Below are 112,645 nucleotides of genomic sequence, written 5' to 3'. Positions count from 1 at the left end.
CTCGCGCATCTTGGTGTCGACGAACTCCTCGATGTCCGGGTGGTCGACGTCGAGCACGACCATCTTGGCCGCACGCCGGGTGGCGCCGCCGGACTTGATCGTGCCTGCCGACGCGTCCGCGCCGCGCATGAACGAGACCGGGCCGGAGGCGGTGCCGCCGCTGGACTGCAGCAGCTCCTTCGAGGAGCGGATCCGGGACAGGTTCAGACCGGCGCCCGAGCCGCCCTTGAAGATCAGGCCCTCTTCCTTGTACCAGTTCAGGATCGACTCCATCGAGTCGTCCACGGCGAGGATGAAGCAGGCCGACACCTGCTGCGGGGAGGACGTTCCGACGTTGAACCAGACCGGCGAGTTGAAGCTGAAGTACTGGTGCAGCAGCAGCCAGGTGAGCTCCTGCTCGAACACCTCGGCGTCGTTCGGCGTGGTGAAGTACCCGTGCTCCTCGCCGGCTTTGCGGTAGGTCTTCACGACCCGGTCGAGCAGCTGCTTGAGGCTCCACTCCCGGTTGTCGTGGCTGACCGCGCCGCGGAAGTACTTCGTCGTGACGATGGTGGAGGCGTTCACGCTCCAGAACTCGGGGAACTCGACCCCGCGCTGCTCGAAGACCGTCTCACCCGTCTTCCAGTTCTGCTGCACGACGTCGCGACGCTCCCACGTCACCTCGTCGTACGGGTGGACGCCCTCGGTGCTGAAGACGCGCTCGATGGTGAGTCCCGCGGGCGCGTTCTTCCGCCCACGGAACCCGGCCGCCGACCTCTTGGTCGACCCCGAGTGGCCGGTCACCGTCTCTGTCATGGTTGCTCCTCGCCCTGTGTCTGCACTACGCGGTCTGTCGGGACCGCCCCGTTGAGTAACGCCAGATGTTGCTGGATGTCGCTGGGTGTTGCTGATCCCCGATTTATGTCTGCTGGGTCGGCTTCAGCTGGTCCGGCTCGGTGCCCTGCGGCTCCTTCTCGGCCCGCAGCAGCGCGATCTCGGTCTCGAAGTCGTCGGCCGACTCGAACTGCCGGTACACGCTCGCGAACCGCAGGTAGGCGACCTCGTCGAGCTCCCGCAGCGGCCCGAGGATCGCCAGTCCGACCTCGTGCGCGGGAACCTCCGGCGAACCGCTCGCCTTCAGCGCGTCCTCGACCTTCTGACCGAGGCGCGCGAGCTGGTCGGCGTTCACCGGCCGGCCCTTGCATGCCTTCCCGACCCCGTTGATGACCTTCTCCCGGCTGAACGGCTCGGTCGCGCCGGAGCGCTTCACGACCGTGAGCTGCATCTGCTCGACGGTGGTGAACCGCTTCTCGCAGACCGGGCACTGCCGGCGCCGGCGGATCGCTCCGCCGTCCTCGGCCACCCGGCTGTCGACGACTCGGGAGTCGGCGTGCCGGCAATACGGACAGTGCACGATGAATCACTCCTCCCGAGGGCCGCCGGACCGGCGGCCTGTGGATCAGCCTGGGGACAACTTGTGTATGACCTGTGTGCAACCAACCACTACCTGTGGAAAATTACACCCGTGTAACCACTACATCTAGGGATCCTAGAACTCTGCACCGACAGTTGCAAGAACGCCTGGATCTCCCGCGCGTGTCTGAGGTTTCAACATCCGCGCGGGCCTGTGTACTCCCGCGTGGCGCCCTCCGAATGACCCTTTCGAGGCGCAAACTACGGCCCGCGCAGCGGGTCAGCGGGACTTGGTGAGTACGACGAGACTCAGGGCCGGGAGCGGCAGTTCGAGGGGCAGCGAAAAGCTCTGTTCGACGTCGATCGGCGTGTCGTCACAGAACCGCTCGAGCCCCTGGCGAGCCGTGATCCGGGCGAACTCCTCGGCGGTCGGGTCCTGAGGTGAGCCGAGCGCCTGCCAGACCGTGTGGCTGTTGCTGTGGTCGCGGTCGATCCGGAAGTGCTGGAGAGTCCAGCGGCCTGGGTCGAGGCCTTCGATTGCGAGGTCGACGGGAGCCGCGGCGGGTTCAGCGGCGTACTGGTCGTCGGTGTGGCGCCAGACCAGGATCGCGACCTTGTCCGCCGTACGGCTGGCGAGGGCATCGACCGCACCTGTGGTCACGGCGTCGATACGCCGGTCGCCGAGGTGGGCGAAGGCTCGGTAGGCGTTCATCAGCGGTTTCTCGATGCCGGACGCGGTGACGAAGCTGCGGGTGCCCTCGAAGTAGCGCTCCCCCTCCATCGAGAAGCTCCAGGTGGTTGCCTCGCGCACCTTCGCGGTGTGCCGCTCGTTCAGTTCGAGAATCTTCTTCATCAACTGGGCCTGGAAGACCGGGTAGTACTCCGTGTTGCGGTAGGCGAAGTTGGCGTTGTCGTAGATCCCCCAGTGCGCGGGGACCGACGCGTCACATTCGTCAACGATGACGGGCTTCCCGGCGTACTGCGGGAACTCGTCGACGACTGTCAGCGCGGTGTCGATCTCGCGGAGCATCTTCTCGGTCGACGGCGATTGCTGTACGGGCGCCGGTGCGCCGATCGGGCCGTACGTGCGCCACGGGGTGAAGTGGGCGCCCTTGGTGTGGAAGGAGACGAAGTCCACCGGCAGGTCGCTGTCGGCGCAGGCCTGCAAGAACCCGCGCAGGAAGTCGTCGCCACCACCGGTGACCGCTGGGCCGCCCACCTTGGCGTCCGGGTAGACGTCCCGGATCGCCTTCGTGGTCACGTCGTACAGGTCGTAGTACTGCTCTGGTGTACCGCGCCAGTAGGTGATGTCCGGCTCGTTCCACAGCTCCCAGAGCCAGTGCTGCACCTCGTCGGCGCCGTACCGCTCTAGCGCGTGTTCGACGAGTGCCGCGACCAGTCCGGCGAATCGGTCGTAGTCCTTGGGCGGATAGGACCACCAGCCGGCTTCGTACTCGCTGTAGAGGCTGGGACTGCCTTCGTACCGGAAGTCGGTCTTCGCATGGTCGGGTACTAGTGCCAGCGGGGTGAACCCCAGCTCGACCAGTGGATGGTGGCCGGCGCCAACGATCGCGTCGTACGTCAGGTCCGCAATGGTGAAGTCGTAGTACGGAGTACCGTCCGCGTCCTCGTGGTAGACGTTGCCGCTCCCCCAGTGCGGCAGACCGAGTCCGGTGCCGCTGGTGAAGATGTTGTGCGGCCTGACGTGGTACGGCGTCTCAGCGAACGCACCGATGGTCTGCAGAGTGCGGCGGCCCTGTGGCGTGTAAGTCCAGTTGATCTCGTCGTACCCGAGGCTGGCCCACAGGCGGTCCAGTACGCCGAGGTCATGTGCGGCGTTGACCGTGACGCGCGCTCTCTGAGTCATCCGGGCGGCCCTCTCGATCGCTGTATCGATAAACAGCCACCGCTCAGCCTACAAGCGCGAACCGTCCGGCGTTCCAGCCCGCGAGTTCGGCTGGACAGTTCGTGATGATGCCGTCCACCCCGGCCCGCTCGAGCGCGTCCCACCGGCCCGCGTCATCGACCGTCCAGATGTTGATCGCGACACCGGCCGCGTGCAGCTCCCGGATGATTCCGGGCCGGGTCTGCAACGCCGCGTCGGACGGGTTGTACGCCGTCAGTTCGAGGTCTTTCGCGATCGCGACCGGATCCGGGTCGAGCTCGAAGCGGAGCAGGCCGAGCGGCAACTCGGGCGCGAGTTCGTGGACCCAGCGCAGGTACTGCGGTTCGAAGCTCTGGACGAACACCCGGCCGCTCATCCGGTGGACCTGGATCTCCTGCACGATGCGTACGACGGACGACCGCGTGTGCTGGCCCTTGATCTCAAGCAGCAGATTCCCGCCGCGGGTCTTGAGACCGTCGAGCTGCGCCGCGAGCGTTGGCACTCGTTGACCCGCGAAGGCCGGCGCGAACCACGAGCCAGCGTCCAGCTGCGCGACCTGTGCTGCCGTGAGCGACTGGATCGGACCGGTCCCATCGGTGGTGCGGTCGACGGTCTCGTCGTGCATGACCACAGGTACGCCGTCCTTGGTCGTCCGAACGTCGTTCTCGATCCACTCGGCGCCGGCGCGACGGGCGGCCTCGTCGGAGGCGGCGGTGTTCTCGGGAGCCGCGGAGGAATTGCCGCGGTGCGCCCAGATCCGCAGTTGTGCGCCGGGCGCCCGGAGGAACGAGTTGGTCCGAGGCATCACCAGGCAGCCAAGCCAGCGGAGACGAACGGCGCCCGAGCCGGTGGTGAAGCGGCGGCCAACTCCGGATGTGAGGATGACGGCATGAAGCCGGTGATTCTCGATGTCGATACGGGCCTGGACGACGCGTGTGCGCTGCTGCTCGCCGCTCGGCACCCCGAGCTCGACCTGAAGGCCGTGACCTGCGCCGGCGGCAACGTCGGACTCGACGACGTGGTGCTCAACACGCTGACCGTGCTCGACGCGGCCGGTCGGCCGGACGTGCCGGTCGCTCGCGGTGCCGCCGTACCGCTGATCCAGCCGGTGCGGATGGCGCGGCACGTTCACGGCGCTGACGGGCTCGGTGATCTCGACTGGCCGCGGTCCACGCGGGCGACGGACCCACGGCATGCGGTCGAGTTGCTGCGCGACGTGCTGCGGGAGGCCGCGGCGACCGGTGAGTTGATCACGCTGATCCCATTGGCGCCGCTGACCAACATCGCGCTGCTGCTGCGGACGTATCCGGACGCCGCGGCCGGGTTGCGCGAGATCGTGTTCATGGGTGGCGCGGCGGGGATCGGGAACGCCACGGCCTCGGCGGAGTTCAACATCTGGACCGATCCGGAGGCGGCTGCGATCGTGCTGGCCGCGGCGGGCGAGCTCGGCGTACCGATGACGATGTACGGCCTGGATGTCTTCTACGACGTGGTGGTCACGTTGGAGCAGGCGCGTGCGTTGAGCGGCTCGCAATCGGCCGAGTTGGCGCAGAAGCTGATCGAGAAACGGTGCGAGCGGTACGAGGCCGACGGCGCCAGCATCGGCGACGGCGGCGCGGTGTGCGCGGTGATCGATCCGTCCGGGCTGACAACGCAGCCGTTCCCGGTGCGGGTCGAACTGTCGGGAAGCTGGTCGCGAGGACGGACGATCGTCGACACGCGGGACTGGTCTGCGGACCTGACTAGCGACCCACACGGGCAGGCGCCGTCGACGATCCAGGTAGCGACGGCAGTCGACGGCAAGCGGTACGCCGAGATGTGGCTGGCGACCGTCAGCTGACCAGATCGACCAGGCGGGCGCGTACGCCGTACAGGAAGAGGTCGAGTCCGTCGGCGAAGAGGCCGTCGGCCTCCGCGACCACGGCGGCGAGCGTCCAGCGGGCAGTGACTTCGAAGAGGTGACGTGCATCGGGCTCTGGTACGCCGATGCGGACGAGGGACTCGATCTGGGCACGGATCAGTTCGGCTCGGGATCCTTCGCCTTGGTCCCGATCCGGGCTGGCCTTTGACTGAATCAGTCCGGCCAGGCCCGGGTGGTCGGCGTAGAAGGTCCGCAGTTCGAGGGAGCCAGATCTCGTCAGCGCGATCCACTCGTCGATCGTCTGCAGATTCTCGTACGCCGCGTTGTCCGCGGCGAACTGGTCGAAGGCGTTGCGGGCGACCAGGTCGAGCAGGTCGGACTTGTTGTGGACGTGGTGATACAGGGACGGCGCTCGGACCCGGAGACGCTCCGCGACCGCGCGCATGGTCAGGCCGTCGACGCCGTCGGCGCGAATGACGGTCAGGGCGGCGTCGGCGATGGCCGGCACGGTGATTCCGGCGGCTGCGTGGGACGAAGGGTCGCGTCTGGTCACGAAATCTCGTTGTCGGGGTCGGTCGCGGCGAGTACTGTCTAACGTCATTAGACAGCTTAGCCGAGGATGGTGCCGTGACTGGATTCCGACCCGCGTACCCGCTGCTGACCGAGCGGCTGGAACTGCGGCCGCACCGAATGGACGACCTGGACGATCTGTACGCGTTCCACTCGCGGCCGGAGGTGGTCCGGTACACACCGTGGCCGGTGCGCGATCGGGACGAGACGCGGGTCGCATTGGAGAAGAAGCTTCCGCAGGGCGAGCTGACGGAGTCGGGCCAGTGGCTGGTGCTCGCCATCGAGCTGCGCGAGACCAAGACCGTGATCGGCGAGGTCCTGCTGAAGTGGGCGAGCGAGACCGATCGTCAGGGCGAGATCGGCTTTGCGCTGCACTCGGCGTACCAGGGCAAGGGACTTGCGGCGGAGGCTGCGCGGGAGATGCTGCGCGTCGGCTTCGACGAGCTCGGCCTGCATCGAATCGTGGCAATTCTGGACGATCGGAACACGGCGTCGGCTCGCCTGCTCGAGCGGCTCGGGATGCGGCGGGAGGCGCACTTCATCGACGCACTCCAGTTCAAGGGTGAGTGGGCGAACGAGTATGTCTACGCGCTCCTGGAGGACGATTGGCGTGAGGCCGACGCCGGCTGATGCAACCGGATCCCTTCGCCAGGACTCGTGCAGGCAAAGAGTCCGATCTGGGGAGTGGTGATGGCTGACGGCGACACAGTCGACATTGGCGGCATTGGCGACACGGTCGACATGGTGCGCGAGCTGTACGAGGGCTGTTACCGGCGGCTGGTCGGGCAACTGTTCGCGATCTGCGGGAGTCTCGGCGAGGCCGAGGATGCCGTCCAGGAGGCGTTCGTCCAGGCGGTCGAGAAACCCCGGCGGTTCGCCAAGCTCGACAACCCGGAGGCGTGGCTGCGCACGGTCGCGCTGAACGCGGTACGGCGGCGCTACCGCCGGGCGACCCGATTCCACGGGTTGCTCTCTCGCGCAGGCGTCCCCGAGACCGCGATGACCGGGCTGACCGCGGACCGGGTCGCTCTGGTCGCGGCCCTGCGACAGCTCCCCTACGAACAGCGCGAGGCGATTGTGCTGCACCACATCGTCGATCTGCCGGTGCGCGAGATCGCCGTACAGCTGGGTGTTCCGGAAGGGACGGTCAAGGCTCGCCTCTCCCGGGGCAGGGCCGGGCTGGCTCCGCTGGTCCACGAGTTCGCCGACGACGCCGAGGAGGTCAACCATGTCTGAGCTGAAAGAACTGTCCTGGGAGGTCCAGGAGACCGTCCAGCCGTTGCCTTTCGAGGCTCTGGAACGCCGTGGCATCCGCCGCCGCCACCGTCGGCAGGCACTGACCGGTGCGGGAGTCGTCGCGGCGGTGACGATCGCAGTGCTGGCTGCCGTTCTGCCGCTCGGGAACGTGACCGGCACCGAGAAGCCGCCGACCGCGTCGATCCCGGTCGACCAGGCGGCTGAGAACCTGATCCACGACAAGAAGTCCGGCGCGGCCGGCATCACGTTCGCCACGCCGACCCGGTGGGGTGCTGTGTGGACGTCACCTCAGCCGGGAAACACCTGGAACAACGCCGCGGTGCTGAGCCGGGACGGGGTGCGGACCACCGCGCCGGTGCGCAAGAACCAGTACGACGTGCTGCGGGTCGGTGACGAGCTGCTGGCATTGGCGATGCCGACGAGCATGAAGGGCAGCGATCCGAGCTGGGCCCAGGCCGTGATGGTCGGGCTGACGGATCAGGGCCGGGTCGAGAAGAAGGTGCACTGGGCTCCGCCGACCAGCGAGTTCGGCCAGGGCGACGTGCTGCTGGCGTACGGCACCCTGCGGGCACTGAACCCGGAGACCGGCACGCTGCGGGAGGTGAAGATCCCCGGGGTCGACAACGCCGGCCAGCCCCAGCAAGACACCACCGGTCGGTGGTGGGTCGTCGGCGCCAAGAACAGCGGCGTCGGCAACATCTACTGGACCGATGACCACGGCAAGACCTGGGACCACTCCGTCATCAGTCCGGGTCGGGTGAATGGCCGGCTGGGGGTCAGCCCCGACGGCAGGACGCTGGTGGTGATTCCAGGCTTCGATCCCCACAAGATGGGCGGTCTCAGCCCCGACGGCAAGACGCTGGTCCCGGCCAAGACGTCGGATGACCAGGTGCCGCTGCGGTTGTCCACCGACCGGGGCGAACACTGGACCACGGTGGCCATCCGGGATGAAACGTATCTGCAGTCTCCCGTTGCCTTCGACAACGGGACCGGCCTCGCGCTCTATCAGAAGGGCAAGGACCGCGAACTCCTCCGGCCCGGTGCCGGTACGCCGTTCACACCGCCGACGGACCTGGGCGACCTGACAGCGGCCGGCGATTTCGTCTACGGGGCGCAGTACAACGGCAACCAGGCCATCGTCAGCACCGATCACGGCAAGACCTGGAAGTACTTCGCGCCGCGCTAGTCAGCCGACGATCGGGATCTGGAGGGTTTCGCCTGGAGTGATGTCGGCCGGGGAGGAGAGTTTGTTGAGGTCGGCAATCTTCTCGACGACCGCGGCGGGGTCCTCGCTGGGGTTGGTGTTCTGCGCGATGGACCAGAGGGTCTGGCCGGGGGCCACCTGCACCGGAACGGTGTGGGTGAAGTGCGGGCCGGGCTCCAGGACACCGGCGACACGGAGACCGAGGACGACGATCGCCGATCCGAAGATCAGGACCGACAGGGCCGTCAGCAGCATCCGGCCGCGGCGGGTCAGGCGGAGAGCGGAGGGCTCGATCTGGGGCTGGACGTGGGTCGCCGTGGCCTCCCGGCGGGCCACGGACTCGCCGGAGCAGCCGCGGACCGGGAGCGACTCGGTGGTCGTGCCCTGAATCCGGGGACGGCGGCGCGGGGCCGTCGTCGTCCCTGCCGACGCGCTGCGCGCCGTCGGCGCGGACGGCATGCGTGGCGGCGCAACCTCGGGCGACCGTTGCGGTGCCAGTGCTGCTGTCAGCGAGTTAGCCGCGAGAGCTGCTGTGCTCATCGGATCCTCCAGACCTCGGTCAGTGCGCGTCCTGCGGTGTCGACTCCTGTCTATCGGCCGCCTCCGACAGTTTCTGAAGAGCGACCCATTCGACCGGCCCGAACACCTGTTCGATCGAACGTCTGTACGAATGATTAACCGACAGGCACCCGATGCGCAACCATTTCCAACCAGGACACGCCCAGGAAATTCCCGGCCGGCCGGCACCCTCGCGGGCGGCTTATAACCTGACACACGAACAGACGTGCGAACCGACACGCCTTCGAACAGATGTTTGAAGAATCTCAGGATTCGGTCTACGGTCATCACAGTCGAGCAAGTTTCGGCCGGTGGTGTGATCGCCGGCCCGACCCGAGGAGTAACCACCGATGGCCAGGACGCCGAGCGGTTCCAGCAAGGACGAGCGCACCGGTGCGGACAAGGCTGCGGACAAGGCTGCGGGCAAGTCTGGAGACAAGACTGCGGGCCGGACCGTCAGCGAGCTGCCCGACGGGCCGGCCGACGCGACCGGACTGACCCCGCGCCAGCGCCGCGTGCTGGACGTGATCCGCGATTCGGTGGACAGCCGCGGCTACCCGCCGTCGATGCGCGAGATCGGTGAGCGGGTCGGCCTGACCAGCTCCTCCTCGGTGTCCCACCAGCTTCGCGTGCTCGAGCAGAAGGGCCTGCTCCGCCGCGACCCGAATCGCCCACGGGCGATCGAGGTTCGCTACCCGGGCGAGGTCGACGCCGCGGCCCGGCGGTCGGCGCTCGGCTCGGTGCGGCAGACGACGTACGACGAGACCGGTGCCGGTGACGCGCACCCGGACGCGGTCTACGTGCCGGTGGTCGGCCAGATCGCCGCCGGTAACCCGATCCTGGCCGAGCAGGAGATCGAAGAGGTCTTCCCGTTGCCCAAGGCAATGGTCGGCGAGGGCACGCTGTTCATGCTGAAGGTCAAGGGCGAGTCGATGATCGACGCGGCCATCTGCGACGGCGACTGGGTGGTCGTGCGGCAGGAGCAGACCGCGGAGAACGGCGACATCGTGGCCGCGATGATCGACGGCGAGGCGACGGTGAAGACGTTCAAGAAGACCAAGACCGAGATCCTGCTGCTACCACACAACCCGGCGTTCGAGCCGATCGACGGCAAGGATGCCGTCATTCTCGGAAAGGTCGTAACAGTTCTGCGCCGAGTCTGACATCTCAGACGGCGAGCGAACTCGGGCGTGTCGTGTCAGCATTGAGTCATGACGACTGTCTATGACTTCAGCGCCACGCGGATCGAAGGCAATGAACAGTCTCTTGCCGATTTCCGCGACCAGGTGCTCCTGGTGGTGAACACGGCGTCGCAGTGTGCCCAGACTCCGCAGTACTCAGGACTTCAGAAGCTCTACCGGTCTTACCGCCGGCAGGGCTTCTCGGTGCTCGGCTTCCCCTGCGACCAGTTCGGCCACCAGGAGCCTGGTGACGAGAACGAGATCGCGAACTTCTGCTCGACGATCTATCACGTCACGTTCCCGATGTTCTCCAAGATCGACGTCAACGGGTCGAAGACGATTCCGTTGTACAACTGGCTGAAACGCGAGCAGGGCGGCCTGCTCGGCGGCCGGATCAAGTGGAACTTCACCAAGTTCCTGATCGGCCGTGACGGTGGGGTGATCGCGCGCTACGCGCCCACCCACTCGCCGGAGAAGCTGGCCGACAAGATCGAGGCTGCGCTGGCGGTGCCTGCACCGTCGAGGGAAACGAACGACTGATCCATCGCGGTTCGGGGCCGTACGCAACAAGTCGCTCAACGTGAAGAGCACCAGAGCTCGCTATCGGCGTTGACCGAAATCCCTTGTTTTCTGCGACAGCTGAACATCCACCGTCGCAGTGCCGCAGAATTCTCACCGCATTCCGAACAATTGCGGTGCCTGTCTGCATGTCGCTCACCCGGACCCGACGAGCACCGCTTCCGGGTCGATGTCGAGCCGCAGGCCGCGCCAGACCGGATGCCGGAGCCGGCCGTCGCCGGCCCAGCCGGAGTAGGTGACCTCGGCGACCAGGACCGGATCCAGCCAGTGCGCCCGCCGCCGGTCGGTGGTCGGAATCGTCGCCGGGTCGAACGCCGGCCGGTCGATCTCAAGTCCACTCAGCTCGGCACTCAGCATGTCCAGAGTCGCGAAGTCCAGGCCCGATCCGACCTTGCCGATCAGCAGGAGCTCACCACCGGGCTCGGCGTACGCCCCGCAGTAGAAGGAGCCGATCCGGCCTTCCCGGTTGCCCTCCCCCGGGTGCCATCCGCAGAGCACGACGTCTCTGGTCTTCACCGGCTTGACCTTGATCCAGTCGGCGCTGCGGCGCCCCGGGAGGTACCGCGACTTCCGCCGCTTCGCGACGACCCCTTCCAGGCCTTGCGCCGCGGACTGATCCAACGCCACGGCACCGTCCTGCAACGCCGGTGGGATCTCCCAGAACGGGTCGCCGATGTCCAGCGAGTCCAGCAGCCCGCGACGATCGTCGTACGTTGCCTCTAGCAACCACTCTCCGTCGAACCTGAGCACGTCGAACAGTCGCACCGAAACCGGCACCTCGGTGATCAGGTGCCTGAGCTGACGTGGATCGCGGACGTGCATCCGCCGCTGCAGCAGACCGAATGACGGTGCGCCGTTCTCGTCCAGCGTGACGATCTCACCATCCAGTACGGCGGGCAGCCGCAACCCCGGCGCCTCAGCGAGACCGATCAACTCCGGGTACCCACCGGACACATCGTGGCTGTTGCGCGACCACAGCCGGCAGACCCCGTCGTCCACCTCGGCGATGACGCGGATGCCGTCCCACTTCAACTCGTACGACCAGCCCGAGCCTGTCGGCATCTCCCCCAGCGCAGCCATCATCGGCAGCACCGGCGGACCGGTCACGGGACTCATGTGGACTGCAACCGCTTCAAGGCACCGAGCACCTTCTCACGATCGGCGGTCGGCCACATCGGAGGCAAGGAGGCGCGCAGAAAGCCGCCGTACCGCTGGGTGACGATGCGGGGGTCGAGGATCGCGACCACGCCGCGGTCCGAGCTGCGGCGGATCAGCCGGCCGGTGCCCTGCGCCAGTAGCAGGCCGGCGTGGGTCGCGGCCACCGCCATGAACCCGTTTCCACCGGCCTCGTCGACCGCGCGCTGGCGGGCCGCCATCAGGGGCTCGTCCGGACGCGGGAACGGGACGCGGTCGATGATCACCAGGTTGCAGGTCGACCCCGGTACGTCGATCCCCTGCCACAGCGACAGCGTCCCGAACAGCGACGTCTCCGGGTCGTCGACGAACTCGCGGGCCAGCTCACCGAGCTGGGCGTCGCCCTGGCACAACACCTTGAGATCGGTTGCCTCACGAACCGCGGCCGTCGCCGCCTCGGCAGCCCGGCGGGACGAGAACAGGCCAAGCGTCCGACCGCCGGCCGCGGTGATCAGGTCGATGATCTCCTCGAACTGCTTCTTGCCCAGCCCGTCGCGATGCGGCGGCGGCAGGTGCTTGGCGACGTACAGAATCGCCTGCTTCTCGTACTCGAACGGGGAGCCGACGTCGAGACCGCGCCACGGCAGCGGACCCTTCTCCTCGGAGTCGTCCAGCTCCGGCATCTCATCGTCGTCATCGAGCCTGTCGGAGGGCCGGAGGCCGACCTGGCGGGCGATCGCGTCGAAGTCACCGCCGAGGGTCAGGGTCGCCGAGGTGAGGACCGCCGTACGGTCGCGGAGAACCAGCTCGCGAAGTAGGCCGGCGACGGTGAGCGGGGCGATCCGGAGCTCGCGGCCGAAACGGTCGCGGTCGATCATCCAGACGACATCGGCGTCGCTCAGTGCGGCCACGCGTTCGGCGACGTCGAAGATCTCCTTGACCGCGCCCTTGGACTGACGCTTGGCGCCGTCCGGGTCGTCGTCCTTGTCGTCGGACTTCTTGTTCAGGTCGGAATACATCCCGCGGGCCGCGTCGCGGACCAGCGCGGCCGCCTCCAGGACCAGCCCGTTCGACCCCTCGATGCGACCCTCGCGAGTGCCGTCGAGGGCCGCGCGGAGGGCGTCGGAGGCGTCGATCAGGTCGTCGGCCTTGTCGTCGTCCACGAACCGGCGAGCCCGCTTGGCGGCGCGCTCGACCATCTGCGGCGACAGCTCGTCACCCGCCGCGCCGGTGACGCGCGCGGGCAGCTCGTGGGCCTCGTCGACGATGACGACGTCGTGCTCGGGCAGGACGGTCCGGTTCTCGAAGGCGTCGATCGAGAGCAGCGCGTGGTTGGTGATGACGATGTCGGCCTTGCGGGCATGCTCTTTCGCCTTCTCGGCGAAGCACTCCTCGCCGTACGGGCATTTCTGCGCGCCGAGGCACTCGCGCGCGGCGATCGCGACCTGCTGCCAGGCCTGGTACTGATGCGAGGGCGCGTGGTCCCGGTCGCCGGCCGCACCGTCGGCGAGCTGCTGCTCGGCCCAGTCGCGGAGCTCGACCACCTGGCGGCCGACCTCACCGGCCGGCGGCACATCGACGAGCATGCCGTCCTCGTCCGGAGCGCCCTCGCGGATCCGGTGCAGGCAGGCGTAGTTGTTCCGCCCCTTCTGGATCGCGTACGACGGTCTGCGCGGGAGGAGCTTCTCCGTCGCGTCGAGCAGCGCCGGTACGTCGCGGTCGACAAGCTGCGACTGGAGCGCGAGGGTCGCCGTGGACACGACCACCCGGCGGTCCTCGATCGCGTGCAGCAACGCGGGCACGAGGTACCCGAGGGACTTGCCGGTGCCGGTTCCTGCCTGGACGAGGAGATGCGATCCGTCATGCATCGCGGTGTCCACGGCCTGCGCCATTTCCACCTGCCCCGGCCGCGTCTGTCCATCGATCCCAGCCACGGCAGCTTCCAGCAGTTCCCGCACGTCAACACCCACCGCCACACCCTAGCCCGGAGCACCGACAGATTTCTGATCCGCCGGGCGAGGGTGTGGATAACCGGGGTCTTAGACGACGGCGCCGCGGTCAGGCTGGGCGTCGCGGTCGACTTGGGGACGCTTCGGACGCGGCGGTGGGGCTGGGAAGCGGCGTTCGAGCTCGAGCAGGAGTGGTGCGGCGGTGAGGTTGGACGAGTAGGTGCCGACCAGGATGCCGAGCAGCAGTGCGAGGGCGAAGTCGGCGAGTGAATCGCCGCCCAGGAACAGCAGCGCGGACAGGATGAACAGGGTCGAGATGCCGGTGTTGATCGTCCGTGGCAGGACGTTGACGATCGCGGTGTCGATGACCTTGCCGAGGTTGTCCGTGGCCCGGGAGCTGCGGTTCTCACGGATGCGGTCGAAGACGACGACCGAGTCGTTCACCGTGTAACCGATGATCGTCAGGACCGCGGCCAGAAAGATGCCGTCGATCGGCTTCCCGGTCCAGGCGAAGACGCCGACCACGACCGCGACGTTCTGCACCAATGCAAGGACGGCGCCGGCGCCGAAGGTCCAGCGGAACCGGGCGGCCAGGTACGCCAACTGGGCAAGCAGGGCGATGCCGAGCGCGATCAGACCCTTGTTCCGCAGTTCCTCACCGAGCGACGGACCAATGCTTTCGTTGCGGATCACTTCGGTCCCGCCGCCGATCCGCGAGATCGACTCGCGGATCTTCTCCGCCTCGTCGTCGCTGATCACCGGAGTCCGCACAGTGATGTCGTCGGTCCCGGACGCCTGTACGACCGCGGTCGGATACCCGGCCTCGGTCACGGCCGCACGGGCCTGATCCGGCGTGATCGGCTGCGCAGTACTGACCTCGAGCAGGCGGCCGCCGGTGAACTCGATCCCCAGATTCAGCCCGCGTACGGCGACACCGGCGACGCTCACGATGATCGCGACGGCTGTGATCACCAGCCATCGGCGGCTGTGCTTCATCAACGACGGCTGCCTCGACTCCAGCCAGGTCCGGACCCGGCCGTGTCCTGCGATCCCGCTCAGCCGTGGACGACGCAGTACGAAACCACGTGACACCGCGAACTCCGCGAGTACCCGCGTCACGACCAGCGCGGACAGCATCGACGCGATCACGCCGATCGACAGCGTGACGCCGAAGCCACGAACCGGACCGGCGGCCAGGAAGAACAGCAGGCCGGCGGCCAGCAGGGTGGTGATGTTGGAGTCGGCGATCGCGGAGAGCGCGTTCTGGAACCCGCTGCGCAGCGATCGGCGGAGGCCGTCCGTCCGACCGGCGATGTAGTCCTCGCGGGCTCGTTCGAAGACCAGGACGTTCGCGTCGACGGCCATTCCGATCGCCAGCACGAAGCCGGCCAGACCGGGCAGGGTGAGAGTGGCTCCGATCGCGGTCAGGACGGCGTACGACATCGCGGCGTACCCGAGCAGACCGATGACGGCCATCAGACCGACCAGGCGGTAGACCACGATGATGAAAAGGGCGGTCAGCGCGAGGCCGATGATCGCGGCGAGGGCGCTGGCCTGGATCGCGTCCTGACCGAGCGACGGGCCGACCGTCCGCTGGTCGATGACCTGTACCGGCACGGGCAGCGCGCCGCCGGAGATCAACGCGGCGAGGTCCTTCGCGTCCTCTTCAGTGAAGGCGCCGGAGATCGTCGTGGTGCCGCCGGTGATGCCGACGTTGCAGAGCTGGTTGCCGCCGTTCGGATCGACCTGCGGCGCGCTGATGATCTCGTTGTCCAGCACGATCGCGATCAGCCGTGGCGCGGTGTTGACCGGGTTGCAGGCGGCCTTGCCGGTGATCGTCGACCAGATCTTGCCGCCGTCGCCCTTGAAGTTCATCTCGACGAACCAGCCCTGCGCGACCTGCTGCGGATCGAGCCGGCCCTCGGCGCCGCTGACCAGCTCACCGGTCATGGCCGGCTTGGCGAGCCGGAGGAAACCCTGGCCGCTTTCGCTGGGCAGGTACAGGTCGCCCGCGGCGGGTTTGGCGGGCTTGGTCGCGACCTGGTCGAGCACCTCGTGGAACGTGAGCTGCGCGGTCTTGCCGATCACCTTCGCGGCCTCGCGCGGGTCCTGTACGCCGGGCAGCTCGACGATGATCCGGTTCTCGCCCTGGCGGGTCACGTTCGGCTCGCTGACGCCGAGCGCGTCGATCCGCCGGTGCAGCACCTGGGTCGCCTTGTCGGTGGTCTCCTTGGTCGCCTTCACCGTCGGAGAGTCCTTGGCCTCGAGCACGATCTGCGTCCCGCCGCGCAGGTCGAGACCGAGCTGTGGTTTCGCGGTCAGCGTGACGTACGTCGACGCCGCGAGAATCAGGAACGCAAGAAGCGCACGGACAAGGGACGACCGGTTCACCGAAGCCTCCGGAGGTGGGCACCCGCGGTACGGATGTCATGACAGAGAGCACACACGCCAAGCGTGAGCCGACAGTGTACGGACGCCATTCAACCGGTCCCCGCACAATCCCACAAGCGACTGGGTCGCGCCTGTACTGCGGTCGCGAAGGGGCGGAGTGCGATCTGCGACGGGCCGGACTGCGACTGCGGTCGGCTGGAGTGCGGTCTGCGGTGGGCCGGACTGTGGCTGCGGTGGGCTGGACTGCGGTTGCGGTGGGCGGGGTGTGCTGGCTGGCCGGGCTGCGGTTGCGGTAGCCGGACTGCGGTTGCGGTGGCCGGACTGCGGTGGGCCGGCCGCGCCCGGACGGGGGAGGCTCTCTGCCCGCTCCGGGTAGGTCAGGCTCCCCACACCCGCGCGCCGAGTCGTGGAAATCGGCTGCCGACGACAACCACGATCCACGACTCGAGGATCCGGGCACCAACCAAACACCACGACTCGGCGGGACAGCCGCGTCAGAGCATCAGCCGCCCGGACGAACCACAGTCCTCGCCGTCCTCCCGGGTTCCCCAATCACCACAGTCCGTCCCCGAGGGCAACGACCAAAGCGGTCGGTGTGGGCGGCAGCCCGCAGTTCCCGGCGGTACCGGAAAAGGATGCACGGCGCTGAGCCGGGGCGGGCGGGTGCGCGCGTAGTAGGCGCGCTGGGGAGCGTGGCGACGAAGGGAGCGGCTGTGCAGCGCGCGTGGGGTTACTCGGGGGTGTCCAGGCCGTGTTCGATGGCGTAGCGGACTAGTTCGGATCGGTTGTGGAGTTGGAGTTTTCGGAGGGTGTTTTGGACGTGGTTCTCGACGGTGCGGTGGGAGAGGACGAGGCGGGTGGCGATCTGCTTAGCAGTGAGTCCGCGGGCCACCAACCGCAGTACTTCGGTCTCGCGGTCGGTCAGGTGTGGGACCTCGGGTCCAGTCGCGCCCAGCCGGCGGTACTCCCCCAGCACCAACCCGGCCAGCCCAGCGCTGAAGATCGCGTCCCCTTCGGCAGTACGGCGTACTGCTTCGTCAAACTCGTCCAGCGACGCAGACTTCACCAGATACCCGGACGCGCCGTTCTTCACAGCCGCGAGTACGTCGTCCTGCTCGGCGCTGGCCGACAGCACTAGCACCCGCGTGTCCGGCAACGCCGTGGTGATCTCCCGCGTCGCGTCCACACCAGAACCGTCGCCCAACTGCAGGTCCATCACGACCACGTCCGGCCGGGTCGCCAGCGCGATCTTCACCGCGCTCGTGACGTCGGACGCGGTCGCACAGACGTCGTACCCGCGGCTGCCCAGGTCGCGCGCCACTCCCTCGCGCCACATCGGATGGTCGTCCACGATCATTACGCGCGTCACACCTTCAACTCCCACTCGGTTCCCTCGCCCGGAGCGGTCCGGACCGTAACTGTGCCGCCCAGGTCGGCGATTCGGCCGCGGATCGACTGGCTGACGCCGAGGTGGCCGTCCGTCCGGGCCTGCTCGAGCCGCGCGGGCGTCGTACCGACCCCATCGTCGCGGATCGACACAACCACCTCGTCCCCAAGATCCTCGACCGCCACCCAGCACCGAGCGTCCGCGCCCGCATGCTTGACCACGTTGCTCAGCGCCTCCTTGACCGCGGCAACCAGCTCCAATGCCGTCGCCGCGGGCAACAAAACCTGGGCGGCCGGTACGACGACATCGACCCGAGTCGTGGCGAGCGGCAACAACAGTCCGCACAAGTCGACCCGGTCCCCCGCCGCGACAGCAGGGCGGGACGACATCAAGGTGCGTAGGGCAACTTCCTGCTCGGCGGCCAGCTGAGCGAGTTCGAGCGCCTCGCCGCCGATCGCCGTACCCCGGCGCTGCACTTGAGCCAGCACCTGCAGTACGCCGTCATGGATCGAACGACTGAGTCTGAGCCGTTCGGCAGTCGCGCTCTCCGCAGCGATCGCCGATCGGAGCCGGGCGCCCGCCTGCCGCATGGTCGAGGCGGCGTACCCGACGACCAGACCGGCGACCAGGAGCAGTTGGACGTTGCTGAGGATCTTCGCGGCGTTGTCGACGCCGCGCAGGGACAGCAGCGCCAGGCTGATCGTCGCCGCGCCGAGCAGACCGCCGTCCCGGCCGCGAGAGATCGCCAGCGCGAGGACCGGTCCGGCGGCCCAGACCGAGGTCAGCACCGACGCGCCGCCGCGGATGTCGATCAGCGGCTGCGCCCACAACGTGGCGTACATGCAGCCGACCGTCACGGCCAGGTCAGCGAACGCGAGCCGGGTGTTGCGGCGGCCCCAACGACGGCTGTAGCCGTACGACGAGATCAGCGTCCAGACTCCCATCACGGCCAGCTGGAGCACAGCGCCGTACGGCCGGACGATGCCGTCCCACCGGGTCCAGACGCCGAGGCAGGCGAACCCCCAGGCGATCACGCGGAACACCACCAGCGCACGCCACAGCGGCTGCAGCAGGTCGACGTTCTCGCGCTCCATTTGCCACAGTCTGCCAAGGACCAGCCCCCGCGGGCGTGAGGCGTTCTACTCAGAGTGCAGGATTCCCCGCCGGTTCACAGGTTTTCCTCAGTTCCACTTCAACTGGGCGGATTTTCACCGTACCCTCGCGCAAAACACACGCTCGGGGGAGCTTCGATCACACTGCGTCATCAGACACGGAGGGGAATCGTGCGCAAGCTACCCGCCGGGCTTTTCAGCCTGGCCCTGGCGGCGACGACCGGGCTGGGCCTCGCCTCAGCCTCGGCCGAAAACGCCGCCACACCGCCCAAAGCAGCGTCGGCGCCGATCGCCAGCGAGACCGCGCCGACCTCGGACGAGCTGTCCAGCCCGGCCGAGGACAAGCGCCGCGAGCTGCGGCAGGAAGCCCTCACCCAGGTCATCAACGGCCAGGCCAAACCCGAGCAGCGCGACGGCAGCACCGTCGTCAAGGTCGGTACCAAGGCCGCCGGTGCCAAGGGGACCAAGAACGCGAAGGGCAAGGTCGACCAGTACGTCGAGCTGTCCCGGGAGAAGACCGACCGGATCTTCGTCGTACTCGCGGAGTTCGGCAACGACCGCGACCCGAACTACCCCGACCAGGACACGGCGCCGTCCGTCCCGGGCCCGACCCGGTTCGACGGGCCGCTGCACAACCAGATCCCGGCGCCGGACCGCTCGGTGGACAACTCCACCATCTGGCAGGCCGACTACAGCCAGCAGCACTACCAGGACCTGTACTTCGGCAACGGCAACTCGGTCAAAGAGTTCTACGAGAAGCAGTCGTCCGGCCGGTACTCCGTGTCCGGTGAGGTCACCGACTGGGTCAAGGTCAAGTACAACGAGGCCCGGTACGGCCGTTCGAACGGCTACCCGTGCGCCAGCAACGTCTGCAACAACACCTGGAACCTGGTCCAGGACGCGGTCAACCAGTGGGTCACCGACCAGGAGGCGAAGGGCCGGACCAAGGCCCAGATCACCGCGGACCTGAAGTCGTTCGACCAGTGGGACCGCTACGACTACGACGGCGACGGCAACTTCAACGAGCCGGACGGGTACATCGACCACTTCCAGATCGTGCACGCCGGCGGCGACCAGGCCGACGGTGACCCGTACCAGGGCGAGGACGCCATCTGGTCGCACCGCTGGTCGGTCCAGTTCCCGGGCGGCCCGTCGAACAACCCGCGCGGTGGCGCCCAGATCGGTGACACCGGCATGTACGTCGGCGACTACACGATCCAGCCGGAGAACGGCGGCGTCGCGGTCTTCGCGCACGAGTACGGCCACGACCTCGGCCTGCCGGACGAGTACGACACCGCCGGCGGCGAGAACGGCGTCAACTGGTGGACAGTGATGGCCCAGAACCGGGTCAGCGCGGCCACCGACGGCGGCATCGGCGAGCGGGTCCAGGACATGGGTCCGTGGGACAAGCTGCAGCTCGGCTGGCTCGACTACGAGATCGTCAACGCCGGCCAGAACCGGACCGTCAACCTCGGCCCGCAGGAGTACAACTCCAAGAAGGCGCAGAGCCTGGTGGTGGCGCTGCCGAAGAAGCCGGTCGTCACCCAACTGGTGCAGCCCGCAGCCGGGACGAAGTCCTGGTGGAGCGGTCAGGGCAACAACTTCACCCACACCATGAGCCGTCAGGTCACGCTGCCGGCCGGACAGCCCGCAAGCCTCACCTTCCAGGCGAACTGGGACATCGAGGACTGCGGCCCGGACCCGTGTGACTACGCGTACGTCGACGTGAACGACGGCAGCGGGCTCAAGCCGATCAAGGGCAGCATCACCAAGGATGCCGAAGGCAACGGTATCGACGGCAAGAGCAACGGCTGGGTACCGGCGACCTTCGACCTGTCGGCGTACGCCGGTAAGACGATCACGCTGCAGTTCCGCTACGCCACCGACCCGGCGGCCGGCGGGATCGGCTTCTTCGCCGACGACATCAAGGTGGCGTCCGGTACGACGACGGTGGTCAGCTCCGGTGCGGAGACCTCCCCCGACGGCTGGACGCTGAACGGGTTCTCGGCGGCGGGCTCGTCGTTCACGACCCTGTTCGACAACTACTACCTCGCGGCGAACATCAACTACATCGACCACGACCAGTACCTGAAGACCGGTCCGTACAACTTCGGCTGGAACACCACGCTGCCGGACAAGGTCGAGCACTTCCCGTACCAGGACGGCCTGCTGGTCTGGTACTGGGACACCTCGCAGCCCGACAACAACACCAGCGTCCACCCGGGCGCCGGCCTGATCCTGCCGATCGACTCGCACCCGACGCCGATCAACCGGATCGACGGAACGCTGTGGCGCCCGCGGATCGGCGCGTACGACGCTCCGTTCGGCCTGGAGAAGGCGGACTCGTTCACCCTGCACAACAACGGTCAGGCCAGCTACATCCGTGGCCAGAACGCCGTCCCGACCTTCAACGACAGCAAGTCCTACTGGTCCGCCGACCAGCCGGCCAGCAGCGTCCAGGTCCCGAACAACGGCGTCAACATCAAGGTCGTCTCCAAGACGGGTACCTCGATGAAAGTCCAGGTCTCGAAGCGCAAGTGACCGAATAGAAACAGCCCCCGAGGTTCAGAACCTCGGGGGCTGTTTCATTTACCGAGCTAGGCGGTGGTGACCTCGTACGGCGTGAGGTCGCCGGCCAGGGCCGGGTGGACTCGGGCGGTTACGTGGGTGCCTTCGGCGGTGTGTTCCAGTTGTTCTACGGAGCCTTCGGAGTGGATCCGGGAGACCAGGTCTCCGCGCTCGTACGGGAGTAGGACCTCTAGGGCTACGTGGGGCTGCGGGAGGGCTCCCTCGAGCAGCTCGCGGAGCTTGTCGATGCCTTCGCCGGTGCGGGCCGACACGACGATCGCGTGCGGCTCGCGGTGCAGGATCGGGGCCAGGGCGAGCGGGTCGGCGGCGTCGGCCTTGTTGATCACGATGATCTCCGGTACGTCGGAGGCATCGATCTCGGCCAGCACCTCGCGGACCGCCTGGATCTGCGCCAGCGGGTCGGGGTGCGAACCGTCGACCACGTGCAGCAGCAGATCCGCGTCCGCGACCTCCTCCAGCGTCGAGCGGAACGCCTCGACGATGTCGTGCGGCAGGTGCCGGACGAACCCGACGGTGTCGGTCAGCGTGAACACACGACCGTCCGCGGTGGTCGTCCGCCGGGTGGTCGGGTCCAGGGTCGCGAACAGCGCGTCCTCGACCAGCACACCCGCACCGGTGATCCGGTTCAGCAGCGAGGACTTGCCGGCGTTGGTGTACCCCGCGATCGCGACCGACGGAACCAGGTTCCGGCGGCGTTCCTGACGCATCGTCGACCGGGTGCTCTTCATGTCCTTGAGCATCCGGCGCAGCTTGGAGATCTTGGTGTTGATCCGGCGCCGGTCGGTCTCGATCTTGGTTTCACCAGGACCACGCCCACCGATACCGCCACCAGCAGCACCGACACGTCCACCGGCCTGGCGGGACAGGTTTCCACCCCAACCACGCAGGCGCTGCTTCATGTACTGCAGCTGCGCCAGCTCGACCTGGGCCTTGCCTTCCTTGCTCTTCGCGTGCTGCGCGAAGATGTCCAGGATCAGCGCGGTCCGGTCGACCACCTTGACCTTGAGCTTGTCCTCAAGGTTTCGCAGCTGTGCGGGAGCCAGCTCGCCGTCGGCGATCACCGTGTCCGCGCCCAGCGATGCGACCAGGTTGCGCAGGTCGACCACCTTGCCGGAACCGATGAAGGTCGCCGCGTCGGGCTTCTTCCGCCGCTGGATCACGCCGTCCAGTACCTCGGAACCGGCGGTCTCGGCGAGCAGCTTCAGCTCGGCCAGTGAGTTCTCCGCGTCCTCGGCGCTGCCCTCGGTCCAGACGCCGACCAGCAGCACCCGCTCCAGCAGCAGCTTCCGGTACTCGACCTCGCTGATGTCGGTCAGCTCGGTGGACATCCCGACCACGCGGCGGAGCGCTTGGCGCTCCTCGAGCTCGAGGCCCTCGGTGCTCAGTTCGTGTTCGTGCTCATCGTGACCCGTCGACGAAGCGCCGGAGTCATCGCCCTCGATGAGGTCAATTTCGACGTCGGTGGTCTCTTCGTATGCATGTGAATGGGTCGTCATATACCTTCCATGGTGGCACGGGCCTCCAGTAGAGGCGACCCGTTTACCTCAGTCAACGCCCCGCGCGGTATCAGGATTCCCCAGCCAGGCCCAGTCGAAGTCGCCGCGAGCATGCAGAACGGCCGGTCCGGTGAGCTCCAGGTGGTTGTCCGCACGCCAAGTCACGCTCACCTCACCGCCTGGTACACCGACCCGGTACGTCACCGGTCGCACGTCCCGGGCGGCCCGCGCTGCCGCCACGGTCACCGCGCACGTCCCGGTCCCGCAGGACCGCGTCTCGCCGGCGCCACGTTCGTAGACCCGCATGTCGACATCGTGCGGACCACGCCGTACGACGAACTCGATGTTCACCCCGTCGGGGAAGGCCTCCTGGGGTGACCAGGTCGGCTGGTCGCACAGGTTGCCCGGCTCGCGCAGGTCGTCGACGAACGCGACCGCGTGCGGATTACCCATGTCGACATGCACTGCCGGCCACTGGTGACCGGCCGCTTCCACGACGACCCCGGCCGCGTCCGGCAGCGTGGGCTCACCCATGTCCGCGGTCAGCGTGCCGTCGTCGTTCTGGACGACGTCCTTGACCCCGGCCCGCGTACCGACCCGGATCGGCTTGTCCCCGGTCAGCCCGGCCTCGGCCAGATACCGGACGAAAACCCGGACCCCGTTCCCGCACATCTCCGCGATGGAACCGTCCGCATTCCGGTAGTCCATGAACCAGTCGCCGCCGTCCTCGACGTACGACTGCTTGTCTCCCCGGATCACCCGCAGTACGCCGTCCGCACCCAGACCCGCATGCCGATCGCACAGGAACCGGACCACCGAAGGGTCCAGGTCTCCATGCACTGAACCGTCCGGATCAGGCAGGATGACGAAGTCGTTCTCCGTACCATGACCCTTCAACCAGGGAAACGTGCTCATAAAGGAGATCGTACGGTGCAGCTCGCGTACTTCTGGGAGCAGGACGACGCGGAGGCCGTCGCCGAACAGCTCGGTGGTCAGGTACGGCGTGAGCGCTTTCATGGCGAGGACGACGACGAGGATCACCCATGGGTCGTCGTGCTGACCGCTGGTGACGAGGTCGAGCGGGTGGTGGCCGAGCACGACGGATGGCTCGAAACCGCGACCGACGAAGCCGGTGGCGTACCTGCGCCGTTGCCGCAGGAACCCAAACGATTCAAGAAATGACCCGACCCGGACGGCGACCAGTTGGCGTGCCGTCCGAGAGGACCGACTGACCGGCCACGAGGACATGGTCGATACCGACGGACAGCTGCCACGGTTCGTCGTACGTCGACATGTCGGCGATCCGGTTCGGGTCGAGTACGACGAGGTCCGCAACAGCCCCAGTCTTGATCACACCGCGGTCGGTCAGACCGAGCCGGGACGCCGGCAGGGAGGTCATTCGGCGGATGGCCTCGGTCAAGGTGAAGATGCCGAGGTCGCGGGCGTAGTGGCCGAGGACTCGGGGGAACGTGCCGAAGTTCCGCGGATGTGGGTGCCCCGGGCCGGCGGCGTCCATGATCCAGCCATCGCTCGCGATCGCCGTCTTCGGATGTTCGAGGACCGTGATCACGTCGTCCTCGCTCATCGCGTGGTTGACCACACTCACCGCGGCCTGATGGGACTCGAGGATGCGGAGCACGATCTCGGCGGCGTCCACGTCGTCCTGCCGGGCGATCTCGGCGAGGCTGAGACCACGGCTGTCCTCGTAGCGACCGGGTGGCAGTGAGGCGATGACCACCGATTCGGGCGACAGCAGTTTGTCGGAGCGGAGGGCGTCGGCGATCCGTGCGCGTTCGGCCGGATCCGCGAGGCGATCCAGCAGGATGCCGTCTGCCAACGCCCAGGTGGGCAGTCGGGTGGTGAGCGTCGTGCTGGTCGCGGTGTACGGGTAGGCGTCCCAGCCGACGTCATCGGCCTGTTCGAGACGTTCGAGCGCAGCGTCGACAAGACCGTGGTTGGCCTTGCCGACGGCTTTCAGATGGGAGACCTCGAGGCGCGCACCACCACGGCGAGCAGCCGATATCGCTTCGTCCAGCGCGGCGAGCAGGCCGGCGCCTTCGTTGCGGATGTGTGTCGAATACAGCAGGCCGCACTCGGCAGCAGTGGCGACCAGAGCGGCCACCTCCTCCGGCGACGCATAGGCGCCGGGCGCATAGATCAGGCCGGTGGAGAACCCGACCGCGCCTTGATCCGCGGCCGCTCGGAGCAGCTCCTGCATCTGCCGGAGCTCGTCCGCCGACGGCGCGCGGCGAGCGTTGCCCATCACCGCGATCCGGAGCGTGCAATGGCCGACCTGGAGGGCCAGGTTCACCGCTGGTTCCAACGTTGCAACGAAGCCGGCGAGATCGTCCCAGGACCAGTCGTGCTTCGCATCGAGGAACGCCGTACCCGCTCGCAGCGTTTCCAGGTCGGTGATCGGGAACGGTGACCAGCCGCAGTTCCCCGCGACCAGGGTGGTGACGCCCTGGGCCAACTGTGATTCGGCGGCCGGACTTGAGCGCAGACTGAAATCCGCATGTGAGTGAAGATCGATGAATCCCGGTGCAACAATGTTGCCTGTGGCATCGATGACCTCTGCCCCCGACGGCGTCGCACCGGGTGGCAGCACCGCGGTGATGCGATCGCCGTCGATTAGTACGGTGCCGGGCATCGGCTCGGCGCCGGTCCCGTCGACGACGAGACCGTTGGTCAATGCCCGCATGGATTCAGTCCTGTTCTGGTCGGAGGGACAGCTCGGCGACGGTGTTCGCCTCGATCAGCCCGCAGTCGACCAGATGGCCGAGACCGGTTGCCGTGGGCACCTGAACGACACCGTCGACCGCGACGACCGCGGGTTCGACGACGTCCCGGGCGTAGTACTTCTCCGAGGCGGACACATCCGATGGGAGGGTGAACCCGGCGAGACTGGAGAGTGCGACGTTCGCGAGCCGGCCGATGCCGAACTCGTGCATGCCGCCGCACCAGACCGGGATGCCTTCAGCTCGCGCCCGGTCGTGCGCTTCACGCGCTGGAGTGAGGCCACCCATGCGGGACACCTTGATGTTGAGGACCTGCAGCGCTTCTAGCGCCAGCGCCGTCTCCAGGTCGTCGACCGTCTCGATGCTCTCGTCGAGGCACACCGGCGTCTCGATCGTGCGCTGCAGCTCGGCGTGCGTGAGCAGGTCACGCGGCGCGAACGGCTGCTCGATCATCGTCAAGCGGTAGGCGTCCAGCTCCCGCAGCAGCTTGAGATCGTCAGCGGTGTAGATGCCGTTGGCATCGACATGGAGGTCGAGGTCCGGGTACGCCGTACGCACCGCACGGACCGGCTCGACGTCCCAACCCGGGGCGATCTTCAGCTTCACCCGCGGGTAACCGGCGGCCACCTGAGCGGCGACCTGGGTGAGGAGATCGTCGATCGTTGCCTCGATCCCCAATGAGACGCCGGCCACGACTTCGGATCTCGTCCCGCCCAGCCCGTCTGCCAGCGATACGCCATTGACGGTTGCCCACAGCACCCAGGCGGCCATGTCGACGCCCGCCTTCGCGAAGTAGTTGCCGCGCACCTTCGACCAAACAGCTTGCAGGTCTTCGGGATGGTTCCACGGACGACCGAGCACGGCCGGCAAAAGATAGTGCTCCGCGATATGCCAGCAGGACTCGACCGTCTCGGGTGCGTAGTACGGATCGGAAGACGACGCGATCTCGCCCCGGCCGGTCGCGCCCGACGCGTCCTCCAGCTCGACCAGGATGTGATCGAGGAACGCCTTGCGATGCGAGCTGGTCTGGAACTCGTGCACCAACGGCATCCGGACCCGATGCAGCCGGGCCGCGACGACCTTCAGCTCAGTTGACATACAACCCCAGCTCCGTGTTCAACCGGTCCCGCTCGAGCAGCCGCCGCCGCGCACCCTTCGAACTCGCCGTGGTCAGCGTCGCGAGCACATGCAGCACCGACGCCACGACAGTCGGAGAGTCGACGTACGACGCACTTCCGGTCGCGACGTAGATCGACTGGGTGGCGATCTTCGCCAGCGGAGCGTCCTCGAAGTCCGTGATCGCGACCAACTCCCCACCGGCCTCCACGAAGCGGTGTGCGATCTCGACGGTGTCGCGACGGTACCGACGGAAGGAGAACGCCACCATCAGATCGTTAGACCGGACGTCGGACAGTACGTCGACACCGCGGACGACGGTGCCGTCGATCAAGGTGACCTGCGACAGGCCGACCCCGAGATCGAACGCCAGCAGGGACGCGTACGAGAACGATTTCGCCGAGCCGATGATGAAGCGCCGACGGGCCGCAACGATCCGGGCCGCTGCCTGCGCGATCGACTCGTCGGCGAGGATCTGGTCCAGGGCCTCGTCGATCGAGGCTCGCTCCTGCTCGACCACGCGGCGCTGCAGCAGCGACGACGACCGGCGTTGCAGGCGGGCGTCGTACCGCTCGTGCGGGCTGGTGAGCTCGCGGTTGCGTGGGTCGTCAGGCATCGGCCGGCCCGAAGTAGTAGGCGCCGTTGCCGTCCGGCAGGCGCCGGCACGAGACGGCGACCAGTCCCTTGGCGAGCAGGCCTTCGAAGGACTTGCGGAGGTCGGCCTTGTCAGCCGGAACGACCAACTTGGTCAGCGCGGCTTCGTCGACCGCGACCGGCTGCTCGCGATTCAGGTCCCACTCGACGACCACGCGATCAATGCCCGGGCCGTACATGTCCGGGGCGAACCACCGACCGCGGGCGCCGAGGACGTCGAGGTTGAAGTGCGCGTTACGAACCTGGGTCGGGTCGTAGGTCCAACGCATCCGGGACATTCCGTGGCTCAGGGCAACTTCTCGCTGGGCGTGCTTGAGCATCCGGCCGAGGCCGTGGCCCTGCTGCTCGGCGGCGACCACGGCCGACTGCGAGTAGTGGTAGAAGCCGCGCCGGTCGGTGCCGCAGAACCCGTACGCGAAGGCGACCAGCCGGTCGCTCTCGTCGAGGATTCCGACCACCGATCCGCCGTTGCTCGCGAGCGCACCGAGCAGCCGCGGGTTCAGCCCGAACTCCGGGTCGAGGTAGCCGAACACCTCGCGGTACAGCGCCGAGGCCTCGGCGAACCGAGACGCCGTGGTGAGCGAGACCGCACGAAAGCTCACCTCAGAGATACGATTCATATCCTGAGTAGATCCCATTCATCTCAAGGGAGTCAATCGGTGCTCAACTGGTGATACGTTCACTATCCATGATCATCGAGCGACTCCGGGAGTACGCCGACGCGGAGACACCGACCGGCGACGCGACCGCGCTGAACGCCTTCGCCGACCGCCTGGCCGAGCGGTACGCCGGGCTTGGCGCAACCGTCCGCCGCGTGCCGATGCCGACCGGCGATCACCTGGTGGCGGACTTCCCCGGTCGCGGACCGCAAGCCGACGCAGCACCCCTGCTCTTCCTCGGACATCACGACACCGTCTGGCCGATCGGGCAGCTCGCGGACGCGATGCCGTGGCGCGAGGAGGATGGCATCATCCACGGCCCCGGCGTCTTCGACATGAAGGGCGGACTCGTCGTCCTCGAAACCGCCCTCGAGCAGGTCGCCGACCAGGACCACCGGCCGGTGCGGATCGTGGTGGTCGCCGACGAAGAGGTCGGTTCACCGTCCGCCCGAGATCTGGTGACGGCCGAGTCCAAGGGTGTGTACGCCGCTTTCGGACTCGAACCGCCGCACCCGAACGGCGATCTCAAGACGTCGCGTTGGGGCAGCACGCGGGTCCGCATCGAGATCACCGGCCGCGAGGCCCATGCCGCACTCGACCCGGCCAGCGGCATCTCCGCGATCGACGAGCTCGTCGACCAGCTGATCGCGATCCGCCAGATCATCACGCAGTACGACGAGGTGCTGTGCAACGTCGGCACGATCACGGGTGGTGGGCGGACCAACGTCGTACCGGGATCGGCGGCGGCCGACATCGGCTTCCGATTTGTCGATCCATCGACCGAAAAGGCAGTGCTGGCAGCCGTCGAAACCCTTCACGCGGTCCGAGCCGCTCAGCTACAGGTGCGAGTGATGTCGAATCGCCCGGCGTGGCAGCCGTCAGCGGCAACCGACGAGCTGCTGACGAAGGTGATTGCCGCCGGGCAATCCGTTGGTCAGCAGGTCGGTGGCGCGGCCGCATCCGGCGCGGCCGACACCAATCTGACCGGATGGCTCGGCATCCCGACCCTGGACGGCCTGGGGCCTGTCGGCAAGGGCGCCCACGCCGTCCACGAGCAGGTGATCGCGGCGACCCTGGCCGAACGCGTCGCCCTGGTCGCCGCCATCATCACCGCGCTCTGACCACTCCGGCCGCTCCCCCGCCGCGGCGGGTTGGTTCGGCGGCGGCGAGGATTGCGCCGCCGGGGAGGAACTCCAGGCCTTCGAGGGCACCGATTTCGGCCGCCGAGGATCCGGGAGCGCCGGCCGGCGTGAACGTGTGGCCGTACGTCGCCAGCGCGGCGCCGTACTTGTCGATGAATGATTGCTCGGCCGTCACGGACGCGGTGTTGCGCTGGGACGCTCGCGGTGCGGCGATCGCCTCGGGCAGGGTCATGCCGCGGTCAAGCCGGTTCGTCAGCGTCTGCAGGACGGTGGTGATGATGGTCGAGCCGCCCGGCGAACCGAGGGCGATGTACGGCTTGCCGCCGCGGAGCACGATCGTCGGCGAGATCGACGACCGCGGCCGCTTGCCCGGCTGGATCCGGTTCGGGTCGGCGGGGTCGTAGACCGCGGAGAAGTCGGTCAGCTCGTTGTTCAGGATGAACCCACGACCGGGAACGGTGATGCCGCTGCCACCGGTCTGCTCGATGGTCAGCGTGTACGAGACGACGTTGCCCCACTTGTCCGCCGTGACCAGGTGGGTGGTCGACAGACCCTCGGTGTCCGGCCGCTGCGTCGTCGCGGCGCCCTTCGCGCAGTGCTGGTACTTGCCGTCCGGCGATCCGGCCGGGACCGGCTTGACGGCCGCCTTGGCCGGGTCGATCTGGCACGCGCGCTCGGCGCCGAAGCCACGGGAGGTGAGCTCCTTGGTCGGCACGTTCACGAAGGCGGGATCACCGACGTACGCCGCCCTGTCCGCGAACGCCAGCGCGGACGCCTCGAGGTAGTTGTGCAGGTAATCCGTCGTGCTCAGTTGCTTGAGGTGCTGCGGCTGCAGGATGTTGAGCGCCTCGCCGACCGTGGTGCCACCGGACGACGACGGAGCCATTCCATAGACGTCCAGGCCGTCGTACCGGACCTTCGTCGGGACGCGGTCCAGCGGCTTGTACTTCGCAAGGTCGCCGGTGGTCATGTACCCCGGCATCACCGGCAGCGTGGTCGTCGCGGTCTTCGGCGGCTTCTTGACCACCGCGGTCATCTCCGCGCCGAGAGCGCCGCCGTAGAAGGTCGAAAGCCCCTTCTTGCCGAGCATCCGGTAGGTGTCGGCGAGCTCCGGGTTCTTGAACACCGTGCCGACCGCCGGCGCGTTGCCGCCGGGCAGGAACAGCTTCGCGGTCGGGATGATCGCCGAGAAGCGTGCCTTGTTCTCCTGCGTCTGCAGGTTGAACGTCGAGTCCACCACGAAGCCGCGGTCGGCGAGGTCGGCGGCAGGCGTGAGCGCCTTGCCCAGCGACAGCGAACCCCATTGGCGCAGGGCCGAGTCCCAGGTCGCCAGCGTGCCCGGGATACCGACGGACACGCCGGACGTGACGAGCTCGGGGGTGAAGTTGTACGGCTTGCCGGTCGCCGGGTCGATGAACGCGTCCGACGGCATCGTCGCGGGCGCGGTCTCGCGGCCGTCGATCGTGGAGACCTTGTGGCTCTTGGCGTTGTAGTAGACGAAGTACCCGCCACCGCCGATGCCGGCCGAGTACGGCTCGGTGACGCCGAGCGCGGCCGCGGTCGCGACCGCTGCGTCGACCGCGTTGCCGCCACGCCGCAGTACGCCGAGCCCTGCGGCCGTCGCATCCGCGTCGACCGAGGACACCGCTCCCCCGTATCCGACCGCCACCGGGTTCTTAGCGGGCGGTTTCGGTGGGCTCGCGGCGGCGCTCGTACTCAGACCAGCCAGAACAAGGGCACCTGCGGACAGCGATGCGACGAGCTTCTTCACCAGTACTCCCGAGGGGGCGTCGGCGACAGGGACATGCCCCTTGCTATCCCACCGACGGCCATCGCGCCAGTCTTAACCCACTGTGCAGGAGTTCAGGAAGCGGCGGAGTACGTCGTCGGGCCACTCGACCGTGCCGGTCGGGAGCTCGACCAGCAACCACTGGTCGGCGAGCTTCACCTGACCGGTGAGGCGGCCGTCGAGGGTGCCGATGTGGAAGGTCTTCCCGCTGCCTTGGGTGACGCGGACGGCCGAGAGGCTGCGGGCCTGCGGTGCCGCTTGCAGGACCACCTTGGCCGCGGTGTCCGCAGTACGCATCGTCGGCTGGGACAGTACGACGTGGTTGGCCGCGATCGGGGTCTCCGCGGTCCAGCCCTTCGGCGTCAGGTTGCAGTTGATCGTGCTCCAGGGCTGCTGGTTGGCGACCAGCTCGACGACGGACGCGCCGAACATCGACAACGTCTCCGTGGTCTGCGGCTTGGCGGGCGGCGCCTTCGAAGGACTCGCGGACGCGGCGGTCTCCGGCTCGCCCGTACCACCGGCGACCTCGGTGGTGTTGCCCCACCACTTCACCTGGTTGCCGATCGCGAGTACGAGGGCCGATGCGGCCGCGACGCACAGCACGCCGGTGACCCGGCGCCGGCGCTTGATCCGGCGCAGGGCGCGCCGGCCGCGGGTGACGTCCGCGTCGATATCCGCGTCCGGCAGCCCATCGGCGGCACGATCCGCGAACCCCTCCAACAGTCTCTTGACCTCATCCACGGTGCGCTCAGCTACTCCCCGTCTTACGATCCGTCTCTTCGCTCATCAGTTCCTTCAGACGCTTCAGCGCCTTCGCCGTCTGGCTCTTCACGGTGCCTTCGGTGCACTCCAGGATCCGCGCACACGTTGCGACATCGAGATCCTGGAAGTACCGCAGTACCAGCACCGCCCGCTGCCGCGGCGCGAGATCCAGCAACGCGTCCCGGATGGCAAGCGTGTCGGTCTGATCCGGTACGTCGGTCAGCCGCGGCTCGAGCGTCTCGGCGGTCACCACCTCCGGATGGCGGCCGGCCCGGCGACGTTCGTCGAGGAAGGCGTTGACCAGGATGCGATGCGCATACGGGCCCGCGCCTTCGTGCTTGATCCGGTGCCAGTGCACGTACACCCGGGTGCAGGCGGTCTGGACCAGATCCTCGGCGGTGTGCACATCCCCCGCGGTGAGCAGCAGCGCCGTCCTCATCAGCCTGGTGCGGTCCGCGAGCAGATACTCACGGAACTCGGCCTCACGGTCACCCCCTCGCATCAACGGCCCCTGAGTGGCCTGCTTCCACCTCGACTACGCCGCCGACGCCTTCGCGGTTGCCTTCGGCTATCACTTCGATTGCCTTCTCCACCAGGTCGGGGGCGTCGTACCGGAGCCAGGTAATGCGTTGGTCCTTACGGAACCACGAGTCCTGCCGCCGCGCGAACCGGCGCGTGGCCTGGGCGGTCCGCTCCCGGGCCTGCGCTTCGTCGATCTCACCGTTCAGCAACGCGATCACCTGCGAATACCCGAGTGCGCGGTTGGCCGTCTTCCCCTCAATCAAACCCTTGTCCAGCAGACCTCGCACCTCGGCCACGAAACCCGCGTCGAACATCCGGTCCACCCGGCGGTCGATCCGCTCGTCCAGTTCAGGTCGCGGTACGTCGAGACCGAGCTGGATCGCGCCCGGGTAGACGTAGCGATGCTCGGGCAGCGTGGCGACGTACGGGCCGCCGGTGATCTCGATGACCTCGAGTGCCCGGACGATCCGCCGGCCGTTGCTCGGCAGGATCTGCTCGGCCGCCTTCGGATCGAGCTGCTGAAGTTTGCCGTGGAGTGCGCCGGAGCCGTCGGTTTCCAGTTCAGCCTCGAGGCGTGCGCGTACGACGGGATCGGTGCCGGGGAAGACGAAGTCGTCCAGGATCGCGCGGACGTACAGTGCGGATCCGCCGGCCAGGACGGGGACTGCGGCGCGGCTGATGCAGTCGTCGATCGCTGCCCGGGCCAGCTCCTGGAACTCGGCCACGGTCGCGGTCTCGGTCACGTCGAGGATGTCCAGCAGATGATGCGGTACGCCGTCGCGTTCCGTCGTACCGATCTTCGCCGTACCGATGTCCATGCCGCGGTAGACCTGCATGGCGTCGACGTTCACCACCTCGCCGCCCAGGCGCTTGGACAGCGCGACGGCCAGGTCGGACTTGCCGGCCGCGGTGGGGCCGACGACCGCGACGACGAGTGGATCGGACATCGGTCCAGTCTCGCAGCGTTGATTCCTTCCCCGCCCCACCACCCCGGTCGGGCGGTCCAAGAGTTGGCCAAGAGGTGCGGACCGGCCTTGTGGATGACCCGGAAAGTTCGGTAGGAAACACAGCAGGTGGAAACATTTCTACGGGAGGAACCACGTGACGAATCCGTTCGATGAAGAGTCCGACGCGGCCAAGGACGCGCTCGGCCTGGGGGAAGAAGCCGACGACCTGGCGGCCGCGAAGCGCAGCGGTGGCGACGTCGAGGCGAAGAAGAGCGGCGGTGACGTCGAGTTCAGTGGTGGAGATGTCGAATCCACCGGCGACGAGAGTGAGGACAGCGGCGGCGACGTAGAGTCGGAACCGTCGGGCGACGGCGTCTGACACCGTTTCGCGATCGTTCAGCATGGCGCTCGCGGAGATCCCACAGTTGCGTGGTTGCAGATGCGAAGATCGCCGCTAGCTGTCTGTAAGCACTTAACTACGCAGGAATGGGAGCCCCGAGATGGGCATCTTCGACAAGTTCAAGAACACGGCCGAGGAACTGAAGGACAAGGCCACCGACCTGGTCAACGACCACGGCGACAAGGTTGGTGAAGGTCTGGACAAGGCCGGCAACTTGGTCGACGAGAAGACGGGCGGCAAGTACGGCGACAAGATCGACTCCGGCGTCGAGAAGGCCAAGGAAGGCCTCGACAACCTGGATGGCCAGAACGACGACATCCCGGACGGTCCTAACCAGCCCGCCTGACAAACCCACGAAGGGCCGCAAGCATCAGCTTGCGGCCCTTCGCCATTCCCGCACCTGTCCCACCCCGCCCGCCAGTCCACCCCAGCCCCGCTCGGCCCGCCCTCGCGCCGGCGACCTCCGCTCGTCGAGTCGTGAGCTTGGGTTGGCGACACGCTGGGATTGACGCCGCCTGTCCACGACTCGACGAACCCGACACCAACCACAACACACGACTCGGCGACCGGAGGCCCGATCGTCCAACGGGAGCTGGCCGACGGCGATCTCCGGAGCCGGTCGACTTTGTGCACCGACGCCGTACGTCTAGCGCCCACGGGTACGGCTCTGGTGCACAAGGTGGCGCCGTACGGCGCCGGGTTCAGTGGAGGAGTTGGGTGTCAGGGCTGTGGTCAGCCAGGTTTCGTAGTGGGTGGGGGCTAGGTGCGTTCGATGGCTTCGAGCTGGCAGCCCTTCCCTCTTGAACTGGGGCTTGACTTCCGGACGCCGATTGTCCGGATTGCGTCGTACGCTCAGCAGATGGTCAAGGTTGCGGTCGACGAGCTGACGGTGCGGGCACTTGGGCCGGAGACGTGGGATGCGTTCGCGGCGCTCGCGGAGCGGCACAACGGGGTGTGGGGCGGGTGCTGGTGCACGTACTTTCACACGATGCACGAGGAGAAGACGTTCGACGCGGACAGCAATCGTGAGCTCAAGCACCGTCTGGTGCTGGAAGGGCGCGCGCATGCGGCGCTCGTGTTCGACGGGGAGCTCGCGGTCGGTTGGCTCGAGTACGGACCGCCGGTCGAGTTGCCGAACATCAACCACCGCAAGCAATACGAGGCCGGCATGGACCGCCCGCCGGACTACCGCCTCACCTGCTTCTTCACCGACCGCAACTACCGCCGCCAAGGCGTCTCGGCCGTGGCCCTCCGCGGCGCCCTCGACCTGATCGCCCAGGCCGGCGGCGGAGTCGTCGAGGCCTACCCACAGGACACCGCCGGCAAGAAGATCACCGCATCATTCCTCTACAACGGCACCCGCTCCCTCTTCGAACAAGCCGGCTTCACCTACCTCCGCCCCAAGGGCAAAAACCACACCGTAATGAGCAAGACGGTCTAGCCCAACCACCCTGTGCAGTCCGCGTTGTCGGAGGGGGTGTTTAGGGTTTGGGGCATGGATCGGTTTCGGGTGGTGCCGGCGGCTTATGTGGTGGTTCGGCGGGGGGACGAGGTGTTGTTGTTGCTGCGGGCCAACACCGGTTACATGGATGGGTACTGGGCGGTGCCGGCTGGGCATGTGGAGCGGGGTGAGTCGGCGATTGCGGCGGCGGTGCGGGAGTTGAAGGAAGAGGTGGGGATCGTTGTCGATCCGGCGGATATGGAGCCGGTGACGGCGATGCATCGGACCGGTGGGAACGGGGATCCGATCGACGAGCGGGTGGACTTCTTCTTCACGACGTCGAAGTGGACCGGCGAGCCGCGGTTGATGGAGCCGGACAAGGCTGCGGACCTGGCGTGGTACTCGCTGGACAAGCTGCCGGAGCCGTTGGTTCCGCACGAGGCGCGGGTGCTCGCGGCGGTGGCCGACGGTGGTGGGCTTCCTGCGGTGATCGCCCAGGGTTTCGCCTGAGTTCATCATTCCTTGCGCTGCCGGGCTCTAGTGTTCGCTGCGGTGTCAGTGACCTTGTGGAGGCGGCAATGGATCAGCAGAACGACGGGACGACCCGGCGGCGACTGTTACAGACGGGGGCGCTCGGCGCGGGTGCGGCGATCGCATCAGGCGCGCTGGGCACCGGGAGCGCCGCAGCTGCCATGACGGACGGCACCAACGCGGCCGGCAGTCAGAGCGGTCAGGCGGCGTCCAGCACGGCGGGTACGGCGAGCACCGCGGGGCGGATCGACACCGACCACCCTCGGTTCACGCTGGCCGTCGTACCGGATACGCAGTACCAGTACGACGAGGATCGGGGCGACCCGGCGCCGTTGACCGCGAGCTTCGAGTGGCTGATCCAGCAGCGGTCGGCCGAGAACATCGTCTTCATCGCGCATCTCGGCGACGTGGTGCAGAACGGGCTCGCGATGGAGTTCGCCCAGGCCGATCCGGTTTTCAAGATCCTGGACCGAGCCCGCTTCCCGTACTCCGTCCTGGCCGGCAACCACGACATCGACGGTTCGAAGGACGACACCCGCGGCGATTCGCCGTACCTGCACACCTTCGGGCCGCAGCGGTTCCGCCGGATGTCGACGTACGGCGGATCGACTCCGAACGGCTACAACTCGTATCACGTGTTCCGTGCGGCCGGTCAGCAGTGGTTGCTGCTGGCAATGGACTGGCGGCCCTCCGACGCGAGCTTCGCCTGGGCGCGGGACGTGATCGCCAAGCACCCGAAGCTGCCGGTCATCCTCACCATCCACGAGCTGGTGAACGCCGACCACGGCAACCCGGTCGCGTACTTCAGCGACCACGGCAACCGGGTCTGGGAGCAGCTGGTCAACGACAACGACCAGATCTTCCTGACCATGAACGGCCACTACTGGCCGCCCGGCCGGGTCACCCGGAAGAATGCCGCCGGCAACGATGTGCACCTGCACATCACCAACTACCAGGACCGGTTCTACGGCGGGTCCGGGATGGTCCGGCTCTATCACTTCGACCTGGCCCGGAACACGATCGACGTCGAGACCATCTCGCCGTGGATCATGGACCAGGACCCGGCCAAGCGGGACGAGCTGGCCGAGGCCGAGATCGAGCTGACCGACGACACCAACCGGTTCAGCATCCCGATCGACTTCGCCGAGCGGTTCGGCAAGTTCGCGCCCGTCCCGGTTCGTCCTGCCCGGCCGGCCAAGCAGCTGGTCATCCCCGGCACGGCGGCGTACTGGCGTTTCGACGGACCGGCCACCGACCAGGTGATCGACCAGTCGGGCAAGGGCAACCACCTGACCCGGGTGCAGCTCGCCGGTGATGCGCCGACGGCGAGTGCGGAGTTCCACCCGGAGCAGCCGGGGCACGCCAGCTGGCTGTTCCCGGGCGGCAAGAACCCGGCCCGCGGCGGGTACCTGCGGACCGCCGACGAAGCGGCAATCAACGCCATGACGTTCAAGAGTGGCTACACGATCGAGGCGTTCGTGAAGCTTGCCGACGACGGGCAGGACCACTCCTGGGAAGGGCTGCTCGCCCGGTTGGGCACGGGACGCGACGCTGGCAAGACCGGCAGCGACCCGGACGAGCCGACGGTCAAGCTCGGCTTCTCCGGCGGGCTCGAGCTGCAGTGGGCCGTGTACCCGTTCGACAAGAACGACACGTTCACCAACTGGGGCCACGAGATGGTCGCCGGCCGCTGGTTCCACCTGGCGATCGTGAACGACGGCCGGCACAGCATCGTGTACGTCGACTCGTCGGAGCTACTTCGCAACCCGTCGACCCTGTCCAACGGCCTCGCGACCGTCGGCAAGCCGTGGCTGATCGGCGCCGGCCACTACAACAACGTCGTCGACCAAGGCTTCGCCGGCAACATCGGCGAGGTCCGGATCGTCACCCGCGCACTGAAGCCGTCACAGTTCCTGAACGCTTAGAGGTGGGAGCGGATCAGGGCTTCCTGGGCTGGGAGGAGTGCTAGTTCCTCCTGGCTCAGGGTGACGTTGCGGCCGCGGTCGGCCAGGGCGTCAGGTAGGCCCGGTGATGGGTCGATCGAGTTGGCGAGGTAGACGCCCAACGCCTCGCGAATGAGTGGTGACAAGTCTTCGAAGGACGGGTCCAGTGCGACCTGGGCGAAGATGATGGCCGTCATTGCGACGTCGAACTCCGCCGTACCCTCGATCGCGTTGCGCCAGTCGATGACGACCGGGCCGTCCTCGGTGGCGATCACGTTCAGCGGGTGCAGATCGCCGTGGACGACGACAAGTCCGGGCGTGCCGCTCGGAGCCGGGATCGCCTGGAGCCGTCGATGCAGGTCGGCGTGGATCTGTCCGAGCTCGGCCGCGGTGAAGTCGCCGGCGATCGCGGCGTCGGCAAGGGTCGGCCCGTTCAGCCGCTGGATCACCATGTCCGGCCCGTCGATGTCCCGGACCGCGGGCACCGGGTAGTCGTACTTCGCCACCCACCGCATGAAGTCGCCTTCGTCGCGCACCGGGTAGCCGTTGCGATAACGCCGCAGTACCCATTCGTCGTCGATGGCGTAGATGTCCGCGTCCCGGCCGAAGGCGAACGGCTCGGCACCGGCCGGCAGGAAAGGCGATTCGCGCAGCGTAACCTCAGCCTCCGGCCGCCCCAGCCTCGCGCCCAATCCAGCGCTGTCCCCAGTCATCCGACCTGGCAGCCGCCGACTGCCGGTTCCATAGGCTTGGCGCCGAGCGTCGGCATCCCCAACATCACTCCGCTCGGGCTGGACGGTGCGTCCTGTGCGCGCTCCCACGCATCCCCAGCACGGGTACGGCGTACTGCACCGAAGACATCTGCGACCAGGTGGTGCGGGGCGGCGTACGTCACCTCGACCGTTGCCATGTCACCCGGCCGCGGCTTCTCGACGCCTTCTGGGATAGCAAAGTGGACCAGGCGGTTGTCGGCAGCGCGGCCACTGAGCCGATGGGTGGCGGCGTCCTTCCGCCCCTCCCCCTCGGCGATGAGCACCTCGAGCGAGCGGCCGACGGTCAGCTTGTTCTCGTCCCAGGCGACATCGTCCTGCAGTGCGACCAGACGCTCGTACCGCTCCTGTACGACGTCGCGCGGGACCTGGTCCTCCATCGACTCGGCCGGCGTACCAGGACGCTTCGAGTACTGGAAGGTGAACGCGCCCGCGAACCGCGCCTGCCGGACCACGTCGAGCGTGCCCTGGAAGTCCTCCTCGGTCTCCCCCGGGAACCCGACGATGATGTCGGTCGTGATCGCCGCATCCGGCATCGCGGCCCGGACGTCCTCGATGATCTTCAGGTACCGGTCCTGGCGATAGGAACGCCGCATCGCCTTCAGCACCCGATCGGATCCCGACTGCAGCGGCATGTGCAGCGAAGGCATCACGTTCGGCGTCTCGGCCATCGCCTCGATCACGTCCGCGGTGAAGTCCCGCGGGTGCGGCGAGGTGAACCGGACCCGCTCGAGGCCGTCGATTTCACCGCAGGCCCGGAGCAGCTTCGAGAACGCGTACCGGTCGCCGAACTCCACGCCGTACGAGTTCACGTTCTGGCCGAGCAGCGTCACCTCGAGCACGCCCTCAGCGACGAGCGTCTCGACCTCGGCGAGCACGTCGCCCGGCCGGCGATCCTTCTCCCGGCCGCGGAGCGCAGGCACGATGCAGAAAGTGCAGGTGTTGTTGCAGCCGACGCTGACCGACACCCAGGCGGAGTACGCCGACTCGCGCCGGGTCGGCAGCGTCGACGGGAAGACCTCGAGCGACTCAAGGATCTCGACCTGGGACTCCTCAGCGATCCGGGCCCGCTCCAGCAGCACCGGCAGCGAACCGATGTTGTGGGTCCCGAACACGACGTCGACCCAGGGCGCTTTGCGCACGATCGACGCCTTGTCCTTCTGCGCCAGGCACCCGCCGACCGCGATCTGCATCCCGGGCTTGCGCGCCTTCACCGGCGCCAGGTGACCGAGGTTGCCGTACAGCTTGTTGTCGGCGTTCTCCCGGACCGCGCAGGTGTTGAAGACGACCACATCGGCCTCGTCACCCTCAGGCGCGCGGACGTAGCCCGCATCCTCCAGCAGCCCGCGCAGCCGCTCGGAGTCGTGGACATTCATCTGGCACCCATAGGTGCGGACCTCATAAGTACGCATAACAGCCACCAAGAGTACGTGCCGGGGTAGACATTTCCCTACCTGGGATCGGCGTTCTGCGACCCGTGTGCCCGCCTGCCCCACAGACAATAGTGAGGGGCATGAACAGTTCTCGTCGTCAGTTTCTCGCCCGTACCGCCGCCGGGGCCGCTGTGCTCGCGGCTGGCTCGTTCACTACGACCGCCGCTTCAGCTCTTGTGAAGCCCGCCAGGATCACTGCGCTCACCAATGTCACTGTCATCGATGTCGCCAGCGGGCGCCGGGATCGGCATCAGACGGTGTTGCTTAGCGGCGAGCGAATTGTTGGGGTTGGCCGGATTCCGGTTCCGCGCGGAGCCGTTGAGGTCGATCTGACTGGGAAGTATGTGATTCCCGGGCTGGCCGACATGCATGTGCACAGTCTTGGGGACGAGCGGGTTTCGCCGCCGTTGTATCTCGCGAACGGGCTGACCACCGTGCGCGAGATGTCCGGGACGGATCCGATGTTGTACGACTGGCGCGACCGGATCGCGGCCGGCACGCTGCTCGGGCCGCGCATGGTCGTCGCCAGCAACATCATCGACGGCGACCCGACCCTGTGGGACCCGAATCTGATCAAGGTCATCGTGGTCGACGACGCCGCGTCCGCGCGGGCCGCCGTACGCCGGGTGAAGGGCGAGGGCGCCGACTTCGTCAAGGTGTACTCGCGCCTCAGCCGCGAATCGTGGCTCGCGATCATCCACGAGGCCCGCAAGATCGGGCTGACCGTCCACGGCCACGGCCCGGACCAGGTCACCTCGAAGGAGGTCAGCAACGCCGGCCAGCGCAGCATCGAGCACATCCACTCGCTCGGGCTGGCGGTCTCGACCCGGGAGGCCGAGGTACGGCGGATGGTCCTCGCGATCAAGGTGGCCAACGGCGACTACAACTCGTGGTTCCGGCAGCTGCACCCGATCGAATGGATCGCCGCCAACACGTACAGCCCGTCTCGCGCCGCCGACGTGTTCGGCACGCTGCGTCGCAACAACACCCGGGTCACGCCGACGCTGACCATGCACAACGTCCTCGACCAGATCGACTACACCGGCCTCGATCCGGCGCTGGCGAAGTACATGAGCGAGGACTCGATCGGCACCTACGACTACGTCATCCAGAACCTGTACGCCGCCAACCGGACCGCTGAGGAGATCTCCCACCAGCACGAGATGTGGGCCTGGCGGCAGCGGTTCGTGCGTGAGCTGATCGAGCACGACGTACCGATCATGGCCGGCACCGACACGGGTACGCCGTACTCCGTGCCGGGGTTCGCGCTGCACGACGAGCTCGAGCATCTGGTCGGGGCCGGTGCCACACCGCGACAGGCGTTGTACGCCGCGACTGTCGAGCCGGCCAAGTTCCTCGGGATGAGCGCCGACCTCGGCTCGGTGGAACCGCGGAAGATCGCGGACCTCGTCGTACTCGACGCCGACCCGCTGACCGACATCCGCAACACCCGCAAGATCCACACCGTCGTCACCCGCGGCCGAGTCATCTCACCGGCCGCGCGGGACCGGATGCTCGCGGACGTGGAAACCGCGGTCAAGGAGCCGCCTGCGACGACGGCGCTGGCGGCCGGCGGCTGCTGCGGCAGCCGGCCGAGCCACTAAGCCGGGTCGGTACGGCCCGGCCGGTCCGGGATGCAATCGGGCGGGCGGACTCCGGCGACGACGGTGCTGGCGCCTGATTACGAGGCTCCCGGGCCGGGCCAGCCAGAGCCGGCCCGGGAGCTGCTTCGTGCGGCCCTGGTTGGCCTGAAGGCCCGAACCGCCACGCAGGCAGAACCCCGCATCGGCGCTCCAGCAATCGTTTGCCGGAGGGTTTCTGCCTGCGTGGCGGTTCGCCCCCGTCTCCGCGGAGGTCGGGCAACCCGGGCCGGTCCCCGCGGCCGGACGACGGCTCACCCGGTCCGAGATGCGACCCGGTGGGCCGGCGACGGCTCAGCCGGTTCGGGACGGGACCCGGTGGGCCGGCGACGGCTCAGCCGGTTCGGGCTGCGACTCGGTGGGCCGGCTCCGGTGAGGGAGGATCCGGGGCGAGGGTGCCGTCGGGGGCTACGTGTTGGAAGATCTGCTCTACCAGGGCGATTACGTGTGGATCGTCGACGGAGTAGAGCTGGCGGCGGCCCTCGCGGTGGGCGGTGACCAGGCCGGCCAGGCGGAGCTTGGCCAGGTGCTGGCTCGCGGTCGGCACGCTGACGCCCACCCGGGCAGCCAGCGTGCCGACGTCGTGCTCGCCGCAACTCGCCAACGCGACCAGATGCAAACGGACCGGCGCGAGCAACAGTCCGAAGGTCCGGGCCGCGGTGGCGAGCTGCGGCCCGGTCGGCTCGATCACACGCACACCTTGGGCTGGATCGGCTCTCCGAAGGGGTCTCGAGTCGGATACCCGAGAGCCGCGTCGATCAGTTCCTCCAGCCGGTCACTCAACCCGTGCGCGAGGAGGACAGCCTCGTCATGCACTTCGTCCAAAGGAACTCCGAGGACCCGGTGCAGAAAGGTCTCGAGCAGCTGGTGCCGTCGCTCGTCCATCAGTAGATGTTGGAGGGTCGGACCATGCCCTCGGCGAGGTCGCCGAAGCCCGGAGCCATGATCGCGCCGGGGTTGCCGAGGATCTCCTCGACGACCGCGGTCTCGGTGGTGATCAGCAGCGCCGCGATCGAGGCCGCACTCTCCAGCGCCGCGCGGGTGACCTTGAGCGGGTCGATCACGGCGTCCTCGATCAGGTCGCCGTACTGACCGGTGAGCGCGTTGAACCCATGCCCGGCCGGCAGTTCAGCAACCCGCGCGACCACCTCGTCGCCGTCGTACCCGGCGTTGATCGCGATCCACCGCAACGGCTCCGGCAATGCTCGCCGGACGATCTCGCGGCCGATCGCCTCGTCGCCGTCCAGCTCCAACTCAGAGAGCGCGCGCTGAGCCTGGACCAGGACGGTCCCGCCGCCGGCGACCACACCTTCCTCCAGTGCGGCACGAGTCGCTGCCAAGGAATCCTCGACCCGCAGCATCCGTTCCTTCAGCTCGACGCTCGTCGCGCCGCCGACCCGGATCACCGCGACCTTGCCGGCCAGCCGCGCCATCCGCAGCTGCAGGCTGTCCTGGTCGGCGTCGATCTTGGCCCGCTCGAACTGCTTCTCCAGCTGAGAGATCCGCGCCTCCACCAGCGACGCGTCCCCGTGCCCACCGACGATCGTGGTGGTGTCCTCGGTGATCGTGATCCGGTCGCAGGATCCGAGGTGCTCCCGGCTCACCTCGGACAGCTCGAGCCCGGTGTCCTTCGCGATCACCGATCCACCAAGCGCGGTGGCGAGATCCTCCAGCTCGGCGATCCGGCGGTGTCCGAAGCCAGGTGCCCGGACGACGACCGATCGCATCGTGTTGTGCATGTTGCCGCCGACAAGCAGTTGCAGCGCCGGTCCGTCGACCTCCTCGGCGAGTACGACGAGCGGCCGATCGGCACGTTTCGCCGCCTCGAGGGCCGGCATGATCTCCTGCACCTGTGTGATCTTCTTGTTGGTCAGCAGGATCACCGGGCGGTCGTAGACGGTCTCCATCCGCTCCCGGTCGGTGACCATGTACGCCGACACGTAGCCGTGGTCGAACTCGATGCCGTCGACAACTTCCACCGACATCCCGAGCGTGTCCGACTCCTCGGTCGTGACGACGCCGTTGCGGCCGACCCAGTCGACCGCGTCCGCGATCACCTCGCCGATCGTCTCGTCGTCGCTCGCCGCCAGCGTCGCGATGTGCCGCAACTGGTCGCGGTCACGGACCTCGACCGCCCGACCGCGCAAGGCCTCGACCACCACCGGTACGGTCCGCTCGATGCCCCGGCGTACCCGCATCGGGTTGGCGCCGGCGTCGACCTCGCGAAGGCCCTCGCGGACCATCGCCTGGGCCAGCACGGTGGCCGTGGTGGTGCCGTCGCCGACGACACCGTTGGTCTTCATCGCGACTTCCTTGACCAGCTGCGCGCCCATGTTGGCGAAGGGCTCGCGCAGCTGGATCTCGCGGGCGATGGTGACGCCGTCGTTGGTGATCGTCGGCGGGCCGGTCAGCTTCTCCAGCACCGCGTTGCGGCCTTTCGGCCCGAGCGTCACCTTGATCGCGTCGGCCAGCGCGTTCACGCCGGACTCGAGCAACCGCCGGGCATCGGTGTTGAACCGCAGTTCCTTCGCCATGGTCAGCCTCCTTCTAGGGAATGAGGATCGCCCGGCCGCGGACCAGGCCGCGGTCGAGGTCGTCGAGGGCCTGCTGGAAGTCGTCCAGCGGGTACTTCGTGGTGTGCAGCGCGACCTTGCCCTGGGCCGCGAGCTCCATCAGGTCCTGCAGGTCGTTGTACGACCCGACCAGGTTGCCGATGAAGTTGATCTCGGTGGAGATCATGTCGATGGTCGGTACGTCGAGGTTCTCGCCGTACCCGACCACGTAGTAGTTGCCGGCTCGCCGCAGCATCTCGATCCCGTCGGCGGTGGCGCCGCCCTCACCGACGAAGTCGATCACCGCCTCCGCGCCGTGCCGGCCGGTCAGCGCCCGGACCTGTTCGACCTGAGTGCCGTCGGCAACGATCCCGTGGTCGGCGCCGATCTCGACGGCGAGGTCAACCGCAGCTTGGTTGCGGTCGACAACGACCAGGGTCGCGGCCGAGATCGCCTTCATCACCTGGATTCCGATGTGCCCGAGACCGCCCGCACCGATCAGCACGCAGACCGCTCCCGGCCGAAGAGTTCGCGCTGCCTTCGCGGCGGCGTGGTACGCCGTCAGCCCGGCGTCCGCGAGCGCTGCGACATCGGCCGGTTCGAGTGCGTCGTCGATCTTCACGACGCTGCGGGCAGTAGTACGGAGGTATTCGGCGTACCCGCCATCGGTGTCGATCCCCGGGAACGCCGACGCCTCGCAGTGCACGTCGTCGCCGGACCGGCAGGCCCGGCAGAGTCCGCAGGTGACCAATGGGTGCAGGATCACCTTGTCGCCGACGGCAACATTCGTGACGGCGTCGCCGATCGCGTGCACCCAGCCGGCGTTCTCGTGCCCGATCGTGTACGGGAGTTGTACGCCGCTCTTCTCGGCCCACTGCCCTTCGAGAATATGCAGATCGGTCCGGCAGACGCCGGCGCCGCCGATCCGGACGACAACGTCGAGCGGCCCGGTGATCTTCGGCTCGGGGATGTCGGTCAGTTGAAGCTTGTCGTGATAGCCGATGACCTGGACGGCTCTCATTTCGTCCTCCTCGTATCGGTGATCAGGCCGCCCGGCTCGTCGTCGTACCGGGTGGCGAGCAGGCCGCGGCAGAAGTGCGCGTTGCCCTCGACGGAGATCCGGACCGCCTTCGCGAACCGCAACCGCAGCGGTACGGCGTCGGCCGGCACGGGTACGCCGTCGTCGTCGACCAGCACCAGGTCGTCCGGCCGGATGCCGAGCCCGATATCGGTCCGACGCCGCAGCAGCGCCTCCTTCTGGGGACCGCCGGGGAGCTGGCCGAGGGTCAGCCCGGCCAGCTCCTCGACGGTTGTGGCGGTGGACCGGAGGACTGCCATCACGCTCCGCTCCATCGCAGCTGTGTGCGCCTTGCGCTGGAAGGTCCGGCGCAGTTCGTCCAGATCCTGATCGGCCTCGGTCCCGAACGTGCCGACGTACCCCGCGTTCGCGGCCAGGCCGGCGTTGATCTTGTCCGAGTCGTGGTGATCGTCGAGCAGCACCGTGACCCTGCCGACCTCCGGCACCCGACGCAGGGCGTCGACCGCGTCGGATGCCATCAGGTAGGCGAAGTTCGGTGCGCAGAACGAGGTCGGCAGCCGCAGGTGCACGGTCACGCCGGCCTTGTCGATCCGGATCGACTTGACGAATCCGAGTTCGGTGATCGGCTGGTCCAGCTCCGGGTCGACAACGGTCGCCAGGGCCGCGACGACCTCTAGCTGCAGCGGCGTGGCGACCGCGATCATGAGGCCACGGCTTCTTCCCGCGATCCGGCGTCAGCCGGCAGCCGGAGCTCCTCGGGTACGTCGAGGTCGTACAAGGCGGCCGCGTTCAGACCCAGGATCTTCTTCTTCTGCTCGACCGTGATCGGTGCGTACTCCGTCAGGTCGGCCGGGATCTGGAAGTCGACGAACTTCTCGATCAGCCATTTCGGCGTCCAGATCGCGTAGTCCGACGAGAACAGGATCCGGTCCTCGCCGATCCAGTACAGCAACTCCCCGAGGATCTGCGCGAAGTACTTCGGCCGGGTGTGGATGAACGGCATCGCCACCGCCAGACCGCCGTACACGTTGGGCTCCTGGGTGGCGATCCAGCAGAAGTCCTCGAGCCGCGGCAGGCCGACGTGCTCGACGATGAAGTTCAGCTCGGTGTAGTCGGTCGCCACCTGGTCGATGTCGGCGACGTCGAACGCGTCCCGGTCCAGCGGCCGGATGGTGGGGCCCTTGTGCACGTGGATGTTCTTGATCCCGAGCTTCAGGCACTCCTCGAGATAGCGCCGCGACCACGGACTGTCGAGCTTGTACCCACGGGAGTCGCCGTGCCACTCCGCGGTGTAGAGCTTCACGCCCTTCAGACCCATCCGGTCCGCGTCCTTGCGCAGTTGCTCAAGGCCCGCCTCTTCATAGCGCGGGTCCCACGCGTGGTTGTAGGTGAGCTTGCCGGGGTTCGCCCGGGTCAGCGCGAGAGCGGCCTCGGTCTGGCCGAAGCCGTTCTTGTAGAAGTCGCTCAGGATGGCCGGCTGGAAGATCGCGTGGTCGACGTACCCGTCCTCGAACAGGTCCTTCAGCAGCCGCTGCTCGCCGTAGTACGTGTAGGTGTCGTAGTCCCAGACGACCTCTTCGGGACTGAGGTTCTTGTGGTAGTCGTAGAAGCAGTCGATGAACTGCTTGCCGTGGATGTTCTTGTGGTTCGAGGCGCGACCGTCCCACAGGGCGATGTGCGCGTCGCAGATGTAGTACTGCTCGCCGTTCTTCTCGTACATGTCCGCCTCAGTTCGTGGTGAGGTCGAAACCGATGTACTCGGCGGCGTCCTCGGGGCTGGCGAACAGGATGGTCTTGTCGTCCAGGTGCACCATCCGGCCGTAGTGGGTGGAGGAGATCTCCTCGAACACCGAGCCGTCGAACTCCATCCCGAGCGCGTCGGACAGCTCGGCGTAGTCGAAGTTGAGCAACCCGGTGCCGTCGACCCGGATCATCGACGGGTACTCCGTCAGCTCGACACCGTCCTTCGCGCCCATCACCTGGGCGACGACGCGGCCGATCGGGGTGTTCATCAGGGTCACGCCGGTCTTGTTGGAGAACGAGGCGTCAGATCCGAACTGCATGCTCACTGGTCCAGCTCCTTCGGAGTGTCGAGCCCGAGGTCCTCGAGCAGGGAACGGAACTTCTGCTTGGCCGCGTCGAGGCTGTCCGCGAACGTGACGGACTTGTCGGCCGGCTGCGACCAGATCGGCTGCAGCGCGTGCGCGGCGTCCAGACAACGCGGCACCCAGAGCGCGAGCCACTCGCCGAACAGCGCCTTGTTGCTCTCGCCGTACTCCGAGTCCCGGGTCAGCAGCCGGAACAGGTTGCGGGTGTAGGCGAGATCGCGGTCGTAGTCGTGCTCGCCGGTGCCGACGATGGTCGGCGTGACGTAGTCGCCGTTGCGGGCCGCGATCTGCATCACCAGCTCGGTCCGGAACAGCGACCCGACGAGCTGCTCGAACACCACGTTGGTGGCGAAGAGCAACTCGCACCAGTCGCCGACGGCGGTCAGCCGCTCGACAACCTCACGCGTCGGCTGCCACTCCGGCGCACTCTGCCAAACCTCCTTGTGCGCCGAGCCGTCGAACGGTACGTCGGCTTCCGACAGATCCAGGTTGAAGAGTGCGAGGTCCTGGGCGAACCGCATCTTGTGGGCCGCGTTCACAGCGACAGCGGTGTTGATCATGTTGGTGGGACCGGACCGCTGAATGCTGGTGAACACGTGCAGCGCGAGCCCGTTCTCCGCGTGCATCCAGGCGCCGAGGTTGCGCTCGACGAACTTCAGCCAGGCCGGGTTCCAAGCGTCGTACGCCCTGGCCCGCTTGGCGTTCTGCAGGCTGAGGTCGACCTGCCGGACGACCGCGGAGTTGTTCCGGTAGATCGTCTGGTTCCACTCCTCGTTCGGGTCGAGGAACGCGTGCCAGTTGGACGACTTCGCGGCCGTCCATTCCTTCGGATAGCCGCCGGGACCGTTGCCGAAGCCGTAGATCCAGCCCTGGCTCAGGTGCCGATCCGGGTCCGGCTGCACATCGACCGTGACGTCCTCGTACATCGTCGCGCGCAGCTTGGCCGGCTTGTAGTAGTTGTACGACCGGCTCTGCGAGCTGGGGAACTCCAGCGCGCCGGCCTCGGAGTCGGTGAACTCGATCTTCGGGAAGCTGCGCTGCTTGGTTTCTGTCATCTCAGACTCCATCGGTAGCTGGGCTGGTGAACTTGTCGTAGAAGACCTGGTCCTTCGGCACGTTGCTTGCCTCCAGCAACGTCAGGGCCGCGTCGACCATCGGCGGCGGGCCGCAGAGGTACACCTCGCTGCGGTGCAGCTCGGCCTCCCGCCGTTCGACGATGTCGGTCACGTTCCCCTCTTCGACCTGCAGCCCGTCCGCGTCCTGAGCCGACTCGGACAGACAGGCGATGAACTCGAAGGCGTTGAGCTCCGCGCCGAGTTCCTGGATCGCTTCCAGGTAGAACAGGTCGGCCGCCGTCCGAGCGCCGTAGTAGAACCGGACCGGACGGGTGCTGCCGGTTTCCCGCAGGTGCCGCAGGATCGACAGGATGGGCGCCATCCCGGCCCCGCCGGCCACGCAGATCACCGGCAGCACGTGACCGTCCTTCAACGTGGACGAGCCGTACGGCCCGGTCAGCGACAGTTCGTCGCCGGCCGCGAGCTCGCCGTCGAGCAGTGCGGAGAACCGGCCGCCCGGGTACTTCTTGATCAGGAACTCGAGCTCGTCCGGCGTCGACTGGGTGGTGGCCATCGAGAACGACCGGTGGTCGTCGGTGCCGGGGATGGTGATGTCGACGTACTGCCCCGGCCTGAACTCGAACGCCTGCGCCGTCTTCAGCCGGAGCGAGACGATGTCCCGGGTGACCGGTTCGACCGCCAGCACCCGGGCGGACACGGTCTGGATCGGAACGCCGCCGAGCAGCTCGTCCTCGTCGTAGTTGAGCAGCTCGATCGTGCAGTCGCTGAAGGCATGCGCCCGGCAGAGCAGCACATATCCCTCGGCCACCTCGGCGTCGTTGCAGGCGAAGGTGGAGTAGCGCTCCATCTGCAGGTCACCCTCGAGGATGTACGACTTGCAGGCGGAGCACTGCCCCTCCTTGCAGCCGTGCATCAGGTGAATGCCCTGCCGGAACGCCGCGTCGAGGATCTTGTCGTCCTCGCTGACGTCCATCTCGATGTCGACCGGTTCGAAGCGGATCCGGTGGGTGTCGGCCATGACGGCCTCCTCCTGATGCTGGGTGGATTAAGCCGCGGGCCGGGTTCCGTTGGCCTTGTACGCCGCGACGTGCGCTTCGCGCTCGGCGTCGGACATCTGGTTCAGCAGCACGTTCGGGCTCATGAACGTGTTGCCGCGGACGTCGTCGAGGGTCCACATCTTCTTCGGGTCGTCGAGGTCCAGGTGCGGCTGACCGATCAGGGTCTTGCCGTCGTCACGCACGTACCCGAGGTCCTGGACGATGTCGGCCAGGTCCTTGTTGTGGTGCAGGGTCTCCCACTCGCGGAACCCGGTCAGCCGGCCCATGTTCGGGGTCGGACGGCCGTCGTACTCGCTGCGGAACGCGACCGCGTCGGTCCAGTAGCAGGTCTCCGAGCAGTACGTGCGCCACTGGTCGTCGACCTTCTCGGTGACCATGTCCTCGCGGATCAGGCACGGCACCATGCAGGTCCAGCAGCGGTGCGGGTACTGGTACCCGACCTCCTCGAACGCGATCGGCTTGTTCTTGCCCGGGTAGGCGAGCCGGTTGTAGTTCTCCCACCACTTGCCGTACTTCGAGTACCAGCCCGGGTACTTGTCCTCGAACCACTCGAAGTCCTTGTCGGTCATCGCGTCGATCCGCCAGTAGTTCACCGGCCAGCCGGTGGCGAAGAACCGCGCGACCTCGTGCACGTAGCCCTTGTCGACGATCCGCTTCCAGGCCTCCTCGACCAGGTCGTGCGGAATGGTGAGGCCGTACTTCTCCAGCGGCAGCAGGTAGCTGCGGTAGTAGTCGTCGTAGATCCACCGACGCCACATCTCCGCATAGCTCTCCCGGTCCTTCCGGCGGTCCTTCGTGCCGTACTCGATGAAGGTGCCGATCGCGGCGTCCACGACGCAGTGGTTGTTCCACCACGCGTACCGCAGGTCGCGCTCGAGCAGCGGCCGGTTGCGCTCGTCGGCCAGCGCCATCAGCAGGATCGAGTAGCCGTTGCTGATGTGCCGGGACTCGTCGGACTGGACCGAGTGGAACACCGTCGGCAGCAGGTAGTCGCCGTTGGCCGCGGCCTCGTCGGGCATCGCGACGAACAGCGTGTTGGTGAACGCGGTCTCGGCGACCACGGTCAGGTAGATGTTCGCGGCGGTGATCGCGTCACCGGTGATGAACCCTTCACCGAACTGCCGGCCGATGGTGCCCGCGTAGTTGTTCGCGAACGCCTTCTCGGTCATGTCGAACCCGGCCGGGTCGATGTAGTTGTTCATGTACAGCTTCTTCAGGTTCATCTGGATCGTCGAGTGCCTGACCTCGTCGATCATCTGCACCGCGAGCCCGTTGTGGATCTCCGGGTTCGGTACGGCGTCGATCGCCATCGGCATCGCCCGGGCCGCAGAGATCTCCGGGAACGGGATGATCGACAGGAACAGCTTCTGCCACTCCAGCCAGCGCTGCTGCACCTGGCGGAACATGTTGCCGCGGATCGCGCCGTCCATGGCGCCGTACACGCGGTTGTCCTTCTCCTCCTCCATCGGGAAGTAGGACCGCATGATCTGCTTCAGCGGGTCCTTCTTCGGCGCCTTCTCGAACGTGTAGTCAGTGCCGAACCGGGTCGCCGGGGTCGCGAAGGTCGGCTCCCAGGACAACTCGGTGATCTTGGCGTGCGCCTTGGTGAGACTCTGCCTGCTCAATGTCTGCCTCCATGATCGGGAGCCGGCTCTCGGCCCGGCTCCTGCGTACGGCTGGCTGCGTTAAACAGGGATGAAAGCCGCCGGATGGACGTCTCTGTGTCTCAATGTGAGATGGGGGTCACACGCAGGGGGGTTACCGTGGTGAGAACTCCGCTGGTGACGGACGTGAAGGAGGCGACCCGATGGGCGCTGCACAGCCGGTCCGGGATCCGATCCGGGTCTCGTGGGAGCGTTCACACGCGTCCCAGGTGGACATTGACCGCCCCGCCCCGAAGTACTTCGACAGGATCGACCGCGAGACCACCCTGATGCGGGCCGCCCGTCCGGTCATCGACGCCCTGTCCGCCGAGCTCACCAACGAGCCGGTCTGCATCATCCTGACCGACGCGAAGGGCGTCGTCCTCGACCGTCGCGGCGGCGATCCGGCCCTGCTCCGGCGACTGGACTCCGTCGACCTCGCGCCCGGATTCCAGTACGTCGAGTCCGCGGTCGGGACCAACGGCATCGGTACCGCGCTCGAGGTGTGCGGGCCGATCCTGGTCGACGGACCCGAGCACTACAACGACAAGCTGCGGATGTTCTCCTGTGCCGGCGCACCGATCACGCATCCGGTCACCGGCGGCCTGCTCGGCGTCCTGGACATCACCACCCAGGCGCGGAACTCGAACTCGATCCTGCTGTCGTTCGCGAAACTGGCCGCACGGCGGATCCACGAACGGGTCGTCGAGGAGGCGAACGCGCTCGACCACGCCTTGCTGAGCGACTACTACGCGGCCTGCCGGCACAGCGGCGGCCCGGTGCTCGCACTTGGCGACGAAGTGTTCATGATGAACGCCTACGCGCAGGCGCGGTTCGACGCCATCGACCAGGCGGCGTTGATCGACCGCACTCGGGACGCGCGCGGTGGCACGAAGCCGCGGGTGATCCTGACCGACCTGCCCAGCGGGATGACCGCCCGGATGGCCTACCGGCCGACTTTCCTCGGTGACACCTTGGCCGGCGGCGTCATCCAGATCAAGGAACAGCGGCCGCCGGCCCGTAGTCAGCAGCCCGCCCGCGCCCCGTTGGTTCCCGGGACGATCGGGTCGAGTGCGGTCTGGCAGCACGTCACGCAGGAGATGCTGGATGCGTGCCGCCGGTCCGAGTGGCTGATCGCCGACGGTGAACCGGGTGCGGGCAAGCTGTCCCTTCTTCGGGCAGTCCGCAAGCATGTGGCACCCGAGCGGCGGCTGGCCGTTCTCGATCCCGCGGTGACCGGCGACGACCTACCGGCCGAGGCTCAGGCGGAGCTGGAGTCCGGCTCCGACCTGATCATCCGGCGGGCCAACCTGCTCACCGGCGAGGTGCTCCACGGCCTCACCGATCTGCTGCAGAACGTCCGCGACGGCGCGATCGCCGGTGACGCCTGGGTCGCTCTGACGCTGCCCGCGGACCGGTCCGAGCTGGCCGACCAACTGCTGGCGTTCTTTCCCCGGACAGTCGAAGTACCGCCGCTGCGGCATCATCTCGAGGACGTTCCGGCCCTGGTACGGGCGCTGTTGGCGAAGGCCGGCGTCAGCGAGCTGACGTTCTCCACCCCGACGATGAACCAGCTGATGCGGCTGCCGTGGGCGGGCAACATCACCCACCTGCGCGCCGTACTCTCCGCGGTCGCGAGGCGCCGCCGGTCCGGCGTGGTCGAGCTGGGCGACCTACCACCCGAGTGCCGGGCCACGACCCGTCGCCAACTGACCCCGATCGAGGCGCTCGAACGGGACGCGATCGTCGATGCGATGTCGACGTACGACGGTGACAAGAAGGCCGCGGCCGCCGCGCTGGGGATGTCGCGGGCGACCATCTACCGGAAGATCCGCGAGTACGGCATCGTCACCTGACCGCTCAGATCTGACCGGTTCCCATTGGATACCAATACAGGTGGGCGGGCTGTGAGGACCTGGTCACAGTCCGCGCGGCAATATTGCAGATCGTTACCACCGTGGAACCACCCGGGCCTGCGACCGCACCCCAGGCTCCAGTAGGTTCTGGCCATGAGCGATTCCGGAACCTTGACGACAACTGGTCTGGTGGCGCTGACCGACGTCAACAAACATTTCGGCGACCTGCACGTCCTGAAGGACATCAACCTGTCCATCGATCAGGGCGAAGTAGTCGTCGTGATCGGCCCGTCCGGGTCCGGCAAGTCCACGCTCTGCCGCGCGATCAACCGGCTGGAACCGATCGACTCGGGCAGCATCATGCTGGACGGCCAGCCGCTGCCCAGCGAGGGCAAGGCCCTGGCCAAGCTCCGCGCCGACGTCGGCATGGTCTTCCAGTCCTTCAACCTGTTCGCGCACAAAACCATCCTGCAGAACGTCACCCTCGGCCCGACGAAGGTGCGCCGGCAGGGCAAGAGCGAGGCAGAGCAGAAGGCGCGGGCCTTGCTGGACCGCGTCGGCGTCGGCGCACAGGCCGACAAGTACCCGGCACAGCTGTCCGGTGGTCAGCAGCAGCGGGTCGCGATCGCCCGCGCCCTGGCGATGGATCCCAAGGTGATGCTGTTCGACGAGCCGACCTCGGCTCTGGACCCGGAGATGATCAAGGAAGTCCTCGACGTGATGGTCGACCTGGCCGGTCAGAGCATGACCATGGTCGTGGTCACGCACGAGATGGGCTTCGCCCGCCGGGCGGCCAACCGGGTGGTCTTCATGGCCGACGGCCAGATCGTCGAGGAAGCCGAGCCGGAGAAGTTCTTCACCGATCCGCAGACGAAGCGGGCGCAGGACTTCCTCTCGAAGATCCTCACCCACTGACCGCCCGCGCCTGTCCCCAGCGCAGTACAACAACGGAGGAAAAGACAATGCGACAGCGAATCATCGCTGCTCTCGGCATCGCAGGCCTGGCCGCGACCGGACTGGTTGCCTGCGGCGACGACTCCGGCTCCGGCTCCGGTAGTAGTGGTGGCGAGAAGGTCACCATCGGCATCAAGTACGACCAGCCCGGTATCGGCCTGAAGGAAGGCTCGAAGTACACCGGCATGGATGTCGATGTCGCGACGTACGTTGCCAAGGAGCTCGGTTACGACGAGAAGAACATCACCTTCAAGGAGGCCCCGTCGGCCCAGCGCGAGACGCTGCTGGCCAACGGACAGGTCAAGATGATCTTCGCGTCCTACTCGATCACCGACGCCCGCAAGGAGAAGGTCTCCTTCGCCGGCCCGTACCTGACCGCCGGCCAGGACCTGCTGGTCAAGTCCGACAGCGACATCAGCGGCCCGGACGGGCTGAACGGCAAGAAGCTGTGCTCGGTGACCGGCTCCACGTCGGCGCAGAAGGTCAAGGACAAGTTCGCCAAGACCGTGCAGCTGCAGGAGTACGACACCTACTCCAAGTGTGTCGAGGCGCTCGGCGCCGGCGCGATCGACGCGCTCACCACCGACAACACCATCCTGGCGGGCTACGCCTCGCAGGAGGCGAACAAGGGCAAGTTCAAGGTGGTCGGCCAGACCTTCTCGACCGAGCGCTACGGCGTCGGCCTGAAGAAGGGCGACACCGCGACCTGCACCAAGGTCAACGACGCGCTGAAGAAGATGGTCGACTCCGGCGAGTGGCAGAAGGCGTTCGACAAGAACCTCGGCCCCTCCGGCCTGAAGCTCGACGCGGCGACGAACCCGCCGAAGACCTTCGACGCCTGCGCCTGATCTGACACCGCCGGGGAGGGGCCGTTCGCGGTCCCTCCCCGGCGTGCTGGTCTCCACCTCGTTCCCAGCAGGAGAAACATGGACGTGATTTCGGAGTTCTTCTCCGAGTACGACGGTCTGCAAGCCTTCCGGACGACGATCTACCTCACGCTGCTGTCGGCGGTGTTCGCACTGCTGATCGGCACCGTGGTCGCGGTGATGCGGGTCTCCCCGGTCCGGGTGCTGCAGGTCATCGGTACCGCCTACGTGAACATCGTCCGGAACACGCCGCTGACCCTCGTCATCGTGTTCTGCAACCTCGGGCTGTTCCTGCAGCTCGGCGTCGCGCTTGCGAACAAGGACTCGAACACCTTCATCAACGACAACAACTTCCGGCTCGCCGTCCTCGGCCTGTCGGTGTACCACGCGTCCTTCGTCGCCGAGGCGATCCGCAGCGGTGTGAACACCGTCCCGCTCGGCCAGGCCGAGGCGGCGCGGGCGATCGGCCTGCCGTTCCTGAAGACCCTGCGGTACGTCGTCCTGCCGCAGGCGTTCCGGGGCGCGATCGCCCCGCTGGGCAACGTGCTGATCGCCCTGACCAAGAACTCCACGGTCGCCTCCGTCATCGGTGTCACCGAGGCCTCCGCGGTGATGAAGGTGATGATCGAGAACCGGCCGGACGTCCTCTTCATCGTGTTCGGCATCTTCGCGATCGGATTCGTCATCCTGACGCTCCCGGTCGGGGTGCTGTTCACCTCGATGTCCAAGCGGCTGGCGGTGAAGCGATGAGCAGCAGCAGCGTTCTGTTCGACGCACCCGGCCCACGGGCCAAGCGCCTGTACGCCGCGGTCGGCGTCGGGAGCATCGTCGTACTGCTCCTGGTCCTGTGGTTCGTCATCTCCAAGTTCAACGCGAAGCAGCAGCTCACCGCCGCGAAGTGGAAGCCGTTCCTGACCGGTGAGATCTGGACCCAGTACCTGCTGCCCGGCCTGGCCGGCACCCTGATCGCCGCTGCGATCTCGGTTGTCCTCGCGATGGGTCTCGGCATCCTGCTCGGCGTCGGCCGGCTCTCCGCGCACGCCTGGGTCCGCTGGCCGTGCAGCGTGATCGTGGAATTCTTCCGCGCTGTGCCGGTGCTGCTGATGATGCTGTTCATGTTCGCCGTGTACGCGAACTACGAAGTGTTCCCACCGGAACGACTTGCGCTGGCGGCCGTCGTCACGGCCCTGATGCTGTACAACGGCGCCGTGGTCGCCGAACTCGTCCGCTCCGGCGTGTACTCGCTGCCGAAGGGGCAGGGCGAAGCGGCGATGGCGATCGGCCTGACCGACGGCAAGACGATGCGGCTGGTTCTGTTGCCGCAGGCAATCACGGCGATGTTGCCGGCGATCGTCGGCCAACTCGTGGTGATCCTCAAGGACACCGCGCTCGGCTACATCATCACGTACGAGGAACTGCTCCGGAAGGCGGAGCAGATCGGCAACTTCAAGTCGAACCTGCTGCCGGCCCTGATCGTCGTGGGCGCGATCTTCGTGATCGTGAACTACCTGCTCAGCCTGGCCGCCCAGTACGTCGAGCGCCTGATGCGCCGCCGCGGCCGGTCCGCCGGTGGCCCTCTGACCGCCGACCCGACCGACCAGAACACCGCCGTCGGCGCGCTCGCCGGCGCGGGTCCGTCGGACACCGTCGACACGAACTGACCGCTCTCTGACAGCAAGGTCCCGGGACGCGATCGTCCCGGGACCTTTCCTCGCCCGGTGGCGATCAGCGTAACGAGTTGAAGGAATCTCGGATGATTTCGAGGGCTTCGGTGGTTTCGTCTTCGGTGAGGGTCATGGGTGGGGCCATGCGGAGGACGTTGCCGTAGAGGCCGCCCTTGCCGACCAGGAGGCCGCGGTTCTTGGTCTCCTGCTGGAGTTTGGCGGTGGTTGCGGCGTCGGGGGTGTTGTCGTCGGGCTTGACGATCTCGGCGGCCAGCATGAGGCCCTTGCCTCGGACGTCGCCGAGTTCGGGGAACTCCTCGGAGATGCCGCGCAGGCCGTCGGCCAGTTGAGCGCCGCGCTTGGCCGCGTTCGCCTGCAGGTCCTTGTCGAGCAGGTAGTCGATGGTCGCCTTGGCCGCGCTGGTCGAGATCGGGTTGCCGCCGAAGGTGGACAGCGAGTTCGCGTTGATGCTGTCCATCAGCTCAGCCTTGGCGACCACGCCGCCGATCGCGAACCCGTTGCCGAGACCCTTCGCGAACGTCATCGCATCCGGTACGACGTCGTGCGCCTGGATGCCCCAGAAGTGGTCGCCGGTCCGGCCCCATCCGGTCTGCACCTCGTCGGAGATGAAGAGGATCCCGTACTCGTCCAGGACCTCCTTGAACGCGCCGTACAACCCGTCGGGCGGCGACGAGAACCCACCGACGCCCTGGATCGGCTCCGCGATCAGACAGGCGACGTCGCCGGAGGTCGTGGTCTCGATGACGTTGCGCAGATCGTCGACACAGACCTTGATGTAGTCGGCGTCCGGCAGCTCGCGGAACGGGCTGCGGTACCGGTACGCGCCCTGCACGTACTGCACGTTCACCGGCGACAGGCTGCTCGCGGACCAGCCGCGGTTGCCGGTGATCGCGACGGTGCCGAACGCGCGGCCGTGGTACGAGTTCCGCATCGCCAGCACCTGGTTGGAGCGGCGGTTCTGGGTGGCGAGCATGAGCGCCGTCTCGTTCGCCTCGGTGCCGGAGTTGGCGAAGAAGACCTTCGCGTCCGGGATCCCGGACAGCTCGGCGATCTGCTCGGCCAGCTCGATCTGCTTCCGGATCAGGTACACCGTCGAGGTGTGCGCAACGCCGGAGCTGAGCTGCTCCCGCACGGCCTCGGAGATCTCCGCGATGTCGTAGCCGATCGCGTTGGTCAGGATGCCGGCGAAGAAGTCGAGGTACGTCGTCCCCTCACCGTCGGTGACCCGGCGCCCGGACCCGCTGACGATCTCGATCGGCTCCTCGTAGTACAACGCGAGCCATGCCGGCATGACGGCCTTGTGACGCTCCCAGAGCTCCGCATGTGTCATGTCCTAACCATTACCTCACCTGATAGTGCACGTCTATCGCAGTTAGGGTGCTCTGCGTGACATTGCCCAGCATTCCGCACGTTGATATCGAGTCCCTGGAGCATTTCGACCGCCTGCTGGCCGCGGGGGCCACTGCGATGACCGGTTGGCGGGTCCAGTCGGTGGATCTGAGCGGGCGTACGGCGGAACTCCTCGGGCTGAACCCGATGGGGTCGGTGTTCCTCGGCTGTGCACTGGAGGAGAAGGCGGACACGTGGATCCGGGACGGCGGCGGGCTGGTGTTCCCGGCGATCCCGGAGCTGCCGTTCGACGCGTACCGCGGGCGGCTGTACGACGCCGACGAGTTGTACGCCGGTCTGGAGCACGGGTACGACGCCACTCCGGACGCGCAGATCTACGCCTGGTCCCGGCAGCACGACCAGAAGGACGACACCAGCCGGACTCTCGCTGCGGCGCTCCACGACCACGCCATCGCGGATGCGCTCACCGAACTGACCGACGACAAGCCGTGGGTCGGCGTGATGGGCGGCCACGGCGTACTGCGGGGTGACGACAACTACCGGGCTGCAGTACTGCTCGGTCGGACGCTGGCCCGTCGGGGTCGCATGGTGGTCACTGGGGGCGGTCCTGGTGCGATGGAGGCCGCCAACCTGGGTGCGTCGCTGTCTTCGTACGACTCCGCGGCCGTTGACGCCGCGCTGGCCGAGTTGGCCGCCGTACCGTCGTTTCGTCCGTCGATTCGCGACTGGGCCGCTACCGGTCTTGCTGTGCGCTCTCGGTTCCCTGGTGATGGCGGGGTGTCGATTCCGACCTGGTTCTACGGTCACGAACCGCCCAACGTGTTCGCCGGCTCGATAGCGAAGTACTTCTCGAACGCCCAGCGCGAGGACGTCCTGCTCGGCCGCGCTCGCGGCGGCATCATCTACCTCCCCGGCGCGGCCGGCACTGTGCAGGAGATCTTCCAGGCCGTCACCCCGAACTACTACGGCGACAAGGCCACCCAGATCCCACTCATCCTGGTAGGTGTCAACTACTGGACGGTGGAGCTGCCCGTCTGGCCCCTGCTCCAGTCGCTGGCAGCGGAGCACCCCATGTCGATCCACCTCGTCCAAACGATCGACGAGGCCGCCAGTCTGGTCAGCTGACTCGCTGGGGCTTGAACTGCATCTCCGGGTGCGCGTACGCGTCCTGTGACTCGACCAGCTGCAACTCGCGCTCTCCCGACTCATGGGTCCGCGTGAGCAGATCGAACACGCTCGAGGTCGTGCGCGCGAGCGACTCCGCGAGATCGTCCGTACTGCGGTAGTGCGCCGTGAAGAGCGCTGCCGTCACGTCCCCCGAGCCGTTCGCCTTCATCGGGATGTACGGCGTCTGCACCAGCCACGCGCCGCTGTCGTCAACGGCCAGCATCTCGATCGTGCCGTCCTCACGGTCGGGCCGCTCGACGCTGGTGACGAGCACCGTACGCGGTCCAGTCGCCCGGACCAGCTCCACCGAGGCCAGCGTGGACTCGAGCGTGTCCGGCTCAGTGTTGGTGAGGAAGCCCAGCTCGAACTGGTTGGGCGTGATGATGTCGGCCGCCGGAACCACCCGGTCGCGCAGCAGCACGGGAATGGCAGGGGCGACGAAGCACCCGGACTTCGCGTTGCCCATCACGGGGTCGCAGGAGTACACCGCCGCGGGATTGGCCGCCTTCACCCGCTGCACCGCCTCGAGAATCACGTCGGCGATCCCCTCGCCGCCCTGGTAGCCCGAGAGCACCACGTCGATCTGCGGAAGGACTCCGCGATCCTCGATCCCCAGCAGAACCTCACGCACGTCATCCGGGCTGATCATCGGCCCACGCCACGCCCCGTACCCGGTGTGGTTCGAGAAGTTCACCGTATAAACCGGCAGAACCTCCACCCCAATCCGCTGCAACGGAAACACCGCCGCCGAGTTCCCCACATGCCCGAAAGCAACCGCCGACTGAATCGAGAGGATCTTCACCCCCCGATCATCCCATCCACCCACTTCGTCAACTTCACGTCCTCCTCGTCGAAGCCGAGGCGTCCATAGAAGGCACGGGCGTTGGTGTTGGCGGCACCGGTGTCGAGGGTGACGGTCGCCAGACCACGCTGCTTGGCGTGATCGGTGAGGGCGTCGATCAGCGCACGGCCGACACCCTGTCCTTCGAAGGGCTTGGCCACTACCAACTCACCGACGTACAGCTCGGGGTCTCCTGACCAGTGCCTGCGCTCCTCGCCGGAGGCGAAGCCGGCCACCACCCCATCCAGCTCGGCGACGAGCACGAGCCGCCCTGGTTCGGTGGAGCGGTCCAGCGCCTCCACGACCCATCCGGTGACAGCTGACAGGACTGAGTCAACCGCACGCCGCGGAGCTACACCTTCAGTCAGGCGAGGCGCCAGGGCGAGCAGGGCCAGGCGGTCCGCCTCTTCATACCGTCGTACCCGCATGAGCTAGCCGGCGAGCCACTGTTCGGCCAGGTCGAGGAAGGCGTCGACCTCTGAGACGTCGTAGCCCTCGGTCAGGCGCACGGGCGTGAACTGGACTCTGCGGATCTCGCGGATCGTCACCGGGTGCTCCACCGGCTGGCCGTTCACGGTCGCCATCAGGCGGTCGAGGAACTCGTCGACCTCCTCCGTCGCGTAGCCCTCGCGCAGTCGGACAGGGGTGAACATCGGCGCTGTCCGTTCAACCGAGCCCGGCGTACTGCGGGACACGGGACGGTCAGGTAGCCAATCCTCCGCCTGCGCGAGGAAGTCGTCGACCTCCCTGACCGGGTAGCCCGGACCGAAGAGCGGAGTACGGAACTCGGCGCTGCGCAGCTCCCCGACGGTGACCGCCGGACCGGTTGACCGGCGTTCGGCCGTGGCGATGACGCGCTCGACCAGCGTGTCGACCTGCCCACGGTCGTAGCGCTGGCCGGTGCGGCGCACGCTGAACTCGGGCTTCAGCATCAGGATTTGCTGGCCGCGGCGAGTTGGCCGCAGGCGCCGTCGATCTCCTGGCCGCGGGTGTCGCGGACGGTGGTGGGGATGCCGCCGGCCTCGAGGCGGCGGACGAACTCGCGCTCGTCGGCCGGGTCGGACGCGGTCCACTTCGAGCCGGGCGTCGGGTTCAGCGGGATCAGGTTGACGTGCACCCAGCCCCAGTCGCCTCGAGCCCGCAGCTTCTCCGCCAGCAGGTCGGCCCGCCAGGCGTGGTCGTTGATGTCGCGGATCATCGCGTACTCGATCGACACGCGCCGCTTGGTCTGCCGCGCGTACTCCCAGGCCGCGTCGAGGACCTCGTCGACCTTCCAGCGGTTGTTGATCGGCACCAGCTCGTCGCGCAGCTCGTCGTCCGGCGCGTGCAGCGACAGCGCGAGCGTGACAGGGATCCCCTCGGTCGCGAGCTGGTTGATCCGCGGCACCAGGCCGACCGTCGACACGGTCACCCCACGCGCCGAGATCCCCAGGCCCTCCGGCGACGGATCGGTGAATCGACGTACGGCGCCCATGACGGCCTTGTAGTTCGCCATCGGCTCGCCCATCCCCATGAACACGATGTTGTTGACTCGCCCAGGCCCGCCGGGGATCTCGCCCCGCGACAATGCCCGCGCGCCGTCGACGACCTGCTCGACGATCTCAGCGGTCGACATGTTCCGGGTCAGGCCGCCCTGGCCGGTCGCGCAGAACGGGCACGCCATCCCGCAGCCCGCCTGCGAGGACACGCACATGGTGGTGCGCCCCGGATACCGCATCAGGACCGACTCGACCAGCGAGCCGTCGAGCAGCTTCCAGAGCGTCTTGCGGGTCTCCCCGTTGTCGCACTCCAGGTCACGGACGCGGGTCAGAAGCGGCGGCATCAGCTCGCCCACCAACTTGTCGCGGGTCGCGGCCGGCAGGTCGGTCATCTCGGCCGGGTCGGACACCAGCCGGGAGAAGTAGTGGTTCGACAGCTGCTTCGCCCGGAACTCAGGCTCGCCCAGCGCGGCAACCGCCGTACGCCGTTCCTCTCCGGTGAGATCGGCCAGGTGCCGCGGCGGCTTCTTGGCGCGGCGCGGCTCATCGAACACGAGGGGAAGAGACGTAGTCATAACCGACCTATTGTCGCAAGCCCGCCCAACGATTCACAAATTCACATCCCATGACCCGCATCACCCGTGGGCTTGCGGTCGGAGTGGCCGAGCTTGCGGTCCGGGGCGATCCGGTCGCGGACCATCTGCTTCAGCAGCGGGATCTCGGCGAACCCGCCCTCCGCCTTCCGCGACCAGAGCAGCTCACCGTCCAGGCTGACGTCGAACACTCCCCCGGTCCCCGGCACCAGCGCGACCTCCCCCAGCTCCTGCGGGAAGGTCGTCAACAGCTCCTGCGCGGTCCACGCCGCCCGCATCAACCACCGACATTGCGTGCAGTACTCAATCTCCAACCGCGGCTCTCTCGTCACGGCGACCAAGGTATCGCCGTGACGAGAGCCGGCCTCAGGCCGAGTAGCCCTTCGGTGGGATGAGGGTGGCTAGCTGGTTGAAGGTGAGCCAGTACGTCGCCGTCGGGGCGAAGCCGGCCGGGTCGGCGATGAGTACGGTCTGGTCGCTGTCGTCGTACCCGATCACCGTGAAGTAGTGGTAGATCGTGTAGTTCGGGTAGCCCGGCGGGTGGTTGTTGGCCGGGGCAACGATGTTGGCGACGATCGGGTAGTTGTTGTTGATGTCGAGGACCACGTCCCGCCAGAGCAGGTCACGCTGCGCCTGGGTGGGCGGGTCGTTGGGCATCTCCTTGGTCTCGTACCAGCCGGTGCCCAGGTGGTTGTTGAGCACCGTGGTGACCTGGCCGATCCAGTCGGTGCCGTTGGTCGTGGTCGGCAGCTCGTTGGCCAGCTGCTGCTGGCTCGGCGGCGAGATCCGGGCCGAGAGCGCGATCCGGGTCGCGGCTGGGCCGCACCAGTAGCCGGTCTGCTGGTACTGGAACTGGATGCTCAGCGTCTTGACGGTCTGCGTCGAGTAGCCGAGCTTCGGCACCGGCTTGGTTGCGGCAGCCACCTCGGCCGACATGGTCGGGGGTGCGGCGGCGGTGGCGGGCGCTGCGGCCAGCGGAAGGGCGGCGGCGGCAATGAGGGCGAGACCGCACAAAGCGGCCTTGAACTTCGTCGTGGGGGTCATGTCAGCTCCTCACACGCGGTGGACGATCGGGGCGGATCGTCCTGCGTTTGATACTGACACACCTATCTACTGAGTGGTGAAAAAATCACCGAGCCTTTCAGTCTGGGTCGAAAGGTCAAGACTGGACCGGCTCGATGATCTCCCGGACCAGCCAGCGGACGGCACGGTCCGGGTACGGACGCGGCAGTGAGAGCACGATGTGGTCGAATCCGATCGCGGCGGCCCGTTGGACGATCGCGCGCGTCTCGGCTGGGTCGTCGTACGACACGATCTGCTGGAGCGACCGGCTGATCGTGGCCGGATCCCGACCTATCCGCTCGCACTCCGCGTCCAACCGGCGTACCCGATCGGCGAGGGTGTCGAAGTCGGTGTGCGGCGGACCGCTGATGTTCCAGGTGTCGGCGTACTCCGCGACCAGGCGCAGCATCCGGTTGCCCCAGCCGCCGATCAGGAGCGGCGGACCGCCGGCCTGGATCGGTTTGGGTGCGTTGCGGTTGCGCTCGAGCGTGTAGTACTGGCCCTTGAAGTCGAACTCGTCCTCGGTCCACATCCGGCGCAGGATCTCGATCGTCTCGCGGAGTCGGTCGACCCCCTCTCCTGGCGGTACGAGCGTCAGGCCGTAGGCGGCGTACTCCTCGATCGCGGGGTTCGGCCCGGCTGGTTGATGGGTGCCGCCGGCACCGAGGCCAATGATCAGCCGGCCGCCGGAGATGACGTCGAGCGTGCTGGCGATCTTGCCGAGGACGGCGGGCGGGCGGATCCGGTTGCTGGTGACGAGCAGGCCGAGTCGGAGCCGGCTGGTCTGTGCTGCGAGCGCGGTGAGCAGGGTCCAGCCTTCGAGTACGTCGCCGTTCTTCGGGCCGGCGAGTGGGAGGAAGTGGTCCCACAGCCAGGCGTCGCGGATCTGCGGGGTCTCGTCGGCCTCGAGCCAGACGCGGCGGATGTCGGCGTACGGGACGTGCATCGGAGTGGTCTTCAGACCGAAGGTCAGTTCCATAATCGTCAGGGTAACTGATGATCAGCCATCCTGACGATCAGTTAGCCGGTAGATTTGACGGTATGGCGTCCGACCGGCTGGGGTACCTGCTCAAACACGTCCTCGCGCAGCTCACCGAGGCGCAGACCAAAGCGCTGGCGCCGCACGGCCTGAACGGGCGCGACCTGGCGGTCCTGAACGCGGTCGCGTCCGGTGAGCCGCTGTCGCAGCTCGAGGTCGCGGCCCGGCTGCGGGTGGACCGTACGTCGATCGGCGACCTGCTGGACGGGCTCGAGGAGCGCGGGTTCGTCGAACGCCGGCGCAGCCCTGAGGATCGGCGGCGGAATGTCGTCGTACTGACGCCGTTGGGCGAGTCGACCTTTGAAACGGCGGAGCGGATCCGGCTGGAGGTCGAGCGGGAGTTCCTCGCTCCCCTGCCGGCCGCGGACCGTTTCCGGGACGACCTACGGCGACTGCTCGGGGAATGAGGGCTCCGGCGGGTCCGTTGGACTGAATATGCTCTCCGTCCCGCTGTCAGTTCTGGACCGTTCCCGGACGCGTGTTGGCGAGACGGAGGCGGAGACGCTGCGGGCGACGGTCGATTTCGCCCAGCAGGTGGAAGCCCTTGGCTACAAGCGTTTCTGGGTCTCGGAGCACCACAGCGTTCCGGGAGTGGTCGGTTCGGCGCCAACTGTCCTAGCGGCGGCTGTTGCTGCCCGCACCGAACGGATCCGCGTCGGCACCGGCGGAGTGATGTTGCCGAACCACAACCCGCTCGTGGTGGCGGAGCAGTTCGGCGTACTGGAGTCGCTGTACCCGGGCCGGATCGACATGGGCCTGGGCAGGTCGGTCGGCTTCACCAACGGAGTACGGCGTGCACTCGGCGTCGAGAAGGACGCCGCCGACGATTTCAGCACACAGGTGCAGGAGTTGCTCGGCTATCTCGCCGGTACGTCGGACGTGCACGCTCGTCCAGGCGAGGGCCTGGACATCCCGCCCTTCATCCTGGCCGTCGGAGAAGGTGCGGCGATCGCAGCATCGCTGGGACTACCTGTGGTCCTGGCTGCCCGCCCCGACTCCGAGGAGCTCGTAGAGCAGTACCGAACGACCTTCCAGCCATCAGCGTGGTCCCCGGAGCCGTACGTCGTTCTCGCCGTCACTGCTGCGGTCGGTGACACCACCGAGGCCGCCCGGCGCCTGTTGTTGCCCGAGGCATGGGCCAGCGCGTACTCACGCACCCGCGGCGTCTTCCCGCCGCTCCAGCCCGAGATTCCGGCGGACATGACCGCGCGGGAGCGAGAGTTCTACGAGAACGCCCTGCGCGGCCAGTACTACGGAACGTCGGACGAGGTTCAGGCCGCTCTGGAGGGCCTCGTACAGCGCACTGCCGCCGACGAGGTCCTGATCACGACGAACACCTACGACCGGGACGATCTCCTCGCGTCGCTGGCGAAGCTCATCGGTTGATCCGGGCCTCGAGCCGCTTCCGTACGTCGGGCCACTCGTCGGCCAGGATCGAGAACACGACCGTGTCGCGGAACGAGCCGTCGGCCAGCCGCTGATGTCTGCGCAGTACGCCCTCACGGGTCGCACCGAGCTTCGCGATCGCCGCCTGCGAGCGGGTGTTCTTCGTGCCGGTCTGGATCTTCACCCGGCCGAACCCACACGTTTCGAAGGCGTGCTCGAGCAGCAGCAGCTTGGCCGCCGGGTTGACCGCGGTCCCCCAGACGGCCGGCGCGTAGCCGGTGTAGCCGAGGTGGATCCGCTCGTTGACCACATCGACGTCGGCCAGGCTCGACGTACCGACAACGGTGCCGTCGGCAACCAACCGGACCACGTACGCGAACCGCTTGGCCGCGGACGGGATCCAGGTCGCTCGCATCTCGTCCGCACTCGACGGCATCGCGCCGATCCCGCCACCGAATCCCCCGGCGTAGACCTGCTCGTTGACAATCGCGGCGTACAACTCGTCGATGTCGGATTCCTGCATCCGATCCAGCCGTACGACGTCGCCGACCAGTGAACGCCCGTCCGGTGCGATCGTCATGCCTTCACCAGCAGGTGGAGCAGGAGCCAGACGACGGGCGCGGTCGCGAGCAGCGAGTCCAGCCGGTCCATCACGCCGCCGTGGCCGGGGAGCAGGTTCGACATGTCCTTGATGCCCAGGTCGCGCTTGATCATCGACTCACCGAGATCGCCGACCGTCGCGGTCAGAACCGCAACCGCACCGATGATCGCGCCGACCCACCAGTGCCCGTCGAGCAGCCAGACGACCCCACCGATACCGGCTCCGATACAGGCGAGCACCGATCCGGCGAAGCCCTCCCAGGACTTCTTCGGGCTGATCGTCGGCGCCATCGGGTGCTTGCCGAACAGCACGCCGGCGACATATCCACCGACATCGCTCGCGACCACGACCACGAAGAACGTCACCACCCGGCCCGGGCCGTCCGCGTCCGGCTGCACCAGCAGGATCGCGAACCCGGCCAGCAGCGGCACGTAGCCGATCAGGAACACCCCAGCGCTCACGTCCCGGACGAATCCGACCGAGCCACCCGGCATCCGCCAGAAGATCGTCCCGAGGACTGTGAGCCCCAGTGCGACCAGCAGCGCCATCGGACCGCCGAAGTACGCCGCGATCAGCATGGCCGTCGTACCGACGAACAACGGGATCCGCGGGATCACCGCGCCGCCGGTCCGCAGCGCCTTCATCATCTCGTCGACGGCCACCAGGACCGCCGCCAGCACGAGGACGACGAACAGAACCTTCTGCCAGTACAGCGATCCGATGATCAGCGCGCCGAGCCCGACCCCGACCGCGATCGCCGCGGGCAGGTTGCGCCCGGCCCGGCTCGGGCCGGGAGTCGGCGCGGGCGTGCTCTCGACGCCCATCACACCTCGAGCAGTTCGGCTTCCTTGTGCTTCAGCAGGTCATCGATCGAGTCGACATACTTCTTCGTCATCCCGTCGAGCCGCTTCTCAGCACTCTTGCCTTCGTCCTCGCCGGCGTCGCCATCCTTGACCGTCTTGTGGACCTGGTCCATGGCGTGCCGGCGGATGTTGCGCACCGAGACCTTGGCGTCCTCGCCCTTGGTCTTGGCGACCTTGATGTACTCCTTGCGCCGCTCCTCGGTCAGCTGCGGCATCTGCACCCGGATCACCGCGCCGTCGTTGCCCGGGTTAACCCCCAGGTCCGAGTCGCGGATCGCCTTCTCGATCGCCGCCATCGCACCCTTGTCGTACGGCGAGATCAGCACGGTCCGGGGCTCCGGGACCTGGAAGCCGGCCAGCTGCTGCAGCGGCGTCGGGCTGCCGTAGTAGTCGGCCAGGATGCCCGCGAACATCTGCGGGTGGGCCCGGCCGGTACGGATCGCGGCGAAGTCGTCCTTCGCGACCTCCACGGCCTTCGCCATCTTCTGCTCGGCTTCGCGGAGAGCTTCGTCGATCACGACATTCCTCGCTTCCTCAGGGCCGCCTCGGCGCGGCCACTCCTACCCTACGACCGCAGGTTTACCAGATAACGGACATCAACCTGCGGCAAAGATCCTAGTGGTACGGGCGCGGCGGCCGGGCTACTGCCCCTGCGAAACGACCGTGCCGATCTTCTCGCCGTGGATCACCCGGGCGATGTTGCCCTCTTCGAGACCGAAGATCACGATCGGCAGCGCGTTGTCGCGGGCCAGGCTGATCGCGGTGGCGTCGGCCACCCGGAGGCCGCGGGCCAGGAAGTCGTCGTACGACAGCTGGTCGAACTTGACCGCGTCCGGGTTCTTCTTCGGGTCGGAGTCGTAGACGCCGTCCACACCCTGCTTGCCCATCAGCAGCGCCTCGGCGCCGACCTCGAGCGCGCGCTGGGCGGCGACGGTGTCGGTGGAGAAGTACGGCATACCGGAACCGGCGCCGAAGATGACCACGCGGCCCTTCTCCAGGTGCCGCTCGGCCTTGCGCGGGATGTAGGGCTCGGCGACCTGGCCCATCGTGATCGCGGTCTGCACCCGGGTCTCGATGCCGAGCTTCTCCAGGAAGTCCTGCAGCGCCAGGCAGTTCATCACGGTGCCGAGCATGCCCATGTAGTCGGCACGGTTCCGCTCCATGCCGCGCTGCTGCAGCTCGGCGCCGCGGAAGAAGTTGCCGCCGCCGACCACCACGGCGAGCTGGACACCGGCCCGGACCACCTCGGCGATCTGCTTGGCGATCGAGTTCACCACGTCGGGGTCGACGCCGAGCTTGCCGCCGCCGAACACCTCACCCGACAGTTTCAGCAGCACCCGGTGATAGGCCGGCGCGTACGGCGAAGAGGCCGGACTCGTCTCGGTACCCAGGGTTTCCGTCACGATTCCGGCCTCTCGTTGCTCGTCTGCTGTGTTGTGGACCTCTTGAAGGTCAGGCGCCGACCTCGAAGCGGGCGAACCGCTTCACGGTCACACCGGCCTCGTCGAGCACGGCCTTCACGGACTTCTTGCTCTCCTGGACCGACGCCTGCTCGAGCAGTACGACGTCCTTGAAGAAGCCGTTCACCCGGCCCTCGACGATCTTCGGCAGAGCCTGCTCCGGCTTGCCCTCCTCGCGGGCGGTCGCCTCGGCGATCCGCTTCTCGTTCTCGACCGTCTCGGCCGGGACCTCGTCGCGGGTGGTGTACAGCGGGCGCATCGCGGCGGCCTGCATGGCAGCGCCACGAGCAGCCTCGACGTTGTCGCCCTCGAACTCGACCAGTACGCCGACCTGGGCCGGCAGGTCCGCGGCGCGCTTGTGCATGTACGCCGTCACCTGACCGTCGAACACGGCCACCCGGGCGAGCTCCAGCTTCTCGCCGATCACCGCGGCCAGGGCCTCGATGTTCTCGGCGACCGACTTGCCGTCGGTGAGCTTCTCGTTCAGCAGACCCTCGACCTCGCCGACCTTGCTCGCCGAGGCGTGCGCGACGATGTCGGCGGCCAGCTGCTGGAACTGCTCGTTCTTGGCGACGAAGTCGGTCTCGCAGTTCAGCTGGACCAGCGCGTTCTCCGCAGCGGCCACCAGGCCGTTGCTGGCGGTGCGCTCGGCGCCACGCTTGGCGGCCTTCGCCGCGCCGTGGATGCGCAGCTCCTCGATCGCCTTCTCGAAGTCGCCGTCCGTGGTCTCGAGCGCCTTCTTCGCGTCCATCATGCCCGCGCCGGTGGCGTCGCGGAGCTTCTTCACGTCAGCGGCGGTGTAGTTCGCCATTCCTCGTTCTCTCGTCTTGTCGATGCGGCTGGGTAGGCGGGCAGATCGTCCTTCGGCACCTGGTGGCGCCACCCGGGATCGTGCCCGGGTGGCGTCAGCGGGCTGTCAGGCCTCGTCGGCCTTCGGGGTCTCCTCGGCCTTGGCCTCGGTGACCTCAGCGGCCTCAGCGGCCTCGGTGACCTCAGCCTTGGCCTCCGGAGCGGCCTCGGCGGTCTCCGCGGCGGCCTCGGTGGTCTCCGGGGCGGCCTCGATGACGGCGTCGGTCGCGATCGGCTCGGTCAGGACGTCGGCAGCCGGAGTGGCCTCGGCGGCCGGGGCGGCCTCGGCAGTCTCGTCCGTCTTGGCCTCGGCCTTCGCGGCGCCGTTCTGGCTCTCCAGCAGCTCGCGCTCCCAGGCAGCCAGCGGCTCTTCCTGGCCCAGCTCCTCGCCGGCGGCGGTGGAACCCTGGCCCGAGCGACCCATCAGGCCGTCGGCGACGGCGTCGGCGACGACCCGCGTGAGCAGGCCGACCGAGCGGATCGCGTCGTCGTTCCCCGGGATCGGGTAGTCGACCTCGTCCGGGTCGCAGTTGGTGTCCAGGATGCCGATGATCGGCAGCTTCAGCTTGCGCGCCTCGTCGACCGCGAGGTGCTCCTTCTTGGTGTCCACGATCCACACGGCGGCCGGAACCCGGGCCATGTCGCGGATACCGCCGAGGGTCTTGAGCAGCTTGTCGTGCTCGCGACGCTTCTGCAGCAGCTCCTTCTTCGTGACACCGGAGGCGGCGACGTCCTCGAAGTCGATCAGCTCGAGCTCCTTGAGGCGCTGGAGCCGCTTGTTCACGGTCTGGAAGTTGGTCAGCATGCCGCCCAGCCAGCGCTGGTTCACGTACGGCATCCCGACCCGGGTCGCCTGCTCGGCGATGGCTTCCTGAGCCTGCTTCTTGGTACCGACGAACAGGATCGCGCCACCGGAGGCGACCGTGCTGCGAACGAACTCGTACGCGCGGTCGATGTAGGACAGCGACTGCTGCAGGTCGATGATGTAGATGCCGTTGCGCTCGGTCAGGATGTAGCGCTTCATCTTCGGGTTCCAGCGCCGGGTCTGGTGCCCGAAGTGCACGCCGCTCTCGAGCAGCTGCTTCATGGTCACGACGGCCATGAGGGGTCTCCTTTTGATGACCCGGGACGTACTTCCGGGTCTACTCTCGGTTGTCTCGCCACGGATCGGGTGATCCGCGGCACCTGATGCCCGTCGCGCAGCTCCGCCCGGATTGCTCCGGGACCGATGGATGCGACGCACTTGTGCGGGCATGCGTAGTCGCCCCACTTACAGGGGGCGCCACCGGAAGTGTACGTGACCACCCGCGCCCAAAGCGAACCGGCCACAGTTATCCACAAACCCACCACCGAGGGCCAGAAACCGGCCACGGCAACGGCATCTTCCAAGGCATGATCCTCGCCTTCCTAGCCGCCGCCACCCTCCCCTCAATCCCCGCATCCGTCGTCACCTCGGACTGGCCACTCCAACCCCGTCCTGAGGTACTGCGCGGCTTCGAGCTGCCCGCGAAACCCTGGCTCCCCGGCCACCGCGGCGTCGACCTCGCCGGCAACCCCGGCCAGCCCGTCCTCGCAGCCACCCCCGGGACGATCACGTACGCCGGTCCGCTCGCCGGACGCGGCGTGATCACAATCGGCACCGGCCCTCGCCGTACGACGTACGAGCCCGTCGTCCCCTCGGTCACGGTCGGCACCACCGTCGCAACCGGCACCGTCATCGGCCGCCTGTCCGCCGCTGGCTCACACTGCCTGCCGCGGACCTGCCTGCACTGGGGCTTCCTCCAGGGCAAGCAGTACCTCAACCCGCTGACCCTCGTCCCCAACCGCCCGATCCGCCTACTCCCCCTCACCGGCCAGCAAACTCAACCGCCAGCCGCCCCATCCCCACCACCAGCAGCACACGCCGCACCGCCGAGATCCAACCCCTCAGACCCCAACCAGCGAACCGCAAAGCTCCTCATCGCCGCCACCGCGGCCCTAACCCTGACCGCAGGCCTAGTAATCAGACGCCAGTAGCCACCCCGCGACCGACCCCTCAGGTCAGCTGCCGGGAACGCGCGCCTGCCAGGCGTCCTCGTCCCGCGAGCGGCGCTCGACGCCGGCGGGGAGCTTGTTCTTGGCGAGATCGATCAGGGTCGTGTTCTCCAGCACGTCCCTGAGGCTCGCGCGGGCCGCGATCCAGACCCGCTGGAGTACGACCGCATGCTCGTTGTACGACACGCTTTCCGGCCGGACACCGGAGATGCTCACGATCGGACCGTCGACGGCCCGCATCACATCGGCGACGGAGATGTCGTTGGGGTCGACGGCCAACCGCCACCCACCCGACTGCCCCCGCTGGCTCGACAGCACTCCGGCCCGGCGCAGGTCGGCCAGGATCCCCTGCAGGAATCCGTGCGGAATGCCCTGCGCCCGGCTGAGCTCCTCGGCCGACACCACCGAAGGATCGTCGGCCACCCACCGCTGGGTGATCTCGATCAGAGCTCGCAACGCATAGTCAGACTTCGCCGAAACCCGCATGCCCCGAAGTCTGCCGCATCCCCCCACCCCCACGCCGCATCCCCCGCACACAGACCCACCCCGTCCTCCGCGGTCCCCTGTCCGCAATCCCGCGCAGACACAGCCGCGCCGGCCTGCTCGGCCCACCGGTGGCGAACGCACGGCGTCGCGGTCAGGCTCGGGGGTGGGCTTGTTGGTAGGCCTGTCGGAGGCGTTCGCTGGAGACGTGGGTGTAGATCTGCGTTGTCGCCAGGGACGCGTGCCCGAGCAGTTCCTGCACGCTGCGCAGGTCCGCACCACCCTCGAGCAGATGCGTGGCCGCGGTATGCCGCAGACCGTGCGGACCCAGGTCCGGTGCGTCGACGACGGCGATCCGCTCGTGGACCATTCGCCGTACCGCTCGCTGATCGATCCGGCCACCACGGGCCCCGAGGAAGACAGCCGGACCACTCCCCTCGCGCGCCAGCATCGGCCGCGCCTCGGCGAGCCACCGCTCGAGCACTTCGCCGGCCGGTACGCCGTACGGAACCGACCGCTCCTTGCGGCCCTTTCCGAACACGCGGACCACTCGGCGCGACCGGTCGATGTCGTCGACATCGAGTGCACACAGCTCGCCGACCCGGATCCCGGTCGCGTACAGGAGTTCCATGATCGCGAGGTCACGCAGCCCGATCGGACTCCCGTCGTCCGCGGCCACGGCCGCCGCATCGAGGACGGCTCGCGTATCGGCCTGGCCGAGAACCCCCGGCAGACTCTTGTGCGGCTGCGGGCTGGCGAGCAACGCTCCCGGATCCGTACCGATTCGCCCGGTTCGCTGCGCCCACGCGGTGAACACCCTTGCGGCCGTGGCCCGGCGAGCCATCGTGCTGCGGGATTTCCCCAGACTTTGCTGTTTGGCCAGCCACGACCGCAGCCCCCGGATGTCCAACCCGGCCAGATCATCGTGACCAAGCCGAATCAAATGTTCGAGTAAATCCGCGACATCTCCGATGTAGGCTCTCACGGAGTGAGAGCTGAGGTCTCTTTCCGCCGTCAGATGCCGTTCGTAGTCAGCCAGTAACGTAGCGAAACCTTCCGGCCAGGAAGGGCTCGCACTGACATCGTCCGGCGTCATGTCTTGACGATGCGTGAGGCGGCCCGGCATCGCAAGCCACCGCGCGGAGACCGACGAGAGGAGGGCTGGTCGATAGCCCCACGGTCGACTACTGTTCGGCCCGATTGCCCTAGTAGCAACGGAGGCACCCCTGACCATGGCCCCCTCAGCGAACGGACAGACCGTAGGCCGGCGCCTGCCGGTCGAGTCGGCGTTCACTCGAGTCGAGGACGCGCGGCACCGTCTGCCGCGTTTGTTCGGTCGTCGCGATCTGGTCGTACTCGGCCTCGGCGTGATGATCGGCTCTGGCATCTTCAGCATCAGCGGCGTACAGGCGGCCAATGTCGCCGGACCGGCAGTGATCCTGTCGTTCGTCATCGCCGCGATCGTCTGTGTGCTGGCCGCGGCCTGTTACGCCGAGCTGTCCTCCACGATCCCGGTCTCCGGTAGCGCGTACACCTTCAGTTACGTGACTTTCGGAGAGATGTGGGCGTGGCTGGTCGGCTGGGCGCTCGTACTCGAACTCGTCACCGCGGCGGCGATCGTCGCCCGCGTCTGGTCGGCGTACTTCCTGGCCACGCTGGACGGATTCGGAGTCACGCTGCCGAGCGGAGTGGCCCAGTTCTTCGGGCCCGAGGCCAAGCTGAACCTCGTTGCCCCGTTGCTCCTGCTGGTCCTGACCGCGCTGATCGTGACCGGCACCAAACTGTCGGCCCGGGTGCTGACGGTCGTCGTGATCGCGAAGGTCGCGGTGATCCTCCTGGTGGTCATCGTCGGCGCCGCGCACATCAACATGTCGAACTACCACCCGTTCGTACCGCCGGCCCGGGCCGCGCCCGCAGCTGCGAGTCCGACGTTGCTGGGCTGGATTCTCGACTCGTCGTTCGGTTCGTTCGGGACGATGGGAATCTTCACGGCCGCGAGCACGATCGTGTTCGCGTACATCGGCTTCGACCTGATCGCGACCGCGTCGGAAGACGCGCGCAGCCCGCGGAAGACGGTCCCGCAGGGGATGCTGCTCGGCGTCGGAGCGGTGACGATCCTCTACATCGCAATGGCAGTCGTGCTGGTCGGCATGCGCCCGTACGGCAAGCTCGGCGGAGCCGCACCGGTCTCCGAGGCGCTGGCCGCGGTCGGCGTCGGGTGGGCCGCGAAAGTGGTCAATGTAGGTGCGCTACTGGCGTTGATGACGGTGATCATGGTCGTCCTCATCGCGCAGAGCCGCGTCCTGTTCAACATGGGCCGCGACGGTCTGCTGCCGAAGAGCCTCGGCCGAGTCAGCCGGGTGTACTCCTCCCCCGCCCGCGCCGCCGCCTTCGCCGGTCTCGCCGCGCTGGCACTGACGCTCTACCCGAAGGTCCTGGAACTCGAGGAACTGCTGGTTATCGGAGCCCTGTTCTGCTTCGCGTTCTGCGCCGTCGGCGTACTTACCCTGCGCCGCACCGAGCCGAACCTCGAGCGCGGCTTCCGCGTACCGATGGTCCCGTTGATCCCGCTGCTTTCGCTCGCGGCCACCGTCTGGCTGATGCTCAACCTGAAGACGAGCACCTGGACCAAGTTCGGCGTCTGGATGGTCATCGGCATCGCGATCTACGGCCTGTACGGCCGCTGGCACAGCCGCCTCGCCAACGAGGACAGCTGGGACTTCGACCTGGGCGACACCGACCCTGGCACCGGCGGCCTCCAAGTCATCCGCCAGGACCAGGACCGCGGGCCCGAGCTCCGCGCCATCCGCACTCCCCCCGAACAGCAGCCCCAAAAACCCACCCGCGGCAAGCACATGCGCAACTAGCTCAGGTCAGCCGCGGAGGGCGGTCAGTACGGCGAGGACGCGGCGGTTCACGTCGGCCGAGGGCTCCAGTTGGAGCTTGCGGAAGAGGTGCGCACAGGTTGTCTCGACCGTGCGCTCGCTGATGTGGAGCTGTCCGGCGATGGCCGAGTTGGACCGCCCCTCCGCCATCAGCGCCAGGATTTCTCGCTCTCGGCTGGTGAGCTGAGTCAGAGGTGAGTCCGGACGCCGTCGCCGCATCAGCCGCGACACGATGGTCGGGTCGAGGACGCATTCGCCATCTGCGACCCGTCGCAGTGCATCCACGAGTACGGCGATGTCGGACACGCGCTCCTTGAGCAGGTAGCCGACACCGCCGGGTTGATCCGCGAGGAGCCGGGATGCGTACCGGCTCTCGACGTACTGGCTCAGCAGGACCACGGCCGTGTCCGGGTAGCGCTCGCGGATCTGACGGGCCGCGACCAGCCCTTCGTCGGTGTGGGTCGGCGGCATCCGGATGTCCACGATCGCAGCGTCCGGCTCGCCGAGCGCGACCAGGCGCAGCAGTTCGTCGGCATCAGCGGCCTCACCGATGACCTCGATGCCCGTGTCACCGAGCAGCCGCGCTAGGCCTGAACGGATCAGCATGACGTCGTCCGCGATCACGACACGCACGGGATCACCGCCGTCACGTCGTACCGGCCGGCCTCAGGGCCCGACCATGTGAGCTGTCCTCCGACCGCGCCGACCCGATCGCCGATCGCCGTGAGATCCGTGGCCAGGAAGGTCGCCGACTCCGTCTCCACCCTGACGATCAGCGACTCCGTAAGTTGGCCGACCTCGATCCGGCAACACGTGGCGGTGGAGGGCTGTACGACGCCACCGACTGCGGCAGCGACGGTCGCATAAGCAGCCATCGCCACCTCCGTGGTCAAAGCATCACTGACTTGCACCGTGAGCGCCGCCGGTACGTCGGATGCCGCGACGAGCTCGACCAACGCCTGCTCCAGGCCCTCGTCGGCGAGCACACTCGGAAAGACCCCGTGCGCCAGCCGACGCAGCTGGCTCAGAGCGTCGCCGACCTTGCTCTCCAGCCGCGCGATCGTGAGGCGCGTTTCCTGGTCGGCGTCGGCGCGGGCAATGCGCAACTGCAGACCTACACCGACCAGCCGCTGCTGCGCACCATCGTGCAGGTCGCGCTCGATCCGGCGGCGTTCGCTGTCCGACGCGGCGACTACCCGGCGCTGTGACGCCCGTACCTCTGCCAGCCGCGCTCGAGCGACCGTCGACAACTGTGCATTGTGAAGCGCCAACCGGGTGACTGGGGACAGGCCAGCGAGTATCTCCGCCGGGTCCACGGCGCGAGCGGCGACAAGCCGAACGGTCGGCGCCGAGCCGTCGGTCAGGACCACGGTTCGGGCCGGCTCGGGTGAGTTCAAGACGGCCACGCCCGCCGGGTCGAGCCAGCGGTCCTCACCTGGGACAGCGAACTGGACATCGACGACGGCTCCGCGCCGTACGGACTCTGCCGACAGACCGGCCACCACCCTGTCGACGGCTGATCGGGTCCGCAGAACACGAAGGTGAAGCAAGCACACCGCCGCTCCGACAGCGGCGACGCCCAACGGTTCCAGTGGGAGTCTGACGGCTGACGGCGTGAGGTTCTCGAAGGTCAGCCACCGTAGAACTGCCAGCCCTCCCAGCGCCGTCAGAGCAGCCAGCGCCGCGCCGCTCACCAGCCGAGACGAACGGGTTCTGAGAGTCGCAGCGACCGCGACCCCACCGATCAGAGCGATGCTGACGATCGCCACCGTGGTGATCGCCACCGTGGCGCGAGTCCCGACCAGCTCGCCGAGGGGTGGCGACAGGTTGGCACAGGTCTGGGCGCAGCCCGGATCGGCGAAGGGGTTGTACGCCAGCACATGAACGCCGGCGGCAACGACCGCGATCCCAGCGATGACCATCACGAGCCGATCCGCTCGTGGCTCTGCTCCGGCCGGCCACAGCAGCGCCGTGGCGGCGATCGCTGCCACGGCCAGCGGAGTCGTCGCGAGAGTAGCGGCGCGCAACGAGCCGGGCAGCCACTCTTGCGAAGCCCACAGCGGCAGGACGGCCGCTACGCCGGCCAGCGCGAGCGCTGCCGAGGCGTGGCCGTCGTGTGACCGTGCGGCCCAGGCCGCGGCGACGGAGATCGTCGCGGCCACGGCGACGACCACGATGTACCAGGCCGGTAGCCGCTGGACCTGAGGTGCATTCGGGTCGCCGAGCGCGAACGGCAGGACGCATACCACCACGACTGCGGCCGCCAGCACTGTCGCAGACACAGCCATGGCTGCGCTACGCGCCGCCACCACCGGACCTGCCCCCGCCACCATGGTCACGCTTCCCATTGTGCGCTTGTGAAGTCACAGTTGGTGCAGTGGTAGCCACATTCGCCCCCGTGCCAGCACGGTCGGCAGAAGAGTGCGCCGCCCGTAGCGTCCGGAGTACTGGACGTTACTCAGCGTCCGATTCTCTGGACGTCAGGGGGAACCATGAACGTACTGCGCAAACGCGGCCTCAGCTCCAGCCTCGTCGCCATCATGCTGATGGCACCGCTCGGCTGTAGTGGCGCGAAGGCAGTCGACAAGGCCGGCGGGGACAGCGCCGTACTGACGCTGGCCACCATCGACGACGTGAACAACAACGGTCAGTCGTTCGGGCCGCAGGCCTTCGTCGACAACCTGCGGACGGTGTCCGGCGGCAAGCTGAAGGTCGAGATCAAGAAGAACTACGGCGCCGGCGACGCAAAGGCCGAATCCGCCATCGTGAAGGCGATCGCGGCCGGCGAGATCGACGGTGGCTGGCCATCGACGCGGGCCTTCGCGGGAGCCGGTATCACCAGCCTCAAGGCCGTCGAGGCGCCGATGACGATCACCAGTTATGCCGCGGAGAAGCAACTGGTGACCGCACCGGTCGCCAAGACCCTGCTCGCCAGCCTGGACAGCACCGGAGTGGTCGGCCTCGGACTGGCAGTCGGACCGCTCCGCCGGCCGTTCGCCGCGAAGAAGCCGCTGCTCGGACCGGCTGACTGGACGGGCACCCGGTTCCGGACCTACAACTCGCCCGTGCAGGAGGCGGCCATCCGGGCGCTGGGCGGTACACCGGTGAACTTCGGGATCGAGTGGGGCGGCGAGATCAAAGCCGGTCGTCTTCGCGGCGCCGAGTTCGATGTCCCGCAGTACGCCAAGACCGACACCGCTGTCGCGCCCCAGGTCACCGCCAATGTCGTGCTCTGGCCGAAGGTCTTCGTCCTGAGCTTCAGCCGACAACGGTTCGAGGCGCTCACCGACCAGCAGCGGAGCTGGATCAGGGATGCGGCCGAGCGAGCGGCGAAGACCTCCGTCGAGGCCAGCTACGACGAGTCGACCATCGCCGGCGACATGTGTAGCAGCGGTGTCCGTTTCATCGGTGCCACACCAGGCGAGGTCGCCGGCCTGCGCAGGAAACTGCAGCCCGTACTGGATCAGCTTGCAGCCGACCCGAAGAGCGGGCCGATGCTGAAGGAGATCCAGGCCATCGCGACGGCCAATCCCCTGGCTGACGTCCCGAACGTGCTGGCAGCCTGCCGGCAGACGGGTAAGGAAGCTCCCGCGCCCAAGATCCCTCAGGAGGTCTCCGCCCTTCCGAACGGTGTCTACCGGGTGGAAATCACACTCGACGACGTGCACGCAGCAGGTCTGGACAACACGGACGGAACTTCGGGGACCTGGACTCTGACGGTGCGGAACGGGACGTTCGAGAACCGCTGCCGGCCCATCGGCGACCCGAGCGACGACTGCGGTGGCACCATCACCGATGTCCCGCTCGTCGTCGGAGATCTGCGCGGCACCGGTCATCAGGTCTGGCTCGTGCCGAAGGGAAAGGACCAGCCGTTCCGCCTCACCTGGGCGGTTGACGGCAAGACTCTCGTCTTCAGCGAGCCATCCGCCTCGTTGGGGTTCGAGATGATCCTCGAGCCGTACCAGAAGATCGGTTAGGACAGCCGGCGCCGACACGGGACGGTGGCGGTCACGGTCGTACCGGCTCCGGGTGGACTCTCCACCCGGAGCCGGCCGTCGAGGACGGCCAACCGGTCGGACAGTCCGATCAGCCCGGACCCGGAAGCGTCTGCGCCACCACGTCCGTCGTCGGTGATGGTTGCCTCCAGCAGATCGCCGTACCGGCGTACGTCGATCGTGATCCGGCCGGCGCCGGCGTGCTTGGCCGCGTTGGCCAACGCCTCTGAACAGACATAGAACAACGCGGTCTCGGCGTCGGCGTCGCCGGCGGCCTCGTCGCTGTAGCTGGTCGCCACGTCGGCCGGAGCTCGTGCCGCGAGGATCTCGAGCGCGTCGCGCAGCCGTCCCTCCCCCAGCGTCGCCGGTGGAATGCCTGCCGCCAGGTCTCCGATCTCCACGATCGCAGTTGCGAGTTCTGATCGCACAATGTCCAAGGCGGTCGCTGTCCCGACACCTACGTCGGCGAGTTCAGCCTGGGCGTCCCTCAAGAGGGCTGCCACGTTGTGCCCCAGTTCTTCCGCCACCTCCTCCCGCTGGCGGTCCGCGGCTGCGAGAACCCGCGCACGCGCCGCCTCCAGTTCGCGCAGTCGGGAGAGCTGCTCGTCCTGCAGCCGGATGTTGGCCACCGCCAGCCGCACGGCTGTCTCGACTGCCCGGGCTGTGAGCGGATCCTCCAGCGCCGCCGACTGATGCGCGACGACAGCGACCGGTCCGTCGGCCTCGCTCACCGTGAGGAGGTTCCGGTCTGTCTGCCCGCCGGCGAAGTCCTGCCAGCGGCGAACTTCAAGGCTTGGATCGCCGAGGGCCTGTCCGAGTACCGAGGCGAAGCCGTCAAGTCCAGTCAACGGTCGACTGACCAGAACCGCGTCGGCAAGCCGTCGCCGTACTCGGAGTGCCGACCAGTACGCGACCGGGAAGGTCACGGCGACCAGTCCGAGGACGACCTGGTAGTCAAGGAGAGCGAGCGCTGGATCGAACGATTCCTGAGTCCGAGCGAGCGACCAGCTGACGCCGAGAGTCACTGCCGTTGCGACGGCTGCCGTCACCGGATACCACCCAGCACTTGGTGGGCGCATCGCGGCGCAGACGGCGGCCAGAGCGAAGAGCAGAGCCACCCCAGGTTGTGGCACGAAACCAGCCGCTACCACTGCGGCGAGAGCGACCGCGAGCCAGGCGAGTCGGCCGCGGATCTGGCCAGTCGGAAACATCACCAACGCCACCGCAAGCACCGACTGATGCAGTGGTAGGGCCTGCACGAACACCGATCCGAGTAACCAGGCAGCACCCACGGCGGCAACCATCGCCCGTTGACGAGCCGGCCCGGTGGGCAAGGCCCCGGCGACGATGAAGACGACACCGACAGCGGCGTCCACCGCCATCCGCCACCCGTCGACCTGTGCCGCCAGGTCTGCCCGCACGGCCAGCATCACCAGCCCACCAGTTGCGACCACTCCAGCCGCGAGCCTGACCATGCAACCGACTGTCGCCCGGCCGCCCGCCAAGAGCAAGTCCCACCGGCACCCAGCCCGCCGCTGCACCATCGCTTGGTCCCCTTGCTACCCAACCTGCAGCAAACGAGCAGCAGTACGACGGAGTCGATCACGCGGGTCGCCGGACCGGTGCCTCGATCTTCTGTCCGTCACCGCGGCGGTGATGGCGTGGTGGGTGGTAGGCGCCAGCCGGTGGGGGTTCGGATTATGAGGGTCAGGGCGGTGAGCGTTTGTAGGCATTGTTGGGTGGTGGGGAGGTCCAGGCCTGCTGTGGTGGCGATGTTGTCGGTGGGGGCGGGGTTGTGGACCGGGACGGCGTCCAGGGTTCTTTGGAGGTCGGGGTCCAGGGTGTCGGTGAGGGTTTGGGCGGCTCTTGGGGGTTGGGTCAGGTTGGTGCCGAAGGGCGAGATTGCTTCGACGATGTCGGCGACATTGGTGGCCAGGACGGCGTTGCGTTCGCGGACCAGTAGGTGGCTGCCGGCGGACATGCGCGAGGTGATCGGGCCCGGGACGGCCAGCACGGGGCGGCCGCATTGTTCGGCCCAGCCGGCGGTGTTGAGGGCGCCGCTGCGTACTGCGGCTTCGATGACCACGGTGCCTTGGGTGACGGCGGCGATGAGTCGGTTGCGGGCGAGGAAGCGGAGCTTGGTCGGGGCGCAGCCAGGCGCGAGTTCGGCGACGACCAGGCCGTCCTCGGCGATGCGGCTGAGGAGGGCGGAGTTGCGTTTCGGGTAGCTGACGTCGACGCCGCAGGCCAGGACCGCGATCGTCGTGCCGGCGGCTGCGAGGGCTCCGCGGTGTGCTGCCGCGTCGATGCCGAAGGCACCGCCGGAGACGATCGTGATTCCGTTGTCGGCGAGGCCGGAGGACAGTTCGGCGGACACGTGTTCGCCGTAGGACGAGCTGGCGCGGGCGCCGACGATTGCGACGGATCGGGTGACGGCGTGGCGGAGGTTGGCGCGGCCGCGGACCCAGAGGCCGAACGGTACGCCGGCCCGGCGGGTCAGCTGGCCGGCTTCTTCGAGTACTTCGACCTCGACCGGCCATTCGTCGTCGCCGGGGATCACGAACCGTGCGCCGGCGGCCGCGGCTCGTTCGAGATCTCGAGGTGGGTCGGCAGTGGCGAGTCGCGTGGACCAGCGCTCCAGGCCGGGGGCGTTGTGCTGAAGGCGGTCCCAGATCTCCAGCGGGGAAAGACCGTCGAAGACCTTCAGTGCGGCGAGATCGCCCGGCTCGACCACCCGGGACAGGCCTGCGCGGGCCAGGCGCTCTTCATCTCCGTTGCCACCAGCAACCGACTCGTCGCCACCCGTTCCTTGCCCGGAGCCAGAACCTTCGGTCGTTGGTGCGTAGCTGGGGGTCATCGGGCTGGTCCTTTGAGGGGGCGGTGGTCGGAGAGTTGGGTTAGGGGCTCGCCGGAGCGGAGTTGGAAGGCTTCGTGGGTCTGGTCGACTGTGGGGATGCTGAGCTCGGCGAGGTCGGTCAGGGTCCAGGCGAGGCGGACGACTCGATCGAAGCCGCGGGCTGTGAGGCGGCCGGCGGCGTAGTGGTCCTCGAGGAGCTTCTGGCTGGCGGCGTCCAGCGGGTGCTCGCGGCGAAGGACAGGACCAGGAACCTCGCTGTTGAGAGTCCACGCGGTGTTGCGGTAGCGGTGGGTCTGGCGGTCGCGCGCTGTGTGGACGCGGCCAGCTACGACGAGAGTTGATTCGACTGGCTCGCCGTCGGTGACGGTGCGGGCGGCGGGGAGGATCTGGCGCTGGATGTCGAGGCGGTCCTTGATCGGGCCGCTGATCCGTTGGCGGTAGCGCGCCAGGACCTGGGGCGTGCAACTGCAGATGCCTTGATTGGTGCCAGAAAGGCCGCATGGGCAGGGGTTGGCGGCGAGGACGAGCATGAAGCGGGCCGGGAACTTGGCGACGGCCGCAGCCCGGTGGACTTCGACGAAACCGGATTCGAGTGGTTGGCGCAGTGTGTCGAGAGTCAGCGGATGCATCTCCGGTGCCTCGTCGATGAACAGGATGCCGCGATGTGCGCAGCTGATGGCGCCGGGCCTCGGCACACCTGATCCCCCGCCAACGAGGCTGGCCAGTGACGCGGTGTGGTGTGGAGCGATGAACGGTGGTCGGACGACCAGCTCGGCGTCGTTGGTGAGCAAGCCCGCGAGTGAGTGAACGGCCGAGACTTCGAGCGAGTCGTCCGTACGCAGGTCGGGCATCAGTCCGGCGAGGCGTTCGGCGAGCATTGTCTTGCCGGAGCCTGGTGGGCCGTGCAGGAAGAGGTGATGGCCGCCGGCGGCTGCGGCCTCGATGGCCCGGCGGCCTTCGCGCTGTCCGATGACATCGTCGAGATCGACCGCCGGGACCCGGGTCAATGACTCGGACACCAGGCGTGGCTCGGCGCGAGGTGGCGCTTCGTCGGGGATGTCGGTCCCGCGCAACAGAGCGAGGACCTGACGTAGTGAGCGGGCGCCGTACACCTCGATCCCTGGAACTAGGCGTGCTTCGCCCACATTCAAGTCCGGTACGACGATGCGGTCGAAGCCGGCCCGGGAGGCTGCCAGCGTCATCGCGAGGGCGCCGCGGACCTCGCGGATGCGGCCGTCGAGACCGAGCTCACCGATGATCGCCGTCCGGCGGAGCGCGTCGGACTCGAGCACGCCGGCCGCTGTCAGCAGCGAAAGGGCGATCGCGACGTCGTAGTGGGAGCCGGTCTTGGGCAGGGTTGCGGGTGAGAGACCGATGGTGACCTTGCGGTCCGGGAATCGCTCGCCGCTGTTCACGACCGCAGCGCGGACTCGATCGCGGGCCTCGGACAACGATGTGTCCGGCAACCCGATCAGGGTGGTCTTGGGCAGGCCTTGCGCGATGTCGGCCTCGACCTCGACCAGGTGGCCTTCCAGACCGACGAGAGCGACGGACCAGGTCTGTGCGAGCGGCATCAGGCCACACCTCGCACGTGGTCCACCTGGGGTGGCGTGTTGTGGTCGAACAGGACCGAGATGATGTCGATCCGGACCCCTGCCGGTCTGAGTTGATGGGTTTGCAGCCAGCGACCGGAGAGCTTCCTGAGTGTGGCCAGCTTCCGGTAGGTGATCGACTCCAGCGGGGTGCCGTAGTTCAGCCCGCGCCGGGTCTTCACCTCACAGATGACGAGGGTGTCGCCCTCGCGCGCCACGATGTCGATCTCGCCGGACTCGCAGCGCCAGTTGCGCTCGAGCACGACGAAACCGTGGGTTCTGAGATACCTCGCGGCGAGATCCTCGCCATACCGTCCGACGGTGTTCTTGGTCCGCATCGATGACCACCTCCGGCAGAGAAGATGCCGGGATCAGGCCTCGAAAACGGGCGCTACTTTCCGCCTGTGGACAACGTCAGCGACCGAAGTCGGAGTCCTTGGGGACTTCCAGGTCGGACTTGGCGAGTTCCTCGATGTTGACGTCGCGGAAGGTGACGACCTTGGCGTTCTTGACGAAGCGGGCGGAACGGTAGACGTCCCAGACCCAGGCGTCGGCCATCGTCACCTCGAAGTACACGTCGCCGCCTTCGGTGCGGACCTTCAGGTCCACCGCGTTGCACAGGTAGAAGCGCCGCTCGGTCTCTACGACATATTTGAAGATCCCGACGACGTCCTTGTACTCCCGATAGAGCTGCAGCTCCATATCGGTCTCGTACTTCTCGAGATCATCGGCACTCATCGATTGCTCTCCACTCCGGTGGGACTCGTCACATTCTGTCCCATATCGGGCCGCATACTGCGGCGGACATTCTCGAACCGCCGTCGATGTTGTGGGCACGGGCCGTATTCGTCCAGTGCCGCCTGGTGTTCAGGGGTGCAGTATCCCTTGTGGATCGCGAACCCGTACTGCGGGTACACGGTGTCCCAATGCTCCATCACCCGGTCCCGGGTCACCTTGGCGATCACGGAGGCGGCGGCGATACAGGCCGCCACGCGGTCGCCCTTCCAGATCGCCAGACCTGGTACGCCGAGACCGTCGACGCTGAAGCCGTCGGTCAGCACGTACGACGGCCGTACGTCGAGCCGGAACAGCGCTCGGCGGAGCGCCTCCAGGTTCGCGACGTGCATGCCGAGGCGATCGCACTCGGCCGCCTCGATCGAGACCACCGACCAGGCCAGGGCACGCTTGCGGATCTCCTCGTAGCAGCGGTCCCGCGCCTTCGCCGTCAGCAGCTTCGAGTCCGCCAGCTCCGGGATCTGGCCCCGCTTGCCGTCCGGCAGGATCACCGCGGCCGCCACCAGCGGACCGGCACACGGTCCACGACCTGCCTCGTCGACGCCGGCGATCGGGTCCAGGCCGACGCGGCGCAGGGCACGCTCGTACCCGTACAGCCCAGCGTCCCGCCGTACCGTACTTCCGCGCGGCAACGCGCTCATCCAGCCCTCCGCATCACACAACCCACCCTAGGCTTCAGAGGCGACAGGTTCTCACTTAGGTGGTGGCGTGAGGGATATCGAGGGTTTGTCCGGCGCCGGACCGGGAGCCGGGACGGCCTTGAACGTGTCGGGTACGCCGAGTTTGGTCCAGCGGCCCGCAGGCCAGACGATCATGATCGCCCGCCCGGTGACCTTGTCGAGCGGAACGAACGCCGCGTCGCCCTGATTGCCGCCGTTCGCGTCGAGGTCCTGCAGGTGCACCCGGGAGTCGCCGGACGCGGACCGGTGGTCGCCCATCACGAAGATCCGGCCGGCCGGGACGGTGACCTGGAACTCCATCTGGGACGGGGCGTCGCCGGGATACAGATAGGGCTCGTCGAGCGGCTGACCGTTCACCAGCAGGCGGCCCTTGGAGTCGCAGCACGCGACCTTGTCGCCCGGCATACCGATCAGGCGCTTGATCAGGTGACCGTGGCTGGAGTCCGGAAGCAGACCGACGATCTCGAAGAACCGGCCGATCGAACCGCGCTTCTGACCGCTCTCGCTCGGGCCGAGCCAGCCGCCCGGATCCTCGAACACGACCACGTCGCCACGCTTGACGTCGGTCAGCTTCTCGACCACGACCCGGTCACCGACCAGCAGCGTGTTCTCCATCGACTCACTCGGGATGATGAACATCTGCCCGACGAACGCCCGCAGGATCGACGACACGATCAGGGCCCCGACCACGATCAGCACGAACTCGCGGGCGGCTGCCCCGAAGCCGGAGCGGTGGGCGGGTTTGGCGTCCGTCTTGGTCGGTGTATCGGTCACTTCTTCAGCCCCGGCTTCTTGAAGGTTTCCGGAGGACGCAGCATCGTCATCCGGTCAGACGGCCAGATTACGCAACAGGCCCGGCCAACCACGTTCTCGACCGGCACGAATCCACCACCGGGGCCGCCCATATGGGCACGGGAGTCGGCGGATTCGGCGCGGTTGTCGCCCATCACCCACAGATGGCCGGGCGGCACCAGCACGTTGAACGGCACCTCGGACGGCTTGGCGTCCTTCAGGAGGTACTCCCGCTCGTCCAGCGGGATGCCGTTGACGGTGATCTGGCCCTGCTTGTTGCAGCAGATCACCCGGTCGCCGCCGATGCCGATCACCCGCTTGACCAGGTGACCCTCGCCGCTGCGGGGCAGGATGCCGACGAACTCACCGACCTTGCGCAGCGTGCCGGGCTGCGGCTCCGCCTCGTCCAGCCAGTTGTCCGGGTCCTTGAAGACGATGATGTCGCCGCGATCGACGTCCCGGTGCAGGTAGCTGATCTTCTCGGCGAGGATCCGGTCGTCCTTCGTCAGGGTGTCGTACATCGACTCCGACGGGACGTAGAACGCCTCTGCGACGAACAGCCGCAGGACCACCGTGATGACGAGTGCGAGCACCGTGACGGTGCTCATCTCGACCAGCAGGCTGAGCAGCGGATTCCGCTGCTTCAGCCTGCGGTGACGTCCTTTGCTGCGACGCGCCTTCCCGGCGACCGGCCGAGGGCGAGCGCGAGTCGCAGTGCTCGGCGCCATAGGTGACCGTCGTCGTTACAGAGTCAGGAGGCCGGGATTTCGCGCTTCTCCTTGATCTTGGCCGCCTTACCCCGCAGTTCGCGCAGGTAGTAGAGCTTGGCCCGGCGGACGTCGCCGCGGGTGACGACCTCGATCTTCTCGACGATCGGGGTGTGCAGCGGGAAGGTCCGCTCGACGCCGACGCCGAAGCTGACCTTGCGGACCGTGAAGGTCTCCTGCAGGCCACCGCCCTGGCGACGGATCACGACGCCCTTGAACACCTGCACGCGGGACCGGCTGCCCTCGACGACCTTGACGTGCACGTTGACCGTGTCGCCGGGGCGGAAGGCTGGGATGTCGTCGCGCTTGCTCGCGTTGTCGAGCTCATTCAGGACGTTGCTCATCAGGTGTCTCTTCCTCGCACGTGCCACAGGTCACCCACGAATGTCGGTGGTGATGAAGTCATCAAAAGGCTGCCGGTCGGTGGTCACCCCCTGTGGCAGGAGCACCGATGGGCAGCAACAGACAATCTTGCCACACGCCCCACACAGTGACGAAATCAGCCCACTCCGGCTGCACAGGGTGACGTCATTTTCGGCGACGGCGTTTGCCCAGGTACACCAGGTCGACCTTCGGCGTCTGCGCCTCCCGGCCGAGCTCCCGGTAGCCCGCCTTGCGGTACAGCGCGAGGTTGCGGTCGCTCTGGGCGCCGGTGTTCAGCGTGTACGACGTGACTTCGGCCGGAGCCAGTTGCTCAGCGGCACGCAGGAGGCGGGCGCCGAGTCCACGCCCCTGCCAGTCCGGGGCGACCAGGAGCCGCTCGATCTGGGCTGTCGAGCCGTCGACCGCGAGTTGGACGGAGCCGACCATGCGAGTGCCGGCCACAGCCTTGAGGACGGTGGCGCGCTCCAGGCGGGCTGCCGTGTCTGCGAGGTCCTCAGTGAGCGGCGGGAGCGTGTAGTCGTCGTACAGGCGTCCCTCGGAGAGGAACGCGGCCAGCTGGAGGGTGTGGAGCTCGCCGGCGTCGGCGGTGGTCGCTGGGAGGATCCGGATGCCGGCGGTCGAGTCGTCCTTGCCCGCGAGTACGTCGCCCCATGCGGCCAGCAGATCCGGCCGGCGTTCCGCAGTACGTCGTACCGACTCCTCGTGGCGCCAGTCGGCGATCAGGCCGTGGTTGCCGGACAGCAGCACCTCAGGTACGTCGTACCCTCGCCAGCTCGTCGGCTTCGTGTAGACCGGGTACTCGAGCAGGCCGTCGCCCGAGTGGGACTCCTCAGCAAGAGACTCCGGGTTGCCGATCACGCCGGGCAGGAGGCGGGCGACTGCCTCGACCATGACGAGTACAGCGACCTCACCGCCGTTGAGGACGTAGTCGCCGATGGAGACCTCGTCCACGCGCATCCGTTCCCCGGCGTACGACGCCACACGCGCGTCGATGCCCTCGTACCGACCGCACGCGAACGCCAGCCACGGCTCGGCGGCCAGCTCGTAAGCCAACTCCTGCGTGAACGGCCGACCAGCCGGAGTCGGCACGATCAGCCGCGGCTGCGCCGGACCGTCCGCGGGCGCGATCGCGTCGAGAGCCAGGCCCCACGGCTCCGGCTTCATCACCATGCCCGCTCCACCGCCGTACGGGGTGTCGTCGACGGTCCGGTGGCGGTCGTGGGTCCACTCGCGCAGGTCGTGCAGGTGAACGTCCAGGAGGCCGCTCTTGGCCGCCTTGCCGACCAGGGAGACGTCCAGCGCAGCCAGGTACTCCGGGAAGATCGAGACGACGTCAAGCCTCATCGGTCGGCACCACCTCGGCGCCCTCCGGATCCAGCAGGCCGGGCCGATCGGCCACGACGACGTACCGCTTGTCCAGGTTGAGCTCCGGGACCAGCTCCTCGACCAGCGGAACCAGTACGACGTTGCCCGCGGGGCGGCGGATCTCCAGGAGGTCCTGCGACGGCAGGTGTACGACGTCGCGAACCTCGCCGGCCTCTTCGCCGTCGGCCGTGCGAACGGTCAGGCCGATCAGGTCGCGGTCGTAGTACTCGTCGGGGTCCTCGGGACGCTCGTCTTCATCGATCTCGCACTGCACGAACAGGTTGCGCAGCTGCTCGGCGGCGGTCCGGTCCGGCACGCCGGCGAACTTCACCAGCAACTTCCCACTGTGCCACCGGCTCGACTCCACGGTCAGTGTGCGGGACACCTTGGCCTCGGTCACCAGCGTCGCACCGTCCACGAACCGTCGATCCGGCTCATCCGTCCGGACGTCGATCCCGACCTCACCCTTGATCCCATGCGCCCGGCCGATCCGCCCGACAGTCACCAACACCTGCACAAACCCTTCTTAGAGGACAACAAAGTGAGGATAGGACGAAGGGCCGCACCCGGGTGGGTGCGGCCCTTCGAAAAGCTCGAGTCAGCGGCGCGGGCGCCGGTTGAACTCGTCGACGAAGTCGATGCGCAGGGAGGATTCGGAGCTGAGGGCACCGACGACCGTGCGGATGGCAGTGGCGGTCCGGCCGTTGCGGCCGATCACCTTGCCGATGTCGTCGGGGTGGACGTGCACCTCGAGGGTGCGCCCACGCCTCAGGGTCCGGGACCGGACACTGACGTCGTCGGGGTTGTCCACGATGCCGCGCACCAGGTGCTCGAGCGCGTCGGTCTCCATCACCGTCAGGCCTCGGTGGTCTCGGCCGCGGCCGGCGCCTCGTCAGCCTTGGCGGCGGGCGCCTCGTCGGCCTTCGCCGCCGGGGCCTCGTCAGCCTTGGGAGCCTCGTCGGCCTTGGGGGCGTCGTCCGCCTTCGCGGCCGCCTTCTTCGCGGTGGTCTTCTTGGCGGTGACCGCCTCGGTCTTCAGCGAGCCGTGGGCCTCGGCCAGCGCCTCGTTGAAGATCTCCTGCTTGTCCCGCTTCGGCTCGGCCACCCGCAGCGGGGCCGGGGCCGGCAGGCCCTTGAACTGCTGCCAGTCGCCGGAGGCCTTGAAGATCGCCTCGACGGCCTCGCTCGGCTGCGCGCCGACGCCCATCCAGTACTGCGCCCGCTCCGAGTCGACCCGGATGAACGAGGGCTCGGCCTTCGGGTTGTAGATGCCGATCTCCTCGATCGCCCGGCCGTCCCGCTTGGTGCGGGCGTCCATGACGACGATGCGGTAGTGCGGGGTGCGCTTCTTGCCGATGCGCTTCAAACGGATCTTGACTGCCACGCTGGTGTGGTCTCCCTCGGAATTACTGTCTGGGTGAGCAGCACGACGCGTCGTGGGGACAACGCAGTAACCGCTCGATGGGCCGGCCGGGCAGTGGAGTTAGAGGGCTGCACGAAACCTGGACGGACTCAGCAGGCCATTGTGCCAGATCTGGCGGTCCGTACCAATTCGCGGATCAGCGCTCGCGGAACCGGGCGAGGCCGTCGAGGTGGTCAGCGTACGTGTCGAGCAGTTTGTGGGCCACCGTGACCGAGTCGATCAACGGATGCCAGGCAAAGGCGCGGAGGGCGGCGGACCGGGAACCGCTCGTGGCGGCCTCGATGGTGGAGCGCTCGACAGCCTTCACCGAGCAGACCAGGCCGGCCTGGTGATCGGTGAGCTGGGACACGGTCACCGGCAGCGCGCCATTGGCGTCCACCGTGCACGGGATCTCGACCACGGCGTCGTCGTCGAGATGGTGCAGTACGCCGCGGTTCCGGACGTTCAGGATCAGTGAGGCGCGCTCGTTGTGCGCAATCGCCCGCATCAACGACAGCGCGACCTGCTCATAGCCGCCGGCCGCCATGTCGCGCTCGTCCCGCTCCCCCGCGTCCGCGACCTCACGGCTCTCCACCATGTACGTCGACTCGCGCTCGGCCCGCGTCTTCTGCCACAACTCCAGCGCCTGGTCCGGATGGTCGCCCGTCTCGGCATAGAACGCGGACTGCTGCTCCAGTAAGAACGTGCCACGCGTCTGCCGCACAGCCTGTACTGCGGCCAACGTCTCGCGCGCGAAGTAGTAGTAGTGCAGGTACTCGTTCGGAATCGAGCCGATAGACCGCAGCCAGTCCACACCGAACAGACGTCCCTCCTCGAAGGACGTCAGCGCTTCAGGAGACTGCAGCAGCTCTGGCAGTCGATCCACCCCACCGGACCGCAGACCGCGAAGCCAACCGAGATGGTTGAGCCCGGCGTAGTCGTAGAACGCGGTCGACGGGTCCACGCCGATCGCCAGCGCCGCCCGGCGACCCAGACCCGATGGTGAGTCGCAGATGCCGATCACCCGATCGCCCAGGAACGGAATCATCGCTTCGGTGACCATGCCGGCCGGATTGGTGAAGTTGATGGTCCAGGCTTCCGGTGCGACGGCCGCGATGCGCTGAGCGATCTGCACCGCGACCGGCAGCGTCCGCAGGCCGTAAGCGATCCCACCGGCGCCGACCGTCTCTTGACCCAGTACGCCGAGGTCCAGCGCGACTCGCTCGTCGACGGTCCGCCCCTCGAGCCCGCCGACCCGGATCGCGGAAAAGATGAAGTCCGCACCACGCAGCGCCTCGTCGAGGTCAGTGGTCTCGGTGACAACCGGAGCGTCCTCGACACCAGCAGCCTGTTGATGCAGCACCGCTGCGATCGCGGACAGCCGGCTGCGGTCGGCGTCGTACAGGACGACCGACGTGATCCGTCCAGGACCGCGGTCGCCGAGCAACGCGTGGTACACGAGCGGAACCCTGAAGCCGCCCCCACCCAGAATCGTCAGCCTCACGCCAGGACCACCTTTACGCCCGCCTCAGTCAATTGGGCCCGGGTTGCCTCGTCGGCTCCGGACTCGGTCACCACCATCGAGAGTTCCCCCGGCTCGCACACCCGGGCAACCCCGTGGCCCGGGAACTTGGTCCGGTCGGCGAGCAGGACGACCTGGTCGGCTGCCTTGATCATCGCCCGCTTGACCGGTACCTCGATCATCGTGCTGTCCATCACCCGGCCGTCCGGACGGACTCCGCTGGTCCCCAGGAACAGCCAGTCGACATGGATCTGCCGCAGGCTCTCCTCGGTCAGGTAGCCGACCAGCGACCGATAGCTGCGCCGTACGAACCCACCGAGCACGATCAGCTCGATCTGCTCGTCGTTCTGCAATTCCTCCAGTACTGCGAGGTTGCTGGTCACCACGGTCAACGAACGGCCGTGCAGGTGCTGCGCTACCCGGAGTGCCGTCGTACCGATGTCCAGCAGCAGGGACTCGCCGTCGGTCACCAGTTCGGCGGCCCGGCGGGCGATCCGGTCCTTCTCCTCCGCATGTATGGCGTTGACGTCCGCGAACGGCTCGTCTCCACCGTCGACCGCGAGCGCACCGCCGTACACCCGGGTCAGCCGGCCCTCGGCGTGCAACTGCTCGAGGTCGCGCCGGATCGTCGCCTCGCTGACGCCGAGCTTCCCGGCGAGCACCTTGACGCCCCCGGCCCCGTCGGCGCGGAGCGCGCGGACGATCTGATCCTGTCGCTGCTTCGGCAACACAGGCAGACCGTATCACGCAAACTCTGTCACTTTCAGTCAAAGTCTTGAGCAGGTATTGCGGAATCTGCGCAGGAGTTCCAAGATTCATGAACGAGTTTGATCGAGCCTGCAGGAGTGTGGCCCCGCATGCACGAGCTGGATGTTGTTGTGTCCGGTCTGGTCTTCCAGGACCTGGTGCTCGGCCTGCCCACTCCGCCGCGCCCTGGCACCGAGGTCTGGGCCACCGAGTCGCACGAGAGCCCGGGCGGCATTGCGAACTTCGCGGTCGCGCTGGCCCGGCTCGGCCTGCACACCGGGATGGCCGCCGTGTTCGGTGCGGACGACCTCGGCGACCGCGTCTGGCGGCGCCTCGCCGACGACGAGGGCATCGATCTGACTCTGTCCCGCAGACTCGCCGGCTGGCAGACCCCGCTGACCGTGGCCCTTGCCTATGACAACGATCGGGCACTGGTCACCCGCGGTACGTCTCCCCTGCTGTCGGCCGACGAGCTGATCACCACACTGCCGGCTGCCCGAGCCGTCGCCGCCCACATCGGTCCATGGCGCAACGAGTGGCTGGGGAAGGCGAAGGCGGCCGGCAGTGTGGTGTTCGCAGACGTCGGCTGGGACCCGTCCGAGCAGTGGGACCCGGCTGTGCTGGACCAACTGGAGCACTGCGACGTGTTCCTGCCGAACGCGGACGAAGCGATGGCCTACACCCGTACGACGTCACCCGCGGCAGCGCTCGAAGCCCTGGCGGAGAAGGTCCCGCTGGTCGTGGTGACGAACGGCGACGACGGTGCGGAAGCACTCGACGCGAGCACCGGCGAGCGCGTCGCCGTACCGGCGTATTCGGTCCCGGCGGCGGACAGCACCGGGGCGGGTGACGTGTTCGCCGCCGGTTTCATCGCCGCGACGCTCTGGGAGTTGCCGCTGGAGCAGCGGCTGCGGTTCGCCGCACTCACCGCCGCGCTGTCGGTCACTCGCCTCGGTGGAGCGGACTCCGCACCCCGCTGGCCGGACCTCGCGGCCTGGCAGACCGCACACCCCGAAGACCATCACCTCCACGCGCTGATCAGCGCAAACTCAGGAAGGTAGAACCATGGAGCTCTCACGTCGGACCCTCCTTGGGGGCTTCGCCGCCGTAGCGGGCGGTTCCCTGGTCGGCTGCTCGTCCGGGATGAACACCGGGACCACGGCGAAGAAGAACGCCGCCACCGAGCTGACGATGTGGTGCTGGCCGGGCGGTCTGGGCAAGTCCGTGCTGGACGACACGGTGGCGCACTTCCCGGACCCGAAGATCAAGTACTCCGAGATCGGCGGCGACTTCAAGCAGAAGCTGATCACCACGTTCAACGGCGGTACGTCGATCCCGGACATCACCGGTCTGAAGGGTGAGGACATCGCCTCGCTGCTCCCCCAGGCGGAGCGGTTCGTCGACCTGAAGACGGTCGGTGCGGACTCGATCCTCGGCGACTACCTGGACTGGAAGGTCAAGCAGGCGACCACACTGGACGGCAAGGTGATCGGTCTGCCGATCGACGTCGGTCCGACCGCACTGTTCTACCGTGAGGACATCTTCGCCGCGGCCGGCCTGCCCAGCGACCCGGCCAAGGTCGCCGACCAGCTGAAGACCTGGGACGACTACTTCGCCGCCGGCGTCCAGCTGAAGGCGAAGAACCCGAAGGCGCTGCTGGTCTGGGACGCCACCGACCTGTACGACATGGTCGTCGGCCAGGGCACCGAGCGCTATATCTCCAAGGACAACAAGTTCATCGGCGACCAGGACCACATCCGGAAGGCCTGGGACACCTCGGTCAAGGCGATGACGCTGAAGATCGACGGCAAGACACCGAGCGGCGGCCCGGACTGGAACGCCGGCCTGGACCAGGGCACGATCCCGACCCACATCGGCGCGGCCTGGGTCGCCCTGGACATCAAGTCCGCGGTGAAGACCAGCGCCGGCAAGTGGTGGCTGGCGCCGACACCGAGCGGACCGGCGAACTTCGGCGGCTCCTTCCTGGCCATCACCCAGAACGCGGCCGACCCGCAGAAGGCGTTCGACGTGATCAAGTACATGCTCAGCGCGGACAACGAGGCCAAGGCGTTCACCGACGCGCAGATCTTCCCGTCCGCGCCGGCGGCGTACGACAAGCCACAGCTGAAGGCGGCGGACAAGTTCTTCGGCGGGCAGGTGCCGATCGACGTGTTCGGTCCGGCCGCGAAGGCGATCCCGGTGGCGTACCAGTCGCCGTTCGACGACGCCGTCGCCGCGCCGTTCCACGACGAGCTGAAGACGGTGCAGACCGGCGCCAAGACCTCGGACGCGGCCTGGTCCGCCGCGGTCTCGAAGGCAAAGGCGATCGCCAAACGCCAGGGCGTGCAGTGACCGCAACGGCGACGGTGTCCAGGGTCACCGTGACGGCAGGGCCGGTGAGGCGGCGGATTTGGTCGTACTGGCGGTTTTATCTGGCGCTGTCGCCGTTCTACGTGTTGTTCGCGGTGTTCGGGCTGTATCCGATGGTGTCCACGATCGTGCTGGCGTTCCAGCGCTGGGACGGTCTCAGCGCCCGCAAGTTCACCGGACTGGACAACTTCGCGTTCCTGATCCAGGACCCGACGTTCTGGACGGCTCTGGAGAACACCGTCGTCCTGTTCCTGATGTCGACCGTCCCGACTCTGGTCCTCGCGCTCGTACTTGCGGTGATGCTGCAGTCCGCCGTCCGGTTCACCAACGTCTACCGGATCGCCTACTTCATCCCGAACGTCACCTCACTAGTCGCGATGGCGATCTTCTTCAGCTCGGTCTTCAGCACGAACTTCGGCCTGGTGAACGCCGCACTGCGTTCGCTCGGGATCCCGCAGCAGGACTGGCTCGGTCAGCCGTGGGGGATCAAGATCGCGATCTCGACGATGATCGTCTGGCAGTGGGTCGGGTACAACACGCTGATCTACCTGGCCGGTCTGCAGGCGATCCCGAAGGAGCAGTACGAGGCGGCCAAGGTCGACGGCGCCGGCGCGGTACGGACGTTCTTCTCGATCACGCTGCCTCAGCTGCGACCCGTCGTACTGTTCACCGTCATCATGTCGACGATCGGCGGGCTGCAGACGTTCACCGAGCCGCAGGTGATGGTCGGCAACAGCGGCGGCACCGGGCAGAGCGGGATGACCGTGGTGCTGTTCTTCTACCGGGCCGCGTTCCTGGACAACGACTACGGGTACGCCGCCGCGATCGCGCTCAGCATCTTCGTGCTGGTGTTGTTGTTCACGGCAATCAACTGGCGGATCTTCCGCGAACGGAGCGAGGACCGATGACGCGGTACCGACTGCGTGGCGTCGCGCTGCACGCCGTACTCGTGCTGGCCCTGCTGGTGTTCATGTTCCCGTTCGTCTGGACGATCATCATGGCGTCGAACACGACCGCGGACATCTACCGGTTCCCGCCGAAGTTCAGCTTCGGCGGGCACTTCGGCGACAACGTCCGGCACGTGCTCGACAACGTCGCGTTCTTCCAGTCGATGGCGAACACCGCGACGGTGGCGATCTCGACCACGTTGCTGGTGCTGTTCTTCGACTCGCTGGCGGCGTTCACGTTCGCCAAGTTCCGGTTCCCGGGGCGGAACGCCTTGTTCGTCGTACTGCTCGCGACGATGCTGCTGCCGGCTCAGCTGGCCGCCGTACCGCAGTTCCAGACGATGGCGATCCTCGGCTGGGTCGGGTCGCTGAAGGCGCTGATCATCCCCGGCGCGGCGAATGCGTTCGGCATCTTCTGGATGCGGCAGTACTTCAAGAACTCGATCCACGACGAGCTGGTGGAGGCGGCGACGCTGGACGGCTGCGGGTTCTTCGGGACGTACTGGCACGTCGCCCTGCCGTCGGCCCGGCCGGCGCTGGCGTTCCTCGGCATCTTCACGTTTGTCGGTTCTTGGAACGACTACATGTGGCCGCTGATCGTGCTGACCAACCCGGATCACGTGACGCTGCAGGTCGCGCTGTCCACGTTGAACCGGGCGCACGGCGTCGACTACAGCATGGTGATGACGGGTGCGCTGATGGCGATGGTCCCGCTGGTGATCATCTTCGCGGTTTTCGCCCGCCAGTTCATCAAGGGCGCGACGGAAGGGGCCGTACGGGGATGAGTACGGCGATGAGGATCAGGACGCTCCCGGCCACGCTGGTGAGGAAGTCGGCCGGTGACTGGCCCGTGGTCCAGGCAGGAATCGCGCCGACGATGCCGACCAGCGAATAAGTCACCGTGGCCGCGGTCAACCACGTCTGGGCCCTGGCGTCGACGGCGGCCAGGGCCGACCAGGCGAGAGCGATCGCCACGAGCGGGTGCAGTGCCGCGAGCGGAGTGACGGTGAAGAACGAGATGCCGTCGCCGTGCTTGATCGACGAGCTCACCAGCATCAGGACGACGCCAACGACGGCGGTGGCCGCGGCCGGTGCCGGGACCGGTCGAAGCGGCCAGCTCCGCGGCCGCAGCACGATTAGGAGTGCAGCGGCCAAGCCGACGCCGACGGCGGTCGAGGCGAGCCAGGCGCCGGTTTCGTTGTAGGAGATGCCACCGGCGAGGATCAGCAGACCAGCCTGGATCAGGGCCGCGACGCAGCCCGCCACGACTCCGAGCGCGACCGTTCCTGCCCCCCGCGCGAGCAGGCTCACCAGCAATGCAACGAACGACGACAGGATCACCGGGTCGTACCACGTGCGGTACACGCTCCAGCCGGTGTTGTTGGCGTCCTTCCAGAGATAGTGGGCGTACTGCGCTCCCGGCCAGTTCAGGTAGATGAGGAGTCCCGAGCCCCCGGCCAGTACGGCGATCAGCCACCACGGCGGCTTGCCCGTCGGTTCGCGCGACGGTTCCCGCTGCGTCGGCGTCGGTGTCGGCGTCGGCTTCTCCACCTTCGGAGCAGGCGTCGGTGCAGGCTTCTCGACCCTCGGGACAGACTTCGGTGACAGCGTTGGTACTTCGGCGACGGTCAGCCGGACCGGGACATCGCGCTCCCCCAGCGGCCCGGCCAGCTGGACCACCGCGTCGTGCGTGCCTGGTGTGGACTGCTCGGCATGCAGCCGGATGACCTCGCCTTCCTGCTCAAGCTTCAGCCAGTTCACGCTCGAAGAAGCCCCCGCGGTCAAGGCGATCGGCGGACCGGCCAGGTGCAGGTCGGCGGGCGTCGTGCCACTGAGCTCCACGGACTCAGGCGTGACCCGGAGCTCCGCGGTCGACAGCGCCTCGGACGCGGCTTCGGAGACCTTGCGGCTGTCGTCGCCGATCATCTGACGCAGTGCTTGCCACGCGGCGTACGCCTGCCCGAGATCCTCGTCGTACAGACGCTCGCGCAAATAGTCGACCACGCCGAACCTTGCCGCTGGCAACGGACTCTCCATCGCCTGGGTCAGCTCCGGCGCGAGCGGCGCCGCGGTGAGTCGGCGTACCCGGCTGCGGGCGATCAGCAGCTCGCCCTGCGAGCCGAACGTCCACATCTGCGGGTTCTGATTCGGCGTGACCCGGTGAATCCGGTCGGTGACGAAACCGACCAGTTCGGTCAGACCTACCCAGCCGTCGCCATCCCGGTCCGCCTCGCCGGTGGTCAGTCCGTCCACGACAGCGCCGGTGAAGACCGACGGCGCCGGCTTCGAGGCGTCCGCCGCCAACTGCCCGCCCTCGAAGGCGTACTCCATCGCGCTCGAAGCGGTGATCACCACCCGGCCGCGACCGCCACCAACGTCGGCCTGCTTGGCGAACGCGTCCTGGACCTGTGCCTCGCCGGCCGCCCGCACGACCATGCCGCGCGGGAACGCACCGCCGTAGCAACAGTCCAGGAACAAGGCGATCCGCTGCGCCCGGCTGTCGGCCATCTGCCGGTTGACGAAGTCCGCGGCGACGGCGGTCGACGCGAGCCGGGTCGGCTTGGTGTCCGCGACCGCGAGGAACAGCTCGCCGGCCGAGTTCTTCAAGCCATGGCAGGAGAAATGCAGCAACAGCAGGTCCTCCGGCCGCCGGTCCGCGAAGAAGTCCTCGACCGCGTACCTGATCTCCTGCGCCGACTCGTTGCTCAGGACCTTCACCTCGAACCCACCGACCGACGGATCGGCCAGTACCTCGGCCAACGCGGCCGCATCCTGTGCAGGCGCTACCAGGCGCCGTAACCCGGGATCGTCGTACTCGTCGTTCGCCACCACGAGCGCGACGCGCGAACCGTCCATCTCACACGTCCGCCCCGGCATGCCGACGTACGAAGGTATCCACCAGTTGTTGCTGCACCGCGTCGCTGGCACCGGTCAGCTCGATCACGTCACCGTCGATCGACAGCTTCACCGTCCGCCCGGTGGCCGACCTGCGGAGCCACTCCCGGACCACTGCGACCACCGCTCCGAGCGCCTGCAGACCTGGCGCCAGGGAGACGCTCAGGACTCCCGCGACAGCGGCGAGCGCACCCTTCGAACCGTCCGGCGCCGCGTCCTCGGCGTACGGCTCGACCGACTGGACGTCGAGCAGCAGCAACTCCTGCCGCAGCAGCAGTGCCATGACCTCGAGCTGATCCTCGTCGGCCGCGTCCTCAACCACCTTGATCTGGACGTGATCGCCCATCGCCCCTCCCCACCCCAGGCCTTCCTCCACAATGCGCCCGTACGGCGCCGGCCACAAGCGGTGATCTAGGCTTCGGGGAACTGGAGCGGGGCGAACTGCGTCGGAGGGGGACCATGGTAGGCAAGCGGGGGCGGGTGATCGGCCGGATCGCACCCGGGATCGTCGGCGAGGTGATGCTGCCGGTCCGCGGTGCCACCGAAGCCTTCTACGCTTACCCGACGAACGACGAGGTGCTCGAGGTGGGGACACAGATTGTCGTGGTCGACTTCGACCCGCCGCGCACCGTGTACGTCGCTCGCGCCATCTGACAAGTTCCCTTGGAGGGGAAATGCTCTGGACGTACGTGATCATCGCCGCTGTGGCGGTGGTCGTCCTTCTCATCCTGTTCCGGATGGTCTGGCGGGTGGCGGAGCCGAACGAGGCGCTGATCATCTCCGGCCTCGGCGCGCACTCCAGCTCCGAGCAGGTCAACGAGACCCTCGGCTTCAAGATCGTGGTCGGCCGCGGCACCTCGGTGCTGCCGGGCTTCCAGACGGTACGACGGCTGCCGCTGGACATCCGCGCCACGCCGTTGACCGTGACGTGTGTGTCCAGCCAGGGCATCCCGCTGCACATCAAGGGCGTCACGGCGTACAAGGTCGGTGACGACTACGGCTCGATCGCGAACGCGGCCCGGCGGTTCCTGGAGCAGAGCGACGAGCAGGTGATGAGCACGATCCACGAGCTGTTCGCCGGTCACCTACGGGCGATCGTCGGCTCCACCACGGTCGAGGAGATGCTGCACGACCGGGAGACGCTGACCACCAACATCCGCGGCTCGCTGGCCGGCGACATGGAGAAGCTCGGTCTGGTGGTGGACTCGCTGCAGATCCAGGAGATCGACGACGAGTCCGGCTACATCAGGAACCTCGGGCGCCCGCAGGCCGCCGCGGTCGAGGCCGCGGCCCGGATCGCGCAGGCCGAGCGGGACCGCGAGGCGACCGAGCGTGAGCAGGTCGCGGCGGCGGCCAAGGCGGCGGCGATCCGGGAGAGCGAGATCGCGAAGGCCGGCTACCAGGCCGAGGTCGACCAGGCATCCTCGAAGGCGTTCCAGGCCGGCCCGCTGGCGGCTGCGCTGGCCAAGCAGGAGGTCGTGGTCGCCGAGACGGAGACCGCGAAGCTGAACGCGTCGCTGTCCGAGCGGCAGCTGGAGTCGACGGTGCTGAAGCCGGCCGACGCCGAGGCGTACAAGCAGCGCACGCTGGCATCGGCCGCGCGTGATGCGCAGATCGCCGGTGCCGAGGCGCAGGCTCGCGAGGTCACCCTGCGCGGTGAGGCGCAGGCGAAGGCGACCGAGCTGAACGGTAAGGCCGAGGCGTCCGCCGTCCAGGCGAAGGCGATGGCCGAGGCGGCCGGTATCAAGGCCCGTGCCGAGGCGCTGGCCACGAACACCGAGGCGGTCGTGGCGCAGCAGCTCGCCGAGGCCTACCCGGAGATCGTCAAGGCCGCGGCCAGCTCGTTCGAGAAGGTCGGCAACATGGTCGTGCTGAACGGTGCCCAGGGCATCGAGGACACCCTGGTGAAGACGATCACCATGGGCGGTTCCGGCTTCGCCCTGGCCAAGCAGCTGATCGACTCGCTGGCGACGAAGAAGGACGAGAAGCCCCTCCTCGAGCCGGTCCCCGACGAGACGGCGTAACAACCCCAGGTAACGCCCGAAGAACCCCTAGGTTCTTCGGGCGTTACTGCTTTTCAGGCCGTGTGCAGCGTGAGGCCGTAGTTCTGCAGGATCTCGTTGACCGGCTGGAACCAGGTCTCGCCGCCGCTGGTGCAGTCGCCCCAGCCGCCGGAGGTGACGCCCTGGGCCTGGTCACCGGTGATGAACGAGCCGCCGGAGTCACCACCCTCGGCGCAGACGTTGGTCTTGGTCGCGCCATAGAACAGCTGGCCGTTGCCGTAGTTCACAGTCTCGTTCTTGGCCAGGATCGTGCCGCAGTGCCAGTGACTGGTCGAGCCGCTGCGACAGACCGACGAACCGATCGGCGCCTCGGCCGAACCACGGACCAGCTGGTCGCTGACCTGGCCCCAGCCGAGCACGACCGGTACGGTCCACCAGCCGTTGCCGACCGAGACCCACGCGTAGTCGTTGTCGGGGAACGACCACGCCTGGAACGACCCGATCGCCGAGCCGTCCCAGCCGCTGACCGTGCCGCTGCGACCACAGTGGCCGGCGGTCACAAAACCGCCGTACACCGAGAAGCCGATGGAGCAGCGGATGTTGCTGACGTAGTACGGGTCGCCGCCAACCGCGCCGGCCGAGAACGTGCGTGGTACTTGCGCCGCGACCTCCTTCACCGTGACCGCGCCGGCCTTTGCGACCTTGGCCACGAATGCGTCGACGGCCTGGGATCGCTTACCTGCTTGGACGTTGATGACCACGCTGCCGGTCCGCGGGTCCGCCGCCCAGCCGCTGACCGCATCCGGCACGGCCTTGCCGGCCAGCTTGTCGACGGCAGCCTTCCGGTGGTCCAGCGTCTTGGCCGTTACGGGTACGGCGGTGACAGTGGCGCCTGTGGCTCGTACGGCGGCCGCGCGGTCCGTGCCGACCGCTCCGACGACGAGCTTGTGGCTGGCCTCGTTGTACCAGGCTCCGCCGTAAGCGGCACCGGCTGCTTTCTGGGCCGCAGGCAACAACTTCGCGGCCGACGTCTCGGCCTTCAGCCGGTCCTGCATCTGCTGCTCGGTCAGGCCGAAGTCACGTTGCATGGCGGCAGCTTGGCCGGCCACAGCCAGTGGTTCGGGGGCGGCGATCGCCTGCGCGGGCACGGTCAATACACCCGCCGTGATCACGGCGGCCAGTAAGACCTTCATCTGAACTCTCCTCACCTAGGGGCGGTTCGGTGGATGAGAGCGCTCTCAGGTAATGAGGGTGACCTACGTTGTCATCCCCGTCAAGAGTTCGTGGCGGGTCAGCGGGCGAGCGCCTGGAGGGTTGGCTGCTCACGCTGGACGACCACGGGGCGAGCCTTGGCGAGAGCGGTGCGGATGACAGCCGGCTCGGCTGACCTGGTCCAGTTCGACCACAGCATGACCAGCAGCCGGTTCCCGACGGGGACGGCGTACGAGTCCATCGACTGACCAGAGCCCTTGGATGAGATCGCCATCGAGCCGGCCGGAAGCTTGGCGGTCGCCGGTGCGATCTGCACGCCGATCCGGTCCGGACAGCTGGTCGAGGCCCGCTGGAGGTCCTTGAGCGCAGCCTGTACGCCGCCTTGCTGGTAGACGACCCGCTCCTCCGAGACGAACTCCGACGGACCTGCGCTCCAGACCAACTGCCGACGGGCCATCCGCAACTTCTCACTGGTCAAACCGGAGGCGGTCGTTCCGCACAGACCTGCAAGGGTCGGCGAATTGAGGCTGGTGATTGGCGCACCCAAAGGCTGCATCCCTGGCATGTCCCGGCTCGCTAAGCCTCCGGTCGCCAGCGCCGCGGCGGCTCGTGCGGCAGTCAATGGCTGCGGCGATGGTGCCGCGGTCGTGAGAACCACTGGCGACGGGTCCGCGGTGCCCTGCTTCGACCCGCCGCACGCGGCGACGCTCGCCAGGACCATCGCGACAACCACGCCAGAGATCGCTTTCCGCATCTGCACGAATCCCATCCGCTCTTCACTGTGCCGACTGGCCAGGCGGCGGAGTGAAGATAGCCGAGCTTGGGGTTCAGAGCCCCAGGTAGGCGAGTACCGCGAGGACGCGGCGGTGGCCTGAGTCGGTCTGCGGTAGGTCGAGTTTGAGGAAGACGTTGCCGACGTGCTTGTGGACGGCACCGTCAGAGACGACCAGCTTCGCGCCGATCGCGGTGTTGCCGAGTCCTTCGGCCATGAGTGCGAGTACTTCGCGTTCCCGCGGGGTGAGCCGGTCGAGCGGACTGCTTCGCTTGACCATCAGCTGGCTGACGACCTCCGGGTCGAGCACGGTCCCGCCGGCGGCAACCCGGCGTACCGCTTCGAGGAACTCGTCGACGCGGGACACGCGGTCCTTCAGGAGGTAGCCGACACCTTCGCTGCCGGCGGCCAGGAGCTCGGCGGCATACACCTCCTCGACGTACTGCGAGAACACCAGCACCGGCAGACCGGGCCGGACCCGGCGGGCCTCGATCGCGGCGCGCAGGCCCTCGTCGGTGAAGGTGGGCGGCAGGCGTACGTCGACGATCGCGATGTCCACCTGGTGCTGGTCGATCGCCTTGGCGAACTCGTCCGCGTCGGTGGCGACCGCGGCGACCTCGAAGCCGTTGTTGTCCAGCAGCAGGCCGAGGCCTTCGGCAAGGATCGGGTTGTCCTCGAGGATGATCACCCGCACGGAAGAATCACCTCGATGGTGGTCGGCCCACCGATCGGGCTCTGCAGCTCCATCTGACCGTCGATCGCCTGCACGCGGTGGAGCATGCCATGCAGTCCACTCCCCCGGCCCAGCAGGTCGGACTGCTCACTGATCCGTGCTCCGCCGATCCCGTCGTCCTCGATCGCCAGGTAGAGCTCCGGACCACGCCGTTCGAACTGTACGTCGACACGCCCGGCCGCACTGTGCTTGGTGACGTTGGTCAGCGACTCGGCGACCACGAAGTACGCAGCGGCCTCTACTGCGGCCGGGACCTCACCCAGCTCACCGATGCGGAGCTGGACCGGTAAAGGAGAGCGGGCGGCCAGTGCGGAGACTGCACCGGCCAGACCGCGGTCGGCGAGGATCGGCGGATACATAGTCCGCAGTACGCCGCGCAGCTCGGTCATGGCCTGCTCTGCGCCGTCACGTGCATCGTCCAGCAGTTTCGCGGCCTTCTCCGGGTCCTCAGCCATGGTCTGCTTGGCAATACCGATCCGCATCGCAAGTGACACCAGCTGGGCCTGTGTCCCGTCGTGCAGGTCCCGCTCGATCCGGCGCAGCTCCGCGCCATGCGAGTCGACAGCACCTGCCCGGCTCTTGGTGAGCTCGTCGACCCGCTGCGACAGTCTGGCGGTCTCCAACTGCTCCTGGCTCGGCTCGAGCAGGTTGAGCACCGCGTTGGCGTGACCACGCGCCACGGCCGGAGCCACCCAGCCCAGGACGGCCAAACTGACCAGCACCTGCACAGGACCCCAGATGAGCGCCTGTTCCCAGCTCCAGACATCGAGACCCATCAGGCTGAAGTTGCCCGGGTCAAGCTTCCACAGCGCCATGCTCAGGATCGCCGAGGGCACACCGACCAGTCCCGTCACCGTGATCAGCAGCTCGGGAATCATCACCACCGGCATCAGCAGCAGCCGCAGGCTGCGCTTGAACGACCTGTCCCTGAACAACGTGACCACGTCGCCCGGCTGGCGCGGTGTGGCAGCTGGCAACGGCGCCTCCGTGGACCGGCCCAGGTACTTGGCGGCCCTGCGTCGCTCGCTGTTGGCCAGCTTCACCAGCGCGCCGGTGAACGGCGTGATCAGCCAGCCGAGGAGCACACCGTTCGGCAATGCCAGCAAGAGCATAAGTGCCCGGAAATAGCGAACCGCCAGGTAGGCACATGCCCGTCCGCCCCGAGCCAGGATCTTGGTGATCATGACTCAATCCTGCGGGACGGGCGGGCACGTGTCGGTACAGCAGGCTCTACCTTTGAAGCTCTAGCAGTCTGGAACGCCCGGGAGCTTGGCGTTCGGGTCGTCGATGTAGATGTTGGTCATGTAGCCGTTCTGGTCGCGGAGCTTGGCCCACCAGTCGTTGGTGTAGCCGTTGGCGGTCACCAGGTCGCCCTGCACCTGGCACTCGACGAAGACCTGCGTCGGCCCGGGCAGCGTGGTCACGACCGACGCGGACAGCTGCGGCGCCGAGCGGACGTTGACGCCGTTCCCCCAGGTGGTGAAGTTGTACGTCGGCGGGTTCGGGTCGCCGCCGTTCACCAGCTGCATGTAGTAGTCCCAGTTCCAGTTCGGTCCCGGGTCGGTGTGGGTCTGGTTCGGCATCTCGACGTGGCCCTTGATGTGGGCCCGGTCCTTCGGGATGCCGTGGCGGTCGGCGATGTTGCTGGTCAGGGCGGCCGAGGACCGGTACATGGCGTCGGTGAACCAGGACGGCTGGTCGACGTACCCCTCGTGCTCGATCCCGATCGTGTAGCCGTTCTCGGTGCCGACGTGCCAGGCGGTGTCCTTCTCGGCGACCATCTGGGTCACCTGGCCATCGCTGGACCGGATCACGTAGTGCGAGCTGACCTGGGCCGCCGGGTCCTTGAACCAGCTGATCGTGCCGGCGTACGAGCCCTGGGTCACGTGGATGACGATGGTGGTGATCGCCTGGGTCCGGCCGGCGCGGTAGTTGCAGGTGCAGGCCGGGTTCCAGATCGCGCCCGGGTAGTCGGCGGCCTGGACCGATTTCTGGGCGCCGAGGGGCGACACCTTCGCGTACGCGCCGAGGTCCGGCGTGACCTTCTTCGGCTCGGTCGAGACGCCGGCCGTACTGACGCCGCGGGCGATCACCCGGTAGACCTCGTCGGTGTACAGGCGAGCGGTCGGGCCGTCGGCCGAGTGCGAGTACTTCGCAATGACGGAGTACCACTTGCCGAGGTCGGATCGATTGGTCAGGCCGGCTTGATCGGCGTACGAGTTCAGGACGGCGGCGGCGCCGAGGACGTTCGACGTGTCGTCCTTGGTCAGCTCGGCGACCGGCAGTCCGGTGAGTTTGCTTGCCTCGGACATCGTCTTGTTGACGTTGTTGCTGACCAGGTGCATGACGCCGTAGCCGTTCGCCTGGCTCGGCTCGCCGTTGTGGCCGTCGAGGTGCGTCTCGGCGAACCCGACGCCGACCAGCACTTCCCGCGGTACGTCGTACTTCGCGGCCGCGGTCTGGAAGGCGGAAGCCAGGTTCGACTGACCGGTCGGTGGCGGTGGCTCGGCTGCGTTGCTCGGAAGGGCTGTCAGTGCGAGTGCTCCGACAGCAAGCAGAATCGTGGCGGTGTTCCGCATGGGCGGCGGTCCTTCCCTGTCTGGTCCGCCGAGGGGCGTCGGCGGTCCCAGGAGCCACGCTAAGGCAAGATCTTCCGTTGGATCCAGTGTTCGGGTGAATTTCTTCCCGTCACCGCTGGAATACCACTCGACCACGGAGTGCGATCAGCCGCGGGTGCGTCAGGATGGCCGGGTTCGCGCGCGGATCCTCGTCGTACACCACCAGGTCGGCCGGATCGCCGGGCTGTAGTTCGCTCGGCGCACCGAGCCAGGCGCGGGCGGCCCACGACCCGGCGGCCAGGGCCTGTTCCCCCGACATGCCGATCTCGGTCAGGGCCTGGATCTCCTGCGCGACGAGCCCGTGCCCGAGGACACCGCCCGCGTCGGTCCCGGCATACACCGGTACGCCGGCCTCGAACGCGTCCCGCAGCCGGTCCAGGCGACGGGCGTACAGATCGCGCATGTGCGCCGCGTACACGGGGAACTTGCCCGCGGCCTGCTCGGCGTACTGCGGGAAGTTCTCCAGCTGGATCAGGGTCGGGACGACCGCGACGCCGTTCTCGGCCATCTGAGCGAGCAGGTCCGGCTCGAGACCGGTGCCGTGCTCGATGCAGTCGATGCCGGCGGCAAGGAGATCCGGGAGGGCGTGCTCACCGAAGACGTGCGCCGTGACGCGGGCGCCGAGCTCGTGGGCGCGGGCGATCGCGGCGTTCAGCGCCTCGGCGGGCCAGCACGAAGTCAGGTCGCCGGCCTCGCGGTCGATCCAGTCGCCGACCAGCTTGACCCAGCCGTCACCACGGCCGGCCTCCTGCTCGACGTACGCGACCAGCTCCTCGGGCTCGATCTCCCAGCCGTAGTTGCGGATGTAGCGCTTGGACCGGGCGATGTGCCGGCCGGCCCGGATGATCTTCGGCAGGTCCTCGCGGTCGTCGATCCAGCGGGTGTCGGCGGCCGAGCCCGCGTCGCGGACCAGCAACGCACCGGCGTCGCGATCCACGATCGCCTGCTGCTCCTGGATCTCCTCGTCGACGGCGCCGGTCTGGTCGAGGCCGATGTGGCAGTGCGCGTCGACCAGGCCGGGCACGATCCAGCCTCCGGTGTGCACGGTCGTCACCTCGGCAGTGGTGGGCCGGTCGACGACCAGCCCACCACTGAGGTGAAGCTCCTGCTGTTCACCGGCCGGCAGCACCGTGCCGGCGAGCCTCAGTACGGTCATAGAGGCGACCGTATCCGGGCAGCTGTCAGCCGTGCGAGCCGCCGCCCGGCGTACAGGTCGGGGTGGTGGTCTCGTTGCCGGCGCACGGCGTCCCGCTCGGGGTGTCCGTCGGGGTGTCCGTGGGTGTCGGAGTCGGCGTGGGGGTCGGCGTCGGAGTCGGCGTAGGCGTCTTCGTCGGCGTCTTGGTGGGGGTCTTGGTCGGCGTCGACGTCGGCCGGTGCGTAGGCGTCTCGGTCGGTGTGTCCACCGGCCTCGGCACCGTCGGCTTGTCCCACTGGGTCGACGTCGGTGTGGACGGCGGCACCGGTGGCGGCACGGTCGCGGTCGGCGTCGTGGTCGGAGTCGGCGTCTTGGTGTCGTCCGGCACGTCCGGGACCTGCCGCGGGTCGACCCGGCGGTCGGCGTTACCGGAGGTCCTCGCAGTGGCGATGGTGCCGGTCGCATTCGGGACCAGGACGGCGCTCTTGCTGTAGACCCGCATCCACTTCAGCACGGTGGCGACGAAGTCCTTGGAGTGCTGGTAGCGCAGCAGGGCGGAGACCAGGTCGCGGGGCTGCTTCAGGTCGTCACCTTGGGAGCAGAGCACCACGGCGACGGTGGTAACCGCGTCGTACACGTTGTTGGGGTTGCGGAAACCGTCGCCGTTGCCGTCGGCCCCGAACTCGTCCCACACCTGCGGGATGATCTGCATCGGGCCGACCGCACGGTCCCAGGTCGCGTCCGCGTCGTACTTGCCCTTGTCGGAGTCGGTGATCCGGCCGTTGCCGTGCCGACCGTTCAGCACCGGGCCGAGGATGCGGCCGCGGGTGGTGCCGGCGACGTCGACGCGTCCATCGGCAGCGTGGTCGGACTCGACCTTGCCGACACCGGCCAGCAGCGGCCAGGTCAGCCCACAGTTCGGCCGCACGACCGCGAGATTCGCGGTGGCGCGGCGGTAGGCGGGGAACACTCCGCGCGGGATGCCGTTGACGGCTCCCGGCTTCCCGGGACGGACGACCGAGCGGCCGTCGGTGGCCCCGGAGACGGGGACGTCGGCGCGGGCTGGTGAGTCGGATCCGAGCCGGCCGTCCACTCCCGGACGCTGCGGCACGATCATCGTCAGTTCGTCGAACTCGCCACTGTTCAGCCCGGCCCCAGGCGATGGGGCGACCGGGCTGCCTGCCGCGAGCTGGCCGGAGGCACCGGCTCCACCCGAAGCGACGGTCACGATGGCCCCGACCAGGAGCGGGGCCGTGCACAGTGAAGCGATGATTATTTTGACCCGACGGTTACCACTACGGGTTAGGCGCATAGCCCCTTCAACGAACCATGCGCCAGAAAGTTACATCAAGACGACGCAAAGTTACGGGCCACAGAAACGGCTCGGAAAACCGGCACCGAGGTAACGATTGCCGCTACCTCGGAGGGCCTGCGAACGGGTGCCTGGATCTTACTTGGCCGGCGAGGGCGCGTCGCTCGGGGTGGCCGCCGTCTTGGTCGGATCACCCTCCGGGCCCGTCGAGCTGCACGGACTGGGCGTCGGGGTCGGCGTGGGCGTCGGCGTCACCGTGGGGTCCCCGCTCGGCGGCGGGGTGGGAGTCGGCGTCGGGGTCGGCGTCGGGGTGTCGGTCGGCGTCGGAGTCGGCGTACAGGTCGGGTCGCCCGGAGTCGTCGGCGGAGTCGTCGGGGGCGTGCTCGGCGGCGGCGTGTACGGCGGCTTGGTGGGGGTCGTCGGCGGCTTCGTCGTACCCGGGCCGTGGGTCGGCGTGATCGTCGGCGTGACCGGCCTCGTCGTCGTGTGCCCGGCGGTCGGACGCGATGTCGTCGGGACGATCGTCGGCGTCGTAGCAGTCGTCGGCACGGTGGTCGGGGCCGAGGTAGGCGTGGTCGGCGGCGGCGTGGTCCCGGTGCGGTCGTGGTCCTCGTTGTTGTTGCCGCCGTCACCCGGAATGTCGATCGTGCCCGGCTTGTCCGGCACCGACACGGTGTCCTTGCTGTAGGACTGCATCCACCGGAGAACGGTCGAGACGTACTCCATCGAGTGGTTGTAGGTCAGCACAGCCTGGACCAGGCCCTGCGGGTCGGCCAGGTTCGCGCCGCCGGCGCAGAGGTAGTCCCCCGCCGCCCGGGCCGCGTCGAACACGTTGTGCGGATCCTTGAGCCCGTCACCGTTGCCGTCCGCGCCGAACGTCCGCCAGGTGCCTGGGACGAACTGCATCGGCCCGACCGCACGGTCCCAGGTCGCGTTCCCGTCGTACACGCCCTGGTCGGTGTCGGCGATCGCCGCCATCCCGGGGCCGCCGTCGAGGACCGGGCCGAGGATCTTGCCGCGGGTGTTGCCGCTCGCGTCGACCTTGCCGCCGCTGGCGTGGTCGGACTCGACCTTGCCGATCCCCGCGAGCAGCGGCCAGGTGAGGTGACAGCCCGGCATCGACAGCGCGAGATCGTTGGCTGCCTTCTGGTACGCCGCCAGCACCGTCCCCGGGATCCCCGAGGTATCGCCGATGACACCCTGGATCGGCTGCACGGTGCCGTCCGTCGTACCGGTGAGCGGGACCTGGATCGTGGACTTCTCCTGCGTCGGCAGACTGCCGTCGACGCCGGGCTCGGCCGGGACCTTGTTGGCCAGGTCGTCGAAGACGGCGTCCTGGCGGGGAGCGGCCAGCGCCTGCGCGTCGACGATGAACGTGTTCGAGGTGACGCCGCCGACGACGAACACGGCGACCATGGCAGTAGGCGGCGCCAAGCAGGTACAAGCGGCGGACAACTTGCCCCGCCACGTGTCCAGGTTCTTGAACTGCTGCCTCATCCGAACCGTCCTCGACGCATTCCGCAGGTGGTGTGTCTCTCGGGCGTAGGCACGATCTTAGCCGTCACAGGGTCGTGATCAACCAGTCACCGTGCGCCGCTGCATACGGTGAACGGTTTTCCGCGGGCGTGTGCAGCGTGTGGTCGCGAAGAGTTCACACTGCGGACACTGCCCTTTGGGGCGGTATCTGTCGTGCCTTCGGCAGTGGTCAGTTGCCGCCGAGCATCTTCTTCAGGTCGTCGGGTAGTTCGAAGTCGCCGCCGTTCTGGCCGCCACCGAACGCGGCGGGCAGCTCACCCGGCTGCGGGGCCTGCGGCTGCGGGGTGCCCTGGTTCGCCCGCTTGGCCGGGTTGCCGGAGCCGCGCTTCTTGCCCTTCTTCGCCTGCTGCTTCGCCTTCCGCGCGCCGCCCGCACCCGCTCCCGGCATGCCCGGCATCCCGGGCATCCCCGGCATGCCCTTGCCGGACGCCATCGCGGACATCATCTTGCGCGCCTCGAAGAACCGCTCGACCAGACCGCTGACGGTGGCCACCTCGGTGCCCGAACCCTTCGCGATCCGGGCCCGGCGGGAGCCGTTGATGATGTTCGGATCGGTCCGCTCGGCCGGCGTCATCGAGTGGATGACCGCCTCGATCCGGTCGATCTCGCGCTCGTCGAAGTTCTCCAGCTGGTCCTTGAACTGGTTCGCACCGGGCAGCATGCCGAAGATCTTGGTCAGCGGGCCCATCTTGCGGACCGACTGCATCTGGGCGAGGAAGTCGTCCAGGGTGAAGTCCTTGCCGCCGCGCTTCTGCAGCTTGGCCGCGGTCTTGGCGGCCTCCTCCGCGTCGAAGCTGCGCTCGGCGGACTCGATCAGGCTCATCACGTCGCCCATACCGAGGATGCGCGAAGCCATCCGGTCGGGGTGGAAGACGTCGAAGTCCTCGAGCTTCTCGCCGTTGCTGGCGAACATCACCTGACGGCCGGTGACCTGCGCGATCGACAGCGCGGCACCACCGCGGGCGTCACCGTCCAGCTTGGACAGTACGACGCCGTCGAAGCCGACCCCGTCGAGGAAGGCCTGCGCGGTGTTGACCGCGTCCTGACCGATCATCGCGTCGACTACGAACAGGATCTCGTCAGGGTTCACCGCGTCGCGGATGTCGGCGGCCTGCTTCATCAGCTCTTCGTCGACACCCAGCCGGCCGGCCGTGTCGACGATGACCACACTGTGCTGCTTGGTCCGCGCCTCGTCCATCGCCTTGCGGGCCACATCGACCGGGTCACCGACGCCGTTGCCGGGCTCGGGCGCGAACACCGGTACGCCGGCGCGGTCGCCGACCACCTGCAGCTGGGTGACCGCGTTCGGCCGCTGGAGGTCCGCGGCGACCAGCATCGGCGTCTGGTGCTGGGTCTCCTTCAGCCACTTGGCGAGCTTGCCGGCCAGGGTCGTCTTACCCGCACCCTGCAGACCGGCCAGCATGATCACCGTCGGCGGCCGCTTCGCCATCCGCAGCTCGCGGGTCTCGCCGCCGAGGATCTTGACCAGTTCCTCGTTGACGATCTTGATCACCTGCTGCGCCGGGTTCAGCCCGCCGCGCACCTCGGCCCCGCTGGCCCGCTCACGCACCGCCGCGATGAACTCCCGCACCACCGGCAGCGCGACATCGGCCTCCAGCAACGCGATCCGGATCTCCCGGGTGGTCGCGTCGATATCGGCGTCAGTCAGCTTGCCCTTGCCCCGCAGATTCTTGAACGCGGTGGAGAGCCGATCGGAAAGCGTGTCGAACACGAGAAACAGTCCGTTTCGTCGAAGCGATGAACTCCCCGAGTCTACCGGCCCCGCAACCTGTGGATAACTCCCACGCTGTCGGCCCGAACCTCGATACCGTGCTCCCAACGCAGCCTGCCCCCAAGGAGCCGCAAATGCCCCTCGACATACCTGCCTTCAACATGGCCTTCAACCGCGCGTACGACCGGATGCACCACAGCGGTCAGCCGGGAGATCTCTCAGCTGAGCAGGACAAGCTGCGGGCTCTCGTGCCGGCCGACGCCTCCGAGCACGACCGCACCTGGACCGCACAACTCATCGGCGACCTCGCCGAGCCGCCGCCTCCGCCGCTCGAGCGGAGCGAGCTGTACCGGGAGGCAGTGCGGATTCACATCGAGGTCTACCCGCCGAAGGGGACCGACGAGGAGATGATCGCGATGCTCGCTGACGGGCGCCGCAGGATCTGGGAGCTCGCCGATCGCGCAACCGCGGACGAGGAGGACGACATCCGCGCGATGACGGACGATCTCCAGTCCATGGAGGACTGGATCCGCGACCCACCGTTCCCGCTGACCGACGTGCCGTTCCCGAATGCCTGAGTCCGGCGAGCGCGTCCCCGAGGACTCGCCGACGTACCGCGAGTTCACGCGGCTGTACGACCTGGCGCGGCAGCTCCAACCGACCGGCGTCGACCGTTGGAACCGCGAGCTGTACGCAACAAGCGGACCGGGCGGCTTCGACCAGCGCACCGGTGCGATCGGGATCCACGAGCCCCTGCTTCGTGACGGGCTGACGAGGCAACCGACCGAAAGCCCTCGGCGGCAGGCACGCGCTTTGGCGATGGTTCTCAACCGAGTCACGCAGGCCGGGATGGCCGTGGACGCACCGGGCGAGGCCAACGCGGTCGGAACGAAACAGGCGCAGGGGCTGCATGACGGCGTGGCGTCCGTCCGCACCACAAGCGACTTCGCGACCTTCACCAGGTTGGCCGGATACCCACGCCTGCCGTTCGACGCCAGTGAGCTGTCCGGCGCGTACGCCGCCACGAACGATCTGGTTCAGCAAGCGTCCGGACCGCGGGTCGACCGGCTGGAGTTGATCAACCGGCTCAGCCAAGGGCCGGCGATGATGCATTTCGATCAGCTGGCGGAGGCCGTCGTACAGAACCGGCTGCAGGAAGTCGCACCGCCCGAGGGCGCGGACCGGCAGGCAGTTCGGCGTGAGCTGATCACGACGATGCTTCACCCGCAGTGGGACTCACTCGCCCAACGCTCACCGGAAGCCGGACAGCACGTGGCCGGCGAGATCAGCAAGGCTCTCAACGCGAAGGTGGACGAGATCCGGCAGCGATCCCAGCGCGCGGATCGCCCGACCGCAGCTGACGGGATGCAGCAGCAGCGTGCCGAGGCGCCCGCCAAGCCGGAGCCGAAGGCTCAGGAGGCGCCCGCCGAGGCGAAGGCTGCGGAGGTGCCTGCTGTGGGCAAGTTCTTGAGCGGGTCCGCCCCGGCCGGGCGAGCTGTCGCGAAGCGACCTCAGTTGGGGCAGGGGTCTCGCCGGCCAACCGGCCAGCCGACGAAGGGGCCGGCGCCGGCGCAGGGTCGTACCCAGGACTGACGCGGCGTACCCAGGCTGACTCGGCGCAGCAGGACTGACTCGGCGTACCGGAGGCTGACTCGGTGTACCAGGGCTGAGTCAGCGATTGACAGGGGTGGATCGGCTCGCCAGGCTTTAACCGGTAACCATTCCTTCAGCGGTTAGGTGGCTCGGATGCGAGTTGTGGTGGAGGGGCCTTCCAACCTCGGTCTGCGGGCACCGAAGGCCGGGGTGGTGCCCGGTTGCTACAAGTTGGCTGGGGCGGTGCGGGATCTGGGGTTTGTGGGGCGGATCGGGGGTGAGGACGGTGGGTGTGTGACGCCGCCGCGGTACGACGTGGCGGGGTGGAAGCCGGGCGACGGAGTGTTCAATGCTGCGGCGATGGCGGCGTACTCGGTGAAGCTGGCGGATCGGGTTGGCGGGTTTGTGGAGCAGAGGAAGTTCGTGGTGCTGCTCGGCGGTGAGTGCAGCAACCTGCTCGGGCCGGCGTTGGCGTTGAAGCGGCTTGGGCGGTACGGCGTCGTGTACGTCGACGGGCACTCGGACTTCCGGACCGTCGACAACTCGCCGTACGTCGGGGCCGCGGGCGGTGAGGCGCTGGCGTTGATCACCGGACGCGGGCAGCCCGATCTGACGGACCTCGAAGGACGAGCGCCGTACACGCGGGACAGCGACGCCGTGCTGCTCGGGATCCGGGAGGACGACGAGTACGTCGCGGATGTCGAGAAGGCCGGGATCCCGGTGTGGCGAGCGCTCCAGATCGCCGCGGATCCGCAGGCAGCGGCAAGCGGGACGCTCGAGCACCTCGAACGCGACGAGCTCGACGGGTTCTGGGTGCACCTGGACGTGGACATCCTGGACGCCGCGATCATGCCGGCCGTCGACAGTCCGGATCCGGGCGGAATCAATCACGACCAACTGCGAGCGCTTCTGCAACCGCTGCTCGCCTCG

At 67.7% G+C, this 112,645-nt stretch carries 112 protein-coding genes (2 of these 112 running past the window's edge); 35 read left to right on the top strand and 77 right to left on the bottom strand.

Going from position 1 to position 112,645, the window contains the following annotated elements:
• From EV650_RS40120 to EV650_RS40105, 4 genes are all read right to left on the bottom strand, one after another.
• Positions 1–795, bottom strand: partial view of a vitamin B12-dependent ribonucleotide reductase gene (locus tag EV650_RS40120; protein WP_134124463.1) — the 5' portion only. Its footprint begins 2,136 nt before the window's first position; 795 of the gene's 2,931 nt are visible here — the first part of the coding sequence; the start codon lies at positions 793–795; the stop codon falls past the left edge of the window.
• A gap of 103 nt (positions 796–898) precedes the next feature.
• The gene (gene nrdR, locus EV650_RS40115; RefSeq protein ID WP_134124462.1) at positions 899–1,393 is read right to left on the bottom strand and encodes a transcriptional regulator NrdR; all 495 of its coding nucleotides are present in this window, start codon (positions 1,391–1,393) and stop codon (positions 899–901) included.
• Positions 1,394–1,672: 279 nt separating this feature from the next.
• Entirely contained in the window at positions 1,673–3,259 is a 1,587-nt protein-coding gene (locus tag EV650_RS40110; protein ID WP_134124461.1) for a GH39 family glycosyl hydrolase, read from the bottom strand.
• Between the two features lie 43 nt (positions 3,260–3,302).
• A complete protein-coding gene (locus EV650_RS40105) occupies positions 3,303–4,082 on the bottom strand; it encodes a glycerophosphodiester phosphodiesterase (protein WP_134124460.1) in 780 nt (259 codons plus the stop codon).
• A gap of 84 nt (positions 4,083–4,166) precedes the next feature.
• On the opposite strand from EV650_RS40105, the gene EV650_RS40100 reads away from it, so the two are divergent.
• The gene (locus EV650_RS40100) at positions 4,167–5,117 is read left to right on the top strand and encodes a nucleoside hydrolase (protein ID WP_134124459.1); all 951 of its coding nucleotides are present in this window, start codon (positions 4,167–4,169) and stop codon (positions 5,115–5,117) included.
• Here the strand turns inward: EV650_RS40100 and EV650_RS40095 are convergent.
• Positions 5,110–5,691, bottom strand: coding sequence for a TetR/AcrR family transcriptional regulator (locus tag EV650_RS40095; protein WP_238174778.1), 582 nt, complete (start codon positions 5,689–5,691; stop codon positions 5,110–5,112). The two genes, EV650_RS40100 and EV650_RS40095, sit on opposite strands and share 8 nt — an antisense overlap.
• Positions 5,692–5,765: 74 nt before the next feature.
• Between EV650_RS40095 and EV650_RS40090 the strand changes: the two genes are divergently transcribed.
• From EV650_RS40090 to EV650_RS40080, 3 genes are read left to right on the top strand one after another with little or no spacing between them, the layout of a single operon-like run.
• On the top strand, positions 5,766–6,338 hold the full coding sequence (locus EV650_RS40090) for a GNAT family N-acetyltransferase (protein WP_238174777.1): 573 nt from the start codon (positions 5,766–5,768) through the stop codon (positions 6,336–6,338).
• 60 nt (positions 6,339–6,398) lie between these two features.
• Positions 6,399–6,944, top strand: coding sequence for an RNA polymerase sigma factor (locus tag EV650_RS40085; RefSeq protein WP_238174776.1), 546 nt, complete (start codon positions 6,399–6,401; stop codon positions 6,942–6,944).
• On the top strand, positions 6,937–8,151 hold the full coding sequence (locus EV650_RS40080) for a beta propeller repeat protein (RefSeq protein ID WP_134124457.1): 1,215 nt from the start codon (positions 6,937–6,939) through the stop codon (positions 8,149–8,151). The genes EV650_RS40085 and EV650_RS40080 overlap by 8 nt, the downstream gene beginning before the upstream one ends.
• Here EV650_RS40080 and EV650_RS40075 read toward each other — a convergent pair whose 3' ends face one another.
• A complete protein-coding gene (locus tag EV650_RS40075) occupies positions 8,152–8,709 on the bottom strand; it encodes a LysM peptidoglycan-binding domain-containing protein (protein ID WP_238174775.1) in 558 nt (185 codons plus the stop codon).
• A 368-nt stretch (positions 8,710–9,077) separates the two neighbouring features.
• Between EV650_RS40075 and lexA the strand changes: the two genes are divergently transcribed.
• Both lexA and EV650_RS40065 read left to right on the top strand, forming a co-directional pair.
• Entirely contained in the window at positions 9,078–9,890 is an 813-nt protein-coding gene (gene lexA / locus EV650_RS40070) for a transcriptional repressor LexA (protein WP_134124456.1), read from the top strand.
• Positions 9,891–9,938: 48 nt separating this feature from the next.
• Positions 9,939–10,448, top strand: a complete 510-nt coding sequence (locus EV650_RS40065) for a glutathione peroxidase (protein WP_134124455.1) — start codon at positions 9,939–9,941, stop codon at positions 10,446–10,448.
• Positions 10,449–10,622: 174 nt separating this feature from the next.
• Here the strand turns inward: EV650_RS40065 and ligD are convergent, their stop codons facing one another.
• From ligD to macS, 5 genes are all read right to left on the bottom strand, one after another.
• The gene (ligD, locus tag EV650_RS40060; RefSeq protein ID WP_134124454.1) at positions 10,623–11,603 is read right to left on the bottom strand and encodes a non-homologous end-joining DNA ligase; all 981 of its coding nucleotides are present in this window, start codon (positions 11,601–11,603) and stop codon (positions 10,623–10,625) included.
• Positions 11,600–13,597 carry an ATP-dependent DNA helicase gene (locus tag EV650_RS40055; protein ID WP_134124453.1) on the bottom strand — a complete coding sequence of 666 codons (1,998 nt, stop codon included), beginning with the start codon at positions 13,595–13,597 and terminating at the stop codon, positions 11,600–11,602. The genes ligD and EV650_RS40055 overlap by 4 nt, the downstream gene beginning before the upstream one ends.
• A gap of 63 nt (positions 13,598–13,660) precedes the next feature.
• Positions 13,661–15,961 (bottom strand): protein translocase subunit SecD, encoded by a 2,301-nt coding sequence (gene secD, locus EV650_RS40050; protein ID WP_134124452.1) that lies wholly within the window; start codon positions 15,959–15,961, stop codon positions 13,661–13,663.
• Positions 15,962–16,691: 730 nt separating this feature from the next.
• Positions 16,692–17,318 (bottom strand): response regulator, encoded by a 627-nt coding sequence (locus tag EV650_RS40045; RefSeq protein ID WP_134124451.1) that lies wholly within the window; start codon positions 17,316–17,318, stop codon positions 16,692–16,694.
• 8 nt (positions 17,319–17,326) lie between these two features.
• Positions 17,327–18,442 (bottom strand): MacS family sensor histidine kinase, encoded by a 1,116-nt coding sequence (gene macS, locus EV650_RS40040; RefSeq protein ID WP_134124450.1) that lies wholly within the window; start codon positions 18,440–18,442, stop codon positions 17,327–17,329.
• 189 nt (positions 18,443–18,631) lie between these two features.
• Here macS and EV650_RS40035 point away from each other — a divergent pair, with 189 nt between their 5' ends.
• Positions 18,632–21,001, top strand: coding sequence for an immune inhibitor A domain-containing protein (locus EV650_RS40035; RefSeq protein WP_134124449.1), 2,370 nt, complete (start codon positions 18,632–18,634; stop codon positions 20,999–21,001).
• 56 nt (positions 21,002–21,057) lie between these two features.
• Here EV650_RS40035 and hflX read toward each other — a convergent pair whose 3' ends face one another.
• Positions 21,058–22,545: a GTPase HflX gene (hflX, locus tag EV650_RS40030; RefSeq protein ID WP_134124448.1), complete on the bottom strand. Its 1,488-nt coding sequence runs from the start codon at positions 22,543–22,545 to the stop codon at positions 21,058–21,060.
• Between the two features lie 48 nt (positions 22,546–22,593).
• Positions 22,594–23,460 carry a diaminopimelate epimerase gene (dapF, locus tag EV650_RS40025; RefSeq protein WP_134124447.1) on the bottom strand — a complete coding sequence of 289 codons (867 nt, stop codon included), beginning with the start codon at positions 23,458–23,460 and terminating at the stop codon, positions 22,594–22,596.
• 15 nt (positions 23,461–23,475) lie between these two features.
• Between dapF and EV650_RS40020 the strand changes: the two genes are divergently transcribed.
• The gene (locus tag EV650_RS40020) at positions 23,476–23,727 is read left to right on the top strand and encodes a hypothetical protein (protein WP_134124446.1); all 252 of its coding nucleotides are present in this window, start codon (positions 23,476–23,478) and stop codon (positions 23,725–23,727) included.
• Here EV650_RS40020 and EV650_RS40015 read toward each other — a convergent pair.
• From EV650_RS40015 to EV650_RS40000, 4 genes are read right to left on the bottom strand one after another with little or no spacing between them, the layout of a single operon-like run.
• Positions 23,717–25,246: an N-acyl-D-amino-acid deacylase family protein gene (locus tag EV650_RS40015; RefSeq protein WP_134124445.1), complete on the bottom strand. Its 1,530-nt coding sequence runs from the start codon at positions 25,244–25,246 to the stop codon at positions 23,717–23,719. The genes EV650_RS40020 and EV650_RS40015 overlap by 11 nt on opposite strands.
• 4 nt (positions 25,247–25,250) lie before the next feature.
• Positions 25,251–26,381 carry an o-succinylbenzoate synthase gene (gene menC, locus EV650_RS40010; RefSeq protein WP_166678438.1) on the bottom strand — a complete coding sequence of 377 codons (1,131 nt, stop codon included), beginning with the start codon at positions 26,379–26,381 and terminating at the stop codon, positions 25,251–25,253.
• Positions 26,371–27,015: a MurR/RpiR family transcriptional regulator gene (locus tag EV650_RS40005; RefSeq protein ID WP_134124444.1), complete on the bottom strand. Its 645-nt coding sequence runs from the start codon at positions 27,013–27,015 to the stop codon at positions 26,371–26,373. Before EV650_RS40005 ends, menC begins: the two co-directional genes overlap by 11 nt.
• Positions 27,008–27,673, bottom strand: a complete 666-nt coding sequence (locus EV650_RS40000) for a GNAT family N-acetyltransferase (protein ID WP_134124443.1) — start codon at positions 27,671–27,673, stop codon at positions 27,008–27,010. Before EV650_RS40000 ends, EV650_RS40005 begins: the two co-directional genes overlap by 8 nt.
• 68 nt (positions 27,674–27,741) lie before the next feature.
• Between EV650_RS40000 and EV650_RS39995 the strand changes: the two genes are divergently transcribed.
• On the top strand, positions 27,742–28,833 hold the full coding sequence (locus tag EV650_RS39995) for a M20/M25/M40 family metallo-hydrolase (protein WP_134124442.1): 1,092 nt from the start codon (positions 27,742–27,744) through the stop codon (positions 28,831–28,833).
• Here EV650_RS39995 and ggt read toward each other — a convergent pair.
• The 4 genes from ggt to miaA all read right to left on the bottom strand — a co-directional run bounded on the left by ggt (position 28,820) and on the right by miaA (position 32,874).
• Entirely contained in the window at positions 28,820–30,625 is a 1,806-nt protein-coding gene (gene ggt / locus EV650_RS39990; protein WP_238174774.1) for a gamma-glutamyltransferase, read from the bottom strand. The two genes, EV650_RS39995 and ggt, sit on opposite strands and share 14 nt — an antisense overlap.
• A 72-nt stretch (positions 30,626–30,697) precedes the next feature.
• Entirely contained in the window at positions 30,698–31,384 is a 687-nt protein-coding gene (locus EV650_RS39985; RefSeq protein WP_134124440.1) for a hypothetical protein, read from the bottom strand.
• A 7-nt stretch (positions 31,385–31,391) separates the two neighbouring features.
• The gene (locus tag EV650_RS39980) at positions 31,392–31,907 is read right to left on the bottom strand and encodes a SigE family RNA polymerase sigma factor (protein ID WP_134124439.1); all 516 of its coding nucleotides are present in this window, start codon (positions 31,905–31,907) and stop codon (positions 31,392–31,394) included.
• On the bottom strand, positions 31,894–32,874 hold the full coding sequence (gene miaA, locus EV650_RS39975) for a tRNA (adenosine(37)-N6)-dimethylallyltransferase MiaA (protein WP_134124438.1): 981 nt from the start codon (positions 32,872–32,874) through the stop codon (positions 31,894–31,896). The genes EV650_RS39980 and miaA overlap by 14 nt, the downstream gene beginning before the upstream one ends.
• Before the next feature lie 154 nt (positions 32,875–33,028).
• On the opposite strand from miaA, the gene EV650_RS39970 reads away from it, so the two are divergent.
• From EV650_RS39970 to EV650_RS39945, 5 genes are all read left to right on the top strand, one after another.
• Positions 33,029–33,253, top strand: a complete 225-nt coding sequence (locus EV650_RS39970) for a hypothetical protein (protein ID WP_134124437.1) — start codon at positions 33,029–33,031, stop codon at positions 33,251–33,253.
• 121 nt (positions 33,254–33,374) lie between these two features.
• Positions 33,375–33,620 (top strand): antitoxin, encoded by a 246-nt coding sequence (locus tag EV650_RS39965; RefSeq protein ID WP_134124436.1) that lies wholly within the window; start codon positions 33,375–33,377, stop codon positions 33,618–33,620.
• Between the two features lie 513 nt (positions 33,621–34,133).
• Positions 34,134–34,715: a GNAT family N-acetyltransferase gene (locus EV650_RS39955; protein WP_134124434.1), complete on the top strand. Its 582-nt coding sequence runs from the start codon at positions 34,134–34,136 to the stop codon at positions 34,713–34,715.
• Between the two features lie 54 nt (positions 34,716–34,769).
• Entirely contained in the window at positions 34,770–35,225 is a 456-nt protein-coding gene (locus EV650_RS39950; RefSeq protein ID WP_134124433.1) for an NUDIX hydrolase, read from the top strand.
• A gap of 68 nt (positions 35,226–35,293) precedes the next feature.
• Positions 35,294–37,171 (top strand): LamG-like jellyroll fold domain-containing protein, encoded by a 1,878-nt coding sequence (locus tag EV650_RS39945; RefSeq protein ID WP_134124432.1) that lies wholly within the window; start codon positions 35,294–35,296, stop codon positions 37,169–37,171.
• On the opposite strand, the gene EV650_RS39940 is transcribed toward EV650_RS39945, so the two are convergent.
• Together EV650_RS39940 and miaB are read right to left on the bottom strand one after the other, a co-directional pair.
• The gene (locus EV650_RS39940) at positions 37,168–37,902 is read right to left on the bottom strand and encodes a phosphotransferase (RefSeq protein ID WP_238174773.1); all 735 of its coding nucleotides are present in this window, start codon (positions 37,900–37,902) and stop codon (positions 37,168–37,170) included. The genes EV650_RS39945 and EV650_RS39940 overlap by 4 nt on opposite strands.
• Positions 37,899–39,371 (bottom strand): tRNA (N6-isopentenyl adenosine(37)-C2)-methylthiotransferase MiaB, encoded by a 1,473-nt coding sequence (miaB, locus tag EV650_RS39935; RefSeq protein ID WP_134124431.1) that lies wholly within the window; start codon positions 39,369–39,371, stop codon positions 37,899–37,901. The genes EV650_RS39940 and miaB overlap by 4 nt, the downstream gene beginning before the upstream one ends.
• Before the next feature lie 386 nt (positions 39,372–39,757).
• Between miaB and EV650_RS39930 the strand changes: the two genes are divergently transcribed.
• Positions 39,758–40,996 (top strand): amidohydrolase family protein, encoded by a 1,239-nt coding sequence (locus EV650_RS39930; RefSeq protein WP_238174772.1) that lies wholly within the window; start codon positions 39,758–39,760, stop codon positions 40,994–40,996.
• Between the two features lie 370 nt (positions 40,997–41,366).
• Here EV650_RS39930 and EV650_RS39925 read toward each other — a convergent pair whose 3' ends face one another.
• The 10 genes from EV650_RS39925 to EV650_RS39880 are packed head-to-tail and all read right to left on the bottom strand — an operon-like array spanning position 41,367 to position 50,490.
• Positions 41,367–41,723 (bottom strand): ArsR/SmtB family transcription factor, encoded by a 357-nt coding sequence (locus EV650_RS39925; RefSeq protein WP_238174771.1) that lies wholly within the window; start codon positions 41,721–41,723, stop codon positions 41,367–41,369.
• Positions 41,720–41,917, bottom strand: coding sequence for a metal-dependent transcriptional regulator (locus tag EV650_RS39920; protein WP_134124428.1), 198 nt, complete (start codon positions 41,915–41,917; stop codon positions 41,720–41,722). Before EV650_RS39920 ends, EV650_RS39925 begins: the two co-directional genes overlap by 4 nt.
• Positions 41,917–43,566 (bottom strand): chaperonin GroEL, encoded by a 1,650-nt coding sequence (groL, locus tag EV650_RS39915; protein ID WP_134124427.1) that lies wholly within the window; start codon positions 43,564–43,566, stop codon positions 41,917–41,919. The genes EV650_RS39920 and groL overlap by 1 nt, the downstream gene beginning before the upstream one ends.
• A gap of 13 nt (positions 43,567–43,579) precedes the next feature.
• On the bottom strand, positions 43,580–44,605 hold the full coding sequence (locus tag EV650_RS39910) for an NAD(P)-dependent alcohol dehydrogenase (protein ID WP_134124426.1): 1,026 nt from the start codon (positions 44,603–44,605) through the stop codon (positions 43,580–43,582).
• Entirely contained in the window at positions 44,602–45,327 is a 726-nt protein-coding gene (locus EV650_RS39905) for an iron-sulfur cluster assembly protein (protein WP_134124425.1), read from the bottom strand. The genes EV650_RS39910 and EV650_RS39905 overlap by 4 nt, the downstream gene beginning before the upstream one ends.
• On the bottom strand, positions 45,324–46,343 hold the full coding sequence (locus tag EV650_RS39900) for an amidohydrolase family protein (RefSeq protein ID WP_134124424.1): 1,020 nt from the start codon (positions 46,341–46,343) through the stop codon (positions 45,324–45,326). Before EV650_RS39900 ends, EV650_RS39905 begins: the two co-directional genes overlap by 4 nt.
• Before the next feature lie 7 nt (positions 46,344–46,350).
• A complete protein-coding gene (mimD, locus tag EV650_RS39895; protein ID WP_134124516.1) occupies positions 46,351–46,686 on the bottom strand; it encodes a propane 2-monooxygenase effector subunit MimD in 336 nt (111 codons plus the stop codon).
• A gap of 2 nt (positions 46,687–46,688) precedes the next feature.
• Positions 46,689–47,786: an aromatic/alkene monooxygenase hydroxylase subunit beta gene (locus EV650_RS39890; RefSeq protein ID WP_134124423.1), complete on the bottom strand. Its 1,098-nt coding sequence runs from the start codon at positions 47,784–47,786 to the stop codon at positions 46,689–46,691.
• A 1-nt stretch (position 47,787) separates the two neighbouring features.
• Positions 47,788–48,825 (bottom strand): 2Fe-2S iron-sulfur cluster-binding protein, encoded by a 1,038-nt coding sequence (locus EV650_RS39885; protein ID WP_134124422.1) that lies wholly within the window; start codon positions 48,823–48,825, stop codon positions 47,788–47,790.
• Between the two features lie 27 nt (positions 48,826–48,852).
• On the bottom strand, positions 48,853–50,490 hold the full coding sequence (locus tag EV650_RS39880; RefSeq protein ID WP_134124421.1) for a ferritin family protein: 1,638 nt from the start codon (positions 50,488–50,490) through the stop codon (positions 48,853–48,855).
• 182 nt (positions 50,491–50,672) lie between these two features.
• On the opposite strand from EV650_RS39880, the gene EV650_RS39875 reads away from it, so the two are divergent.
• The 5 genes from EV650_RS39875 to EV650_RS39855 all read left to right on the top strand — a co-directional run bounded on the left by EV650_RS39875 (position 50,673) and on the right by EV650_RS39855 (position 55,845).
• Positions 50,673–52,364, top strand: coding sequence for a sigma-54-dependent Fis family transcriptional regulator (locus EV650_RS39875; RefSeq protein WP_134124420.1), 1,692 nt, complete (start codon positions 50,673–50,675; stop codon positions 52,362–52,364).
• Positions 52,365–52,517: 153 nt separating this feature from the next.
• Positions 52,518–53,279 (top strand): amino acid ABC transporter ATP-binding protein, encoded by a 762-nt coding sequence (locus EV650_RS39870; protein ID WP_134124419.1) that lies wholly within the window; start codon positions 52,518–52,520, stop codon positions 53,277–53,279.
• A gap of 47 nt (positions 53,280–53,326) precedes the next feature.
• The gene (locus EV650_RS39865) at positions 53,327–54,166 is read left to right on the top strand and encodes a glutamate ABC transporter substrate-binding protein (RefSeq protein WP_134124418.1); all 840 of its coding nucleotides are present in this window, start codon (positions 53,327–53,329) and stop codon (positions 54,164–54,166) included.
• Positions 54,167–54,244: 78 nt separating this feature from the next.
• Positions 54,245–54,934 carry an amino acid ABC transporter permease gene (locus EV650_RS39860; RefSeq protein WP_134124417.1) on the top strand — a complete coding sequence of 230 codons (690 nt, stop codon included), beginning with the start codon at positions 54,245–54,247 and terminating at the stop codon, positions 54,932–54,934.
• Complete coding sequence (locus EV650_RS39855) at positions 54,931–55,845, top strand: amino acid ABC transporter permease (RefSeq protein ID WP_134124416.1); 915 nt, start codon at positions 54,931–54,933, stop codon at positions 55,843–55,845. Before EV650_RS39860 ends, EV650_RS39855 begins: the two co-directional genes overlap by 4 nt.
• 64 nt (positions 55,846–55,909) lie before the next feature.
• On the opposite strand, the gene EV650_RS39850 is transcribed toward EV650_RS39855, so the two are convergent.
• A complete protein-coding gene (locus tag EV650_RS39850; RefSeq protein ID WP_134124415.1) occupies positions 55,910–57,199 on the bottom strand; it encodes an aspartate aminotransferase family protein in 1,290 nt (429 codons plus the stop codon).
• Between the two features lie 56 nt (positions 57,200–57,255).
• Here EV650_RS39850 and EV650_RS39845 point away from each other — a divergent pair, with 56 nt between their 5' ends.
• A complete protein-coding gene (locus EV650_RS39845) occupies positions 57,256–58,344 on the top strand; it encodes an LOG family protein (protein WP_134124414.1) in 1,089 nt (362 codons plus the stop codon).
• Here EV650_RS39845 and pdxY read toward each other — a convergent pair.
• The 7 genes from pdxY to EV650_RS39810 form a co-directional block, all read right to left on the bottom strand.
• Positions 58,337–59,188: a pyridoxal kinase PdxY gene (gene pdxY, locus EV650_RS39840; protein WP_134124413.1), complete on the bottom strand. Its 852-nt coding sequence runs from the start codon at positions 59,186–59,188 to the stop codon at positions 58,337–58,339. The two genes, EV650_RS39845 and pdxY, sit on opposite strands and share 8 nt — an antisense overlap.
• Positions 59,185–59,655 carry a GNAT family N-acetyltransferase gene (locus EV650_RS39835; RefSeq protein ID WP_134124412.1) on the bottom strand — a complete coding sequence of 157 codons (471 nt, stop codon included), beginning with the start codon at positions 59,653–59,655 and terminating at the stop codon, positions 59,185–59,187. Before EV650_RS39835 ends, pdxY begins: the two co-directional genes overlap by 4 nt.
• Positions 59,656–59,658: 3 nt before the next feature.
• A complete protein-coding gene (locus EV650_RS39830; RefSeq protein WP_134124411.1) occupies positions 59,659–60,159 on the bottom strand; it encodes a DivIVA domain-containing protein in 501 nt (166 codons plus the stop codon).
• Positions 60,159–61,280 carry a dual-specificity RNA methyltransferase RlmN gene (gene rlmN, locus EV650_RS39825; RefSeq protein ID WP_134124410.1) on the bottom strand — a complete coding sequence of 374 codons (1,122 nt, stop codon included), beginning with the start codon at positions 61,278–61,280 and terminating at the stop codon, positions 60,159–60,161. Before rlmN ends, EV650_RS39830 begins: the two co-directional genes overlap by 1 nt.
• 41 nt (positions 61,281–61,321) lie before the next feature.
• The gene (locus EV650_RS39820; protein WP_134124409.1) at positions 61,322–61,630 is read right to left on the bottom strand and encodes an Rdx family protein; all 309 of its coding nucleotides are present in this window, start codon (positions 61,628–61,630) and stop codon (positions 61,322–61,324) included.
• Positions 61,631–61,664: 34 nt separating this feature from the next.
• Positions 61,665–62,342 (bottom strand): C39 family peptidase, encoded by a 678-nt coding sequence (locus EV650_RS39815; protein WP_134124408.1) that lies wholly within the window; start codon positions 62,340–62,342, stop codon positions 61,665–61,667.
• A 115-nt stretch (positions 62,343–62,457) separates the two neighbouring features.
• Positions 62,458–63,339, bottom strand: coding sequence for an LLM class flavin-dependent oxidoreductase (locus EV650_RS39810; RefSeq protein WP_166678436.1), 882 nt, complete (start codon positions 63,337–63,339; stop codon positions 62,458–62,460).
• 62 nt (positions 63,340–63,401) lie between these two features.
• On the opposite strand from EV650_RS39810, the gene EV650_RS39805 reads away from it, so the two are divergent.
• The gene (locus EV650_RS39805) at positions 63,402–63,806 is read left to right on the top strand and encodes a MarR family winged helix-turn-helix transcriptional regulator (RefSeq protein ID WP_134124407.1); all 405 of its coding nucleotides are present in this window, start codon (positions 63,402–63,404) and stop codon (positions 63,804–63,806) included.
• A 28-nt stretch (positions 63,807–63,834) separates the two neighbouring features.
• On the top strand, positions 63,835–64,785 hold the full coding sequence (locus tag EV650_RS39800; protein ID WP_134124406.1) for an LLM class flavin-dependent oxidoreductase: 951 nt from the start codon (positions 63,835–63,837) through the stop codon (positions 64,783–64,785).
• Here EV650_RS39800 and EV650_RS39795 read toward each other — a convergent pair.
• From EV650_RS39795 to rpsB, 6 genes are all read right to left on the bottom strand, one after another.
• Positions 64,775–65,365 (bottom strand): GNAT family N-acetyltransferase, encoded by a 591-nt coding sequence (locus tag EV650_RS39795; RefSeq protein ID WP_134124405.1) that lies wholly within the window; start codon positions 65,363–65,365, stop codon positions 64,775–64,777. The two genes, EV650_RS39800 and EV650_RS39795, sit on opposite strands and share 11 nt — an antisense overlap.
• Positions 65,362–66,210, bottom strand: coding sequence for a phosphatidate cytidylyltransferase (locus tag EV650_RS39790; RefSeq protein ID WP_134124404.1), 849 nt, complete (start codon positions 66,208–66,210; stop codon positions 65,362–65,364). The genes EV650_RS39795 and EV650_RS39790 overlap by 4 nt, the downstream gene beginning before the upstream one ends.
• The gene (frr, locus tag EV650_RS39785) at positions 66,210–66,764 is read right to left on the bottom strand and encodes a ribosome recycling factor (protein WP_255512137.1); all 555 of its coding nucleotides are present in this window, start codon (positions 66,762–66,764) and stop codon (positions 66,210–66,212) included. The genes EV650_RS39790 and frr overlap by 1 nt, the downstream gene beginning before the upstream one ends.
• Before the next feature lie 126 nt (positions 66,765–66,890).
• Positions 66,891–67,652, bottom strand: a complete 762-nt coding sequence (pyrH, locus tag EV650_RS39780) for a UMP kinase (protein ID WP_238174770.1) — start codon at positions 67,650–67,652, stop codon at positions 66,891–66,893.
• A 49-nt stretch (positions 67,653–67,701) separates the two neighbouring features.
• A complete protein-coding gene (gene tsf, locus EV650_RS39775; RefSeq protein WP_134124402.1) occupies positions 67,702–68,520 on the bottom strand; it encodes a translation elongation factor Ts in 819 nt (272 codons plus the stop codon).
• Between the two features lie 105 nt (positions 68,521–68,625).
• Positions 68,626–69,660: a 30S ribosomal protein S2 gene (gene rpsB, locus EV650_RS39770; RefSeq protein WP_134124401.1), complete on the bottom strand. Its 1,035-nt coding sequence runs from the start codon at positions 69,658–69,660 to the stop codon at positions 68,626–68,628.
• A gap of 290 nt (positions 69,661–69,950) precedes the next feature.
• Between rpsB and EV650_RS39765 the strand changes: the two genes are divergently transcribed.
• Positions 69,951–70,574, top strand: a complete 624-nt coding sequence (locus EV650_RS39765; RefSeq protein ID WP_134124400.1) for a M23 family metallopeptidase — start codon at positions 69,951–69,953, stop codon at positions 70,572–70,574.
• 24 nt (positions 70,575–70,598) lie between these two features.
• Here the strand turns inward: EV650_RS39765 and EV650_RS39760 are convergent, their stop codons facing one another.
• Complete coding sequence (locus EV650_RS39760; RefSeq protein WP_134124399.1) at positions 70,599–71,078, bottom strand: RrF2 family transcriptional regulator; 480 nt, start codon at positions 71,076–71,078, stop codon at positions 70,599–70,601.
• Positions 71,079–71,229: 151 nt separating this feature from the next.
• Positions 71,230–72,171, bottom strand: a complete 942-nt coding sequence (locus EV650_RS39755; RefSeq protein ID WP_134124398.1) for a tyrosine recombinase XerC — start codon at positions 72,169–72,171, stop codon at positions 71,230–71,232.
• Between the two features lie 136 nt (positions 72,172–72,307).
• On the opposite strand from EV650_RS39755, the gene EV650_RS39750 reads away from it, so the two are divergent.
• Positions 72,308–73,942, top strand: a complete 1,635-nt coding sequence (locus tag EV650_RS39750; RefSeq protein WP_134124397.1) for an APC family permease — start codon at positions 72,308–72,310, stop codon at positions 73,940–73,942.
• A 6-nt stretch (positions 73,943–73,948) separates the two neighbouring features.
• Here the strand turns inward: EV650_RS39750 and EV650_RS39745 are convergent, their stop codons facing one another.
• Complete coding sequence (locus EV650_RS39745) at positions 73,949–74,593, bottom strand: response regulator transcription factor (protein ID WP_134124396.1); 645 nt, start codon at positions 74,591–74,593, stop codon at positions 73,949–73,951.
• Complete coding sequence (locus EV650_RS39740; protein WP_238174788.1) at positions 74,581–76,293, bottom strand: sensor histidine kinase; 1,713 nt, start codon at positions 76,291–76,293, stop codon at positions 74,581–74,583. Before EV650_RS39740 ends, EV650_RS39745 begins: the two co-directional genes overlap by 13 nt.
• Positions 76,294–76,452: 159 nt before the next feature.
• Between EV650_RS39740 and EV650_RS39735 the strand changes: the two genes are divergently transcribed.
• Entirely contained in the window at positions 76,453–77,937 is a 1,485-nt protein-coding gene (locus EV650_RS39735) for a TRAP transporter substrate-binding protein (RefSeq protein ID WP_134124394.1), read from the top strand.
• Here EV650_RS39735 and EV650_RS39730 read toward each other — a convergent pair.
• The 15 genes from EV650_RS39730 to EV650_RS39660 all read right to left on the bottom strand — a co-directional run bounded on the left by EV650_RS39730 (position 77,934) and on the right by EV650_RS39660 (position 90,841).
• Positions 77,934–79,430 carry a sensor histidine kinase gene (locus EV650_RS39730; RefSeq protein ID WP_134124393.1) on the bottom strand — a complete coding sequence of 499 codons (1,497 nt, stop codon included), beginning with the start codon at positions 79,428–79,430 and terminating at the stop codon, positions 77,934–77,936. The two genes, EV650_RS39735 and EV650_RS39730, sit on opposite strands and share 4 nt — an antisense overlap.
• 167 nt (positions 79,431–79,597) lie before the next feature.
• Positions 79,598–80,812 (bottom strand): DNA-processing protein DprA, encoded by a 1,215-nt coding sequence (gene dprA / locus EV650_RS39725; protein WP_134124392.1) that lies wholly within the window; start codon positions 80,810–80,812, stop codon positions 79,598–79,600.
• Positions 80,809–82,386, bottom strand: a complete 1,578-nt coding sequence (locus tag EV650_RS39720) for a YifB family Mg chelatase-like AAA ATPase (RefSeq protein WP_134124391.1) — start codon at positions 82,384–82,386, stop codon at positions 80,809–80,811. The genes dprA and EV650_RS39720 overlap by 4 nt, the downstream gene beginning before the upstream one ends.
• On the bottom strand, positions 82,386–82,742 hold the full coding sequence (locus EV650_RS39715; RefSeq protein WP_134124390.1) for a YraN family protein: 357 nt from the start codon (positions 82,740–82,742) through the stop codon (positions 82,386–82,388). Before EV650_RS39715 ends, EV650_RS39720 begins: the two co-directional genes overlap by 1 nt.
• A gap of 76 nt (positions 82,743–82,818) precedes the next feature.
• Complete coding sequence (locus EV650_RS39710; RefSeq protein WP_012922325.1) at positions 82,819–83,142, bottom strand: DUF2469 domain-containing protein; 324 nt, start codon at positions 83,140–83,142, stop codon at positions 82,819–82,821.
• Entirely contained in the window at positions 83,139–83,840 is a 702-nt protein-coding gene (locus EV650_RS39705; RefSeq protein ID WP_134124389.1) for a ribonuclease HII, read from the bottom strand. Before EV650_RS39705 ends, EV650_RS39710 begins: the two co-directional genes overlap by 4 nt.
• Positions 83,841–83,891: 51 nt before the next feature.
• Positions 83,892–84,653: a signal peptidase I gene (gene lepB, locus EV650_RS39700; RefSeq protein WP_134124388.1), complete on the bottom strand. Its 762-nt coding sequence runs from the start codon at positions 84,651–84,653 to the stop codon at positions 83,892–83,894.
• Positions 84,650–85,399: a signal peptidase I gene (gene lepB, locus EV650_RS39695; RefSeq protein ID WP_134124387.1), complete on the bottom strand. Its 750-nt coding sequence runs from the start codon at positions 85,397–85,399 to the stop codon at positions 84,650–84,652. Before lepB (EV650_RS39695) ends, lepB (EV650_RS39700) begins: the two co-directional genes overlap by 4 nt.
• Before the next feature lie 23 nt (positions 85,400–85,422).
• Complete coding sequence (gene rplS / locus EV650_RS39690) at positions 85,423–85,782, bottom strand: 50S ribosomal protein L19 (protein WP_134124386.1); 360 nt, start codon at positions 85,780–85,782, stop codon at positions 85,423–85,425.
• Between the two features lie 184 nt (positions 85,783–85,966).
• Positions 85,967–87,166 carry a tRNA (guanosine(37)-N1)-methyltransferase TrmD gene (trmD, locus tag EV650_RS39685; RefSeq protein WP_134124385.1) on the bottom strand — a complete coding sequence of 400 codons (1,200 nt, stop codon included), beginning with the start codon at positions 87,164–87,166 and terminating at the stop codon, positions 85,967–85,969.
• Positions 87,156–87,698, bottom strand: coding sequence for a ribosome maturation factor RimM (rimM, locus tag EV650_RS39680; RefSeq protein WP_134124513.1), 543 nt, complete (start codon positions 87,696–87,698; stop codon positions 87,156–87,158). The genes trmD and rimM overlap by 11 nt, the downstream gene beginning before the upstream one ends.
• An 87-nt stretch (positions 87,699–87,785) precedes the next feature.
• Positions 87,786–88,037 (bottom strand): RNA-binding protein, encoded by a 252-nt coding sequence (locus EV650_RS39675; RefSeq protein ID WP_134124512.1) that lies wholly within the window; start codon positions 88,035–88,037, stop codon positions 87,786–87,788.
• A gap of 5 nt (positions 88,038–88,042) precedes the next feature.
• Positions 88,043–88,570, bottom strand: a complete 528-nt coding sequence (gene rpsP / locus EV650_RS39670) for a 30S ribosomal protein S16 (protein ID WP_134124384.1) — start codon at positions 88,568–88,570, stop codon at positions 88,043–88,045.
• A gap of 175 nt (positions 88,571–88,745) precedes the next feature.
• Complete coding sequence (locus EV650_RS39665; RefSeq protein WP_134124383.1) at positions 88,746–90,092, bottom strand: 6-phospho-beta-glucosidase; 1,347 nt, start codon at positions 90,090–90,092, stop codon at positions 88,746–88,748.
• Positions 90,089–90,841, bottom strand: coding sequence for a DeoR/GlpR family DNA-binding transcription regulator (locus tag EV650_RS39660; protein WP_134124382.1), 753 nt, complete (start codon positions 90,839–90,841; stop codon positions 90,089–90,091). Before EV650_RS39660 ends, EV650_RS39665 begins: the two co-directional genes overlap by 4 nt.
• A gap of 126 nt (positions 90,842–90,967) precedes the next feature.
• Between EV650_RS39660 and EV650_RS39655 the strand changes: the two genes are divergently transcribed.
• The 4 genes from EV650_RS39655 to EV650_RS39640 are packed head-to-tail and all read left to right on the top strand — an operon-like array spanning position 90,968 to position 94,959.
• Complete coding sequence (locus EV650_RS39655) at positions 90,968–91,918, top strand: carbohydrate kinase family protein (protein WP_134124381.1); 951 nt, start codon at positions 90,968–90,970, stop codon at positions 91,916–91,918.
• 4 nt (positions 91,919–91,922) lie between these two features.
• Complete coding sequence (locus EV650_RS39650; protein ID WP_134124380.1) at positions 91,923–93,209, top strand: ABC transporter substrate-binding protein; 1,287 nt, start codon at positions 91,923–91,925, stop codon at positions 93,207–93,209.
• A 44-nt stretch (positions 93,210–93,253) separates the two neighbouring features.
• On the top strand, positions 93,254–94,135 hold the full coding sequence (locus EV650_RS39645) for a carbohydrate ABC transporter permease (RefSeq protein ID WP_238174769.1): 882 nt from the start codon (positions 93,254–93,256) through the stop codon (positions 94,133–94,135).
• Positions 94,132–94,959 (top strand): carbohydrate ABC transporter permease, encoded by an 828-nt coding sequence (locus EV650_RS39640; RefSeq protein WP_134124378.1) that lies wholly within the window; start codon positions 94,132–94,134, stop codon positions 94,957–94,959. Before EV650_RS39645 ends, EV650_RS39640 begins: the two co-directional genes overlap by 4 nt.
• On the opposite strand, the gene EV650_RS39635 is transcribed toward EV650_RS39640, so the two are convergent.
• The gene (locus EV650_RS39635; protein WP_166678434.1) at positions 94,925–97,030 is read right to left on the bottom strand and encodes a caspase family protein; all 2,106 of its coding nucleotides are present in this window, start codon (positions 97,028–97,030) and stop codon (positions 94,925–94,927) included. The two genes, EV650_RS39640 and EV650_RS39635, sit on opposite strands and share 35 nt — an antisense overlap.
• 1 nt (position 97,031) lies before the next feature.
• The gene (locus EV650_RS39630; protein ID WP_134124376.1) at positions 97,032–97,415 is read right to left on the bottom strand and encodes a hypothetical protein; all 384 of its coding nucleotides are present in this window, start codon (positions 97,413–97,415) and stop codon (positions 97,032–97,034) included.
• Between the two features lie 113 nt (positions 97,416–97,528).
• On the opposite strand from EV650_RS39630, the gene EV650_RS39625 reads away from it, so the two are divergent.
• Both EV650_RS39625 and EV650_RS39620 read left to right on the top strand, forming a co-directional pair.
• Positions 97,529–97,723 carry an NfeD C-terminal domain-containing protein gene (locus tag EV650_RS39625; RefSeq protein WP_134124375.1) on the top strand — a complete coding sequence of 65 codons (195 nt, stop codon included), beginning with the start codon at positions 97,529–97,531 and terminating at the stop codon, positions 97,721–97,723.
• A gap of 20 nt (positions 97,724–97,743) precedes the next feature.
• Positions 97,744–99,093: an SPFH domain-containing protein gene (locus tag EV650_RS39620; protein ID WP_134124374.1), complete on the top strand. Its 1,350-nt coding sequence runs from the start codon at positions 97,744–97,746 to the stop codon at positions 99,091–99,093.
• Between the two features lie 53 nt (positions 99,094–99,146).
• Here EV650_RS39620 and EV650_RS39615 read toward each other — a convergent pair whose 3' ends face one another.
• From EV650_RS39615 to ffh, 9 genes are all read right to left on the bottom strand, one after another.
• Positions 99,147–100,265, bottom strand: coding sequence for a S1 family peptidase (locus EV650_RS39615; protein ID WP_134124373.1), 1,119 nt, complete (start codon positions 100,263–100,265; stop codon positions 99,147–99,149).
• Positions 100,266–100,363: 98 nt separating this feature from the next.
• Positions 100,364–101,053, bottom strand: coding sequence for a hypothetical protein (locus EV650_RS39610; protein WP_134124372.1), 690 nt, complete (start codon positions 101,051–101,053; stop codon positions 100,364–100,366).
• A 58-nt stretch (positions 101,054–101,111) separates the two neighbouring features.
• Positions 101,112–101,750 (bottom strand): response regulator transcription factor, encoded by a 639-nt coding sequence (locus tag EV650_RS39605; RefSeq protein WP_134124371.1) that lies wholly within the window; start codon positions 101,748–101,750, stop codon positions 101,112–101,114.
• Entirely contained in the window at positions 101,741–102,973 is a 1,233-nt protein-coding gene (locus EV650_RS39600; protein WP_134124370.1) for a sensor histidine kinase, read from the bottom strand. The genes EV650_RS39605 and EV650_RS39600 overlap by 10 nt, the downstream gene beginning before the upstream one ends.
• Positions 102,974–103,033: 60 nt before the next feature.
• Positions 103,034–104,368, bottom strand: a complete 1,335-nt coding sequence (locus EV650_RS39595) for an N-acetylmuramoyl-L-alanine amidase (protein ID WP_134124369.1) — start codon at positions 104,366–104,368, stop codon at positions 103,034–103,036.
• Between the two features lie 109 nt (positions 104,369–104,477).
• A complete protein-coding gene (locus EV650_RS39590) occupies positions 104,478–105,563 on the bottom strand; it encodes an amidohydrolase family protein (RefSeq protein WP_134124368.1) in 1,086 nt (361 codons plus the stop codon).
• A gap of 25 nt (positions 105,564–105,588) precedes the next feature.
• Entirely contained in the window at positions 105,589–106,770 is a 1,182-nt protein-coding gene (locus EV650_RS39585) for a lytic transglycosylase domain-containing protein (RefSeq protein ID WP_238174768.1), read from the bottom strand.
• 222 nt (positions 106,771–106,992) lie between these two features.
• Positions 106,993–108,351, bottom strand: a complete 1,359-nt coding sequence (locus EV650_RS39580) for a lytic transglycosylase domain-containing protein (RefSeq protein WP_202875336.1) — start codon at positions 108,349–108,351, stop codon at positions 106,993–106,995.
• Between the two features lie 208 nt (positions 108,352–108,559).
• Positions 108,560–110,122 (bottom strand): signal recognition particle protein, encoded by a 1,563-nt coding sequence (gene ffh / locus EV650_RS39575; protein ID WP_134124366.1) that lies wholly within the window; start codon positions 110,120–110,122, stop codon positions 108,560–108,562.
• 134 nt (positions 110,123–110,256) lie between these two features.
• On the opposite strand from ffh, the gene EV650_RS39570 reads away from it, so the two are divergent.
• From EV650_RS39570 to EV650_RS39560, 3 genes are all read left to right on the top strand, one after another.
• Positions 110,257–110,700, top strand: a complete 444-nt coding sequence (locus tag EV650_RS39570; RefSeq protein WP_134124365.1) for a hypothetical protein — start codon at positions 110,257–110,259, stop codon at positions 110,698–110,700.
• Positions 110,693–111,715 (top strand): hypothetical protein, encoded by a 1,023-nt coding sequence (locus EV650_RS39565; RefSeq protein WP_134124364.1) that lies wholly within the window; start codon positions 110,693–110,695, stop codon positions 111,713–111,715. The genes EV650_RS39570 and EV650_RS39565 overlap by 8 nt, the downstream gene beginning before the upstream one ends.
• Before the next feature lie 153 nt (positions 111,716–111,868).
• Positions 111,869–112,645: the 5' portion of an arginase family protein gene (locus tag EV650_RS39560; protein WP_134124363.1), read on the top strand. Its footprint extends 105 nt past the window's final position; the window shows 777 of its 882 coding nt (coding positions 1–777); the start codon lies at positions 111,869–111,871; the stop codon falls past the right edge of the window.

It is taken from the genome of Kribbella kalugense, assembly GCF_004365875.1.
Taxonomy (GTDB): domain Bacteria; phylum Actinomycetota; class Actinomycetes; order Propionibacteriales; family Kribbellaceae; genus Kribbella; species Kribbella kalugense.
This window is presented reverse-complemented; position numbering and strand designations above follow the sequence as displayed.

What these genes read in the sequence shown, in the direction of transcription:
- EV650_RS39675 (WP_134124512.1), bottom strand. Translation starts at nt 88,037, where the DNA reads ATGGAGACCGACGCGCTCGAGCACCTGGTGCGCGGCATCGTGGACAAC.
- EV650_RS39655 (WP_134124381.1), top strand. Translation starts at nt 90,968, where the DNA reads ATGCACGAGCTGGATGTTGTTGTGTCCGGTCTGGTCTTCCAGGACCTG.
- EV650_RS39920 (WP_134124428.1), bottom strand. Translation starts at nt 41,917, where the DNA reads ATGGACGAGCGACGGCACCAGCTGCTCGAGACCTTTCTGCACCGGGTC.
- EV650_RS39730 (WP_134124393.1), bottom strand. Translation starts at nt 79,430, where the DNA reads ATGGTCAGGCTCGCGGCTGGAGTGGTCGCAACTGGTGGGCTGGTGATG.
- mimD (WP_134124516.1), bottom strand. Translation starts at nt 46,686, where the DNA reads ATGCAGTTCGGATCTGACGCCTCGTTCTCCAACAAGACCGGCGTGACC.
- EV650_RS39615 (WP_134124373.1), bottom strand. Translation starts at nt 100,265, where the DNA reads ATGAAGGTCTTACTGGCCGCCGTGATCACGGCGGGTGTATTGACCGTG.
- EV650_RS39720 (WP_134124391.1), bottom strand. Translation starts at nt 82,386, where the DNA reads ATGCCGCTCGCACAGACCTGGTCCGTCGCTCTCGTCGGTCTGGAAGGC.
- EV650_RS39580 (WP_202875336.1), bottom strand. Translation starts at nt 108,351, where the DNA reads ATGAGGCAGCAGTTCAAGAACCTGGACACGTGGCGGGGCAAGTTGTCC.
- EV650_RS39885 (WP_134124422.1), bottom strand. Translation starts at nt 48,825, where the DNA reads ATGGCCGACACCCACCGGATCCGCTTCGAACCGGTCGACATCGAGATG.
- EV650_RS39705 (WP_134124389.1), bottom strand. Translation starts at nt 83,840, where the DNA reads ATGAGCGCGTTGCCGCGCGGAAGTACGGTACGGCGGGACGCTGGGCTG.
- EV650_RS39610 (WP_134124372.1), bottom strand. Translation starts at nt 101,053, where the DNA reads ATGGGATTCGTGCAGATGCGGAAAGCGATCTCTGGCGTGGTTGTCGCG.
- menC (WP_166678438.1), bottom strand. Translation starts at nt 26,381, where the DNA reads ATGTCAACTGAGCTGAAGGTCGTCGCGGCCCGGCTGCATCGGGTCCGG.
- EV650_RS40045 (WP_134124451.1), bottom strand. Translation starts at nt 17,318, where the DNA reads ATGATCGTGGACGACCATCCGATGTGGCGCGAGGGAGTGGCGCGCGAC.
- EV650_RS39810 (WP_166678436.1), bottom strand. Translation starts at nt 63,339, where the DNA reads ATGGAACTGACCTTCGGTCTGAAGACCACTCCGATGCACGTCCCGTAC.
- EV650_RS39875 (WP_134124420.1), top strand. Translation starts at nt 50,673, where the DNA reads ATGGGCGCTGCACAGCCGGTCCGGGATCCGATCCGGGTCTCGTGGGAG.
- EV650_RS39955 (WP_134124434.1), top strand. Translation starts at nt 34,134, where the DNA reads ATGGTCAAGGTTGCGGTCGACGAGCTGACGGTGCGGGCACTTGGGCCG.
- EV650_RS39640 (WP_134124378.1), top strand. Translation starts at nt 94,132, where the DNA reads ATGACGCGGTACCGACTGCGTGGCGTCGCGCTGCACGCCGTACTCGTG.
- EV650_RS39835 (WP_134124412.1), bottom strand. Translation starts at nt 59,655, where the DNA reads ATGCGGGTACGACGGTATGAAGAGGCGGACCGCCTGGCCCTGCTCGCC.
- EV650_RS39620 (WP_134124374.1), top strand. Translation starts at nt 97,744, where the DNA reads ATGCTCTGGACGTACGTGATCATCGCCGCTGTGGCGGTGGTCGTCCTT.
- EV650_RS39710 (WP_012922325.1), bottom strand. Translation starts at nt 83,142, where the DNA reads ATGAGTGCCGATGATCTCGAGAAGTACGAGACCGATATGGAGCTGCAG.
- EV650_RS39595 (WP_134124369.1), bottom strand. Translation starts at nt 104,368, where the DNA reads ATGCGGAACACCGCCACGATTCTGCTTGCTGTCGGAGCACTCGCACTG.
- EV650_RS39590 (WP_134124368.1), bottom strand. Translation starts at nt 105,563, where the DNA reads ATGACCGTACTGAGGCTCGCCGGCACGGTGCTGCCGGCCGGTGAACAG.
- EV650_RS39765 (WP_134124400.1), top strand. Translation starts at nt 69,951, where the DNA reads ATGATCCTCGCCTTCCTAGCCGCCGCCACCCTCCCCTCAATCCCCGCA.
- EV650_RS40015 (WP_134124445.1), bottom strand. Translation starts at nt 25,246, where the DNA reads ATGCGGGCATTGACCAACGGTCTCGTCGTCGACGGGACCGGCGCCGAG.
- EV650_RS39630 (WP_134124376.1), bottom strand. Translation starts at nt 97,415, where the DNA reads ATGGGCGATCACGTCCAGATCAAGGTGGTTGAGGACGCGGCCGACGAG.
- tsf (WP_134124402.1), bottom strand. Translation starts at nt 68,520, where the DNA reads ATGGCGAACTACACCGCCGCTGACGTGAAGAAGCTCCGCGACGCCACC.
- EV650_RS39940 (WP_238174773.1), bottom strand. Translation starts at nt 37,902, where the DNA reads ATGACTGGGGACAGCGCTGGATTGGGCGCGAGGCTGGGGCGGCCGGAG.
- EV650_RS39570 (WP_134124365.1), top strand. Translation starts at nt 110,257, where the DNA reads ATGCCCCTCGACATACCTGCCTTCAACATGGCCTTCAACCGCGCGTAC.
- EV650_RS39860 (WP_134124417.1), top strand. Translation starts at nt 54,245, where the DNA reads ATGGACGTGATTTCGGAGTTCTTCTCCGAGTACGACGGTCTGCAAGCC.
- EV650_RS40110 (WP_134124461.1), bottom strand. Translation starts at nt 3,259, where the DNA reads ATGACTCAGAGAGCGCGCGTCACGGTCAACGCCGCACATGACCTCGGC.
- EV650_RS39855 (WP_134124416.1), top strand. Translation starts at nt 54,931, where the DNA reads ATGAGCAGCAGCAGCGTTCTGTTCGACGCACCCGGCCCACGGGCCAAG.
- EV650_RS39790 (WP_134124404.1), bottom strand. Translation starts at nt 66,210, where the DNA reads ATGGGCGTCGAGAGCACGCCCGCGCCGACTCCCGGCCCGAGCCGGGCC.
- EV650_RS39930 (WP_238174772.1), top strand. Translation starts at nt 39,758, where the DNA reads ATGCATGTGCACAGTCTTGGGGACGAGCGGGTTTCGCCGCCGTTGTAT.
- EV650_RS39795 (WP_134124405.1), bottom strand. Translation starts at nt 65,365, where the DNA reads ATGACGATCGCACCGGACGGGCGTTCACTGGTCGGCGACGTCGTACGG.
- lepB (WP_134124387.1), bottom strand. Translation starts at nt 85,399, where the DNA reads ATGGCGCCGAGCACTGCGACTCGCGCTCGCCCTCGGCCGGTCGCCGGG.
- dprA (WP_134124392.1), bottom strand. Translation starts at nt 80,812, where the DNA reads ATGACCCCCAGCTACGCACCAACGACCGAAGGTTCTGGCTCCGGGCAA.
- miaA (WP_134124438.1), bottom strand. Translation starts at nt 32,874, where the DNA reads ATGTCCGATCCACTCGTCGTCGCGGTCGTCGGCCCCACCGCGGCCGGC.
- EV650_RS40100 (WP_134124459.1), top strand. Translation starts at nt 4,167, where the DNA reads ATGAAGCCGGTGATTCTCGATGTCGATACGGGCCTGGACGACGCGTGT.
- EV650_RS39735 (WP_134124394.1), top strand. Translation starts at nt 76,453, where the DNA reads ATGAACGTACTGCGCAAACGCGGCCTCAGCTCCAGCCTCGTCGCCATC.
- EV650_RS40080 (WP_134124457.1), top strand. Translation starts at nt 6,937, where the DNA reads ATGTCTGAGCTGAAAGAACTGTCCTGGGAGGTCCAGGAGACCGTCCAG.
- EV650_RS39830 (WP_134124411.1), bottom strand. Translation starts at nt 60,159, where the DNA reads ATGCTGAAGCCCGAGTTCAGCGTGCGCCGCACCGGCCAGCGCTACGAC.
- EV650_RS39870 (WP_134124419.1), top strand. Translation starts at nt 52,518, where the DNA reads ATGAGCGATTCCGGAACCTTGACGACAACTGGTCTGGTGGCGCTGACC.
- EV650_RS40075 (WP_238174775.1), bottom strand. Translation starts at nt 8,709, where the DNA reads ATGAGCACAGCAGCTCTCGCGGCTAACTCGCTGACAGCAGCACTGGCA.
- EV650_RS40005 (WP_134124444.1), bottom strand. Translation starts at nt 27,015, where the DNA reads ATGCCTGACGACCCACGCAACCGCGAGCTCACCAGCCCGCACGAGCGG.
- EV650_RS39760 (WP_134124399.1), bottom strand. Translation starts at nt 71,078, where the DNA reads ATGCGGGTTTCGGCGAAGTCTGACTATGCGTTGCGAGCTCTGATCGAG.
- dapF (WP_134124447.1), bottom strand. Translation starts at nt 23,460, where the DNA reads ATGAGCACGTTTCCCTGGTTGAAGGGTCATGGTACGGAGAACGACTTC.
- lexA (WP_134124456.1), top strand. Translation starts at nt 9,078, where the DNA reads ATGGCCAGGACGCCGAGCGGTTCCAGCAAGGACGAGCGCACCGGTGCG.
- hflX (WP_134124448.1), bottom strand. Translation starts at nt 22,545, where the DNA reads ATGACGACCCATTCACATGCATACGAAGAGACCACCGACGTCGAAATT.
- rlmN (WP_134124410.1), bottom strand. Translation starts at nt 61,280, where the DNA reads ATGACTACGTCTCTTCCCCTCGTGTTCGATGAGCCGCGCCGCGCCAAG.
- EV650_RS39800 (WP_134124406.1), top strand. Translation starts at nt 63,835, where the DNA reads ATGCTCTCCGTCCCGCTGTCAGTTCTGGACCGTTCCCGGACGCGTGTT.
- EV650_RS39635 (WP_166678434.1), bottom strand. Translation starts at nt 97,030, where the DNA reads ATGGACGGTTCGCGCGTCGCGCTCGTGGTGGCGAACGACGAGTACGAC.
- EV650_RS40085 (WP_238174776.1), top strand. Translation starts at nt 6,399, where the DNA reads ATGGCTGACGGCGACACAGTCGACATTGGCGGCATTGGCGACACGGTC.
- EV650_RS39945 (WP_134124432.1), top strand. Translation starts at nt 35,294, where the DNA reads ATGGATCAGCAGAACGACGGGACGACCCGGCGGCGACTGTTACAGACG.
- EV650_RS40000 (WP_134124443.1), bottom strand. Translation starts at nt 27,673, where the DNA reads ATGAATCGTATCTCTGAGGTGAGCTTTCGTGCGGTCTCGCTCACCACG.
- EV650_RS39995 (WP_134124442.1), top strand. Translation starts at nt 27,742, where the DNA reads ATGATCATCGAGCGACTCCGGGAGTACGCCGACGCGGAGACACCGACC.
- EV650_RS39890 (WP_134124423.1), bottom strand. Translation starts at nt 47,786, where the DNA reads ATGACAGAAACCAAGCAGCGCAGCTTCCCGAAGATCGAGTTCACCGAC.
- EV650_RS39980 (WP_134124439.1), bottom strand. Translation starts at nt 31,907, where the DNA reads ATGCGAGGGGGTGACCGTGAGGCCGAGTTCCGTGAGTATCTGCTCGCG.
- rplS (WP_134124386.1), bottom strand. Translation starts at nt 85,782, where the DNA reads ATGAGCAACGTCCTGAATGAGCTCGACAACGCGAGCAAGCGCGACGAC.
- EV650_RS39625 (WP_134124375.1), top strand. Translation starts at nt 97,529, where the DNA reads ATGGTAGGCAAGCGGGGGCGGGTGATCGGCCGGATCGCACCCGGGATC.
- miaB (WP_134124431.1), bottom strand. Translation starts at nt 39,371, where the DNA reads ATGCGTACTTATGAGGTCCGCACCTATGGGTGCCAGATGAATGTCCAC.
- EV650_RS39815 (WP_134124408.1), bottom strand. Translation starts at nt 62,342, where the DNA reads ATGACCCCCACGACGAAGTTCAAGGCCGCTTTGTGCGGTCTCGCCCTC.
- EV650_RS39740 (WP_238174788.1), bottom strand. Translation starts at nt 76,293, where the DNA reads ATGGTGGCGGGGGCAGGTCCGGTGGTGGCGGCGCGTAGCGCAGCCATG.
- EV650_RS39865 (WP_134124418.1), top strand. Translation starts at nt 53,327, where the DNA reads ATGCGACAGCGAATCATCGCTGCTCTCGGCATCGCAGGCCTGGCCGCG.
- EV650_RS39600 (WP_134124370.1), bottom strand. Translation starts at nt 102,973, where the DNA reads ATGATCACCAAGATCCTGGCTCGGGGCGGACGGGCATGTGCCTACCTG.
- EV650_RS39900 (WP_134124424.1), bottom strand. Translation starts at nt 46,343, where the DNA reads ATGTACGAGAAGAACGGCGAGCAGTACTACATCTGCGACGCGCACATC.
- EV650_RS39805 (WP_134124407.1), top strand. Translation starts at nt 63,402, where the DNA reads ATGGCGTCCGACCGGCTGGGGTACCTGCTCAAACACGTCCTCGCGCAG.
- trmD (WP_134124385.1), bottom strand. Translation starts at nt 87,166, where the DNA reads ATGAGGCTTGACGTCGTCTCGATCTTCCCGGAGTACCTGGCTGCGCTG.
- EV650_RS39965 (WP_134124436.1), top strand. Translation starts at nt 33,375, where the DNA reads ATGGGCATCTTCGACAAGTTCAAGAACACGGCCGAGGAACTGAAGGAC.
- groL (WP_134124427.1), bottom strand. Translation starts at nt 43,566, where the DNA reads ATGGCGAAGGAACTGCGGTTCAACACCGATGCCCGGCGGTTGCTCGAG.
- EV650_RS39755 (WP_134124398.1), bottom strand. Translation starts at nt 72,171, where the DNA reads ATGACGCCGGACGATGTCAGTGCGAGCCCTTCCTGGCCGGAAGGTTTC.
- EV650_RS39650 (WP_134124380.1), top strand. Translation starts at nt 91,923, where the DNA reads ATGGAGCTCTCACGTCGGACCCTCCTTGGGGGCTTCGCCGCCGTAGCG.
- EV650_RS39715 (WP_134124390.1), bottom strand. Translation starts at nt 82,742, where the DNA reads ATGCGGACCAAGAACACCGTCGGACGGTATGGCGAGGATCTCGCCGCG.
- macS (WP_134124450.1), bottom strand. Translation starts at nt 18,442, where the DNA reads ATGGAGCGCGAGAACGTCGACCTGCTGCAGCCGCTGTGGCGTGCGCTG.
- EV650_RS39850 (WP_134124415.1), bottom strand. Translation starts at nt 57,199, where the DNA reads ATGACACATGCGGAGCTCTGGGAGCGTCACAAGGCCGTCATGCCGGCA.
- EV650_RS39950 (WP_134124433.1), top strand. Translation starts at nt 34,770, where the DNA reads ATGGATCGGTTTCGGGTGGTGCCGGCGGCTTATGTGGTGGTTCGGCGG.
- EV650_RS39905 (WP_134124425.1), bottom strand. Translation starts at nt 45,327, where the DNA reads ATGATCGCGGTCGCCACGCCGCTGCAGCTAGAGGTCGTCGCGGCCCTG.
- EV650_RS40065 (WP_134124455.1), top strand. Translation starts at nt 9,939, where the DNA reads ATGACGACTGTCTATGACTTCAGCGCCACGCGGATCGAAGGCAATGAA.
- EV650_RS39565 (WP_134124364.1), top strand. Translation starts at nt 110,693, where the DNA reads ATGCCTGAGTCCGGCGAGCGCGTCCCCGAGGACTCGCCGACGTACCGC.
- rpsB (WP_134124401.1), bottom strand. Translation starts at nt 69,660, where the DNA reads ATGGCCGTCGTGACCATGAAGCAGCTGCTCGAGAGCGGCGTGCACTTC.
- ligD (WP_134124454.1), bottom strand. Translation starts at nt 11,603, where the DNA reads ATGAGTCCCGTGACCGGTCCGCCGGTGCTGCCGATGATGGCTGCGCTG.
- EV650_RS40105 (WP_134124460.1), bottom strand. Translation starts at nt 4,082, where the DNA reads ATGCCTCGGACCAACTCGTTCCTCCGGGCGCCCGGCGCACAACTGCGG.
- EV650_RS39750 (WP_134124397.1), top strand. Translation starts at nt 72,308, where the DNA reads ATGGCCCCCTCAGCGAACGGACAGACCGTAGGCCGGCGCCTGCCGGTC.
- EV650_RS39910 (WP_134124426.1), bottom strand. Translation starts at nt 44,605, where the DNA reads ATGAGAGCCGTCCAGGTCATCGGCTATCACGACAAGCTTCAACTGACC.